Origin of the sequence: Streptomyces sp. NPDC126499, assembly GCF_040302485.1 — a bacterium.
Lineage (GTDB): Bacteria > Actinomycetota > Actinomycetes > Streptomycetales > Streptomycetaceae > Streptomyces.
In genome coordinates this window covers 56,789-170,108 of record NZ_JBEOUO010000007.1, presented here as the reverse complement: position 1 = coordinate 170,108, position 113,320 = coordinate 56,789, and the positions used below count along the sequence as shown (strand labels likewise).

At 72.7% G+C, this 113,320-nt stretch carries 101 protein-coding genes, 1 tRNA gene and 2 riboswitches (2 of these 104 cut by a window edge); of the genes, 42 read left to right on the top strand and 60 right to left on the bottom strand.

What is annotated here, in order from left to right:
• On the bottom strand, positions 1–612 hold the 5' end (the start) of the coding sequence (locus tag ABTZ91_RS12675) for an aspartate kinase (RefSeq protein WP_352077137.1). Its footprint begins 660 nt before the window's first position; the window shows 612 of its 1,272 coding nt (coding positions 1–612); the start codon lies at positions 610–612; its stop codon lies beyond the left edge, outside the window.
• Between the two features lie 259 nt (positions 613–871).
• Here ABTZ91_RS12675 and ABTZ91_RS12670 point away from each other — a divergent pair, with 259 nt between their 5' ends.
• The 3 genes from ABTZ91_RS12670 to ABTZ91_RS12660 all read left to right on the top strand — a co-directional run bounded on the left by ABTZ91_RS12670 (position 872) and on the right by ABTZ91_RS12660 (position 3,581).
• Complete coding sequence (locus ABTZ91_RS12670; RefSeq protein WP_352077136.1) at positions 872–1,795, top strand: ABC transporter substrate-binding protein; 924 nt, start codon at positions 872–874, stop codon at positions 1,793–1,795.
• Between the two features lie 182 nt (positions 1,796–1,977).
• Positions 1,978–2,799 carry an amino acid ABC transporter permease gene (locus ABTZ91_RS12665; protein ID WP_352077283.1) on the top strand — a complete coding sequence of 274 codons (822 nt, stop codon included), beginning with the start codon at positions 1,978–1,980 and terminating at the stop codon, positions 2,797–2,799.
• Positions 2,796–3,581 (top strand): amino acid ABC transporter ATP-binding protein, encoded by a 786-nt coding sequence (locus ABTZ91_RS12660; protein WP_352077135.1) that lies wholly within the window; start codon positions 2,796–2,798, stop codon positions 3,579–3,581. The genes ABTZ91_RS12665 and ABTZ91_RS12660 overlap by 4 nt, the downstream gene beginning before the upstream one ends.
• 118 nt (positions 3,582–3,699) lie before the next feature.
• On the opposite strand, the gene ABTZ91_RS12655 is transcribed toward ABTZ91_RS12660, so the two are convergent.
• The 3 genes from ABTZ91_RS12655 to ABTZ91_RS12645 all read right to left on the bottom strand — a co-directional run bounded on the left by ABTZ91_RS12655 (position 3,700) and on the right by ABTZ91_RS12645 (position 5,550).
• Positions 3,700–4,362, bottom strand: coding sequence for a DUF5063 domain-containing protein (locus ABTZ91_RS12655; protein ID WP_352077134.1), 663 nt, complete (start codon positions 4,360–4,362; stop codon positions 3,700–3,702).
• Positions 4,363–4,412: 50 nt separating this feature from the next.
• On the bottom strand, positions 4,413–5,012 hold the full coding sequence (gene recR / locus ABTZ91_RS12650) for a recombination mediator RecR (RefSeq protein ID WP_352077133.1): 600 nt from the start codon (positions 5,010–5,012) through the stop codon (positions 4,413–4,415).
• Between the two features lie 202 nt (positions 5,013–5,214).
• Positions 5,215–5,550 carry a YbaB/EbfC family nucleoid-associated protein gene (locus tag ABTZ91_RS12645; protein ID WP_345492266.1) on the bottom strand — a complete coding sequence of 112 codons (336 nt, stop codon included), beginning with the start codon at positions 5,548–5,550 and terminating at the stop codon, positions 5,215–5,217.
• 260 nt (positions 5,551–5,810) lie between these two features.
• Here ABTZ91_RS12645 and ABTZ91_RS12640 point away from each other — a divergent pair, with 260 nt between their 5' ends.
• The gene (locus ABTZ91_RS12640; RefSeq protein ID WP_407077950.1) at positions 5,811–6,593 is read left to right on the top strand and encodes an SLATT domain-containing protein; all 783 of its coding nucleotides are present in this window, start codon (positions 5,811–5,813) and stop codon (positions 6,591–6,593) included.
• Between the two features lie 185 nt (positions 6,594–6,778).
• Here ABTZ91_RS12640 and ABTZ91_RS12635 read toward each other — a convergent pair whose 3' ends face one another.
• From ABTZ91_RS12635 to ABTZ91_RS12625, 3 genes are all read right to left on the bottom strand, one after another.
• Positions 6,779–7,432: a hypothetical protein gene (locus ABTZ91_RS12635; RefSeq protein ID WP_352077131.1), complete on the bottom strand. Its 654-nt coding sequence runs from the start codon at positions 7,430–7,432 to the stop codon at positions 6,779–6,781.
• Positions 7,433–7,598: 166 nt separating this feature from the next.
• Positions 7,599–8,324: a GntR family transcriptional regulator gene (locus ABTZ91_RS12630; RefSeq protein ID WP_352077130.1), complete on the bottom strand. Its 726-nt coding sequence runs from the start codon at positions 8,322–8,324 to the stop codon at positions 7,599–7,601.
• Between the two features lie 101 nt (positions 8,325–8,425).
• Positions 8,426–9,787, bottom strand: coding sequence for an aspartate aminotransferase family protein (locus tag ABTZ91_RS12625; protein ID WP_352077129.1), 1,362 nt, complete (start codon positions 9,785–9,787; stop codon positions 8,426–8,428).
• A 177-nt stretch (positions 9,788–9,964) separates the two neighbouring features.
• Between ABTZ91_RS12625 and ABTZ91_RS12620 the strand changes: the two genes are divergently transcribed.
• From ABTZ91_RS12620 to ABTZ91_RS12595, 5 genes are all read left to right on the top strand, one after another.
• Positions 9,965–10,591, top strand: coding sequence for a DJ-1/PfpI family protein (locus ABTZ91_RS12620; protein WP_352077128.1), 627 nt, complete (start codon positions 9,965–9,967; stop codon positions 10,589–10,591).
• A gap of 4 nt (positions 10,592–10,595) precedes the next feature.
• Entirely contained in the window at positions 10,596–11,102 is a 507-nt protein-coding gene (locus tag ABTZ91_RS12615; RefSeq protein ID WP_352077127.1) for a MarR family winged helix-turn-helix transcriptional regulator, read from the top strand.
• Positions 11,103–11,216: 114 nt separating this feature from the next.
• A complete protein-coding gene (locus ABTZ91_RS12610) occupies positions 11,217–12,095 on the top strand; it encodes a glycosyltransferase family 8 protein (protein ID WP_352077126.1) in 879 nt (292 codons plus the stop codon).
• Positions 12,096–12,281: 186 nt separating this feature from the next.
• Positions 12,282–12,461: a DUF397 domain-containing protein gene (locus ABTZ91_RS12600; protein ID WP_352077125.1), complete on the top strand. Its 180-nt coding sequence runs from the start codon at positions 12,282–12,284 to the stop codon at positions 12,459–12,461.
• 153 nt (positions 12,462–12,614) lie between these two features.
• Positions 12,615–12,920, top strand: a complete 306-nt coding sequence (locus ABTZ91_RS12595; RefSeq protein WP_352077124.1) for a hypothetical protein — start codon at positions 12,615–12,617, stop codon at positions 12,918–12,920.
• An 11-nt stretch (positions 12,921–12,931) separates the two neighbouring features.
• Here the strand turns inward: ABTZ91_RS12595 and ABTZ91_RS12590 are convergent, their stop codons facing one another.
• Together ABTZ91_RS12590 and ABTZ91_RS12585 are read right to left on the bottom strand one after the other, a co-directional pair.
• Positions 12,932–13,822: a glycoside hydrolase family 19 protein gene (locus ABTZ91_RS12590; protein ID WP_352077123.1), complete on the bottom strand. Its 891-nt coding sequence runs from the start codon at positions 13,820–13,822 to the stop codon at positions 12,932–12,934.
• Positions 13,823–13,918: 96 nt separating this feature from the next.
• Complete coding sequence (locus ABTZ91_RS12585; protein WP_352077122.1) at positions 13,919–14,398, bottom strand: MarR family transcriptional regulator; 480 nt, start codon at positions 14,396–14,398, stop codon at positions 13,919–13,921.
• A 96-nt stretch (positions 14,399–14,494) separates the two neighbouring features.
• On the opposite strand from ABTZ91_RS12585, the gene ABTZ91_RS12580 reads away from it, so the two are divergent.
• Positions 14,495–15,034: a MarR family transcriptional regulator gene (locus tag ABTZ91_RS12580; RefSeq protein WP_352077121.1), complete on the top strand. Its 540-nt coding sequence runs from the start codon at positions 14,495–14,497 to the stop codon at positions 15,032–15,034.
• Between the two features lie 197 nt (positions 15,035–15,231).
• Positions 15,232–18,627, top strand: coding sequence for a hypothetical protein (locus tag ABTZ91_RS12575; protein ID WP_352077120.1), 3,396 nt, complete (start codon positions 15,232–15,234; stop codon positions 18,625–18,627).
• Positions 18,628–18,655: 28 nt separating this feature from the next.
• On the opposite strand, the gene ABTZ91_RS12570 is transcribed toward ABTZ91_RS12575, so the two are convergent.
• Positions 18,656–19,609: an NADP-dependent oxidoreductase gene (locus ABTZ91_RS12570; protein ID WP_352077119.1), complete on the bottom strand. Its 954-nt coding sequence runs from the start codon at positions 19,607–19,609 to the stop codon at positions 18,656–18,658.
• A 145-nt stretch (positions 19,610–19,754) separates the two neighbouring features.
• Here ABTZ91_RS12570 and ABTZ91_RS12565 point away from each other — a divergent pair, with 145 nt between their 5' ends.
• Positions 19,755–21,236: a substrate-binding domain-containing protein gene (locus ABTZ91_RS12565; protein ID WP_352077118.1), complete on the top strand. Its 1,482-nt coding sequence runs from the start codon at positions 19,755–19,757 to the stop codon at positions 21,234–21,236.
• Positions 21,237–21,307: 71 nt separating this feature from the next.
• Entirely contained in the window at positions 21,308–23,176 is a 1,869-nt protein-coding gene (locus ABTZ91_RS12560) for a serine/threonine-protein kinase (protein ID WP_352077117.1), read from the top strand.
• Positions 23,177–23,227: 51 nt separating this feature from the next.
• On the opposite strand, the gene ABTZ91_RS12555 is transcribed toward ABTZ91_RS12560, so the two are convergent.
• From ABTZ91_RS12555 to ABTZ91_RS12540, 4 genes are all read right to left on the bottom strand, one after another.
• Positions 23,228–26,254, bottom strand: a complete 3,027-nt coding sequence (locus ABTZ91_RS12555) for a hypothetical protein (RefSeq protein WP_352077116.1) — start codon at positions 26,252–26,254, stop codon at positions 23,228–23,230.
• A gap of 2 nt (positions 26,255–26,256) precedes the next feature.
• A complete protein-coding gene (locus ABTZ91_RS12550; RefSeq protein WP_352077115.1) occupies positions 26,257–28,110 on the bottom strand; it encodes an HSP90 family protein in 1,854 nt (617 codons plus the stop codon).
• 233 nt (positions 28,111–28,343) lie between these two features.
• A complete protein-coding gene (locus ABTZ91_RS12545; protein WP_352077114.1) occupies positions 28,344–29,330 on the bottom strand; it encodes a hypothetical protein in 987 nt (328 codons plus the stop codon).
• A gap of 103 nt (positions 29,331–29,433) precedes the next feature.
• Complete coding sequence (locus ABTZ91_RS12540; RefSeq protein ID WP_352077113.1) at positions 29,434–30,372, bottom strand: LysR substrate-binding domain-containing protein; 939 nt, start codon at positions 30,370–30,372, stop codon at positions 29,434–29,436.
• Between the two features lie 96 nt (positions 30,373–30,468).
• Between ABTZ91_RS12540 and ABTZ91_RS12535 the strand changes: the two genes are divergently transcribed.
• Positions 30,469–31,299 carry an oxidoreductase gene (locus ABTZ91_RS12535; RefSeq protein WP_352077112.1) on the top strand — a complete coding sequence of 277 codons (831 nt, stop codon included), beginning with the start codon at positions 30,469–30,471 and terminating at the stop codon, positions 31,297–31,299.
• Positions 31,300–31,369: 70 nt separating this feature from the next.
• Here the strand turns inward: ABTZ91_RS12535 and ABTZ91_RS12530 are convergent, their stop codons facing one another.
• The 5 genes from ABTZ91_RS12530 to ABTZ91_RS12510 all read right to left on the bottom strand — a co-directional run bounded on the left by ABTZ91_RS12530 (position 31,370) and on the right by ABTZ91_RS12510 (position 34,638).
• The gene (locus tag ABTZ91_RS12530; protein ID WP_352077111.1) at positions 31,370–31,642 is read right to left on the bottom strand and encodes a hypothetical protein; all 273 of its coding nucleotides are present in this window, start codon (positions 31,640–31,642) and stop codon (positions 31,370–31,372) included.
• Positions 31,642–31,965: a hypothetical protein gene (locus tag ABTZ91_RS12525; RefSeq protein ID WP_352077110.1), complete on the bottom strand. Its 324-nt coding sequence runs from the start codon at positions 31,963–31,965 to the stop codon at positions 31,642–31,644. The genes ABTZ91_RS12530 and ABTZ91_RS12525 overlap by 1 nt, the downstream gene beginning before the upstream one ends.
• Positions 31,966–32,208: 243 nt before the next feature.
• Positions 32,209–32,397, bottom strand: coding sequence for a DUF397 domain-containing protein (locus ABTZ91_RS12520; protein ID WP_352077109.1), 189 nt, complete (start codon positions 32,395–32,397; stop codon positions 32,209–32,211).
• Positions 32,398–32,410: 13 nt separating this feature from the next.
• Positions 32,411–33,262 carry a helix-turn-helix transcriptional regulator gene (locus tag ABTZ91_RS12515; RefSeq protein WP_352077108.1) on the bottom strand — a complete coding sequence of 284 codons (852 nt, stop codon included), beginning with the start codon at positions 33,260–33,262 and terminating at the stop codon, positions 32,411–32,413.
• Between the two features lie 92 nt (positions 33,263–33,354).
• Entirely contained in the window at positions 33,355–34,638 is a 1,284-nt protein-coding gene (locus ABTZ91_RS12510) for an adenylosuccinate synthase (RefSeq protein ID WP_352077107.1), read from the bottom strand.
• A gap of 194 nt (positions 34,639–34,832) precedes the next feature.
• Between ABTZ91_RS12510 and ABTZ91_RS12505 the strand changes: the two genes are divergently transcribed.
• Positions 34,833–35,579 carry a diacylglycerol kinase gene (locus ABTZ91_RS12505; RefSeq protein ID WP_352077282.1) on the top strand — a complete coding sequence of 249 codons (747 nt, stop codon included), beginning with the start codon at positions 34,833–34,835 and terminating at the stop codon, positions 35,577–35,579.
• 49 nt (positions 35,580–35,628) lie between these two features.
• On the top strand, positions 35,629–36,705 hold the full coding sequence (locus tag ABTZ91_RS12500; RefSeq protein WP_352077106.1) for a hypothetical protein: 1,077 nt from the start codon (positions 35,629–35,631) through the stop codon (positions 36,703–36,705).
• Here ABTZ91_RS12500 and ABTZ91_RS12495 read toward each other — a convergent pair whose 3' ends face one another.
• Positions 36,706–37,188 carry a MarR family transcriptional regulator gene (locus ABTZ91_RS12495; RefSeq protein WP_352077281.1) on the bottom strand — a complete coding sequence of 161 codons (483 nt, stop codon included), beginning with the start codon at positions 37,186–37,188 and terminating at the stop codon, positions 36,706–36,708.
• 72 nt (positions 37,189–37,260) lie between these two features.
• On the opposite strand from ABTZ91_RS12495, the gene ABTZ91_RS12490 reads away from it, so the two are divergent.
• Together ABTZ91_RS12490 and ABTZ91_RS12485 are read left to right on the top strand one after the other, a co-directional pair.
• Positions 37,261–38,157: an ABC transporter ATP-binding protein gene (locus ABTZ91_RS12490; protein ID WP_352077105.1), complete on the top strand. Its 897-nt coding sequence runs from the start codon at positions 37,261–37,263 to the stop codon at positions 38,155–38,157.
• The gene (locus tag ABTZ91_RS12485) at positions 38,154–39,728 is read left to right on the top strand and encodes an ABC transporter permease (RefSeq protein WP_352077104.1); all 1,575 of its coding nucleotides are present in this window, start codon (positions 38,154–38,156) and stop codon (positions 39,726–39,728) included. Before ABTZ91_RS12490 ends, ABTZ91_RS12485 begins: the two co-directional genes overlap by 4 nt.
• A gap of 73 nt (positions 39,729–39,801) precedes the next feature.
• Here ABTZ91_RS12485 and ABTZ91_RS12480 read toward each other — a convergent pair whose 3' ends face one another.
• From ABTZ91_RS12480 to ABTZ91_RS12395, 18 genes are all read right to left on the bottom strand, one after another.
• On the bottom strand, positions 39,802–41,115 hold the full coding sequence (locus ABTZ91_RS12480; protein ID WP_352077103.1) for a cytochrome P450: 1,314 nt from the start codon (positions 41,113–41,115) through the stop codon (positions 39,802–39,804).
• 27 nt (positions 41,116–41,142) lie between these two features.
• Positions 41,143–41,805 carry a response regulator transcription factor gene (locus ABTZ91_RS12475; protein ID WP_352077102.1) on the bottom strand — a complete coding sequence of 221 codons (663 nt, stop codon included), beginning with the start codon at positions 41,803–41,805 and terminating at the stop codon, positions 41,143–41,145.
• On the bottom strand, positions 41,802–43,226 hold the full coding sequence (locus tag ABTZ91_RS12470; protein WP_352077101.1) for a histidine kinase: 1,425 nt from the start codon (positions 43,224–43,226) through the stop codon (positions 41,802–41,804). The genes ABTZ91_RS12475 and ABTZ91_RS12470 overlap by 4 nt, the downstream gene beginning before the upstream one ends.
• A gap of 107 nt (positions 43,227–43,333) precedes the next feature.
• Positions 43,334–44,203, bottom strand: a complete 870-nt coding sequence (locus ABTZ91_RS12465) for an alpha/beta hydrolase (RefSeq protein WP_352077100.1) — start codon at positions 44,201–44,203, stop codon at positions 43,334–43,336.
• 149 nt (positions 44,204–44,352) lie between these two features.
• Positions 44,353–45,660, bottom strand: coding sequence for a kynureninase (kynU, locus tag ABTZ91_RS12460; RefSeq protein WP_352077099.1), 1,308 nt, complete (start codon positions 45,658–45,660; stop codon positions 44,353–44,355).
• Positions 45,653–46,513 carry a tryptophan 2,3-dioxygenase gene (locus ABTZ91_RS12455; RefSeq protein WP_352077098.1) on the bottom strand — a complete coding sequence of 287 codons (861 nt, stop codon included), beginning with the start codon at positions 46,511–46,513 and terminating at the stop codon, positions 45,653–45,655. The genes kynU and ABTZ91_RS12455 overlap by 8 nt, the downstream gene beginning before the upstream one ends.
• Before the next feature lie 108 nt (positions 46,514–46,621).
• Positions 46,622–47,431, bottom strand: coding sequence for a DUF3152 domain-containing protein (locus tag ABTZ91_RS12450; protein WP_352077097.1), 810 nt, complete (start codon positions 47,429–47,431; stop codon positions 46,622–46,624).
• Between the two features lie 202 nt (positions 47,432–47,633).
• A complete protein-coding gene (locus tag ABTZ91_RS12445) occupies positions 47,634–48,047 on the bottom strand; it encodes a DUF3151 domain-containing protein (protein ID WP_345487066.1) in 414 nt (137 codons plus the stop codon).
• A 15-nt stretch (positions 48,048–48,062) separates the two neighbouring features.
• Positions 48,063–49,673 carry an MFS transporter gene (locus tag ABTZ91_RS12440; protein ID WP_352077096.1) on the bottom strand — a complete coding sequence of 537 codons (1,611 nt, stop codon included), beginning with the start codon at positions 49,671–49,673 and terminating at the stop codon, positions 48,063–48,065.
• A gap of 94 nt (positions 49,674–49,767) precedes the next feature.
• A complete protein-coding gene (locus ABTZ91_RS12435; protein ID WP_352077095.1) occupies positions 49,768–51,756 on the bottom strand; it encodes an Ig-like domain-containing protein in 1,989 nt (662 codons plus the stop codon).
• Between the two features lie 123 nt (positions 51,757–51,879).
• Positions 51,880–53,043 carry a MalY/PatB family protein gene (locus ABTZ91_RS12430; RefSeq protein ID WP_352077094.1) on the bottom strand — a complete coding sequence of 388 codons (1,164 nt, stop codon included), beginning with the start codon at positions 53,041–53,043 and terminating at the stop codon, positions 51,880–51,882.
• Positions 53,044–53,130: 87 nt separating this feature from the next.
• Positions 53,131–54,153, bottom strand: coding sequence for a class II fructose-bisphosphate aldolase (gene fbaA, locus ABTZ91_RS12425; RefSeq protein ID WP_352077093.1), 1,023 nt, complete (start codon positions 54,151–54,153; stop codon positions 53,131–53,133).
• Between the two features lie 221 nt (positions 54,154–54,374).
• Positions 54,375–54,914 (bottom strand): orotate phosphoribosyltransferase, encoded by a 540-nt coding sequence (pyrE, locus tag ABTZ91_RS12420; protein WP_352077092.1) that lies wholly within the window; start codon positions 54,912–54,914, stop codon positions 54,375–54,377.
• 34 nt (positions 54,915–54,948) lie between these two features.
• Positions 54,949–55,740, bottom strand: a complete 792-nt coding sequence (locus ABTZ91_RS12415; RefSeq protein ID WP_352077091.1) for an aldose 1-epimerase — start codon at positions 55,738–55,740, stop codon at positions 54,949–54,951.
• A gap of 43 nt (positions 55,741–55,783) precedes the next feature.
• Positions 55,784–56,689 (bottom strand): SRPBCC family protein, encoded by a 906-nt coding sequence (locus ABTZ91_RS12410; RefSeq protein WP_352077090.1) that lies wholly within the window; start codon positions 56,687–56,689, stop codon positions 55,784–55,786.
• Positions 56,690–56,852: 163 nt separating this feature from the next.
• A complete protein-coding gene (locus ABTZ91_RS12405; protein WP_352077280.1) occupies positions 56,853–58,604 on the bottom strand; it encodes a spermidine synthase in 1,752 nt (583 codons plus the stop codon).
• 90 nt (positions 58,605–58,694) lie between these two features.
• On the bottom strand, positions 58,695–59,213 hold the full coding sequence (locus tag ABTZ91_RS12400) for a DUF2617 family protein (protein WP_352077089.1): 519 nt from the start codon (positions 59,211–59,213) through the stop codon (positions 58,695–58,697).
• Positions 59,214–59,542: 329 nt separating this feature from the next.
• Positions 59,543–59,731 (bottom strand): hypothetical protein, encoded by a 189-nt coding sequence (locus tag ABTZ91_RS12395; protein ID WP_352077088.1) that lies wholly within the window; start codon positions 59,729–59,731, stop codon positions 59,543–59,545.
• A 209-nt stretch (positions 59,732–59,940) separates the two neighbouring features.
• Between ABTZ91_RS12395 and ABTZ91_RS12390 the strand changes: the two genes are divergently transcribed.
• The 3 genes from ABTZ91_RS12390 (at position 59,941) to ABTZ91_RS12380 (ending at position 64,226) form a co-directional block, all read left to right on the top strand.
• Positions 59,941–61,098 (top strand): pyridoxal phosphate-dependent aminotransferase, encoded by a 1,158-nt coding sequence (locus ABTZ91_RS12390; protein ID WP_407077942.1) that lies wholly within the window; start codon positions 59,941–59,943, stop codon positions 61,096–61,098.
• A gap of 96 nt (positions 61,099–61,194) precedes the next feature.
• Positions 61,195–62,955 carry an NlpC/P60 family protein gene (locus tag ABTZ91_RS12385; RefSeq protein ID WP_352077086.1) on the top strand — a complete coding sequence of 587 codons (1,761 nt, stop codon included), beginning with the start codon at positions 61,195–61,197 and terminating at the stop codon, positions 62,953–62,955.
• Positions 62,956–63,173: 218 nt separating this feature from the next.
• Positions 63,174–64,226 carry a glycosyltransferase family 39 protein gene (locus ABTZ91_RS12380; protein WP_407077941.1) on the top strand — a complete coding sequence of 351 codons (1,053 nt, stop codon included), beginning with the start codon at positions 63,174–63,176 and terminating at the stop codon, positions 64,224–64,226.
• A gap of 12 nt (positions 64,227–64,238) precedes the next feature.
• Here the strand turns inward: ABTZ91_RS12380 and ABTZ91_RS12375 are convergent, their stop codons facing one another.
• Positions 64,239–64,775, bottom strand: coding sequence for a YbjN domain-containing protein (locus ABTZ91_RS12375; RefSeq protein WP_352077085.1), 537 nt, complete (start codon positions 64,773–64,775; stop codon positions 64,239–64,241).
• Positions 64,776–64,980: 205 nt separating this feature from the next.
• Entirely contained in the window at positions 64,981–67,572 is a 2,592-nt protein-coding gene (clpB, locus tag ABTZ91_RS12370; RefSeq protein ID WP_352077084.1) for an ATP-dependent chaperone ClpB, read from the bottom strand.
• Positions 67,573–67,712: 140 nt separating this feature from the next.
• Here clpB and ABTZ91_RS12365 point away from each other — a divergent pair, with 140 nt between their 5' ends.
• The gene (locus ABTZ91_RS12365; protein ID WP_352077083.1) at positions 67,713–68,126 is read left to right on the top strand and encodes a pyridoxamine 5'-phosphate oxidase family protein; all 414 of its coding nucleotides are present in this window, start codon (positions 67,713–67,715) and stop codon (positions 68,124–68,126) included.
• 194 nt (positions 68,127–68,320) lie between these two features.
• Here ABTZ91_RS12365 and ABTZ91_RS12360 read toward each other — a convergent pair whose 3' ends face one another.
• Entirely contained in the window at positions 68,321–68,653 is a 333-nt protein-coding gene (locus ABTZ91_RS12360; RefSeq protein ID WP_352077082.1) for a (2Fe-2S)-binding protein, read from the bottom strand.
• A gap of 381 nt (positions 68,654–69,034) precedes the next feature.
• Between ABTZ91_RS12360 and ABTZ91_RS12355 the strand changes: the two genes are divergently transcribed.
• Both ABTZ91_RS12355 and ABTZ91_RS12350 read left to right on the top strand, forming a co-directional pair.
• Positions 69,035–70,015: a helix-turn-helix transcriptional regulator gene (locus ABTZ91_RS12355; protein WP_352077081.1), complete on the top strand. Its 981-nt coding sequence runs from the start codon at positions 69,035–69,037 to the stop codon at positions 70,013–70,015.
• A gap of 5 nt (positions 70,016–70,020) precedes the next feature.
• Positions 70,021–70,488 carry a hypothetical protein gene (locus ABTZ91_RS12350; RefSeq protein ID WP_352077080.1) on the top strand — a complete coding sequence of 156 codons (468 nt, stop codon included), beginning with the start codon at positions 70,021–70,023 and terminating at the stop codon, positions 70,486–70,488.
• A gap of 140 nt (positions 70,489–70,628) precedes the next feature.
• Here ABTZ91_RS12350 and ABTZ91_RS12345 read toward each other — a convergent pair whose 3' ends face one another.
• The 4 genes from ABTZ91_RS12345 to dnaK are packed head-to-tail and all read right to left on the bottom strand — an operon-like array spanning position 70,629 to position 74,768.
• Complete coding sequence (locus ABTZ91_RS12345; protein WP_345487045.1) at positions 70,629–71,078, bottom strand: heat shock protein transcriptional repressor HspR; 450 nt, start codon at positions 71,076–71,078, stop codon at positions 70,629–70,631.
• A 4-nt stretch (positions 71,079–71,082) separates the two neighbouring features.
• Positions 71,083–72,255, bottom strand: a complete 1,173-nt coding sequence (dnaJ, locus tag ABTZ91_RS12340) for a molecular chaperone DnaJ (protein ID WP_352077079.1) — start codon at positions 72,253–72,255, stop codon at positions 71,083–71,085.
• 30 nt (positions 72,256–72,285) lie between these two features.
• Complete coding sequence (gene grpE / locus ABTZ91_RS12335) at positions 72,286–72,927, bottom strand: nucleotide exchange factor GrpE (RefSeq protein WP_352077078.1); 642 nt, start codon at positions 72,925–72,927, stop codon at positions 72,286–72,288.
• The gene (gene dnaK / locus ABTZ91_RS12330) at positions 72,927–74,768 is read right to left on the bottom strand and encodes a molecular chaperone DnaK (RefSeq protein ID WP_352077077.1); all 1,842 of its coding nucleotides are present in this window, start codon (positions 74,766–74,768) and stop codon (positions 72,927–72,929) included. Before dnaK ends, grpE begins: the two co-directional genes overlap by 1 nt.
• Positions 74,769–74,979: 211 nt before the next feature.
• Here dnaK and ABTZ91_RS12325 point away from each other — a divergent pair, with 211 nt between their 5' ends.
• The 3 genes from ABTZ91_RS12325 to ABTZ91_RS12315 all read left to right on the top strand — a co-directional run bounded on the left by ABTZ91_RS12325 (position 74,980) and on the right by ABTZ91_RS12315 (position 79,076).
• A complete protein-coding gene (locus ABTZ91_RS12325; RefSeq protein ID WP_352077076.1) occupies positions 74,980–75,525 on the top strand; it encodes a sugar transferase in 546 nt (181 codons plus the stop codon).
• Between the two features lie 123 nt (positions 75,526–75,648).
• Positions 75,649–77,913, top strand: coding sequence for a (Fe-S)-binding protein (locus tag ABTZ91_RS12320; protein ID WP_352077075.1), 2,265 nt, complete (start codon positions 75,649–75,651; stop codon positions 77,911–77,913).
• Between the two features lie 212 nt (positions 77,914–78,125).
• Positions 78,126–79,076, top strand: coding sequence for a Yip1 family protein (locus tag ABTZ91_RS12315; RefSeq protein ID WP_407077940.1), 951 nt, complete (start codon positions 78,126–78,128; stop codon positions 79,074–79,076).
• A gap of 88 nt (positions 79,077–79,164) precedes the next feature.
• Here the strand turns inward: ABTZ91_RS12315 and ABTZ91_RS12310 are convergent, their stop codons facing one another.
• Positions 79,165–79,662, bottom strand: coding sequence for a phosphoribosyltransferase (locus ABTZ91_RS12310; protein ID WP_352077073.1), 498 nt, complete (start codon positions 79,660–79,662; stop codon positions 79,165–79,167).
• Positions 79,663–79,675: 13 nt separating this feature from the next.
• Entirely contained in the window at positions 79,676–80,251 is a 576-nt protein-coding gene (gene dcd, locus ABTZ91_RS12305) for a dCTP deaminase (RefSeq protein ID WP_345487036.1), read from the bottom strand.
• A gap of 424 nt (positions 80,252–80,675) precedes the next feature.
• On the opposite strand from dcd, the gene ABTZ91_RS12300 reads away from it, so the two are divergent.
• Positions 80,676–80,746 (top strand) — tRNA-Gly (locus ABTZ91_RS12300).
• 114 nt (positions 80,747–80,860) lie between these two features.
• On the opposite strand, the gene ABTZ91_RS12295 is transcribed toward ABTZ91_RS12300, so the two are convergent.
• Both ABTZ91_RS12295 and ABTZ91_RS12290 read right to left on the bottom strand, forming a co-directional pair.
• On the bottom strand, positions 80,861–81,073 hold the full coding sequence (locus ABTZ91_RS12295; RefSeq protein WP_352077072.1) for a DUF4287 domain-containing protein: 213 nt from the start codon (positions 81,071–81,073) through the stop codon (positions 80,861–80,863).
• A 66-nt stretch (positions 81,074–81,139) separates the two neighbouring features.
• On the bottom strand, positions 81,140–81,796 hold the full coding sequence (locus ABTZ91_RS12290) for a DUF998 domain-containing protein (protein ID WP_352077071.1): 657 nt from the start codon (positions 81,794–81,796) through the stop codon (positions 81,140–81,142).
• Positions 81,797–82,387: 591 nt separating this feature from the next.
• Here ABTZ91_RS12290 and ABTZ91_RS12285 point away from each other — a divergent pair.
• Both ABTZ91_RS12285 and ABTZ91_RS12280 read left to right on the top strand, forming a co-directional pair.
• Positions 82,388–82,735, top strand: a complete 348-nt coding sequence (locus ABTZ91_RS12285) for a transcriptional regulator (protein WP_352077070.1) — start codon at positions 82,388–82,390, stop codon at positions 82,733–82,735.
• Positions 82,732–83,400 (top strand): nucleotidyl transferase AbiEii/AbiGii toxin family protein, encoded by a 669-nt coding sequence (locus tag ABTZ91_RS12280; RefSeq protein ID WP_352077069.1) that lies wholly within the window; start codon positions 82,732–82,734, stop codon positions 83,398–83,400. Before ABTZ91_RS12285 ends, ABTZ91_RS12280 begins: the two co-directional genes overlap by 4 nt.
• A 188-nt stretch (positions 83,401–83,588) precedes the next feature.
• On the opposite strand, the gene ABTZ91_RS12275 is transcribed toward ABTZ91_RS12280, so the two are convergent.
• Positions 83,589–84,698, bottom strand: coding sequence for a S8 family peptidase (locus ABTZ91_RS12275; RefSeq protein WP_352077068.1), 1,110 nt, complete (start codon positions 84,696–84,698; stop codon positions 83,589–83,591).
• A gap of 29 nt (positions 84,699–84,727) precedes the next feature.
• Positions 84,728–87,961 carry a M36 family metallopeptidase gene (locus tag ABTZ91_RS12270; protein WP_352077067.1) on the bottom strand — a complete coding sequence of 1,078 codons (3,234 nt, stop codon included), beginning with the start codon at positions 87,959–87,961 and terminating at the stop codon, positions 84,728–84,730.
• A gap of 102 nt (positions 87,962–88,063) precedes the next feature.
• On the opposite strand from ABTZ91_RS12270, the gene ABTZ91_RS12265 reads away from it, so the two are divergent.
• From ABTZ91_RS12265 to ABTZ91_RS12255, 3 genes are all read left to right on the top strand, one after another.
• Positions 88,064–89,758, top strand: a complete 1,695-nt coding sequence (locus tag ABTZ91_RS12265) for a LuxR C-terminal-related transcriptional regulator (RefSeq protein ID WP_352077066.1) — start codon at positions 88,064–88,066, stop codon at positions 89,756–89,758.
• Between the two features lie 270 nt (positions 89,759–90,028).
• A complete protein-coding gene (locus tag ABTZ91_RS12260) occupies positions 90,029–94,270 on the top strand; it encodes a DNRLRE domain-containing protein (protein ID WP_352077065.1) in 4,242 nt (1,413 codons plus the stop codon).
• Positions 94,267–94,716, top strand: a complete 450-nt coding sequence (locus tag ABTZ91_RS12255) for a hypothetical protein (protein ID WP_352077064.1) — start codon at positions 94,267–94,269, stop codon at positions 94,714–94,716. Before ABTZ91_RS12260 ends, ABTZ91_RS12255 begins: the two co-directional genes overlap by 4 nt.
• A gap of 111 nt (positions 94,717–94,827) precedes the next feature.
• Here the strand turns inward: ABTZ91_RS12255 and ABTZ91_RS12250 are convergent, their stop codons facing one another.
• Complete coding sequence (locus ABTZ91_RS12250; protein ID WP_352077063.1) at positions 94,828–96,450, bottom strand: adenosine deaminase; 1,623 nt, start codon at positions 96,448–96,450, stop codon at positions 94,828–94,830.
• A 415-nt stretch (positions 96,451–96,865) separates the two neighbouring features.
• The gene (locus tag ABTZ91_RS12245) at positions 96,866–97,216 is read right to left on the bottom strand and encodes a helix-turn-helix domain-containing protein (RefSeq protein WP_352077062.1); all 351 of its coding nucleotides are present in this window, start codon (positions 97,214–97,216) and stop codon (positions 96,866–96,868) included.
• Positions 97,217–97,886: 670 nt separating this feature from the next.
• Between ABTZ91_RS12245 and ABTZ91_RS12240 the strand changes: the two genes are divergently transcribed.
• The 3 genes from ABTZ91_RS12240 to ABTZ91_RS12230 all read left to right on the top strand — a co-directional run bounded on the left by ABTZ91_RS12240 (position 97,887) and on the right by ABTZ91_RS12230 (position 98,952).
• A complete protein-coding gene (locus tag ABTZ91_RS12240; protein WP_352077061.1) occupies positions 97,887–98,090 on the top strand; it encodes a cold-shock protein in 204 nt (67 codons plus the stop codon).
• A gap of 216 nt (positions 98,091–98,306) precedes the next feature.
• Positions 98,307–98,630: a CBS domain-containing protein gene (locus ABTZ91_RS12235; RefSeq protein ID WP_352077060.1), complete on the top strand. Its 324-nt coding sequence runs from the start codon at positions 98,307–98,309 to the stop codon at positions 98,628–98,630.
• Between the two features lie 7 nt (positions 98,631–98,637).
• Entirely contained in the window at positions 98,638–98,952 is a 315-nt protein-coding gene (locus ABTZ91_RS12230; protein ID WP_352077059.1) for an SCO5918 family protein, read from the top strand.
• Positions 98,953–99,144: 192 nt separating this feature from the next.
• Here ABTZ91_RS12230 and ABTZ91_RS12225 read toward each other — a convergent pair whose 3' ends face one another.
• Complete coding sequence (locus ABTZ91_RS12225; RefSeq protein ID WP_345487026.1) at positions 99,145–99,504, bottom strand: hypothetical protein; 360 nt, start codon at positions 99,502–99,504, stop codon at positions 99,145–99,147.
• Between the two features lie 252 nt (positions 99,505–99,756).
• On the opposite strand from ABTZ91_RS12225, the gene ABTZ91_RS12220 reads away from it, so the two are divergent.
• The 3 genes from ABTZ91_RS12220 (at position 99,757) to ABTZ91_RS12210 (ending at position 103,052) form a co-directional block, all read left to right on the top strand.
• On the top strand, positions 99,757–100,149 hold the full coding sequence (locus ABTZ91_RS12220; protein ID WP_352077058.1) for a MerR family transcriptional regulator: 393 nt from the start codon (positions 99,757–99,759) through the stop codon (positions 100,147–100,149).
• A gap of 211 nt (positions 100,150–100,360) precedes the next feature.
• The gene (locus tag ABTZ91_RS12215; RefSeq protein WP_352077057.1) at positions 100,361–102,016 is read left to right on the top strand and encodes a glycosyltransferase; all 1,656 of its coding nucleotides are present in this window, start codon (positions 100,361–100,363) and stop codon (positions 102,014–102,016) included.
• Between the two features lie 52 nt (positions 102,017–102,068).
• Entirely contained in the window at positions 102,069–103,052 is a 984-nt protein-coding gene (locus ABTZ91_RS12210) for a D-2-hydroxyacid dehydrogenase family protein (RefSeq protein WP_352077056.1), read from the top strand.
• 116 nt (positions 103,053–103,168) lie between these two features.
• On the opposite strand, the gene ABTZ91_RS12205 is transcribed toward ABTZ91_RS12210, so the two are convergent.
• Complete coding sequence (locus ABTZ91_RS12205; RefSeq protein ID WP_352077055.1) at positions 103,169–103,978, bottom strand: CbtA family protein; 810 nt, start codon at positions 103,976–103,978, stop codon at positions 103,169–103,171.
• A 104-nt stretch (positions 103,979–104,082) separates the two neighbouring features.
• Entirely contained in the window at positions 104,083–104,313 is a 231-nt protein-coding gene (locus ABTZ91_RS12200; protein WP_352077054.1) for a CbtB-domain containing protein, read from the bottom strand.
• Positions 104,314–104,371: 58 nt separating this feature from the next.
• A riboswitch (cobalamin riboswitch) is annotated at positions 104,372–104,456 on the bottom strand.
• A 162-nt stretch (positions 104,457–104,618) separates the two neighbouring features.
• On the opposite strand from ABTZ91_RS12200, the gene ABTZ91_RS12195 reads away from it, so the two are divergent.
• Entirely contained in the window at positions 104,619–105,170 is a 552-nt protein-coding gene (locus ABTZ91_RS12195; protein ID WP_352077053.1) for a histidine phosphatase family protein, read from the top strand.
• Between the two features lie 37 nt (positions 105,171–105,207).
• On the opposite strand, the gene ABTZ91_RS12190 is transcribed toward ABTZ91_RS12195, so the two are convergent.
• From ABTZ91_RS12190 to cobN, 4 genes are all read right to left on the bottom strand, one after another.
• A complete protein-coding gene (locus ABTZ91_RS12190) occupies positions 105,208–105,564 on the bottom strand; it encodes a GntR family transcriptional regulator (RefSeq protein WP_352077052.1) in 357 nt (118 codons plus the stop codon).
• 2 nt (positions 105,565–105,566) lie between these two features.
• On the bottom strand, positions 105,567–106,556 hold the full coding sequence (locus ABTZ91_RS12185) for a hypothetical protein (RefSeq protein WP_352077051.1): 990 nt from the start codon (positions 106,554–106,556) through the stop codon (positions 105,567–105,569).
• A 157-nt stretch (positions 106,557–106,713) separates the two neighbouring features.
• On the bottom strand, positions 106,714–107,034 hold the full coding sequence (locus tag ABTZ91_RS12180) for a hypothetical protein (RefSeq protein WP_352077050.1): 321 nt from the start codon (positions 107,032–107,034) through the stop codon (positions 106,714–106,716).
• A gap of 52 nt (positions 107,035–107,086) precedes the next feature.
• Entirely contained in the window at positions 107,087–110,704 is a 3,618-nt protein-coding gene (cobN, locus tag ABTZ91_RS12175) for a cobaltochelatase subunit CobN (protein ID WP_352077049.1), read from the bottom strand.
• Positions 110,705–110,762: 58 nt separating this feature from the next.
• Positions 110,763–110,858: riboswitch (cobalamin riboswitch) on the bottom strand.
• Positions 110,859–110,985: 127 nt separating this feature from the next.
• On the opposite strand from cobN, the gene ABTZ91_RS12170 reads away from it, so the two are divergent.
• Both ABTZ91_RS12170 and ABTZ91_RS12165 read left to right on the top strand, forming a co-directional pair.
• Positions 110,986–112,701, top strand: coding sequence for a cobalamin biosynthesis protein CobG (locus ABTZ91_RS12170; RefSeq protein WP_352077048.1), 1,716 nt, complete (start codon positions 110,986–110,988; stop codon positions 112,699–112,701).
• Positions 112,698–113,320: the 5' portion of a precorrin-8X methylmutase gene (locus ABTZ91_RS12165; protein ID WP_352077047.1), read on the top strand. The gene runs 31 nt beyond the window's last position; 623 of the gene's 654 nt are visible here — the first part of the coding sequence; its start codon is at positions 112,698–112,700; its stop codon lies beyond the right edge, outside the window. The genes ABTZ91_RS12170 and ABTZ91_RS12165 overlap by 4 nt, the downstream gene beginning before the upstream one ends.

Genomic DNA, 113,320 nt, shown 5'->3' with positions numbered 1-113,320 from the left:
GAGCTCCAGCATGTCCTCGAAGGAGATCCAGTCGATCTTCTTCGCCTTCTTCACCACGCGCGGGTCGGCGGTGAAGACGCCGTCGACGTCCGTGTAGATCTCGCAGACCTCGGCGTCGAGCGCGGCGGCCAGGGCGACGGCGGTGGTGTCGGAGCCGCCGCGGCCCAGGGTGGTGATGTCCTTCTTGTCCTGGGACACGCCCTGGAAGCCGGCGACGATGGCGATGTTGCCCTCGTCGAGCGCGGTGCGGATGCGGCCCGGCGTGACATCGATGATGCGCGCTTTGTTGTGGACCGAGTCGGTGATGACACCGGCCTGGCTGCCCGTGAACGACTGGGCCTCGTGGCCCAGGTTTTTGATCGCCATGGCCAGCAGGGCCATGGAGATCCGCTCTCCGGCGGTCAGCAGCATGTCGAACTCACGGCCGGCCGGCATCGGCGATACCTGCTCGGCGAGATCGATCAACTCGTCCGTCGTGTCGCCCATCGCGGAAACCACGACGACCACCTGGTGGCCGTTCTTCTTGGCTTCCACGATCCGCTTGGCGACGCGCTTGATGCCTTCGGCATCGGCAACGGAGGAGCCTCCGTACTTCTGCACGACAAGGCCCACGTGCGCTCCTCGCTCAGTCCTTGCCACAGCTGGCACTGCGGTCGGTTCAGTCTAACGAGGGACCGGAAAACGCCACCGTGATATCAGATGGTGAGATTCCCTGTTCGGACAGCGGACCGAAACGGACCGGGGCTCACGGCCCCGCACCGCCCTGACCAGGGCCTGGGGGCAGGAAACACGCCCTTCACAAACGTCCGCCATACGAGACCACATGGGCGTGACCTGGACACCTTCCCTTCCCGGGTGCGAATCTCCCGCCATGCGTCCTGCCTCCCGCCTCGCCGCCGGCGCCGTCACCGCCGCCGCCACCGCGCTCGTCGCCCTCGCCACGTCCGCCTGCGCGCCGCAGCCCGAGGCCGGCGGCTCCGGCCCGTCCGGTGCCGCGTCCGCGTCCGGTTCCGCCTCGGCCGCGGGCACGCCCGCGTCCTGCGCCCCGGACGCGCTGGCCACCAAGGCCAAGGGAAAGCTGACCGTCGGCACCGACACGCCCGCGTACGCACCCTGGTTCCAGGACGACGACCCGGCCAACGGCAAGGGCTACGAGTCCGCCGTCGCCTACGCGGTCGCCCGGAAGCTCGGCTTCGCCAAGGAGGACGTCGTCTGGCAGAAGGTCGCCTTCAACAACGCCTTCGCGCCCGGCGAGAAGACCTTCGACTTCGACATCAACCAGGTCTCCATCAACGAGGACCGCCGCAAGGCCGTGGACCTGTCCACCGGCTACTACGACGTCCGCCAGGCCGTCATCGCGCTCAAGGACTCCAAGGCGGCCAAGGCGACCACCCTCGCCGAGCTCAAGGGCGCCAAGCTCGGCGCGCAGGTCGGCACGACCAGCCTCGACGTCATCAACGAGCAGATCAAGCCACAGCAGCGGCCCTCCGTCTTCCAGAAGAACGACCTCGCCAAGGCCGCGCTCAAGAACGGCCAGGTCGACGCGATCGTCGTGGACCTGCCCACCGCGTTCTACATCACCGGCGCCGAGGTCCCCGAGGCCAAGGTCGTCGGCCAGTTCCAGACCACGCCCGGCGCGGGCGCCAAGGAGCAGTTCGGCCTCGTCCTCGACAAGGGCTCCGCACTCACCTCCTGCGTCTCCCGGGCCGTCGACGCCCTGCGCGCGGACGGCACCCTCGCCGCCATCGAGAAGCAGTGGCTGTCCGACGCGGCGGGCGCACCGGTGCTGAAGTGACCGTCACCAAGGAAGACGCGCCCCAGGACGACGCCCACGGGAAGGGCCCCCTGGGCCAGGACCAGGTCCGGGCCCAGGACCAGGACCAGGCCCCGGACCACGGCCAGCGCCAGGGCCACGGCCAGGACCGGCACCAGGACCAGGACCGGGCCCCGGACGCGTACACCCCGTCCGCGCGACGCATCGAGCGCGAGCGCTTCAAGCGCTCCCGCACCCGCCGCGCGACGGCCGTCGCCGCGCTGAGCACCCTCGTCACCCTGGCCGTCCTGTACGTGGTCGTCACCGGCTCCCCCGGCTGGCCGCGCACCAAGGAGACGTTCTTCGACGCGGGGTACGCGCGCCAGGCGCTCCCCCTGGTGCTCGACGGCCTCTGGCTCAACCTCCGCCTGCTCGCCGTCTGCGGCGCCGTCACCCTCGTCCTCGGCCTGCTGCTCGCCGTCGCCCGCACCCTGCGCGGCCCGGCGCTCTTCCCGCTGCGCGCCCTGGCCACCGCGTACGTCGACTTCTTCCGCGGCCTGCCGCTCATCATCTGCCTGCTCGCGGTGATCTTCGGCCTGCCCGCGCTGCGCCTCCAGGGCGTCCCCACCGACCCGGTCGTGCTGGGCGGCATCGCGCTGTCCCTGACCTACTCGGCGTACATGGCGGAGGTCTTCCGGGCCGGCATCGAGAGCGTCCACCCCAGCCAGCGGGCCGCCGCCCGATCGCTCGGCCTGTCGAGCGCGCAGACCATGCGCTTCGTGGTGCTGCCGCAGGCCGTACGGCGCGTGGTGCCGCCGCTCCTGAACGACCTGGTCTCGCTCCAGAAGGACACCGGCCTGGTCTCCATCGCGGGCGCGGTCGACGCCGTGTACGCGGCGCAGATCCTGGCCAGCAAGACCTTCAACTACACCCCGTACGTCGTCGCGGGCCTGGTGTTCGTCGTGCTGACCATTCCCATGACCCGGTTCACCGACTGGGTCACGGCGCGGATGAACCGGCGCCAGTCGCAGGGAGGCACGGTATGACGGAGACGCACGGCACGACGGAGACGCACGGCACGACGGACCCCGTCCTCCGGCTCGAATCCGTCCGCAAGACGTACGGCTCCACGGTGGTCCTGCGCGATGTCGACCTGGAGGTCCCGCAGCACACCGTCACGGTCCTCATCGGCGCCTCCGGCTCCGGGAAGTCGACGCTGCTGCGCTGTTCCAACCTCCTGGAGGAGATCGACGACGGCGCGATCTTCCTCGACGGCGAGGAGATCACCGATCCGCGCACGGACCCCGATGCCGTACGGCGCCGGATCGGCGTCGTCTTCCAGGCGTACAACCTGTTCCCGCACATGAGCGTGCTCGACAACATCACGCTCGCCCCGCGCCGGGTCCACCGCACCGAGCGCCGGGAGGCCGAGGAGCGGGCCCGCGAGCTGCTCGACCGGCTCGGACTCGCCGGCAAGGCGGGCGAGTACCCGGACCGGCTCAGCGGCGGCCAGCAGCAGCGCGTGGCCATCGCCCGCGCCCTCGCGAACCGGCCGCGCCTGCTGCTGCTCGACGAGGTGACGGCGGCGCTCGACCCGGAGCTCGTCGGCGAGGTCCTGAGCGTGGTGAGGGACCTCAAGGAGGAGGGCATGACGATGGTCATCGCCACCCACGAGATGGGCTTCGCCCGCGAGGTCGCCGACCAGGTCTGCTTCCTGGAGAACGGCGTGATCCTGGAGCGCGGCACCTCGGCGGAGGTCTTCGGCGCCCCGACGCACGAGCGCACGCGCCGCTTCCTGCGCCGCATCGTGGAGGCGGGACGGCTGTAGGGCGGGACGGCTGTAGGGCGGGAGGGGTGGTGGGCAGGACGGCTGGGGGCAGGACGGCCGTAGAGGGCGGGCCGCTTCAGGTCCCGTCCCAGTCCCCGCCCCGGCCCCGCCCCGGCCCCTATGCCTTGCGCCGCACCAGACCCAGCGGGCCCGCGATCTCCCGGGCCATCACGCGTCCCGCCTCCTCCGCGAGGTCCTCCTCCGTGAGGTCCTCGTCCGTGTCGAGCCCGTCGAGCTCGGCGAGCGGCTGGTCGAGGCGGATGTGGGCGATCAGGGACTGCAGCGCGCGCAGGGTGGCGGAGGCGGTGGGCCCCCAGTTCGAGAAGTACGAGAACTGCCACCACCACAGCGCCTCGCTCGTACGGCCCGCCCGGTAGTGGGCGAGGCCGTGCCGCAGGTCCGTGATGATGTCGGCGAGGCTGTCGGAGATCCGGGCCGGCACCGGCGCCTTGCGCGGCTCGTACGGGTCGAAGACCTCGGAGAAGACGTCCACCGGCTCCAGGAGCCCCGCGAACCGCTCGCGCAGCTCGTCCACGTCCATGTCGGGGCCCGTGTCGGTCTCGTACTGCTCCTCCGGGACGAAGTCCTCGTGCGCCCCGAGCCGCCCGCCCGCGAGCAGCAGCTGGGAGAGCTCCAGGAGCAGGAAGGGCACCGCGCTGCCCGGCTCGTCGCCCTTGGCGACCTCGGTCGTCGCGACGATGAAGCTCTCGATCGAGTCAGCGATCTGGACGGCGAAGTCGTCCGGGTCCTGCGTGATGGAGTGCAGCGTGGGATCAGACATCGAGGAGCCTCCCTGCGAGTGCGCCGTCGCGCGCACGGACCCGGTCGTCGTCATACATCTAGCAGCCGCCGCCCCTCGAAGGCACGTCCCAGGGTGACCTCGTCGGCGTACTCCAGGTCACCGCCGACCGGCAGACCGCTGGCCAGACGGGTCACCTTCAGGCCCATGGGCTTGATCATCCGCGCCAGGTACGTCGCGGTGGCCTCGCCCTCCAGGTTGGGGTCGGTGGCCAGGATCAGCTCGGTGACCGTGCCGTCCGCGAGGCGGGCGAGCAGCTCGCGGATGCGCAGGTCGTCCGGGCCGACGCCCTCGATGGGGCTGATCGCGCCGCCGAGCACGTGGTAGCGCCCGCGGAACTCCCGGGTCCGCTCGATCGCCACGACGTCCTTCGGCTCCTCGACCACGCAGATGACCGTCTGGTCCCGGCGCGCGTCGCGGCAGATGTTGCACAGCTCCTGCTGCGCCACGTTGCCGCAGACCGCGCAGAACCTGACCTTCTCCTTGACCTCCAGGAGCGCCTGCGCGAGCCGCCGCACGTCGGTCGGCTCGGCCTGGAGGACGTGGAAGGCGATCCGCTGGGCGCTCTTGGGACCGACGCCGGGCAGCCTGCCCAGTTCGTCGATGAGGTCCTGAACCACGCCTTCGTACAACGGAACGCCCTTCGGGAGTGCTTGATTCTTACGGTAATGGCTGGACAGCAGCCGCAGTAGGTGTACGGATCAGAAGAGGCCGTACGGGAACGACGGCGTACGGGTCGGACGCCCGGCGGAGCGCAGGCCCCCGCGGTTCGGAAGCGGATCAGAAGCGCATCAGAAGCGGACCAGAAGCGGGTCAGAGCGGATCCGCAGCGGATCAGAATCCGAGGCCCGGCATGCCGCCGAGGCCCTGCGCCAGCGGACCCAGCTTGGCCTGCTGCAGCTGCTGGGCGTTGTCGTTGGCGGCCTGCACCGCGGCCAGGATCAGGTCGGCGAGCGTCTCGGTGTCCTCCGGGTCGACCGCCTTGGGGTCGATCACCAGGCCGCGCAGCTCGCCCGAGCCGGTCACGGTCGCCTTGACCAGGCCACCGCCCGCCTGCCCCTCGACCTCGGTCGCCGCGAGCTCCTCCTGGGCGCGGGCGAGGTCCTGCTGCATCTTCTGGGCCTGCTGGAGGAGCTGCTGCATGTTGGGCTGGCCACCACCGGGGATCACGGTCACTCCAAACGTTCGACGTCTCGGTGAACCGAGCCTACGTGCTCGCGGAGCGGGGCGCCGACACAACTCTTTCGAGTGAGAAACTGCGGGCTCCTCTACCTGATCAACACCCTCTTGCGGGCGGAAATCCCGGGATTCCGGGCCCACAGCCCACCATTCGGCGGTAGGAAGGGCAGGCACCACGTGCACCGCACGTCACAGAAGGACACGAGCGCTGAGCTGAACAGAGGAGTTCCCCGGTGAGCCAGCAGCCGGACATGCAGCCGCAGCCGGGGAATCCCGAAGGTCCGGACACGCCCCCGCCCCCGGGGCAGCCCGGCCCTCCGGGGCTGCCCGGCGGCCCGGGGAAGCCCGGACGTCCGGCCGTCCACCGCGACCTGACCGGGGCGCCCTTCCCCCTGGGCGACTGGGGCGAGCCCGCCGAACGCCTCGACGAGCTCTACCGCTGGGTCGAGTCGAACGCGCTGCGCACCGCCGAGTGGTATCTCTCCGACCGCGTCTGGAAGCGCCGCTGCGCCCGCGCGCTGCGCGTCGGCACCGCCCTCGGGGTGATCGCCGGGGCCGCGCTGCCGCTGCTCGACCTCACCGGAGCCGCCGAGGGCACGGCCGCGTGGGGCTACCTCTCGCTGCTCGTCGGCGCCGCCTGCCTGGCCTGCGACCGCTACTTCGGCCTGACCTCCGGCTGGATCAGGGACATGGCCACCGCCCAGGCGGTGCAGCGGCGGCTCCAGGCCCTCCAGTTCGACTGGGCGTCGGAGAGCGTGCGCGAGGTCCTCGGCCCCACCGAGGGCACGGCCGGCGAGGCCGCCGAGCGCTGCCTGGGCGTGCTGCGCCGCTTCTCGGAGGACGTGACCGAGCTCGTACGGGCGGAGACCGCCGACTGGATGGTCGAGTTCCGCTCGGGCCCGGCGCCGCTGGCCCTGCAGTCGGTGGGCACGGCCCCGTCCCGGCCCGAGACCAGCCACCCGCCGGGCCGCTTCCCGCTGCCGCCGGGCACGCGGCCCAACATGCCCCGGCAGCGCCCGCCGGAGCCGCGCTGACGGCGTGGCGGGGGGCCTGACGTACGAGGGCGGGTGCCCCGCACGGGGGTCCGTGGTCCCGTACGGGGGGTCCCGTACGGGTACGGCGCCCCCCTGGCCGTATCGGTACCCAGGTGGCCGTATCGCTACCCAGGTGACAGTGGCCTGACGCTCGGGGGGCGGGGCCGGTCCGGCACGGGCGGCCGCTAGCTCAGGATGATCATCGAGCCCTGGCCGAGGCTCCGGGTCGCCGCCGCGTGCAGGCCGAGCCAGACGTGGCGCTCGCGCGCGAAGGGGCTGTCGTCCTGGTACGGGACGGGGGCGGCGGGTTCCTCCAGGGCGGTGGGCCGGTCCGGGGGCCGCGGGGCGGCCGGCGGGTTGGCCGGGTCGATGCCGATCGCGGGCGCCACGAACTCCAGCTCCCGCAGCAGCCCGTGCGAGGAGCCGAGCGGGCCGCCGCCCTCAAGGAGCCGGTCGTTGGTCAGCGGCACGGGGAAGTCGACCGGCACGTAGGCACCGGCGTGGTCGTAGTGCCACACCAGGTGGGACTGCTGGGCGGTCGCCTCGAACATCTCCAGGAGCTGCTCGTAGTCCCCGCCGAGCTCGCCGACCGGTTCGACGGGCAGTCCGCACATCTGGAGCAGATAGGCGCGGCGCAGGAAGTGCAGGGCCTCGTAGTCGAAGCCCGCGACGGGGGCGACGTCCCCGGACAGCCCCGGCATGTACGCGTAGACGGGCACGGTGGGCAGTCCGGCCGCGGTCAGCGCCTGGTCGTAGGACGCGATCTCTTCGGCGAAGGGGTTGTCGGGGCTGTGGCACAGCACGTCGACGAGGGGGACCAGCCACAGGTCACAGGCCAAGGGAAGCTCGCTCTCCGTCAGTTGCGCGGGTCGGTCGGGGGTCGGTCGGGGTCGGTCGCGGGTCGGTCACGGGTCGGTCGGGGATCGGCCGGAGGGGACCGCCAGGTTAGTCCGGCCGGGTCGTACGGGGGACGCGTACGGGGGGACTGCCCCCGGAAGGGCCGCCTCAACCCGCGCGGGCGTCCAGCCGGTCCGCCCACTCCAGCGACCGCGCGTTGTACTCCCGTACGACCGCGACGGCCCCGTCCGCGTCGCCTCGGGTGATCGCGTCCACCAGGTCGACGTGCCCGCTCCACAGCCAGCCGAGCAGGTCGCGGTCGGAGCGCAGGTAGGGCACGGAGAACACCCAGGCCTGGACGCGCAGCCGGTGCAGGAAGTCGGCGATGTAGTCGTTGGCGGAGACCAGCCGGCCGAGCTCGCGCCAGTAGCGGATGTCGTAGCCGATGAGGACGTCCAGGTCACCGGCGCGGGCCGCGCGGGCGGCGGCCTCGCCCCGGCGCCGTATCGACACGAGGGCGACCCCGGCGGAGACGTCCGGGTCGGCGGTGCCGGCGCCCGGCGGGGCCTGCGGGGGCGGGGTGGTGCGCGGGGCGTGGCGGCGGAAGATGCCGTCGACGACGAGCATCCGGGCCTCGACCATGCCCCGGTAGTCGTCGACCGAGAACTGGTGCACGCGGAAGCCGCGGTGCTGGTCGGAGTCGAGGAGCCCCTGGGCGCACAGGTCGACGAGGGCCTCGCGCACGGGTGTCGCGGACACCCCGTACTGCTCGGCTATCTGTTTCACGGTGAATTCCTCGCCGGGCTGGAGACGCCCTGCGAGGACCTCGTCACGGAGCGCGTCCGCGATCTGCCGGCGCAGGGTGTTGCGGGTGACAGCTCCGCTCGCGGGCATGTGTTCGGCCCCCTCCGTCCGGTTCCCGGACACCCTAGTCGAGACCACGGAGAGGGCCGATCACGTCACGCGCCGTGCGCCGGGCGCCGGTGGCGGGCCGGTCAGACCGTGTGCCGGTCGGCCACGGTGAGCGCCGCGTCGAGGGCGGCGAGGCCCTCCTTGGCCTCCGCCTCGCTGATGTTGCAGGCGGGGACGGCGTGGGTGCGGTTCATGTTCACGAAGGGCCACAGGCCGTTCTTCTTCGCCTCTGCGGCGAAGGCGGCCATCGGCGCGTTGGCCTCGCCCGCCGCGTTGTACGGGACGAGCGGCTCGCGGGTCTCCTTGTTCCGGACCAGGTCGAGCGCCCAGAAGACGCCGAGTCCGCGCACCTCGCCGACCGACGGGTGGCGCTCGGCGAGCTCGCGCAGGCCGGGGCCGAGGACGGTCTCGCCGATGTGGGCGGCGTGCTCGACGACCTTCTCGTCCTCCATCACCTGGATGGTGGCGACGGCGGCGGCGCAGGCCAGCGGGTGACCGGAGTAGGTCAGACCGCCCGGGTAGGGCCGCTTGTCGAAGGTGGCGGCGATCTCCTCGCTGATGGCGACGCCGCCGAGCGGCACGTATCCCGAGTTGACGCCCTTGGCGAAGGTCAGCAGGTCGGGCACGACGTCGAAGTGCTCGGCGGCGAACCACCTGCCGGTGCGGCCGAAGCCCGCCATGACCTCGTCGAGGATGAGGACGATGCCGTACCTGTCGCAGATCTCGCGCACGCCGGCGAGGTAACCGGGCGGCGGGATCATGATGCCGGCGGTGCCCGGGACGCTCTCCAGGATGATCGCGGCGATCGTCTGCGGGCCCTCGAAGGCGATGGTGTCCTCCAGGTGCTGGAGGGCCCGCGCACACTCCTCCGCCTCGGTGGTGGCGTAGAAGGGCGAGCGGTAGAGGAAGGGCGCCCAGAAGTGCACGACGCCGGCGGAGGCGGTGTCGGAGGCCCAGCGGCGCGGGTCGCCGGTCAGGTTGATCGCGGTGGAGGTGGCGCCGTGGTACGAGCGGTAGGCGGAGAGCAGCTTCGTACGGCCCGTGTGCAGCCGGGCCATGCGGACGGCGTTCTCGACGGCCTCGGCGCCGCCGTTGGTGAAGAAGATCTTGTTCAGGTCGCCGGGGGTGCGCTCGGCGATGAGGCGTGCGGCCTCGGAGCGGACGTCCACGGCGAAGGCGGGCGCGAAGGTGGCGAGCTTCCCGGCCTGCTCCTGGATGGCGGCGACGACCGTGGGGTGCTGGTAGCCGATGTTGGTGTAGACGAGGCCGCTGGTGAAGTCGAGGTAGCGGTTGCCGTCGTAGTCCCAGAAGTACGAACCCTCGGCGCCGGCGACGGCGAGCGGGTCGATCAGGCCCTGGGCGGACCAGGAGTGGAAGACGTGCGCGCGGTCGGCCGCTTTGACGGCCGCACCGGCCTGGGGGTCGGGTTCGACATGAGGGGTCATGCGTCGAGCGTAGGTATGCGCAGGTGGGAGGGGCCATGACCATCTTGTCCACCGAGACGGGGGCGGACCCGACACGTTGACTCCCTCGGCGGATTCCGAAGGGCATTGACAGCATGCTGACCAGATGACAGCCTCCTGTCATACGGGGATTCGTCCCACGGAGCCAGGGAGGCCGCCATGACCAGCACCACCCGCACCACCGACGCCCGCACCACCGTCCACCTCGCCGTGTACGACACGCTCGCCGACTGGGAGACGGGCCATGCCACCGCCTGGCTCGCGCGCGCCGGATACACCGTCACGACGGTCGGCCCGGTCGCCGGGGAGCCCGTCACGACCATCGCCGGCATCCGGATCGTCCCGGACCTCTCCCTCGCCGACCTCGCCCCCGAGGACAGCGCCCTGCTGATCCTCCCGGGCGCGGAGAAGTACGACGAGGGCGACGAGCTCGCCCCCTTCACCGCCAAGGCCCGCGCCTTCCTCGACGCCGGTGTCCCCGTCGCCGCGATCTGCGGCGCCACCGCCGGACTCGCCAAGGAGGGCCTGCTCGACGACCGCCCGCACACCAGCGCCGCCTCCTTCTACCTGGCGGCCACCGGTTACAAGGGCGGCGAGCGGTACGTGGAGGCGGACGCCGTCAGGGACGGCGACCTGATCACCGCGGGCCCGACCGAGCCGGTCGCCTTCGCCCGCGAGATCTTCGCCCGCCTCGGCGCGTACGAGGGCAAGCGGGACGCCTGGTACCGCCTCTTCCACGACTCCGACCCGGCGGCCTTCGCCGAGCTCAACGCGGACGAGGACTGACCCCGTGACCCGCGCGCAGCAGGAGGCCCTGTCCCGCACGGCGCTGGGCGTCTTCCGTCTCAACGGCCAGTTCCTGGCCGTCTCCGAGAAGCTGGCCGCCCCGGCCGGCCTGACCGCCGCCCGGTGGCAGGTCCTCGGCGCCGTACTGACCGAGCCGCTGCCGGTCGCCGGGATCGCGCGCGTCATGGGCATCACCCGCCAGAGCGTCCAGCGCGTCGCCGACCTGCTCGTACGGGACGGCCTCGCCGCCTACGGCCCGAACCCGGCCCACCGCCGCGCCAAGCTCCTCACCCCGACCGAGGCCGGCCGCGCCGCGATCCGGCACATCGAACCGGGCCACGCGGACCTGGCGGCCCGCCTCACGCGGGAGCTGGGCGGCCAGGAGGCGTTCGAGGAGACCGTACGGGTCCTGGAACGGCTCTCGAAGGCGATGGAGGCACTGGAGGCCGTGGACGCCGTGGAGGCACTGGAGGCCGTGGAGGCAGGCGGGGCGGCGGGCGGCGAGGACTGACCCCCCCCCGAGGGGCTTTGGCCAAAGCTTGGCCGGTTCCGTCGCTGTCCGACGGACGGTGGGCGCCTAGTCTGCCCGTCTGCCCTACCGTACGGACAGCGCGGGGGAGGCCGGATGGCAGGCGACGACGGCGCGGCGACGCACCTCGCGGCAGCGCCCGCCGAGCGGACGTGCGTGGGGTTCGCGGTGGACGAGGCGTACGCGCTGCCGATGGCCGTCGCGGGCCGGTCGCTCATCGACCACTACGCCGGCCCCGCGCCCCTGGAGATCATGGTCCTCGACCTCGGCATCACCGCGCCCACCCGCGCCCGCGTCCTCGCCTCCTGGCCGCCGGGCACGCGGGTCCGCTTCGTCCCGCTCCCCCGCGAGAACCTCGACGGACTTCCCCTCTCGGACCACGAGTTCGTCCTCCACCTGAACCGCAACGTCTACGGCCGCTGGTTCCTGCCCGAGCTCCTTCCCCCCGCCTACCGGCGCCTGGTCTACCTGGACGCCGACATCCTCGTACTCCGTGACCCGTCCCCGCTGTGGCGGATCGACCTCGAAGGGCAGCCCTTCGCCGCCGCCCAGGACAAGGGCATCCCGTACGTCTCCTCGGAGCTGGGCGTGCCGGACTACCGTGAGATGGGGCTCCCGGCGCGCACCAAGTACTTCAACGCCGGCGTCATGGTCATCGACCTCGACCGCTGGCGGACCGCACGCATCCGCGAACGCGCCCTCCACTACGCGCGGAGCCACCCGGACATGCGCTTCGCCGACCAGGAAGCGCTCAACGCCGTGAGCGGCGGTGCCTGGACCGAGTTCCCGAGGGAATGGAACTGCCCCGTCGAGGAAGAACTCCTCGCCGCCCACCACCAGGCCGACCCCCGGATCATCCACTTCCTCGGCCCCGACAAACCCTGGGTCACCGACGTCACCTGGGCACCCCACTGCCAGGCCGCCTACACCGCCTGCCTTCGCCGCACGGCCTGGGCGACGGAACTCCCGGCCTGACGACCGTCAAGGCAGCAGCTCTGTCACAGCACTGCGCAGAAGCAGCGGATGGACGAAACGGTCCGGCCCCGTCGGCGGGAACCGCCAGGCGAGCGGCCAGGTCCTGCCGGTCAGGGCCGGCACCGGCACGTAACTCACGTGTCCCGGCCCGGCATTGAACCGCGTCACACCACGGGGCCACGACCGGTGGGTCGTAGAGCCCGGCGGAAGCAGGAAGTAGACCCCGCGCCGCCCGTTCTCCTCCACGACGACTCCTCGAACAGCGGCGACGCCGCCGTCCACGTCCGTGACTCCAAGGTGCAGGACGGCCTGACGTTCGCCGTCGAGCCGTCCGCGTGGTCCTCGTTCCTCGCCTGGCAGGGCTGAGCGCGCCCGGCTGAGCTGCCGGGACAAGCGGAGGGTGCCGTCCGGGACATGTCCCGGACGGCACCCGGACTTCCCGTGCCCGGTCGGCCGCGACGAGAGTGGCGCCCCGTCGGGCCCTGGAACCCCAGGACCCTCAAGCGACGGAGGACCATCATGCGTTTCCGTATGCTCGCCGCGGCCGGTGTTCTCGCCGGTGCCGTGATGACCGCGACCGCCACGGTGCCCGCCCAGGCGGCACCCGCCGCCCCGACGGTCGAGGCGGCCGGGTGGGCGATGTCGATCGGCGGACCGATCAGGAGCTGCGCGGCCGCCAGTTGCGGTGTGGTCTACCAGACGTCGTACGGCCAGGACGTCTACTGGGACTACAGCAAGATCAATTCCGCGGGCAACCGCTGGTACCACGTGACCTCGCCGGCGACCGGCTGGATCTACTGCGGCAACATCAGCGCCCCCTGCTGACCGGCGGCTGGTCAGCAGTAGAGGTTGGACCCGGTGGGGACGCCCAGGATCTGGGTGAACTGCTGGTACTTGGCGACCCGGCTCTGCACCTGGGCCGGGTTGCCGCCGTTGCATTCCAGGGCGCCGTTGATGGAGCGGATGGTCTCGCCGAAGCCGGCGCCGTTGACCATGGCGTTGTGGGCGGTCATGGTGCCGGGGCCGTTCTGGGTGTTCCAGTACCAGAGGCCGGTCTTCCAGGCGACGGCCGGTTCGCGCTCGACGCGGTAGGGGTCGCTCAGCAGGTTGATGCCGAGGGCGTCGCCGGCGGCCTTGTAGTTGAAGTTCCAGGAGAGCTGGATGGGGCCGCGGCCGTAGTAGGCGGCCTGGCCGGCGGGGCAGCCGTAGGGCTGGGTGGCGTCGCAGTAGTGCGGGTAGTTGGCGGTGTTCTGCTCGACGACGTGGACGAGGCCGCCGGTCTCGTGGTGGACGTTGGCGAGGAAGGCGGCGGCCTCCTGCTTCTTCACGGTGTCGCCGCCGGTGGTGGCGAAGCCGGGATACGCGCTGAGGGCGGCGGTCAGGCCGGCGTACGTGTAGAAGGAGTTCCGGTTCGGGAACATCTGGTTGAACTGGGCTTCTGAGACGACGAATCCGGACGGGGCGGGCGGCGGGGTGGTGCCGCCACCGCCGCAGGCGCCCTCGTCGCGCCAGACGTCTGCGGAGCCGGGACGCTCGTTCTGCGTCCACCACTTGGCGTACCAGTTACGGCCGTTGTACGAGGCGGTCATGCCGCCGGTGTAGACGCTGGAGGAGTTCCAGGCGGCGACGCAGGCGGGGGCGGCGCCGGCCTGCGCGGCGGGGAGGAGTACGGCGAGGCCGACGACCGTACAGATCGCGGCGAGGACAGTGAGCAGACGTCGCAGCATGCGCTCGTCCTTCCGGTGGGGGAAGGCCAGCGAAGCGCGATTGGTCTGAACCTGTCAATGGTCTGGACCGGACCGGACCCGTCCGCACTTTTCCGCTCAGCGGGTCGTCACACGCTCCAACAGGCTGACGAGCAGTGCTCGTTCGGCGACCGAGAGCGGCTCCATCAGTTCGTTCTGCGCGTCGGCGAGGACCTTGTCGAGGCGCTTGAGGTGCTTGCGGCCCTGCGGGGTGAGGGTGACGACGTTGCGGCGCCGGTCGCCGGGGTCGGGGGTGCGGGCGACGTGGCCGCGCTCTTCCAGCTCGTTGATGACGGCCACGAGGTCGCTGCGGTAGATGCCGGTGCTGCGGCTGAGGCCGGCCTGGCTGGCCGGGCCGTGCTCGTCGAGGGAGACCAGGACCGCGTAGTGCCACTTGCGGGCGTCCTCGGCGGCGAGGCGCTCGCTGACCATGCGGTCCGCGCGGGCGGAGGCCAGGGCGAGCAGGCGGCTGGGCAGGCCGCGGAGGCGGTCGGGGGTCCGTGACTCGTCCGCGTCGTGCGGCGCGGGACGGTCGGGCCGGTCGGGGGTCTCGCTCATGCCGTGCAGATTACCCCTTGCGTTAGTGGCCCGAACGATCTAACGTCGTTAGTGCCACAAACGTTAGTCGACCGAACGTTAGAGGAGTGAACGAGCATGCCCGCGTACGACACCCCCTCCCAGGCCACCGCCATTTCCACCCCCACCCCCGCCGCCACCCGCGCCTCGGCCCCTTCACCCGCCCCCACCCCTTCACCCGCCCCCGCTCCCCGCGCCGACTCCCGCGCCCTGGGGCTCGCCCACTACGCCGCCCGTGGCGTTCTGGAACACGTCCTGGGAGGGCACGGCCTCACCTTCCAGCAGCAGGTGGCCCTGCGCGTGGCCGTCGCCGCCGGCACCCCGCTGACGGCGGAGGAGCTCGTCGACCAGGTCCGGGCCTCCCTCAAGGCCGATCCGGCCGACATCCGCACCACCCTCGACGAGCTGATGACCAAGCGGCTGCTCGTCGTGGACGGCGCCCACCTGCGCGCCACGGACGCGGGGCGCGCGGTGACCGCCGCCGTCGGAGCGGAGATCGCGCCCGTCACGGCCCGGATCTGGGGCGGAATACCGGACGAGGACCTGGCCGCCGCCGGCCGCGTCCTCGCCCACGTCAGGGAGCGCGCCGACGCGGAGCTCGCGACGCTGGGCTCCTGAGGCGGGGCCTCGACGGCCCTCCCCCGGGGCCCGTGGGCAGCGCGCTCTTGAACGAGTTCGAAATTGGCTCGCTGGGTGTTCGATCATGCTGTTACGCTCGCCTTCCGCCTGCGACGGGGGGTCGAAGCAGGGGACCAGGGACACAGGGGCCCGGGAACCGCCTGACCGGCGGCCCGGGAAAACGGGGAGGGAACCACGTGGTTCGTCATGCCCTCGCGCGGGGGGCTTCCGTCACCGCGCTCGGACTCGCCGTCGCGGCCGGCGGGGTGATACCGCTCGCGGAGCCGGCAGTCGCCGCAGAGGTGCCGCAGGAGCTGGTGATCCCGGCGGCCCACCACAAGGATCCCCGGGAGGCCAAGCTCTTCCGGGCCGGGAGTGCGGCGACCGGTGACGCCGACGCCGCGGGCACGGAGGGCGTCTTCCACTCGGAGGCGGGGACTCCGGGCACTCTGTGGACCCGTTACTCCGACGGGAAGAGCTTCCCGGTCGCCCTCCAGGAGGGCACGCCCCGGGGCACGGGGACGGACGCGTTGGCGTACGTCCACCCCGACCGCGTCGAACTGCGGCACGCGGACGGCACCGTTCGCACCATCACCGTGCCGGTCCACCTGACCGGCGTGAAGGTCTACGGCTCGACCGTGGTCGCCTTCGACACCACCGCCAAGACCGCGCACCTGCTGACCCTCAAGGCCGACGGCAGCACCGCCGACGTGCAGATCGAGGAGCCGCCGGGCTTCGACTACACCACGGCCGTCGCCGGCGACGCCGAGTCGATCGTGCTGCCGGGACCGACCTCGTACGACGGCAAGCACCGCTTCGTCGTGGTGTCCGCCGTCACCGGCCGGATCCAGGGGCTCACCCCGTGGATGGCCTCGTGGGACAAGCAGGTGAAGCTCTCCCGCGACTACCTCGCGTTCTACGGCGGCCCGAACGACAGCAGCGTGGAGATCGCCCGGCGCGCCGATCTGGCGGCACCGCTCGTCACCCGATACCTGAGCGCGCCGCTCGACCACATGAACATCGTCGGCGACTGGCTGGTCTACAACGCCTTCGCGGAGACCCACACGCTCAAGGCCCTGCCCATCCAGGGCACCGGCTCGATCACGCTGATCAAGGAGAGCTACAAGACGGCGGCGGCAGCGGACGGCACGGTCGTCGCCGTGGGCGGCACCGGGCCGGCCGACTGGGGCATCCGGCGGATCACAGCGGGCCCCGACGGCAAGCCCGTGGTGTCCCTGGTGAAGCGACTGGCCCCGCACACGGCCCGCGTCGAGAGCCTCTCGCTCGCCCAGGGGGAGCTGTCGGTCGTCGACCGCAGCGCCTCCTTCAGCTGGTACCCGTGGGACACCCCCCAGCGCTGGTCCCGCCTGATCAGCACGACGGGACCGCTCGCCTACGGCGAGCGCACGTCCGGCGGTAGCGCCTGGTCCTCCTGCTACAAGCACAAGGACGAGTGCGCCCGCTCCTGGGCCACCGGCGACGGCCGCACCCTCACGCTGTACGGCAGCCTGATCACCCTCAGTGGCGACGGCGACTACAGCTCCACCCAGCAGGGCGACGAGCCCCGGGTGCGGGACCTCAGCGGCCCGTACCTGATCGTGGACAGCGAGGTCGACTCCACGCTCACCCAGCGCGTCGTACGCGTGGAGGAGGGCGCCGACACCGGCACGGTGCTGGAGGAGCGTGCTCCGGTCGCCTCCGCCCTGTGGGGCTCCGTGCTGTGGACCGCGCAGCAGGAGCCCGGAGTCGTGACGGCCAAGGACCTGAAGACGGGCCGGGCGGTCGAGACCCTGAACACCGGCGCCCCGTGCGTCCCCGAAGAGCTCCAGAGCACCAGCCGGTGGCTCTACTGGAGCTGCGGCCCCGGCAAGCAGGCCGGCGTCTACGACCGTACGGCGAAGTCCTCGGTGACCGTGCCGTCGGACGAGGCCCTCCTCGGCGACGGCTATGTCGTCACCCACGACAAGGCCGCCGGCAAGCTCGTCCTCACCGGCACCGACGCCGCCCGGCCCGTCACCCGGATCGTCGGCGACCTGCCGGACACCGGCACCTCCCAGCGCCGCGTCCGCTGGACCGTGGACCGGTTCGGCGGCCACCTGGCGTACGCGGATGCCCAGGAGCGGGTGCACGTCGTCCCCAGCGGCATCGCGCCCCAGCCCCTGCACATCCTGTCCCAGCAGGATTCCCCCCGCACCCTCCCCGGCACCAGCACGCCGCTCACCGCGATCACGGCGTCGCGGCCCTTCGGCGCCTGGACCCTGACGGCCCGGCACCTGCGCACCGGCAAGGTCAGCGTGCTCGCCTCCGGCACCGACGCGCACTACCTGCGCCCCGTGTGGAGGGGATACGACAAGGACTGGAACCACCTGCCCAACGGCGAGTACGCCTGGACGCTGTCCGCGCGGCCGGCCGACGGAGTCGGCGCCGACGTGAAGCTGACCGGCTCCACCGTCCTGCGCGGCGGTTCCTCACCCGCGAACAGCTCGTTCACCAGCCTGCCGACCCGGCGGGTCATGGACACCCGTGACGGAACCGGTGTCGCCAAGGCGAAGATCGGCCCCCAGGGCACGGTCACCCTGGACCTCAAGGGCGTTCCCGGGATCAGCGAGTACACGACGACGGCCGTGGCCCTGCACGTCACCGCCACCAACGCGACCTCGGGCACCTTCGTCACCGCGTACGACTCGATAGGCCCGCGCCCCGGCGCGTCCCACCTCAACGTGCCGGCGGGCAGGACGGTCTCCAACCAGGTGATCGTGCCCGTCTTCATGGGCAAGGCCGTCTTCTACAACCACGCGGGCACCGTCGACCTCATCGCCGACCTCGCCGGCGCGTACGCGCACAACGACGAAGACGGCGCCCTCTACCGGCCCAAGGCCCCCTGGCGGGCCCTCGACACCCGCAGCGGCCTCGGCGCGCCCAAGGCGAAGGTGCGGGGCGGCTCGCGGGTGCACCTGACCTTCGGCGGCACGGCCGTCGGCGGCGCGCAGGTGACGGCGGTCGTGCTGAACCTGACGGCCACCAACGTGACCGCGCCGACCTTCGTCACCGCTGTGCGGACCGGTGACCCGGTCGTCGGTTCGCACCTGAACCCGGGTGCGGGCGAGACCCGGTCGAACCTGGTCGTCGTGCCGGTCAAGGACGGCGGGATCGACCTGTACAACCACTCCGGTTCGGCCGACCTGATCGCCGACGTGGCCGGCTACTACACGAGCGGCGACCTGGGCTCGCTGTACAAGCCGCTCGATCCGGCCCGGCTGATGGACACCCGCAGCGGCACCGGAGTCGCCAAGGCCAAGATCGGTGCCGGCCGGACGGTCACCCTGACCGTCGCCGGCAAGGGCGGGATCCCCTCGACCGGGGCCACCGCCGTCGTGCTCAACGTGACCGCCACCAACACCACGGCGCCCACGTACGTCACGGCGTACCCCTACGGCACCGCCCGGCCCGGCGCGTCCAACCTGAACGTGCCTGCCGGGGCGACCGTCCCCAACCTCGTCACCGTCCCGGTGAAGGACGGAAAGGTGACGTTCTACAACCACGGCGGCACGACGGATCTCATAGCCGACGTGCAGGGGTTCTTCGCGGAGTGATCCCTGCACGCCCCGCTCCGGCCGGATCTCAGATCATCAGGATGATCCGGCCGGGCCGGTGGCCCGACTCGGCGCGGCGGTGGGCCTCGGCGGCCTCTTCCAGGGGCATGACGTCGGCCACTCGGGTGATGAGCTCGCGGTCCGCCACCTGCTGGAGGATCTGCTTCAGGGCGCGGGGGTCGGGGGTGGCGAGGACGGTCTCGACGCGGATCTCCCGCTCGGGGGCGGGGGCCCGGTCGGGGGCGAGGGCGAGGAAGACGCCGCCGTCCTTCACCGCGGCGAGCATCGGCGGGCCGACCAGGGCGCCGTCGAAGACGGCGTCGACCCGCGCGGGGGCGTGGTCGAGGACCCTGGTGAGCACCTCGGCCGGTTCGCCCCGGGTGACGCAGTGCTTGGCGCCGAGGACCTTCAGCTCGCTCTCGTCGCCCTCGTAGGAGACGGCCACCACGTCCAGGCCGGCGGCCCCCGCGAACTGGACGGCGAAGCGGCCGACGACGCCGCTGGCGCCGGTGACGAGGAGCGTCGACCCGGGCGGGAGCTGGAGCCGGTCGAGGGCCTGGCGGGCGGTGACGGCGGCGAGGGGGACGGAGGCGGCCGCGGTGAAGTCCACGTCGTCCGGGACGGGCGCCAGCCACGCGGGGTCGACCTGGATGACCTCCGCGTAGGTGCCCTCGCCGCTCAGCTCCTGGAGCCAGGGCCGGAAGCCCGCCACCCGGGTGCCGGCCGGGAGGCTGCCCTCGGGGCCGGGGGCCGGGTCGAGCAGGCGGCCGGCGAAGTCCGTGCCCAGCACGAAGGGGGGCCGCAGGTCTCCGGTCTCGTGGACGTACAGGCCCGCGCGGATCCTCAGGTCCGCGACGGTCACACCGGCCGCTTTCAGCCTCACCCGCACCCGGCCCGGCACGTCACCGGCCTCCGGCTCGGGGCGGCGGGCCATCCTCAGCACCTCGGGTCCGCCGTACTCGCTCACTTCGACGACACGCATGGGGTTCTCCTCCTGCGGAAGGCCCCCTCGTCGCCATTAGACCCACGCCCGCCACCCCCGGCAACAGATGGCGGAAGGCCGAACTCCAGGTGGCGGTATGCGGGCTCCCCCACCGAACCGCACACACGTCCGTACGGTGGCGTCCGTGGACTGGGTCAGCCCCGAGAACGTCATCGCCGTCCTCACCGCGCTGCTCGGTGTGGCCGTCACCCTCGCCTCGCTCGTGATCGAGCGGCGGATACCGCGCCGCAAGCGGATCGGTTACCGCGTGCAGCTGGACACCCCGGTGGGTGAACGGGACGACGCCCGCCTGGGACTGTTCAACGAGCAACCGAACATGGCGGACGCCACCCTCGTCCTGCTGCGGATCGAGAACGACGGCGGCGTCTCGATCGGCCGGGAGGACTACAACGGGGAGACCCACGGCCTGACGGTCGCCTTCACCGGCCGGACGGTACGGGCCGCGGCCCTCACCCACGCCCCCTTCGGCACCGCCGCGCTCGGTCAGCACGGCTCGGAGATCAGGCTGCCCAAGGTGCCGCTCAACCGCGGCCAGTACGTCAAGCTGCTCGCCCTGCTCACCGGCGGGCCCGTCGGCAGTCCCGTCACCGTCACGGGTGAGATCCGCGACGGCGACATCCACGTCAACCACAGCACCACCGTCGACGACAAACCGCCCGTCTTCAGCCGCGCCGCCCGCGCCGTCACCGTCACCCTCACCGCCTGCGTCATCGCCCTCGCCTCGATCATCGTGGTGCGCGACGACGCCCCGCCGCCCATGGGCTGCGCCCGGGGCACCCTCACCGTCACCGGATCCACCGCCTTCGCCCCCGTCGTCCGCGAGCTCGCCCGGCAGTACGAGAAGGACTGCGACGGCGCGAGCGTCGTCGTCGACGCCCACGGCTCCGCCGCGGGCATACGGGAACTCGCCGAGCGGGGCACCCGGGAAGCCGACGGCTCCCCCGCCCTCGTCGCCCTCTCCGACGGCCGCAAGCCCGGCGGCTACCCGCAGCTGCGCGAGCACATGGTCGCCGTCTCCCTCTACACCCTCGTCCTCAACGACGACGTCCCCCTGGAGAACCTCACCCTGGAGCAGATCCGCCGCCTCTACCGCGGCGACGTCACCAACTGGCGGCAGCTCGGCGGCCCCGACCTGCCCGTCCGGCTGGTCAGCCGCGACGCCAACTCCGGCACCCGCGAGGTCTTCCAGCGCCGGGTCCTCGGCCGCAACGAACCCGCCCTCTCCTCCCGCGACTGCGCCCGCAAGGACGACCCCGAGGCCCGGGTGGTGCGCTGCGAACTCGACAGCACCGAACAGGTCCTGTCCACCGTCGCCGCCCTGCCCGGCGCCATCGGCTACACCGAGCTGCGCTCCGGCACCGGCCTCGCGGGGCTGCACCGGATCGCCGTCGACGGCCGCAGGCCCAACCTCGACGAGATCGGCGCGTCCCCCTACCCGTACCGGGAGATCGAATACGCCTACACCTGGGGCCAGCCGCCCGCCGACTCCCTGACCTCCAGTTTCCTCACCTACCTCAGCCGCGGCGCCGGGCAGGCCGTCATCTCCACCCACGGCCATCTGCCCTGCTCCACCCCCAAGGGCCTGAGGATCTGCGGCGAGGGATGAGAAGCCGTCATGGCGGCCGGTCACCGAACGCCCGGCCCCGCCGCGGACCGCGTCTGGCATCCTCTTTCGACGTGGATCCCTTGAACGCGGAAGACCCGGTCACCATCGGTCCGTTCCGGCTGCTCGGCCGGCTCGGCGTGGGCGGCATGGGCCGGGTGTACCTGGCCCGTTCGGCGGGCGGCCGTGCCGTCGCCGTGAAGGTCGTGCACCCGGAGCTGGCCGCCCAGGACGAGTTCCGGCGCCGGTTCGCCCGCGAGGTGGCCGCCCTGGAGCGGGTCGGCGGCACCGGCACCGCGCCCGTCCTCGGCGCGGACACCGACGCCGAACTCCCCTGGGTCGCCGTCGGATACGTCCCCGGCCCGTCCCTGCGCACCGTCGTCAACGACGAGTACGGGCCGCTGCCGCCCGCGAGCGTGCGCACCCTCGCCTCCGGGCTCGCCCGCGCCCTCACCCACATCCACGCCTCGGGCCTGGTCCACCGCGATCTGAAGCCGTCCAACGTGCTGCTGACCGTCGACGGCCCGCAGATCATCGACTTCGGCATCGCCCGCGCCGTCGACACCGTCACCGACGGCGGTCTCACCAGCACCGGCGCGGTCGTCGGCTCGCCCGGCTTCATGTCCCCCGAGCAGGTGCGCGGCGAGAAACTGACGCCCGCCTCGGACGTGTTCTGCCTGGGCTCGGTCCTGGCGTACGCGGCGACCGGCCGTTCCCCGTTCGGCGGGTCCGACAGCGGCGTCCACGCGACGATGTTCCGCATCGCCCACGACGAGCCCGACCTGACCGGGCTCGCACCCGAACTCGCCGGCCTGATCCGGGCCTGCCTCGCCAAGGACCCGGCGGCGCGGCCCTCGGCCACCGAGCTGGTCGACACCCTCCCAGTGACGGATCCGTGGCTGCCCGCCGACGTCCTCGCCCGCCTCGGCCGCCACGCCGCCCGGCTCCTGGAGACCGAGGACGGCGCACCCGCCGAGTCCGGCGACCCGACGCCCGCGACCCCGCTGCCGCAGACCCGCGAGGCCGGGCCGCGCCGCCGCCGCACGGGCCTCCTGGCCGCCGTCACCGCCCTCGCCGTGGCCGCCGCCGCGGGCCTGGCGTACGTGTACGGGCCGGGCCTGTTCGACGCCTCCGCCGTCGGCGACGACGGGCGCAACGGCACGGCGCGCGGCACCACCGGTGCCGCGTCGGCCCGGCCGGCCGCCGGGATCGTCCCCGACGCGTTCCTCGGCGCCTGGGAGGGCGTCCTGCGGGGCACGGCGAACAACCCGTACGAGACCAGCCGGATCGAGATCTCCCAGGGCCCGGCAGGGGCCAGGACGGCCGTCTACACCCATGTCACCGGGGAGCGGCTGTGCATCGGACGGGCGGTGCTGCTGTCCGCCACCGACAGCGAACTCGTCCTCGGCGAGGCCGAGATCACCGAGAGCGTCCCCGCCCAGCGCTGCACCCCCGCCGCCCGCCAGACCCTCCGGCTGCGCTCCACCGACGTCGTCGAATGGACCTCCGGCGTCGCCAGGAGCACCTTCCAGCGGGTCAGGGCCGGCGCGAACGTCGTCCCCGCCGCCCTCGTCGGCAGCTGGAAGCAGATCCCGCTGTCCGAGATGCCGGCCGGCCTGGCCGACCGCTACGTCTACCGGGTCACCATCAACCAGGGCCCGGTCGGCGCGCCCCTCGTGCGCTTCGAGCAGTCCTACCCGCGCACCGACAACGACGGCAATCCGACGGCCGAGGACATCACCTGCGCCTCCACCGCCGTCGTCGCCGGCGCGGGCTCCCTCCTCGTCATCGGCCCCGAGACCCGCGACCCGGACGTCTGGGACCCGGACTGCGTCGAGAACGGCTCCGGCAACTTCCGCATCGTCCGCTACCAGGGCAAGGAACTGCTCCACCTGTACGGGATGTCGGCGGACGGGGAGCCGGGCGAGTACGTCCGCGACTAGGGACCTGACCGATCACGGGGGCCGGCGCCCCGGCCCCCGTGATCGGGTGTCTCACTTCTCGTCGCGCAGCCCCGCCGCCAACGAGGCCAGCGGCTCGGTCAGCTCGGTGTGGCCGAGGGCGGTCAGGCGGGAGACCGCCGTGTCGAGGCGGGCCAGGGCCGGGGCGGGGCGTTCCAGGTAGATGCCCTCCACGGCGCTCGCGAGGCGGACGCACTCGGCCCACTCGCCGGCCCGGTCCTCGTCCGGGCCGGGGTCGCCGAGCAGGCCCATGGCCTTCTCCAGGGCGGCCACGGCGTCCTCGTACGCGCCGGCGTGGGCGTTCACCCGGCCGTACTCGTAGGCCAGGGCGGTGTCCAGGGAGCGGTCGCGCGCCTCGAATCCGGCGGCGCGGGCCTCGTCGGCGACCGTGCCGGCGTCGGCGAGGAAGGTGAGGGCGCCGGAAAGGCCGTCGGCGCCCTCCTGCTGGGCCTGGAGGCGGGCGAGTTCGCGCAGGCAGCTGCTGAGCTGCTCGTAGCGCGGGGCCTTCGCGTGGGCGGCGATCGCCCGGTCCACGGCCGCGCGGGCCTGGGCGAACTCGCCGGACTCGCCGAGGACGACGGCCGTCTCCGCGGCGATCATGGCGTGGCTGCCCGGGTCGTCGTCCCAGCCGGCCGACTCGCCCGCGAGGGCGACGAGCTCCGCCGTGGCGGCCTTGAGGTCCGCGCCCGCGTGCAGCGCGCGGGCCCGGGTCAGCCGCAGCTGGGCGACGAGCCGGTCGTCCACCTCACCGGCGGCGACGTCCGGTTCGGCCAGCAGGGAGTCGAGCAGGGCGATGCAGTCCTCGACGCGGCCCATGTCCAGGCTGAGCTGCGCCGCGTTGCTGTAGGCGCAGAACGCGTCCGTACGGCTGCCCCGGCGCAGCTCCGCCTCCGCCGAGCGCGTCAGGTGCCGCAGTGCCTCCTCGGGGCGGCCCAGGTGCATGCACGCCTCGGCCAGATCACCGTGGAGGCGGCCGAGGTCGAAGGTGTCGGCGGGCCAGTCCGCGGCCAGGCGCAGACCCTCGGTCAGGTCCGTGTACGCGGTCTCGGCGTCCCGCAGGGCGAGGTGGAGCCGGCCGCGCAGCCCGAGCACATGGGGCAGGTGCCAGGCGGGGCCGTGCGTCCTCAGGCGGTCGAGCAGGGCGTCGGTCTCGGTGAGCGCGGCGGGCAGGTCGCCGGAGATGGCGTACGTGCTGGCCCGCATCCGCAGGGCGCCGGAGATCTGTCCGATGACGTCGTGCCGGGTGGCGAACGCGTGCAGGAGGTCCACCTCGGCGAGGACCGCAGCGACGTTCTCCTCGGTGACCGAGGTCTGCAGGCGCAGGGCGAGCGCGGTCACCCGCAGCCGCAGCAGACGGGCCTCCTGGTACGGGGCGAGGCCCGGGGTCTCCTCCTGGAGGCGGACGATGTCACCGTGCGCGGCGGTCAGCGCGGCGGCCTTGGCCTCGGCCCCGCCGTCCGCGCTCTCCCGCGGGCTCTCCCCGGCTGCCTCGTCCGCGCCCTCCCGCGGGCTCCCCCCGGCTGCCCCGTCCGCACCCTCCCGCGGGCTTTCCCCGGCTGCCTCGACGGCGGCGAGCAGGGCGCAGGCGCGGGCGAGCGCCGCGTGTCCCGGCAGGCCGGCGTCCTCGTACAGGCCGGCGGCCTCCTCGTAGAGGTCGGCGGACTCGGCGTGCCGGTCCCTCTCGCCGGCCCGGCCGGCCTCGTCGTCCAGCAGGTCCGCGCGCAGCCGCAGAAGCGGGCCCACGGCCGGGTCGTCGGGGTGGGCGTAGTCGCGCGCGGCGACGAGCGTCCGCAGCCGCGCCCAGCACACCTGGGCGTCCGGGTGCCCCTGCTCCTCCAGCGCCCGGGCGCGGAGGATCAGGTCGGGCAGGTCCTCGGGCGTCTCGGCGGCGGTACGGGACGGGGGCGCGGCGACCGGGGCGGCGGGGGCGACCTCGTCGAGGCCGCGGGTGCGCAGGGTGAGTTCCAGCGAGTCCAGGAGCGGGGCCTGGCCGAGGCGGGCCCGGCGGCGGTCGGTGTGGGCCGTGGTGCCGTTGCGGGCGTCGAAGCGGGCGGCGAGCTCGTCGGCGCGGCCGCGTATCTCGGCGCGCAGGCCGGCCACCGTCCAGGTGCGGCCCGCGTATCCGGCGGCGGGCAGGTCGCCGTGGCCGAGGAGCTCGACGCGCTGGAGGAGCACCTCCACGCCGGTGAGGAAGGTGAGCTGGGCCAGCGGCGAGTCGACCTCGTCGAACAGGCCGCGGTTCTCGGCGAGCAGTTCCAGGCCGCGGGCCTCGTTGCCGGTGAGCGCGCAGAACTCCAGGTGCCGGCCGACCTCCCCGGACATGGAGGGGTCGCGGCGGCAGGCGCGGTAGCCGGCGAGGTGCATCTCGCGGGCCTGGTCGGTGCGGCCGGTGCGCAGCAGGGGCAGCAGCGCGTACGAGACGGAGCGGGCGGGTTCCTCCCTGCAGGACTCCTGGCCGGCCAGGACGGGCTCCCAGGTGGCGAGGGCCCGCTCGTCGTCGCCGGCCGCGAGGTGGTGGCGGGCGCGCCGGCAGGTCTCGCAGGCCTCGCAGTCGCTCAGCCGGGTGCGGCCGCGGCCCGCCCACAGCTCGTACGGGAGCGTGGTGTCCTCGCCGACGTGGGCGGCGAGCTGGTAGGCCTGGGCGTAGTAGGGCTGGAGGCCGAGTCCGGCCTTCTCGTAGCGGTCGCGCATCTCCGTCAGCCACTGGCGCAGGCTGGCCAGGGGCACCTCGGGCAGGGCGATCAGCGCGCTCGCCACCCACTTGAACCGCCAGAACAGCTGGTGGCGCAGCCGCTCGTCGAAGGCGTCGGGCTGCTCGTCGAAGAGGGTGAGCAGGCGGGCGAAGACGACGGGCGACTTCCGGGGCTCGGAGCCGTAGGTGTAGGCGTCCTGGAGTTCGAGGAGCGCGTGGACGAGCGGGACGGTCTCCTCGAACTGCTCGGCCGCCTCGACCAGTTCCTCGGCGGTGATGGTGCGGGCGCGGCCGTAGGGGCGCTGGTCGTTCTCGTGCAGCGCCTGGTACAGCTCGTCCGTGCTCTGGGGGTGGGGTGCGGTGGGCATCGTCAGCTGTCCTTGCGGAGGGCGTGGGCGAGGAGGTCGAGGAAGGAGCGGTTGATGAGGCTGGACTCGGCGGGCCGCAGCGGGCGCCGGGACAGCAGCGCGGCCTGCCCGTAGAGGGCTTCGGCGCTGGTGCGGGCGAGCTCCGGCTCCTCGATGGCGACGGCGGTGCGGACCAGCGGGTTGAGCTGGTTGAGGATGAGCTGGGCGCGCGGGGCCTCCTGGCGCAGGGCGCCGAGGATGTCGCCCCACAGGCCGCCTTCCTGCTCGCGGGCGAGCTGGGAGCGGGTGCGTTCGTGGCGGGCCTCACGGCTGTCGATGAGGAGCGCGGGCGCGGAGGCCGGCTGGAAGGTGCGCAGCGCGACGTCGCAGTCGAAGACGGCGAGGGCGTCGCGGGCGCGGGCGAGGTAGGCCGCGGCGGCGAGTTCCGTCTCCCGGTCGACGGGGTCGAGGTGGGCGGTGAGGGTGGCCGGGTCGAGGTCGGCGACGGCGACCTCGGGCCGGACCTCGGGCAGCCGGTGGACCAGTTCGCGGTCGTAGGTGTAGCCGCCGTTGACGACGCCGAGCCCGGCGGCCGAGGCGATCGCCGCGACCTGCCGGAACTCCTCCACGCTCGACGTCACGAGCACCGTGCGGTGGGTGCGCGCGAACTCGTCGAGGGTGGTGTGCCCGTCGGTGGTCTCGAACGGCAGCCAGGGCAGCAGCATCCGCAGGATCTCGTCGTCGTGGACGGCGAGCGACTTCACGGCCAGGTGGTGGGTCTGCAGGAAGCGGCCGAGCAGGTCGGGGTCGCTGGCGGCGGCCCGGGCGATCCAGGCGCGCAGCCGCTCGGCGAGGGCGTCGCGGACGGCGGCGAGGGTGTCGTCCTCGTACAGCGACTCGCGGGACGCGGTCGGGCGCAGGCTCTCGGCGTCGACGACGCAGCGGACGAAGAACGCCCACTCGGGCAGGATCTCCTCGGCCTGCTCCGAAAGCAGCATGCCCTTGACGTGGACGCGGTGGCCGTGGCGGCGCCCGGCCGGCACCGCCTCGGGCAGCACGCACGCGATGCCCTTGAGGCCCACGGCCGGCAGGTCGAGCTCGATGGTGTCGAGGGGCGTGAAGCCGAAGACCTCCGTGCCGTACGCGGCGAGCGCCCGCGAGCGGGCTCCCGGCGTGGGGTACGTACGGGCCCAGGGCGCGGGCTCGGGGTTGACGGGGGCGCCGGGGCCGCCGGTGCCGTCGTCGAAGGTCACCGGGTGGCGCAGCAGGGACCCGAAGTGCCGGGCCAGCGCGTGCACCTGCGCGGGGCGGGTCCACTCGCCGGCGTCGACGCGCGGCGTGAGCGTGACGGTGGTGCCGGGGCGGGGGCGTGCGGAGGCGGGCAGGGTGCGGACGGTGTAGCTGCCGTCGCCACGTCCGCGCCACTCGACGGCGGGGGCGTCGGGGGTGCGGGCCGAGCGGCTGAGGACGTGGATCTCGTCCGCGACGAGGAAGCAGGACAGCAGGCCGATGCCGAACTGGCCGATGAAGTCGCCCCGCTGTTCGGCGATCCGGTCGGCCCGCTTGCTGCTGCGGCCGATGGTGGCGAGGAAGGTGTGCACGTCGGCCTCGGTGAGGCCGACGCCGTCGTCCTCGACGCGTACCACCGAGCCGTCGGCGAGCAGCCGGATGCCGAAGGCGTCGGCGGGGGCGTCCGGTTCGAGGGCGTGCCGGGCGGTCAGCGCGTCGACCGCGTTCTGGAGGAGTTCGCGCAGGTAGACGCGGGGGCTGGAGTAGAGGTGGTGGGAGAGGAGGTCGACGAGGCCGCGCAGATCCACCTGGAAGGTGCGGTCGGCGCCGGCCGGGTTCGCGGCGGTGTCGGGCGGAGGCAGAGTCATCGGGCAGTCCGGGGTTGTCAGAGGCGGTGGGTGACGGGCGGGCGCACCGGAGCGGCGTGAACGCCGGCGTCCGCGCCGTCCCGGGCGCGGCGGTGGCGTTACGGGCTCGGGCGCCGTGGCGTTACGGGCTCGGTGGCGTTACGGGCTCGGGCTCGGGCTCGGCGCCTTACGGGCACGGGCGCCGTCGCGTTACGGGCCCGGGCTCGGCGGCCGCTCAGGCTGGCGGCGACGGATCAGGCGCGGCGGTGGCGGCGGGCGAATTCCTTCTCGGGTTCCGCGAAGTAGGTCCACGGCCAGCTGGTGTAGGCACCGTCGAGGGCCTGGAACACCCGCCGGACCGTGTGCCGCTCGTCCGCGAGCGACAGGGCCATGGCGAAGATGTTGAAGTCGTTCTGCCAGCCCAGGCGCCGCACATAGGCGGGGTGCAGGATGCTGTGGTCGGCGGCCTGCCGCAGCTCGGCCTGGATCGCCGGGTCCACGAGGCAGTCGGCGTCGTCCGACTCGACCCAGTCCTCGATGTGCGCCATGGCGATCACGCAGCCGAGCGGGTGCCCCTGCGGGGCGCGGGCGAGCGCCGCACGGGCGAAGGCCATGGCCTCGCCGGGCTCGCCGCCCCAGCGGGGCTGCAACTGCGACAGCCACTCCAGGTGGGTCTCCAGGTCCAGCGGGGCACGGCGCAGGGCGGCGTCGCGCCGGGTCTCGTTGACGGCGGCGCCCAGCGACATGCCGCGGCCCGAGGTGAGGAGGCGGCGCCACGGCGTGACCCAGTCCGGCCGCAGCTCGGCGGCCTCCAGGAGCTGTTCCTCGGCGATGTGGAGCCGCTCGTGGAAGATCCGCCACTGCTCCTGCGTGACGTCGACGGCACGCGCGGAGGTGCGCGCCTCCCAGCCCCACATGATGTGACGCGCGCCGGATATCAGCAGCGCGGTCGCCCGGTGCTCCTTGTCCTCGTCGACCGCACGGCCGATCCAGTCCTCCACGCCGTCCACGTCCGCGACCACGCCGAGGACATGGTGCTCACGGCCGAGGTCGAAGGGCGCGAGGGCCTCCTTGACGGCCTCCCATTCGCCCGCGTCGGCCGCCTCCACGGCCGCCAGCACGCGCGTGTCCCCGAGGGCACGCAGGACGTACATGTCGTTCCTGCGCCTGCGCGGGACGGGGAGGGCGTACGGATCTGCCGCCGGCCCCTCCGTACCCCTGCCGAACAGCTTGCCGAACATGGCCGCGCCCTCCCCTGGTCCGCGTATGAGTCCGGTGCAGCATAGGCGGACCCACCGACACCGCCTCCACTGGGTTTTTCGCAGGTGCCCGCGGGTGCCTCACTCACCCGACCGGTGCCATGGGGGAGTGCCCGTCGGCCGCCTGGGCGCGGGCCACCCGGGCCGCCGCGCGGGCGTAGTCGCGGACCTCCGGGCGGGGGTCGTCGGCTCGCCAGGCGAGGGCGAGGCGGGAGGGCGTGACGCCGTCGACGGGGCGGGTGACGACACCGCCGCGGGTGAGGAGCGGGGCGTTGCCGGTGGCGACCAGGCAGATGCCGAGGCCGTCGACGAGGGCTTCGTAGGTCTCGTCGGCGGAGGCGATCTCGGCGCCGATACGCGCCGGCCGGCCGTCCCGCGCGTCCAGGGCCAGCCAGTGGTCGCGCAGTTCGGGGGCGGTGGCGGGCAGCGCGAGGAAGGGTTCGTCGAGGAGCTCGGCGAAGGCGATCCGGTCGCGGCCGGCCAGCGGGTGGGCCTCGGGCAGGGCGATCAGGCGCGGTTCGGTGGCGACGACGACCCAGCGGTAGCGGTCGGGGCCGACGAGCGGCAGCCAGACGAAGGCCAGATCGCTGTCACCGCCGGCGAGCCCGGCGGTCGGGTCCTCCCAGCCGAACTGACGCAGCCGGAGCCGGACGCCGGGGTGCCGTTCGGTGAAGCGGGAGCGGATCGCGGGCAGCAGTCCGCCGCGCCCGGGGCTGGTGGACATGCCGATGACGAGGGTGGCGTCCTCAGCGGCGCGGGCGGCCCGGACCGCCCCTTCCGCCTCCGCCCAGGCGGCGAGCACGGCGCGGGCGTGCGGGACCAGGGCCGTACCGACGGGGGTGAGGCGGACGCCGTGCCGGTCGCGGTCGAAGAGCGGGGCGCCGAGCTGCCGTTCCAGGGCGCGTATCTGTTTGCTGAGGCCGGGCTGCGACACGTACAGCCGCTCGGCGGCGCGGGTGAAGTGGAGTTCCTCCGCGACGGCGAGGAAGTAGCGAAGGTCCCGTCCGTGCACGTCGATGGTCATGACCATGAGCTATCACGGCGGTTCTTGGACGGACAACACCCTTGTGCACCAGGCTGGTTGACACAAAGGACGGCTGAGAACGAGGGGAACACCGACATGAGCAAGGTCTGGCTGATCACCGGCGCCAACAGCGGCTTCGGGCGCGCCTTCACCGAGGCGGCCGTCGCCGCCGGCGACGTCGTGGTCGCCGGCGCCCGCCGGGCGGGCACCCTGGACGAGCTGGTCGCCGCCCACCCCGACCAGGTCGAGGCCGTCACCCTGGACGTCACCGACCACGCCGCCGTCGAGCGGGTGGTCGGCCAGGTCGCCGAGCGCCACGGCCGCATCGACGTCCTGGTCAACAACGCGGGCCGCACCCACGTCGGTTCGGTGGAGGAGACCGGCGACGCCGAGCTCCGCTCGCTGTTCGACGTGCACGTCTTCGGCCCGGCGGCCCTGACCCGGGCCGTGCTGCCCCACATGCGGGCCCGCCGCTCCGGGGCGATCGTCCAGCTCAGCAGCGTCGGCGGGCAGATGTCGATGGCCGGCTTCGGGGCGTACAGCGCGACGAAGTTCGCCCTGGAGGGCATGTCGGAGGCGCTGGCCGCCGAGGTCGGCCCACTCGGCATCCGGGTCCTGATCGTGGAACCGGGCGCCTTCCGCACCAGCCTCTTCGGCAACCACAGCCTGAGCGAGGGCGCCATCGCCGACTACGCGGAGACCGTCGGCGCCACCCGCGCCTACGTCGAGACCGGCGGCGGCACCCAGGCCGGCGACCCGGCGAAGGCCGCCGCCGCCGTCCTGGCCGCCCTCGACGCCGACGAGCCCCCGCTGCGTCTCGCCCTCGGCGAGGACGCCATCGACACGATCCACGCCCACCTGGACCAGGTGCGGGCGGACCTGACCGCCTGGGACAAGGTGGGGCGCGACACGAAGCTCGACCAGTAGCGGAACGCGGGGGCCCGTACCCGGGCGTCCGGGTACGGGCCTCTCACGTGCCGGTGGGCGGGCTACGGCCCTACGGCCTCCATTCGCCCGTCGGCCCCAGAGCGGTCTTACGGCAGTCCGGGGTCTGGGCGCGGGGCGTGGTCACCGGCTCACCGTCGAGGGCGAAACAGAGCTGTGCGTGCAGCATCTCGGCCTCGCCGGCGGTCAGCCGAAGGGCGAGGTCCGTGTCGAACCGGCCGTCCCGCTGGAGCCAGAGCGGGATGGAGAGGCCGCCGTCGGCCTCACGGATGACGGGCTTGCCGGGGACCCGGCTGATCCGCAGTCCGGACGGAGGCGTGGCCATCAGACCGTCCCCCCGACCCCGACGAGTCGCCCGTGGATGACCCACGGTCCGACGTCGATCCCGTCCAGCGCCAGGGCGAGGGCGATACGGCGGTCCCGCTGCTCGTGAGCGACGAGGTACGGCCGTACGAGAGGCCCGCCGGGGTCGAGGACGGGGGCGTCGGCACGGGTCGCCGCGCGGGGCGGGGCGGGCACGCGGAGGGGGCCGCTACGACGCACGACCAGGCATCGGCCGGTGGCCGTGCGGGTGGCGCTCACGGGGGCGGGCGGGGCGAGCAGTCGGGCGAGTGCGCGGCCCAGGACGGACCGGATACGGTGGTTCATGCTGACGCTCCTGCTAAGCGTTGGCCATGCCCCGGGGGTGCCGTTAACACCTCCGGGGCTTTTGCATGCCCATCAACCCGTCCCGGTGAGCCGCGAGTTGAGGAGCACTGAGAGAACCGTAGACCCACATGCAGGTTCACACAACATGTTGCGTCAACCTACCGTGAGCGGCATATGCCAGAGCGTAGGCATACGCGAAAGCCCCTCACCTGCACCAGGTAAGGGGCCCGACCGAGGCGGCGGCTACACGAGATCGTCGAACTCGCCCGCCTTCGCACCTTCCAGGAAAGCGCGCAGCTTCTCCCGGGAGGTCGTCACCACCACATCCGGCTGGTCGCTCTCTCTCACCAGGATGTCGCCATTGAACGACGCGAGTTCGAGGCAGTTTCCGGTGTCCGTCGAGAACGACGCCTTACGCCACTGGATGTCCATGAGTCTCACGCTTTCATAGTTGCTGTGCCACTTCGCGGATGAAGTCCAGAGAGCGGTCCGGACTGAGAGCACGCTGCTCTATGCGATCCAGCACCGCACGGTAGTTCACGAGGTGCGTCTCCGCGTGAAGGAATGCCTGGCCCGTGGGAACGTCGATCTGGACGGTGTCGAGCGCGGGAACCGGCCCATGGGCGTAGAGGGTCGAGCTTCCGGCGTGAGCGAACCCTCCGGCGGCGAACGGCACGACCCTGAGCGTGACGTTGCCGCGCTCGGACTGCTTCAGCAGGTGGTCCAGCTGCGTGGCGAGTACGGTCCGGTGGCCGAACCACATCCGCAGTGCGGTCTCGTGGATCACGAACGTGCACTCCGGCGGCTCCGGCCGGTCCAGCACCCCGCTGCGCTTGGCCCGGAAGTCCACCAGCCGCTCCAGGCTCTCCGGCGACAGGGTCGGCACCGCCTCCTGGAAGACGGCGCGCATGTAGTCCTTGTGCTGGAGCAGCCCCGGCATGTGCGTGATCTGCACGGAACGGAGGGCGACCGCGTGGTGCTCCATCTCGGCCAGGTCGAGAAGCGCCGGGTTGAGGGAAGTCCGGTACTCGTCCCACCAGTACGTGGCGCGCTCCCTGGCCATCTCCGCAAGGGCGTCGACGTACCGGGGGTCGGGGCACGAGTAGTTGGCGGCCCACACGCGCACGCGGTCACTGCTGACACCGGACCGCGCGGACTCGGTGTTGCTGACGGTGGTCCGGTCGGTGCGGTGCAGCACGGCGGCCTCATTGATCGACAGCCCCACCTGCTCCCGCATCTTGCGCAGCTCCGCGCCCAGCCTGCGCTGCCGCTCCGTCGGCGGCTTCCTCGCAGCCATCGTCTCCCCCTTCCGTGCCCTCGGAGGAACCGTAGCGGTGCGCGGAAGCCGGTGAGGAGACCTCACCGGCTTCCGTGGCCACCGGCCACCCGTCAGAGGAACGAGTTGATCTCGATCGTCTCGGTACGGCCCGGGCCCACGCCGATCGCGGAGATCGGCGCGCCGGACATCTCCTCCAGGGCCTTCACGTACGCCTGGGCGTTCTTCGGCAGGTCGGCGAAGGTCTTCGCCTTGGTGATGTCCTCGGACCAGCCCGGCAGCATCTCGTAGATCGGCTTCGCGTGGTGGAAGTCGGTCTGCGAGTACGGCAGCTCCTCGACGCGCTTGCCGTCGATCTCGTACGCGACGCAGACCGGGATCTGCTCCCAGCCGGTCAGCACGTCGAGCTTGGTGAGGAAGAAGTCGGTGAGGCCGTTGACGCGGGTCGCGTAGCGGGCGATGACCGCGTCGAACCAGCCGCAGCGGCGGTCACGGCCGGTGGTCACACCGCGCTCGCCGCCGATGCGGCGCAGCGCCTCGCCGTCCTCGTCGAACAGCTCGGTCGGGAACGGACCGGCGCCGACGCGGGTGGTGTACGCCTTGAGGATGCCGATGACCCGGCTGATCTTCGTCGGGCCCACGCCCGCGCCGGTGCAGGCGCCGCCGGCGGTCGGGTTCGAGGAGGTGACGAAGGGGTACGTGCCGTGGTCGACGTCGAGCAGGGTGCCCTGCCCGCCCTCGAAGAGCACGACCTTGTCGTCGTCGAGCGCCTGGTTCAGGATCAGGGTGGTGTCGGCGACGTACGGCTTGATCTGCTCCGCGTACTGGAGCATCTCCTCGACGATCTGCGCGGGGTCGATCGCGCGCCGGTTGTAGAGCTTGGCGAGGAGCTGGTTCTTGCCCTCCAGCGCCGCCTCGACCTTCTGGGTGAGGATCGACTCGTCGTAGAGGTCCTGGACCCGGATGCCGACGCGGTTGATCTTGTCGGCGTAGGTCGGGCCGATGCCGCGGCCGGTGGTGCCGATCTTGCGCTTGCCGAGGAAGCGTTCCGTCACCTTGTCGAGGGTGACGTTGTACGGCGTGATCAGGTGGGCGTTGCCGCTGATCAGGAGCTTCGAGGTGTCGACGCCGCGCTCGTTGAGTCCGCTCAGCTCGGAGAGCAGGACCGCCGGGTCGACGACGACGCCGTTTCCGATCACCGGGGTGCACCCCGGGGAGAGGATTCCGGAAGGGAGCAGGTGCAGTGCGTACTTCTGGTCGCCTACGACGACCGTGTGGCCGGCGTTGTTGCCGCCCTGGTAACGCACCACGTAGTCAACGGACCCACCGAGCAGGTCGGTGGCCTTTCCCTTGCCCTCGTCACCCCACTGAGCACCGAGCAGCACAAGTGCGGGCACAGGCGTACACCCCTTCCGGGCGGGGCATGTCCAAGGTCAGGGGGCCGACGCCGCCTGACCGGTGTGCCCCGGAATAGACGAAGCCCCTGGCGCAATAGCGCAAGGGGCTCTTGCACAAAGAGACTACCCGAGGAAGGACCGAGGTGTCGGATCACGACCAGCTGCTGGTCATCATCGACCCGGTCGCCCGCCGAATGGACGGCGAGTCCGTGCGAATCGCGAAAGATGTGCTGTCCGCGGGCGCGGAGACGAAGATCTGCCTTCCGGACGGTCCCGAGGAATTCGCCCGCGCCCTGGCGCGGCGCGGCTCCCGGCGCCCCGTCGTCCTCGGTGACGACCGTGCGCTGCTGCGCACGGTGGCCCTGCTGCACCGGGAGCGGGAGGCCGTCTGCGGGGCCCTCTCGGTGGTCCCGATCGGCGCCCCCGACCGGCTGGAGACGGCCCGCGCGCTCGGCGTGCCGCCGGGCACGGTCGCCGCCGCCCGGGCGGTCCTGGACGGGGTGGTGCGCCGGCTCGACCTGCTGGTCGACGACAGCGACGGCGTCGTCCTCGACCGCCTCGACGTCCCCGCCTCCCGGGTCCTCGGCCCCACGGCGCCCACGGTCTGGAACACCTGCCGCTCCCTGGTGCGCACCCTGGTCCGCCCGGCCCCGACGGCGGTCGCCGACCGCGCGCACCGGCTGCGGGTGGAGGCGGACGGGGTGCTGCTCGTGGACGTGGACGTGCCGGTCGAGGGCATGACCGTCCGCGCCCTCGGCGGCGCCGCCGCCCTCACCCTGGTCCCGGCGGGCGCCCCACCCGTCCACGTGACCGCCCAGACCCTCACCGTCACCGGCCCGGCCTTCCGCTACCGCGCCGACACGACGGTCTCCGTCCCGGTCCGCCGCCGCACCTGGACGGTGCGGGCGGGGGTGTGGGGGCTGACGGTGCCGGGGGCCTGATCCCGGCATCCCCTACGCTGCGTCGGGGCTACGAGGGGTGGGGTTTTTCGTGGGTGGGGACGGCGGCACCGCCGCGTTCGACGTGCCGGGTGTGCCGGGGGCGCTGGGGCGCTACCGGGAGCGGGCGCGGGGCTGGGTGGTCGGCGGGGTGCTCGCCATCGCGGTGGCGGCCTGGCAGCCGGCGCACCGGTGGGGCACCGTCTGGGCGTTCGCGGTGGCGCCCGTCTTCCTCGTCCTCGGGCTTGCCGCCGGTGCCGTGGGGTTGCGTTCGCTGTCCCTCGGCCGCCGGATGGGCGAGGCCCTGCGGTCCGGTTCGTGGTCGGCGTACCCGGCCGTCCTCGTTCCTCGCGGGCCGAAGCCGGCCGGTGTGGTCCTGACGGATCCCGTCTCGGGTGAGGCCCGGCCGCTTCTCGTACGGGCGCTGCCCTGGCGCCGGCGACTCGCGCGGCCGGGCGCGGGCGGCGAGCTGTGGTGGTGCGGCGCCCCGGGCGGTGGCGGTGTGCTGACCGCGCCCGGCGGCGGCGGGCTGGTCTGGGCGGAGCCCGTACGCGAGGACGGGGCGCGGGGACTGCGGGCGGGCCGGGCGGCGGACCCGGGGCGCGAGGCCCCCTCGGGGGCCGTGCCGCCGGGTCCCGATCCCGTGGAGTCCCGGCGGAGCAGGGGGGTGTGGCGGTGGGTCGTCCTGGTGGGTGTGCTGGCCCTCGGGTTCGCCCGGCTCTGCGCGGAGTCGGCGAAGGAGGACCCGCGGGTGGAGGTCCTCGTCCTCGAACGGGGCCCCGGCGACAGCTGCACGGTGGCGTGGACGGACCCGTTCGACGGCCGCCCCAGGTCGGGGCCGTTCCGGTGCGCGCCGGCCCCGGAGCCGGGTCCGGAGCCGGGTCCGGACGTGTGGTCGCGGCCGTACGACGGACGTCAGACCGGTTACGTCGTCTCGTACGGGTTCTGGGAGGGCGAGCTGTACAACGCGGACCGGGAGGGGACGAGCGCCTTCCGTGACGCCGAGGCCCTTCGCGTCCTCGGCGCCGTCACCCTCCTGGTGGGGCTGGCCGGCGGCACGGCCGGTCTGGTGACGCGGCGGCGGTTCGCCGGGCGCGCGGCCGTCGCCCCGTCAGGGGTCTCCCGCTAGCTAGGCGGAGCCCTCCGCCTCGCCCTCCTTGCGAGCGCGCCAGCGGTCCATGATTCCGGCCATCTCGTCGTGGAGGAAGGCGAAGAACTCGGCGGTCTCGGCCGTGCGGCGGCCGGCGGGAGTGTCGGGGCCGAGGACGTCGGCGCCCTCGCGGAGGACCTTCTCCCAGCGGGTGAGGATCTGATCACGGCGGGTGAAGGTCTCGTACCAGAGCTCGTTGTGGAGCACGTACCGGTCCCGGCGGGTACCGGGTTCGCGTTCGCGGCTGACCATGCTGACCTGGGTGAGGTAGCCGATCGCACCGGAGACGGCGGCCGGGCTGATCCGCAGTCGCGCGGCGAGCTCGGCCGAGGTCAGGGAACCGGTCTCGGAGGCGAGCAGGGCCGCGAAGACGCGGCTCGCCATGCGCTGCATGCCGGCGGCGGTCATCTCGGCCGCGAAGCGCTCCACGAAACGGGAGACGGCCTCGTCGTTCGTCGTCATCTCACTCACCCCTCCGACTTTATACGCTTCCTTAACTTCACAAGTTTGTGAAACTAGCGTAGTTTCACAAACATGACGAAGGCAATCAGCATCGCCGGGCTCCACAAGACGTTCGGCCGCACACACGCGCTGGACGGCCTCGACCTCGCCGTCGAGACCGGCGAGGTCCACGGCTTCCTCGGGCCCAACGGCGCCGGGAAGTCCACCACCATCCGGATCCTCCTCGGGCTCCTGCGGGCCGACTCCGGCGCCGCGATGCTGCTCGGCCGGGACCCCTGGGCCGACGCCGTCGAGCTGCACCGGCGGCTCGCGTACGTCCCCGGCGACGTCACCCTGTGGCGCAACCTCTCCGGCGGCGAGGTCATCGACCTCTACGGGCGCCTCCGGGGAGGGCTCGCCCAGGGACGCCGCAAGGAACTGATCGAGCGCTTCGAGCTCGACCCCACCAAGAAGGGCCGGACCTACTCCAAGGGCAACCGGCAGAAGGTGGCGCTCGTCGCCGCGTTCGCCGCCGACGTCGACCTGCTGGTCCTCGACGAGCCCACCAGCGGCCTCGACCCGCTGATGGAGGAGGTCTTCCAGAACTGCGTCAACGAGGCCCGGGAACGCGGCACGACCGTCCTGCTGTCCAGCCATATCCTCAGCGAGGTCGAGACCCTCTGCGACCGCGTCAGCATCATCCGCAAGGGCCGCACGGTCGAGTCCGGCACCCTCGCCGAGCTGCGCCACCTCACCCGTACCAGCGTCACCGCCGAACTCGCCGGCCCGCCGAACGGCCTCGCCCACCTCCCGGGCGTGCACGACCTGGACGTGCAGGGCAAGCGCGTCCGGCTCCAGGTCGACACCGACAAGCTCGACGCCGTCCTCAGGTCGCTCACCGAGTCCGGCGTACGGAGCCTCGTCTCCACCCCACCCACCCTGGAGGAGCTCTTCCTCCGGCACTACGCGGAAGAGGCGGCCGCGTCATGAGTACGTCCGAGCTGACCGCCACCGGAGCCCTCACCCGGCTCGCCCTGCGCCGCGACCGGCTGATGCTGCCGGTCTGGGCCCTGGTCACCGGCGGCATGGTCGCCAGTGGCGCCGGGTCCCTGGAGGGCCTGTACGGCACCGCCGCCCAGCGCGCCGAGCTGGCCGCCTCCATGAACGCCAACAGCTCGATGCGCTCGCTCTACGGGCCGGTCCTCGACGACTCCCTCGGCGGGCTCGTCGCCTGGCGGTTCGGCACCTTCGCCGCCGTCCTCGCCGCCGTCATGAGCCTGATCATCGTGGTCCGGCACACCCGCGAGGAGGAGGAGACCGGCCGGCAGGAGATGCTGTCGGCCGCCGCCGTGGGCCGCCGGGCCCCGCTGACCGCCGCCCTCCTGACCGCCCTCACCGCCAACGCCGCCGTCGCCCTGATCGTGACGGCCGGACTCGCCGGCCAGGGCGCGGCGGGAGCGCTCGCGCTCGGCCTCGCGATCGGCGCCACCGGCATGGTCTTCGCCGGCGCGGCCGCGATCGTCGCCCAGCTCACCGAGAGCGCCCGGCTCGCCAAGGGCCTGACGGCGGGCGTCCTGGGTCTCGCCTTCGTCCTGCGGGCGGCCGGCGACGCTGCGAACGCCGCCGGGGACTCCGTCCTGACCTGGCTCTCCCCGATCGGCTGGGCCGGGCACGTCCGCGCCTTCGCCGGCGAACGCTGGTGGGTGCTCCTGCTACCCGCCGCCGCGGCGCTGGTGCAGACGGCCGTCGCGTACCGCCTGACCGCGCGCCGCGACCTCGGCATGAGCTTCCTGCAGACCCGGCCGGGCCCCGCTGACGGACGGCTCGCGACGGCGGGCGCGCTCGCCTGGCGGCTCCAGCGCGGCACGCTGTTCGGCTGGTCGGCCGGCTTCCTGCTCGGCGGACTCGTCTTCGGCGGCATGGTCGACGGCGCGGCCGACATCGTCGGCGACAACGAGCGGGCCCGGGAGATCTTCGAGCGGATGGGCGGGCAGGCCGCCCTCACCGACGCCTTCCTCGCCACCATGGTCGGACTCTTCGGCATGGTCGCCGCCCTGTTCGCGGTCGGCTCCGTGCTGCGGCTGCACGGCGAGGAGACCTCGCAGCGCGCCGAATCCCTCCTCGCGGCTCCCGTCGGCCGGCTGCGCTGGGCGGCCGGGCACCTGCTCGTCGCGTTTGCCGGACCGGCGCTGATCATGCTGCTCGCCGGGCTCGGTCTGTACGGCGGACACGGCGAGGACCTCGGCCCGGTCCTGGGTGCGGCGCTGGCCCAGCTTCCCGCGATCTGGACGCTGGCGGGCCTCGCGGTCCTGCTGTGGGGGGCCGTCCCGAAGGCCGCCGTGGCCGGCTGGGGCGTGGCGGGCGTCTGTCTGGCCCTCGGCTGGACCGGCCCGGCGCTCGGCCTGCCGCAGGCGGTCCTGAACCTCTCGCCCTTCGGCCACCTGCCCAAGCTGCCGGGCCAGGAGACGGCCTGGACCCCGCTCCTCGTCCTCACCGCCCTCGCCGCCGCCCTGGTCGCGGCGGGGCTCGCGGGGCTGCGCCGCCGGGACATGGCGAGCTGACCGTCCCACCGTAAGAAACCCCGAGGGCCCGGCCGACACGTCGGCCGGGCCCTCGGCCCTCACACCTCCACCCTCACACCTCCACCCTCAGCGCCTCGAAGCCCCGGATCACATAGCCCGGCTTCCACACCGGCTCGGCCGCGAGCCGTATCCCCGGCGCCTGGCGCAGCAATTCGCCGAAGATGGCGGTCAGTTCGAGGCGGGCGAGCGGGGCGCCGAGGCAGTAGTGGATGCCGGCGCCGAAGGAGAGGTGGGGGTTGTCGGCGCGGGTGAGGTCGAGCCGGTCGGCGGTCGGGCCGAAGCGGGCGGGGTCGCGGTTGGCGGAGCCGAAGAGCAGGGCGACCTCGGAACCGCGCGGGATGACCTGGCCGTCGATCTCGATGTCGTCGAGGACCCAGCGCTCGAACATCTGGAGCGGGGTGTCGTAGCGCAGGATTTCTTCCACAGCTGTGGACAACTTTTCGGGATTCCCGGCGTCCGGCCGGACGCCCTCCTTCAGCAGCCGCCACCAGCCGTTGACCGTGGTGTTCACGGTGGCCTCGTGGCCGGCGTTCAGGAGCAGCACACAGGTGGAGATCATCTCCTGTTCCGTCAGCTCCGCCACGCCGACCAGCGCCGAGATCAGATCGTCGCCCGGCTCCTTACGCCGCCGTGCGATCAACTCCCGTAGGTAGTCGGAGAATTCGATCGAGGCGCGGACCGCGCGGCGGGCCGTCTCCTCCGACGGGTTCAGCTCGAACATCCCGCAGATGTCCGCCGACCAGGGCCGCAGCCGCCCGCGCTCCTCCTCGTCCTCCGGGATGCCCAGCATCTCGGCGATCACCGCCACCGGCAGCGGCGCGGCCACCACCGAGAGCAGATCCCCGCCGCCCGTCGCGACCAGCTCCCCCACCAGACCGGCGGCCAGCCGCCGTACGGTCGGCGCCAGGTCTTCGACCCTCCGGGGCGTGAACGCCTTCGACACCAGCCGCCGGATCCGGGTGTGGTCGGCCGCCTCCAGATCGAGCAGCCCGTGGTCGTTGAGGGTGTGGAACGGCTCGTGGGCGGCGGGCGGCGCCTCGCGCCCGAACTCCTCGTGGGTGAAGCGGTGCGTGTACGTACGGCCAAGGCGCCGGTCCCGCAGCAGCGCCGACACGTCCTCGTAGTGCGGGATCAGCCACTGGCCGGTCGGCGCGAACCAGTGGGCGCGGCCGGTGGCCCTGAGGCGCGCGTACGCGGGATAGGGATCGGCCACGAACTCCGGGGACCAGGGGTCGAAGGGGGCGTCGTGGAGGCCGGGGGCGTCGTGCGGGCCGGGGGCGCCGTCCGGATCAGGGGCGTCGTGCGGGCCGGGGGCGTGGTGGGGGCCGGGGGCGTCGTGCGGGTCAGGGGCGTCGACAGCGTCCATGGGCGGACGCTACCCCCGCGGCCGGCGTCATCCACCGACCTGCACCAGCCGCGCCTCGTACGCGAAGACGGCCGCCTGTGTCCGGTCGCGCAGGCCCAGCTTCACCAGGATCCGGCTCACATGCGTCTTGATGGTCGACTCGGCGACGACGAGGTGGTCGGCGATCTCGGCGTTCGACAGGCCCTGCGCGATCAGCACCAGGACCTCCGTCTCGCGCTCGGTCAACTCCCCGATCTGGGCCATCGCGGGCGGGCGGGGCGCGACCGCCGCCGACCTGGCGAACTCGGTGATCAGCCGCCGGGTGACGGTCGGGGCCAGCAGCGCCTCGCCGGCCGCGACCACCCGCACCCCCTCCGCGAGCTGCCGGGCCGAGGCGTCCTTGAGCAGGAAGCCGGAGGCCCCGGCGCGCAGCGCCTGGTACACGTACTCGTCCAGGTCGAAGGTGGTGAGCACCAGTACCTTCGCGTCGGCGTCGGCGGCCACGATCTCGCGGGTGGCGTCGATGCCGTTGAGCTCGGGCATCCGGATGTCCATGAGGACCACGTCGGGGCGCAGGGCGGCGACCTGGGCGACGGCCTCGCGGCCGTTGACCGCCTCGCCGACGACCTCGATGTCCGGCATGGCGCCGAGGAGCACGGAGAAGCCCTCGCGGACCATCATCTGGTCGTCCACGATCAGGACACGGATCACGGCTGCGGCTCCTCACGCGGGTCACGGACCTCGTACCGTCCCTGATCTCGGACCTCGTCCCGGCCCTGGTCCCGGACCTCGTCCCGGCCCTGGTCCCGGGCCTCCTCGCGGGCCACGGGGACGAAGACCGTCACCTCGTAACCGCCGTCCCCGCCCGGCTCGGCCGTCATCTCGCCGCCCAGCATCGCCACCCGCTCCCGCATGCCGGTGATGCCGTGGCCCGCGCCCGGGGAGGGCTTGACCAGGCCCCGGGCCGGGCCGTTCACGATCCGCAGGCCGAGGCCGCCGAGGACGTGGCTCACCTCCACCTTCGCGGGGGCGCCGGGCGCGTGCCGCAGCACGTTCGACAGGGCCTCCTGCACGATCCGGTACGCCGAGAGCTCCACGCCCGGCGGCAGCTCCCGCACCGAACCGGTGACCGTGAGCTCGACGGCGAGCCCGGCCTCCCGGACGTTCGCGACCAGCGCGTCCAGGTCGGCGAGCGTCGGCTGCGGCGCGTCGGGCGCCTCGTAGTCCTCGGCCCGTACGACTCCGAGGATGCGGCGCAGCTCGGTCAGCGCGGCCACCGCGTTCTCGCGGATGGTGACGAAGGCCTGCTCCAGCTCGGGCGGCGGGTTCTCCACCCGGTAGGGGGCCGCCTCGGCCTGGATGGCGACGACCGACATGTGGTGGGCGACGACGTCGTGCAGCTCGCGGGCGATGGTGGTGCGCTCTTCGAGCAGGGTGCGCTTCGACCGTTCGACGGCGGTCACCGACTGCTGGACGCTGACCGCGCGGGCGGCGTCGCGGCGGACCTGCCGGATGGACACGGCCAGCAGGAAGAGCGCGGAGAAGAACATCATCTGGGGCGCGTCGTTGTCCACGCCGACGCCGAGGCCGAGGATGACACTGGAGAAGAACGCGAAACCGGCGGTGACCAGCCACATCCAGGCGGCGGTCCGGGGTCGGGTGCGCAGAGCGACGATCACGAGCACGGCCAGGTGCGCGGTGAAGGAGTTCGGCTCCCAGGGCCACTCCAGGCCGGCGGCCCCCATGTACGACAGGAACGGTGTGGCGGCGATCGAGGCCCAGAAGGCGAGGACCGGACGGACCAGCGTGAGCAGCACGGTGAGGGCCGGGACGCCCGCGTAGACGAGTCCGACGAGGCCGCGGTACTCGGCGTCGTGGGTGGTGTAGCCGACGCAGAAGACGACCAGCGCCAGGAACGCCACCACGGCGTGCGGAAGCAGCCCGGCGTGCTCGCGTATCCGGCGCGGCAGGAAGCGGGTCGGGCCCTTCTCCACGTCCATGCGCGGCAGCGGGCGGTAGGCGAGCGCGTCGTGGAAGAGGTCCGCGCGCAGACCGCCGAGCGCCTTCAGCGTCAGGCGGAGCTCGGGGCTGCGGCTCGATCCGGTGGTCTGGGTCTCGGTCACGCATGCCACCGTACGGGGGCCCGGGGGCCCGGTCGTCCGGCTGGATACGGATCCCCCCGGGTCCCCCTTGAGTACTACGGGCCCTCCCGCGGGCCCTCGCGGGCGCGCCGATCGCCTCAGAACGCCAGCTGGGCGATCTCCTCCGCGACCACCGCGCAGGCGTCGGCCGCCGGGTCGATCAGCGGGAAGTGGCCGACGTCCTCCAGGAGCGTCAGGCCGACCGTCTCGCCCGCCTTCGCCGCCGCCTCCACGTAGGCGTCCGCGACGGCGGCCGGGACGACGATGTCGTCGCGGCCCTGGACGACGGTCGTGGCGATGCCGGTGGGCAGGAGGAGGGACGGGTCGGCGAGGGCGGAGCGGGCCGCGTACTTCTCCTCCCCGCCGAGGAGTTCGGTGACCGCGCCGCCGCAGACGCCGAGCTCCACGGCCCGGTCGAAGTGGGCGATCGGCGCGAGGGCCACGACGCCCCGCAGCGCCGGCGCGGCCGGCAGGCGCCAGGGCGAGTCGGCGGGCAGGACATGGCGGGCGGCGGCCCACAGGGCGAGGTGGCCGCCGGCGGAGTGGCCGGTGAGGACGATCCGGCGCGTGTCGGCCTGCGGCAGGTGCGCGGCGGCGAGTCCGGCGACGGCGTCCAGGGCCGCCGCCACGTCGTCGAAGGTCTCGGGCCAGCGGCCCGCGACCGGGCCGGTCGCGCCCTGGCGGGGGATGTCGCCGCCGCGCCGGTACTCGACGTTCGCCACGGCGAAACCGCGCCGGGCCAGGAAGTCCACGAACGGGGTCAGATGGCGCCGGTCGTACGGCGAGCGCCAGGCACCGCCGTGCAGGGCGACGACCAGCGGCGCGGACGGGCTGCCGTCGCGGGGGGCGTAGAAGTCGACGACCTGGTCGGGGTGTGCGCCGTAGGCGGCGGAGGCGTCCGGGGCGACGGCCGGGTGCGAGAAGGCCGACGCTTCTTCGGCGGCGTCGCGCGCGGCGGGGTCCGGCATGCTGCTTCCAACCTCCTCGAACGGGGCCGACGTTGGCGAAGTCATCGGCCTGACCTGCGGGGACCGTACCAGGAGTACGGCACCCGCAGATCACGCGATCAGGAGATGATCCGACCGGGGACGGGCCCTGCCCGTCCCCGGAGCGGGCGCTACGCCGCGGGGATGTCCCGCAGCACCTCGCCGAGCACCCGCGCCGCCCGCTCCGCGTCCGCGAAGCCGACGTACAGCGGGGTGAAACCGAAGCGCAGCACGTCGGGGCGGCGCAGGTCGCCCACCACCCCGCGCCGGATCAGCTCGGCCATGACGGCGGGCGCCTCGGCGCAGCGCAGGGCGACCTGGCTGCCGCGCTCCGCGTGCGCCTCGGGGGTCACGGAGGCGACCCGGCCCTCGGGGGCGTAGGCCCGTACGCACCGAAGGAAGAAGTCGGTGAGGGCCAGGGACTTGGCCCGCACGTCCTCGATCCGGACCCCGTCCCAGACGTCGAGGGCCGCCTCCAGGGACAGCATCGACAGGATGTCGGGCGTGCCGACCCGGCCGCGCAGCGCGCCCTCGGCGGCCCGGTAGCCCGGGGTCATGCCGAACGGGTCGGCGTGCGAGTTCCAGCCGGGCAGCGGCGAGTCGAAGCGGGCCTGGTGGCGTTCGGCGACGTAGAGGTACGCGGGCGCGCCGGGGCCGCCGTTGAGGTACTTGTACGTACAGCCCACGGCCAGGTCGACGCCGTGCGCGTCCAGGCCGACCGGCAGGGCGCCGGCGCTGTGGCACAGGTCCCAGACGGCGAGCGCGCCGGCCGCGTGGAGGGCGGCGGTGACGCCGGGCAGGTCCCGGAGCCGACCGGTGCGGTAGTCGACGTGGTTGACGAGAGCCAGGGCGGTGCGCCCGCCCGCCGCGCCGGGTATCTCGGCGGGGTCGAGGGGCACGATCCGGTGACCGGTCATGCGGGCCGCGGACTCGGCGATGTACCCGTCCGTGGGAAAGGTCGTCGCGTCGACGAGGATCTCGTCGCGGTCCCCGCCCGCGAGGCGGGCGGCCGCGACGACCGCCTTGAAGACGTTGACGCTGGTCGAGTCGCCGACCACGATCTGCCCGCCGGCGGCGCCGACGAGCGGGGCGATCCGGTCGCCGATCCGCTCGGGGGCGGTCCACCAGCCGGACTCGTCCCAGGAGCGGATGCGCAGCTCGCCCCACTGGCGGGTGATGACGTCGGCCATGCGGGCGGGGACGTGGGCGGGCAGCGCGCCCAGCGAGTTGCCGTCGAGGTAGACGGTGTCGTCGTCGAGGACGAACTTCTCGCGGTGGACCGCGAGTTCGTCGGCGGCGTCGAGACGCGCGGCCTCGGACGCGTACGTGGACGAGGCCACGAGCTCGTCGGCGGCGTCGAGACGCGCGGCCTCCGTGTCGAGGCGCACGGCCTCGGCCGAGTGCTTGGCCGGCTGGGTGTCCATGGAAGTGTCAGACATGGCTGCGCGCCGTCCACAGCTCGGGGAACACGTTCTTCTGCGCCCGCTTCTCCAGCCAGGCCACGCCGGCCGAGCCGCCGGTGCCGGTCTTGGCGCCCATGGCGCGCCGGGTGGCCACCAGGTGGTCGTTGCGCCAGCGCCAGACCAGTTCGGCGACATCGCTCAACGCCTCGCCGAGGCGCACGAGTTCGGCGTTCTGGTCGGGGTCGGCGTAGATCCCGGCCCAGATCCGCTCGACCTCGGCGTTCGGCTCGTAGCGCAGCGACGGGTCGCGGTCGAGGACCTCGGCGGGCACGGGCAGACCGCGCCGGGCGAGCAGCCGCAGCGTCTCGTCGTAGAGGCTGGGCTCCTGGAGCGCCTTCTCCAGCTCGGCGTGGACGCGGGGCGCGCCGCGGTGCGGCACCAGCATGGAGGCCGACTTCTCGCCGAGCAGGAACTCCATGCGCCGGTACATCGCCGACTGGAAGCCCGAGCCCTCGCCGAGCGCGCCGCGGTAGGCGTTGAACTGGGCGGGGGTGAGCTGGGCGAGCGGCCGCCAGGAGTGGTTGAGCGCCTCCAGTTCGCGTACGGAGCGCTTGAGCGCGTCCATGGCGACGGGCAGGTCGTCGCGGCGCAGGGCGTGGCTCGCGGTCTCCCACTCGTGGACGATCACCGTGAACCACAGCTCCATGACCTGGGTGGTGACCAGGAAGACCATCTCGCCCGGGTCGTCCGAGCGCAGATGCTGGAGGTGGGTGAGGACATCCGCCTGGACGTAGTCCTCGTACGGCGTCGTGCCCGCGAAGTCGAGGTTCGGCGCGTCGGCGACCGCACCGGCTCCGGAGGCATCGGGGGAACCCTGGAAGGTCGACATTTCTGTCTCCTCGATACGTACTACCGGGTAGCGGTCCGCTCCTTCCGTGTGACGACGGAGCCCCGGTCCCCTCGGGAGGCGGGCGTCGTCGCGCGCACTCCCCCCGCATCATGACACGATCGGCCCGGTGATGTAGATCCCTTCTTCGTCATACGGATACGCGTTCGAACGGCAGCCGTGGAGCCCCTTGATCTGCTGCATCATGACGGGCGCGAGCTTTCCCGGCCCGGGGCAGCCCATGTGCTGCCGGATGCCGATCTCGTGCCCGACCTCGTGGTTGATGATCAGGTGCCGGTATTCGGAGGCCGGTCCGGCGAAGGTCGGCGAGCCGAGCAGCCAGCGCTTGAGGTTGACCACGACGCCGGAGGTGGTCTCGCAGTTCAGCTCGCCGCGGGTGTTCAGGCCGCCCGCGGCGCACAGCCGGTCGGCGGTGTCCGGGGTGGCGATCCGGATGACGAAGTCGGCGTTCTCGCTGACCAGCTGGAAGCGGCCGCGGCCGTGCGCGGCCCAGCCGCGCGGGTGCGCCAGGATCCGCTGGATCTCGTCGGCGGCCTCGCGCGCGGAGACGTCGATGCCGTCCTCGACCTGGACGCGATAGCGGCGCAGCGAGCCGCCGGTGCCGACAGCCTCGCCGGTGGCGCGGGCGGTGGTGAAGGTGCCGGCGCCGGACCGGGGCACGTCGGTCTTCTGCGGCGTGGGCTTGGGCGCCGGTGGGGGCTTCGGCTTCGGGGTGGGCGTGGGGGTCACCGGCCGCGGCGGGGCCGTGGTGGCCTTCTGGCCCGGCCCGGCGGCCGGCGGAGGCGGGGCCGGGGCGGGAGCGGCGGCGTCGGCCCGGCCGTTGTAGTGGGCGAGCGCGGCCCCGCCGCCGAGCGCGACCAGCGCGAGGGCGAGGACGGGAAGGACGAACCGCCCCTTCACACCCCCTGCGCCCCGTTTTCTCCGTTTCCGGCGACTTCCCGTCGCGGCCCGCTTCCCCAAGACAGTTCCCCCCTGCACGCGGTCCGAAGGATCGTACCGGCGCTTCGAACGCGCTCGAACAGCGCGGGGAGTGCCTGTCCGGATTGCCCCCGCCACGAAGACGGGGGCAGTCCGGTCCGGGGACGTCCGGAGCGGGCGGGTCTCAGCCCAGCGTGTCCGCCGCCGTCTGCGAGGAGTCCCGCAGGAAGGTGGTGCAGCGCTCGTACTCGTCCTTCTCGCCGATCTCGCCGGCCGCCCGGGCCAGCGCGTGCAGGGCGCGCAGGAAGCCGCGGTTCGGCTCGTGCTCCCACGGCACCGGGCCGTGGCCCTTCCAGCCGTTGCGGCGCAGGGCGTCGAGGCCCCGGTGGTAGCCGGTACGGGCGTAGGCGTACGACTCGATCACGCGGCCGCCCTCGTACGCGTCGTCGGCGAGCTGCGCCCAGGCGAGCGAGGAGGTCGGGTACTTCGCCGCGACATCGGCCGGTGCGGCGCCGCTCGCGAGCAGCTCGCGCGGCTCCGGGTCGTCGGGCAGGTGGGTGGGGGCCGGTCCCCCCAGCAGGTTCTCATGGATGGCCATGGGGCCCAGTCTGCCTCAGCTCCCGCCACCCGGGCCGCCGGGCGGTGCGGGCCACTCCCCCGGACCGCCGGGCGGGGCCTGCCGCTTCCCCGGTCCGCCGGCCGCACCGGGGCCGCCGGGACCACCGGTCGCACCCGGGCCGCCGGGACCACCGGTCGCACCGGGGCCGCCGGCCGCACCGGCCGCGTCTCCCCGCGCGCGGCCCGGGTCCAGTGGAGGGGCCGTCACCCCGCAGTGCACCCGGCACTCGGGATGGCAGCCGGGCCGGGCCGGGGCGCGCAGGGTGAACCAGGCCAGGACCGCGCCCGCCACCAGCACCCCGGCGCAGATCGGCATCGCCCGCCGGAAGGTGGCACCGAACTCGGCCGCCGAGCGGTACGCCTCCGGGCCCATGCCCGCGAGCAGCGGCAGCGCCGCGACCGCGACCAGGCCCGCCGCCCGCGCCGCCGCGTTGTTGATGCCGCTCGCCAGGCCCGCCCGGGAGACGTCCACGGAGCCGAGCACGGTCGCCGTGAGCGGGGCCACCAGGACGGTCATGCCGAGGCCGAGGACGAGCAGGGCCGGCAGTACGTCCGCCGCGTACGAGGCGTCCGCACCCACCCGCAGCATCAGCAGCATCCCCGCCGCGCACAGCAGCGGCCCCACCGTGAGCGGCAGCCGCGGCCCGGTCCGCTCCCCCAGCTCCCCGGCCTTGGCCGAGAGCAGCAGCATCAGGACCGTCGTCGGCAGCAGGGCCGTACCGGCGCCGAGCGCCGAATAGCCGGAGACCACCTGGAGCTGGAGCGCGGCCAGGAAGAAGAAACCGCCGAACGCCGCGTACACGCACAGCGTCACCACGTTCACCGCCGTGAACAGCCGGGAGCGGAAGATCGACGGCGGCACCATGGCGTCCTCGCCGCGCCGCCGCTCCACCGCCACGAACCAGGCGCCGAGCAACACCCCGGCCACGCCCGCCCACCACGCCTCGCCGATCAGCGCGTACGTCACCAGCGCGAGCGCCGAGGCGCCGAGGACCGCCCCCACCACGTCGAACCGGCCGCGCGCCGCCTCGTCCCGCGACTCGGGCACGTGCCGCAGCGCCACCGGCACGCAGACCAGCGCGAGCGGCACGTTCAACAGGAACACCCACCGCCAGCCGGGGCCGTCCACCAGCCAGCCGCCGACGAACGGGCCGACCGCCGCGCCCACCCCGCCGAATCCGGACCACAGGCCGACCGCCCGCGCCCGGTCGTCCGGGTGGAAACTCGCCTGGATCAGCGCGAGCGAACCGGGCGTGAGCAGCGCCCCGCCGACCCCCTGGAGGGCACGGGCGGCGATCAGCACCCCCGCGTTCGGGGCGAGCCCGCACAGCAGCGAGGCGGCCGCGAACCACACGGTCCCGATCACGAAGACCCGCCGCCGCCCGTACCGGTCGCCGAGCGCCCCGCCGAGCAGGATCAGGCCGGCGAGGGTCAGCATGTAGGCGTTGACGGTCCACTGCAGGCCGGCGAGGTCGGCGCCCAGGTCCTCGCCGATGTGGGGCAGGGCGACGTTGACGACGGTGGAGTCGAGCAGCGCCATCCCCGAGCCGAGGACGGTCGTGAACACGATCCACCGACCGGTTGCCGAGGCGAGCCGGATGTCCATGCCTGCATGGTCCCGCGCACGGCAGGGCCCCGCCCGCCGGAACGGCGGACGGGGCCCTCACCCCGCGAGGGGTGCTCCGAGGCTCGGCGTGAGGTCAGCGCGTGAAGTTGAAGTGCTTCCACGGGCCGTAGACCGTGGCGTTCACGTTGTCACCGGAGGCGCCGTCGATGTAGGCGGAGCGGATGCGGAACTTGTGGCCCGCCAGGACCGGGTCGCCGTCGAAGCGCACGTACGACTTGCCGTACCGGTCGAGCAGGAAGTACTCCGGCCCGAGGTCACGCCAGGCACCGGCGTACCACATCTGGGCGTCCAGACGGGTGGCGCGGTCCGGGTACGCGTTGTGCCAGGTGGTGATCAGCGCGTAGTTCGACGTGCGGTACGTCTGGTACCAGGTGTTGCCGATCTTGGTCCACTTGTAGTGGCGCGACAGCGAGGTGGACACGCCGGCCCGGGTGTACGCGCCGGACTTGGCCTGCGCCCAGGCGTAGCGGGCGTCACCGGGGAAGACGGCGGTCACCGTGGTGTCGCGGTTCATCCACATCGACGCGGACAGCTTGCCGACCGAGTTGACGGTGCCGCGCTTGAGCAGCCGCTTGGGCTCGGGGCCCCACGGGTCGGCCCAGATCTCGACGACGCGGTTCTTGTACGTCGGGCCGAGCGTGGCCGTGTACGTGACGGTGGTGCCGTAGTTGACGGTGGTGCCGTTGCGGTCCAGCGTCAACGCCGGGCGCAGGTGCGAGACCCTGACCAGCGCGGTGCCGGAGGCCGGGGCGCGCTCGGCGTCGCCCGCGTACGCCACCTTGTACGTGACGCCGCCCGCGACGGTCGGCGTGTCCGCGAAGGAGAACGCGCCGTTCGCGCCGAGCGCCTTGGTGCCGAGCGACTTGCCCTGCGGGTTCTCGACGTCGAAGCGGGTCACGGCGACGGGCGTGCCGGCCGGCAGCGCCAGGGTGGAGGCGACGGTGCCGGTGACGGTGAGCGGCTTGAGCACCGGCGCGGTGGCCGGGGCGTTGACGGTCACCGTCGGCAGCGACTTGGTCGGCTCGTCCAGGACGTGCAGGCGGACCGAGCTGTCGTAGTTGCTGGTGACGGCGAAGAGGCGGCTGCCGCCCGGCTCCCAGGCGAGACCGCCGTCGGCCAGGCCGTCCCCGCCGCTGCTGCTCCCGGTGCTGGGGAAGTCGTACTGCCGGACCGAGGTCTTGTCCTGCGGCCGGTAGACGAAGACGTCCTTGCCGTACGCCGAGTCGGATCCCGCCGCGACGGTGCCGTCGGGCGCGACGGCCACGGCGGCACCGTGGTAGTCGCTCGCCAGGGTGTTGACCTCGGCGAGGTCCGCGCTCTGGAAGACGTGGTGCACGTTGCCGGCGTTGGCCGTGATGATCCGGCTGCCGTCCGGCGTGAAGGCCAGGTCGGTGGTGATGCCGCTCAGCGCGTTGTCGTTGCGCACGGTGCGGGTCGCCGTGCCCGTGGTCACGTCGTACGCCGCGAGCCGGAAGCGGTGGTAGTACGAGGACGCGGCGGCGATGGTGTTCGGGTTGGCCGGCGAGGCGACGAGCCTCGGGGCACCCGAGTAGTTCGTCTCGGTGTCCTGGGCCAGTGCCACGACCGGCTCGGTGCCGGAGATGTCGAGCGAGCCGATGTCGCCCTTGTCGCCGTTGCCGTAGCCGAACCAGATCTTGCCGCCCGCGAGCGCGAGGTGCTGCGGGTCGGTGCCCTCACCGGTCGCGTACCGGGCCTTCTCGGTGACCGTCTCGGTCTCCAGGGCGACGACCGCGTCGGCGCCCGGGACGGCCGCGTACAGATGCGTCGAGTCGGCGGAGAGCGCGAGGCCCGTGACACCCGGCAGGCCGGTGGTGGTGCTCAGCACCCGGCCCGCGTAGTCGGTCGCGACGACCTTCCCGAGGTACGGGTCGCTGATGAAGATCTTCTGGTGGACGCCGTCCACCACCAGGTCCCCCACGGAGGACATGGGCAGAACGGTGCTGCTGTCGGCGGACGCCGTGCCCGCCGTGCCCGCGACCAGGGCCGCGGAGCTGAAGAGGACCGCGAGCGACGTCGCGGCCGAGAGAGTGCGCTTGCGCACGATGATGTGACCCCCCACATGATCCTTCGCGCCCCGAGACCGAGGCGCGGTGAGCGCAGCCTAGATCACGCCTCGGACAGCGCGCCTCCCGGTATCCGTGGACACGTCAGGTCCGGCCCCGGCTCACGTGCGCCGCAGCCGGGCCGCCGCCCGGATGAGGGCCGCCACGCCGCGCTCGGCCTTGGCGCGGGGGCAGCCGACGTTGAGCCGGACGAAGCCCGGGGTGCCGTAGACGCCGCCCGGCATGATCGCGACCTTCTCGGTGGTCACCAGCTCCTCCTGGAGGGCGGCCTCGTCGATGCCCAGCGGGCGCAGGTCGATCCAGGCGAGGTAGCCCGCCTGCGGCGGGGCCCAGCGGAGGTCGGGGAGGCCGGTGGCGAGCCGGTCGCGGACCAGGTCCATGGTGCCGGCGACGTACTCCCGCAGCGCGTCCAGCCAGGGCGCGCCGTGCCGGTAGGCGGCGATGTGGGCGGTGAGGGACAGCACGGCCGGGGAGGCCAGGCCCTCGCCGGTCTCCATGCGGCGGATGAAGGCGGCCCGCTCCTCGGGGTCGCCGAGGAAGCCGTAGGAGCCGGAGAGCGCGGGGAAGTTGAAGGCCTTGGTGCCGGAGGTGACCAGGGCCCAGCGCCGGCCGCGTCCGGGCTCGGCGATCGCCGTCCACGGCACGTGGCGGTGGCCCTCGGCGGTCAGGTCGGCGTGGATCTCGTCGCTGACGACGGCGGCGCCGTGCCGCTCGGCGAGCCGGGCGAACTCCTTCAGCTCCTCCTCCCGCCACACCCGGCCGGTCGGGTTGTGCGGGGAGCACAGCAGCAGCATCCGGCTGTCGGGCCGGGCCAGCTCGCGTTCCAGGGCCTCCGTGTCGCCGACGGGGACGCCGCGCAGGTCCCGGCCGAGGCCGGTGACGGCCTTGCGGAAGCCGTCGTAGGTGGGGGTGTGCACGACGACGCCGTCGCCGGGCGCGGTCCACATGCGCAGCAGCTGGGAGAGCTGGCTGAGCACGGAAGGGGCGTAGACCATGGTGTCGGGGTCGACGGCGGTGCCGTGGCGGGTGGCGTACCAGTCCCGTACGGCCGTACGGAACTCGCCGAGGCGCCAGTCGGTATAGCCGAACACCCCGTGGTCGACCCGGGCGCGCAGCGCGTCGAGGACGGCCGGCGGGGAGGCGAAGTCCATGTCGGAGATGGTGAACGGCAGCAGGTCGGGCACGCCGAAGCGGTCGGACAGCCCGTCCCACTGGACCGACCAGGTGCCGCGCCGGTCTGTCGCTCGGTCGAAGTCGAACGCCACAGCTCATCCCCTTCGGATACGACGACGGGCCCGGCACCACTCTCGTGGTGCCGGGCCCGTTCGCACAACCGCGCGAGGCGGCGGCGCCTACTTCAGCTTCTGGCCGGCCGAGCGGAGCGCGGCGCAGGCCTCGGCGACCCGCTGGGCCATGCCGGCCTCGGCCAGCTTGCCCCAGGTGCGCGGGTCGTAGGTGGACTTCTTGCCGACCTCGCCGTCGACCTTCAGGACACCGTCGTAGTTCTTGAACATGTGGTCCGCCACCGGACGCGTGAAGGCGTACTGGGTGTCGGTGTCGAGGTTCATCTTCACCACGCCGTTCTCGATGGCGGTGGCGATCTCCTCGGCGGAGGAGCCGGAGCCGCCGTGGAAGACGAAGTCGAACGGGGAGGCCTTGCCGAACTTCTCCGCGACGCCCGCCTGGAGGTCCTTGAGCAGCTCGGGGCGGAGCACGACGTTGCCCGGCTTGTAGACGCCGTGGACGTTGCCGAAGGAGGCGGCCAGCAGGTAGCGGCCCTTCTCGCCCAGGCCCAGGGCCTCGGCGGTGCGGATGGCGTCGTCGACGGAGGTGTACAGCTCGTCGTTGATCTCGTGGCTGACGCCGTCCTCCTCGCCACCGGTCGGGGTGATCTCGACCTCAAGGATGATCTTGGCGGCGGCGGCCTTGGCGAGCAGCTCCTGCGCGATGGACAGGTTGTCCGCGAGGGTCTCGGCGGAGCCGTCCCACATGTGCGACTGGAAGAGCGGGTTCACACCGCGGGACACGCGCTCGGCGGAGATCTCCAGCAGCGGGCGGACGTAGCCGTCCAGCTTGTCCTTCGGGCAGTGGTCGGTGTGCAGCGCGACCGTGATGTCGTACTTCGCGGCGACGATGTGCGCGAACTCGGCCAGGGCGACGGCGCCGGTGACCATGTCCTTGTTGTGCTGGCCGCCCAGGAACTCGGCACCGCCGGTCGAGATCTGGATGATGCCGTCGCTCTCGGCCTCCGCGAAACCGCGCAGGGCGGCGTGGAGCGTCTGGGACGAGGTGACGTTGATGGCCGGGTAGGCGAACTTGCCTGCCTTCGCCCGGTCGAGCATCTCGTTGTAGACCTCGGGGGTTGCGATGGGCATTCGTCCGCTCCTTGTGATGTGCGGGTGTGTGCGTTGCTTGTCCCTGACCATGGGGGCGACGTCATCGTCGCCCCCATCCTTCCAGACTCTTCTGCGCACTCCCACAGGCACTACGCGACGAGGGGTGGAGTGTTTCACGTGAAACACTCCACCCCTCGACAAAACACCAGGTCAGAGCGGTTGTGGCCCGCTCCGGGGCCCGGGTCACGACTTCGCGGCGGTTACGCCAGTCCGAGATCCGACAGCTCGTAGGCGGTGAGGTACGGCAGACCCGCCTCGGCGATGGCCCCGGCGGCACCGCGGTCCACGATCGTGGCCACCGCGACGACCTCGCCGCCGGCCTCCCGCACGGCCTCGACGGCGGTCAGCGGAGAGCCGCCCGTGGTCGAGGTGTCCTCGACCACCAGGCAGCGACGGCCCTTGACGTCCGTGCCCTCGATCCGGCGCTGCATGCCGTGGGCCTTCTGCGCCTTGCGGACGACGAACGCGTCGAGGCGCTGACCGCGAGCGGCGGAGGCGTGCAGCATCGAGGTGGCGACCGGGTCGGCGCCCAGGGTCAGCCCGCCCACGCAGTCGAAGTCCAGCTCTGCGGTGAGGTCCAGCATCACCTGGCCGACCATGGGCGCGGCCTCGCCGTCCAGCGTGATCCGGCGCAGGTCGATGTAGTAGTCGGCCTCACGACCCGACGAGAGGGTCACCTTGCCGTGCACCACGGCCTTGTCCTTGATCTGCTGGAGCAGCTCAGCGCGTACGTCAGTCATGCGCACGAGCTTAGAGCCGCTGGAAGCCGCCCGCTCACAGCCGCCGCCAGGCCCAGGTCGTCTCGACCTCCAGCGGGTCGATGGGGGTGACCAGGCGCGGAAGGGTGTTGAGGCCGTTCGGGGGGCCGGACTGCGGCTCGACGCAGACCGCGTCCGCCGGCTCGTCGTAGATCACCACCCACTGGGCCCGGCTGGTGAGCCGCAGCTCGAGCTCGCCGGGCCAGGTGAGGGTGACGTCGACGCCGTCCGGCACGCCGAAGCAGTCGTCCCAGGGGCGGGGCGTCGGGTCGATCCGGCGGCCGGTGGGCAGGTGGTTCTCGCCGCGCTCCTCCTGCCAGCCGGGGCTGAAGCCGATCTCCACGTCCGGGCCGCCGAGGCTGCGGCGGAACCAGGGGTGCCAGCCGGCCTGCGCCGGGAAGGAGTCCCGGGCCGTCTCGACGCCCAGCCGGAGGGTGAGCGCGTCCTCGGTCAGCTCGAAGACCTGGGTGACCGTGCCCTCGTACGGCCAGGGCTCGGTCAGCTCGGTGGTGAACGCGGCCGTCGTCGCGGTGACCTCGGCGGTCTTCCAGGCCACGTCCCGGACGGTGCCGTGCAGGGCGTGCGGGGCGGCGTGCTCGCCGACGGGCAGCTGGTGGACGACGGCACCGTTGCGGAAGCGCCCGTTCTCGGTCCGGCCGGCCCACGGGGCCATCACGAAGGACCCGTACCGCGCTCCCTGGAGCAGCAGTTCGGTGCCGCCGATGCGGAGGCTGTCGATGCGGCAGCCGTGCTCCGGGTCGATCGTCACCTCGGCCTCGCCGGCCGTCAGTCGCGTCAGATTGGTCACGACCCGACGATAGGCGATGCCCCGCCGCTGTCGTGGCGGGTCGTCAGCGACGGCGGCGCAGCGCGCGGCCGACGACGACTGCGGAGGCGATCGCGAGGGCGGCGGCCGGGGCGATCCAGCGCAGGGTGGCCGTGGCGCTGGAGGTCTCGGCGGCCGGGACGGGGGCGTAGCGCCCGCGCGGCGGGGCGTGGTCGACCTCCTCCGCGCTCCGACCGATCATGGTCCGCCGGGCGTGCGCGGCCTCGGCGGGCTGACCGCCCCGGACGAGGTCGTCGTCCTCCTCGCCGTCGTCGAGGGGCGCGTCGAGAGGCCCGTCGAGAGCCTCGCCGGCGACCGCGTCGAAGGTCTCGTCGGCGAGCGGGTCCAGGGACGGCGGCGGGACCGGGGTGTCGAAGACCGAGGGGCGGCCGGGCTCCTCCACGCCGTCGTCGACACCGTCGTCGTCGCTCGCGGCCTCCGCCTCGCCCCGTGCCTCGGCCCGCGCCTCCGCCTCACGGGCCTCGGCCGCCATCTCCGCCTCCACGTCCGCGACGGCGACCAGGGCCTCGGCGAAACGGTCAAGCAGCCGGGCGCCCGCCGCGGCGCGGGCCTCAATGTCGGTGTCCGCGAGCCGGCCGGCGGCCGTCACCTCTCCGGTGAAGCCGATCGTGGTGCCCTCGGCCACCGGGGTGAGCGCCACGGTGAGGGCCAGCGTGGCCGTGCCCTTGCCGCGGACCTCCGTGCCCTCGCCCTCGACGGCGAAGCGCCCGCCTCGCTCGGCGATCCGCAGCGCCCCGCGGTAGGTGATGGTGTTGCCGCCGACCCGGACCTTCAGACGGCCCGCGAGCGGGCCGTCCTCCCCTTCGGTGTCCTGCTGGAAGCCGGGCACACAGCGCGCGACCCGGGCGGGGTCCGTCAGCGTGGCGCGCAGGACCTCGGCCGGGACCGGGACGAACACCTCATGCTCCATGGGAGCCGAGCCTACTCAGCCGGGGCCTCCACGTCGCCTGTCACGCGCGCGCTGGGTGCGGGCGGTGGGGCTCGGCACGGGCGGCGCGGCTCGGCACGGGCGGTGCGGCTCGGCACCTCCGTCGCGGCCCGGCACCACGGCGCCCCGGCACCGCCCATGCCGCTCAGTACCGCGGGTGCACCAGCGTCGACGGCGGCAGCCCGGACGACGCTCCCGTACGGGTGCGCTCGACGCGGTTCCCGGCCGCGGTGAGGACGTCGGGGGTCAGTGAGCGCAGCCGGGGCGCCTGAGCGGCGAGGGCGAGGTCGGGGGGCCGGGCGCCGGGGGCGGCGAGCAGGAAGCCCCACTCGCCGTGCGCGCCGGCCGGGCCGCCCGAGGAGCGGCGGGCCCGGTCGGGTCCGGCGGCGAGGCCCGAGACGCGGCCGCCCGCACCGTAGGGTCGGGTGGCGAAGCCCGCCGCGCGCAGGGTCGCGTCGACGGTCCAGTACGTGTGGGGCCGGGCGGCCGCCGATCCGGCGTGGACCACGAGCCGCCCGCCGTCGGCGAGGGCACCCGCGGCCAGCCCGTAGAACTCCTCCGAATAGAGCTTGGCTCCGGCGGTGATGCCGGGGTCGGGGAGGTCGGAGATCACCACGTCGTACCGTTCCTGCACGGGCCGGGAGCGGCGCAGCCAGCGGAAGGCGTCCCCGTAGGCGACGGTCACCCGGGGGTCCCGGAAGGCGTAGCCGTTGAGCGCGGCCAGGCCGGGGTCGGTGCGGGCGAGGCGGACGACGCCGGGGTCGAGTTCGACGACGGTGACCGCGCGGACGTCCGGGTAGCGCAGCACCTCGCGGGCGGCGAGGCCGTCACCGCCGCCGAGGATCAGGACGCGGGCGTGCCGGCCGTTCATCGCGGGGTGCACCAGGGCCTCGTGGTACCGGTACTCGTCCTGGCCGCCGACGCGCAGCCGGCCGTTCACGAACAGGTCGGGCGGCCCGCCCCGCTCGCCGGTGACCACCACTTCCTGGAGCTCGGTCTGCACGGCGACCCGGACGCTGTCGCCGTACACCGCCCGGCGCGCGGCCCGCTCGAAGTCGTCGACGAGCACGGTCGCGGTGGCGAGGACGGCGAGCACCGAGACGTTGACGGTGATGAGCAGCGCCCGCGAACGGGCCGTCAGGTCGTGCCGGAACAGCCAGAGCACGAGGCCGCCGCCCGCCACCGCGTTGACCGCGCCGGTGACGAGCGCGCCGGTGAGCTGCCCGAGCCAGGGCAGCAGCAGGAACGGAAAGGCGAGCCCGCCGACGAGCGCGCCCACGTAGTCGGCGGCGAACAGGTCGGCGACCGTCCCGGCGGCGTCCTGCTGCTTCGACGGCCGGTCCTGCGGGTCCGGCTCCGGCCGGTCCCGCCGGTCCCGCCGGTCCCGCCCGTCCTGCCGCTCCGACCGCCCGTCCTGCTGCTCCGGCCGGTCCCGCCCGTCCCGTCCGTCCCGTCCGTCCTGCCGGGCCGACTCCGCCCGCTGGATGAGCGACATCAGCAGCGGGATCTCCGCCCCGATCAGCACCCCGATGGCCAGGGAGAACGCCACCAGCACGTAACGGGACTCGCCCAGCCAGGCGAAGGCCGCGTACAGCACCATCGCCGAACAGCCGCCGAGCAGCGCCAGGCCGGCCTCGACCAGGCCGAAGCCGACCGCGGCGCGGCAGCGCAGCCGCTTGGCGAGCAGCGAGCCGACCCCCATCGCGAAGACCATGACGGACAGCACGACGGAGGCCTGGGTGACCGAGTCGCCGATCAAGTACGAGGCGAGGGCCACCAGTTCGAGCTCGTACACCAGTCCGCAGGCGGCGCAGACGAAGACCACCGCGAGCACCGGATACCGCACCGCACCGGGCCGCGCCGGCAGCCGCGCCGCCCGCTCGGTCGGCAGGGGCATGGTCACGGGCGGGTCGGTCATGACGTAACGCTACGTCACGTTTCGATCCCACCCTGTCACCCGTGCGAGTGCACCTGAGGCATATGTGCGTCAGAGCACGGCCGGCGTCCGGGCGCCGATCCGGGTTCTGGTCACCACCAACTGCCCTTCCTGCGGGTACGCGTGCCAGGTGCGCCAGCGCACCTGGCCCTCGTGACGCTGCGCCAGCATCGCCGTGAAGGCGTGCGGCGAGCCGGGGAAGGTGCCCGCCAGACCGTGGGGGTGGTCGGCGACGAGGGCGAGGAGCTCCTGCGCGCGGCCCGCGAACGAGCCCTGGTTCAGGTTCTCGACGCGGGCCGCGAATTCGTACTCCCACTCGCCCACCCGCTTGGACACGCCCAGTGGCAGCGGTGTACTGCTGCCGGGCATGCAGGCGACGGTCTCCGAGCAACTACGGTCCTCTTCCTCCAGGAGCACCTGGTGGGAGGCCCCGAGCAGCCGCAACTGCAGCTTCGCTCCGGCGAGTTGGAGGTCGAGCACGGCGAGCGCGGGCAGCGGATCGCGCCCCAGCGCCCAGGCCAGGTCAGCCGCGCGCGTGTCGGTGTAGGAGGTCTTCAGGGTCGTGAGCATGGGTCGGCTCCGCAAACACGGTTTGACGGGTGGGCCGGGGGCGTCCCGGTGAAGGGTTTCGACCGGGAGTGGGGATCGCCGGCTCGGGTCCACACACGGTCCGAGGGCTGGATGTTCTCAACAGCGAGGGAATCATGAACCCTGGGTAGCTCGCTGTGTTTTTACCCAACTTGACGTGGTTTCCATCCCCTAGGGGGCTCTTGGGCTCAACTGTTCAGTAGGGATCCGGCGTGTGGCTGCCGGCCACCGCCAACGGCAGGCCCATGGCGGGGTGTTGCGGGGCCGACCCGTCCGTGGCCCCGCACCCCTCGCCCCCTCGGTCGGCCGCCTCAGTCGCCGCCGCCCCCGCCGCAGCCGCCACCGCCGCCGCAGGACGAGCCGCAGCCGCCCCCGGAGGAGCCCCCGCTCCCGCTCGACCAGCCGCCGCCCCGGCGCCGCCGACGGGAGCCGCCGCTCACCGCCGACGCGAAGCCGATGACCACCAGGGCGCAGATCACCACGATCACTACCGCTTCCATGTCGTGTCCCCCGTACGTGTCCGTATCCGTTGTCCGGTATCGCTGTCCGGTATCCGTCGTCCGGTGCCGGTTTTCCGGTGTCGGTCCCCCGGCATCCGTTTTCCGGTGACTTCGGAGCCTTTCGTGCTCCGTGCCAGGGGGATGCCCGCCGTGCCGCGCAGCCAAAGCGCACTTGAGCAAGTCCAGAGCTTCGCCCGAGGATGACCGGCATGACACGACCGCTGCTCAATCGCCGGCTCGCGGAGTTCGGGACGACCATCTTCGCCGAGATGTCCGCGCTGGCCGTCCGGACCGGTTCGATCAACCTGGGTCAGGGCTTCCCGGACACCGACGGCCCCGAGGAGATCCGCGAGGCCGCCGTCCGGGCACTGCGCGACGGCCGGGGCAACCAGTACCCGCCGGGCCCCGGCGTCCCGGAGCTGCGCACCGCCGTCGCCGACCACCAGCGGCGCTTCTACGGCCTGGAGGTCGACCCGGACACGGAGGTCCTGGTCACGGCGGGTGCGACGGAGGCGATCGCGGCGACGCTGCTCGCCCTCCTGGAGCCCGGCGACGAGGTGATCGCCTTTGAGCCGTACTACGACTCGTACGCGGCCTGCATCGCGATGGCCGGCGGCCGGCGCGTCCCCCTGACGCTGCGCGCCCCCGGCTTCCGCCCCGACCTGGACGCCCTGCGCGACGCGGTCACGGACCGCACCCGGCTGCTGCTCCTGAACTCCCCGCACAACCCCACGGGCATGGTCCTGTCCCGCGAGGAGCTGAGGGCGATCGCCGAGCTCGCGGTGGAACGGGACCTGCTCGTCGTCACGGACGAGGTCTACGAGCACCTGGTGTTCGACGGCGAGCACGTGCCGCTGATCTCGCTGCCCGGGATGCGCGAGCGCACGGTCTCCATCTCCTCGGCCGGCAAGTCCTTCTCCTTCACCGGGTGGAAGGTCGGCTGGGTGACCGCCTCCGCCCCGCTGCTGACGGCCGTCCGCTCGGCGAAGCAGTTCCTGACGTACGTCTCCTCCGGCCCGTTCCAGTACGCGGTGGCCGAGGCGCTCGCGCTGCCCGACGCGTACTTCACGGCCTTCCGCGACGGACTGGCCGCCAAGCGCGAGCTGCTCTCCGCCGGCCTCCAGGAGGCGGGATTCGACGTCTACCGGCCCCAGGGCACCTACTTCGTCACCACGGACGTGGCCGCGCTCGGCGAGAAGGACGCCCTCGCCTTCTGCCGCTCGCTGCCCGAGCGCTGCGGCGTCGTCGCGGTCCCCAACTCGGTCTTCTACGACGACGAGAACGCCGGCCGCACCCAGGTCCGTTTCGCGTTCTGCAAGCGGGACGAGGTCCTGCGGGAGGCCGTGTCCCGGCTCCGCCGGCTGTGAGACCTCCCCGGCCCTCGGGGCACCGCGGCACGGGCCGATAGGGTCCCCTCGCCCGGTCGAACGACCGTCGCGTCCGTCACCCATGGGGGGTCCCGCATGCCCGCAGCGCAGTTCCGGCCGAGCCGCAGAAGCGCCCTGATCGCCCTCGCCGGCGCGGCGGCCGGCGGCGCGCTCCCGATGGCCGCCGCGCCCGCCGCCGTGGCGGACACCGCGACGACGGTGCCGTCCGCGGGGGCGGCCGGTCCGGCCGGCCCGGGGGCCCGGCTGCCGCTGCTGGTCGACCCGACCGACCCGTGGCACTTCGCCCCGCACCCGGCGGGCGCCCTGACGACCCGTACCGTTCCCGGCGGTCTGGAGGTCTCCGACGACCGGGGCGTCCTCGCCACGCTCACCACCGGGGCGCGGACGGTGACCCTGCGGGGGCCGAGGCGCTGGTTCACCGAGCAGAAGAAGGCCGTCAGGGACGCGTTCGACCGCGTGCCGCCCGGCGGCGGGTGGGGCATGTCGCCCGGCGGCGGCACCTGGTCGCACCACAACGGCGTCGCCGCCGACTACTTCGTGGAGAGCGGCCGGGCGGCGATCACCCTCGCCGCCGGGAAGAGCCGCTACTCCCTGCTGCCCGACAAGGCGATCGGCGACCTCCACGCGGCCGCCCGGTTCTCCTTCGACCGGCTGCCCGCCGGCGCGCCCGTCTCGCTCGCCCTCGTCTTCTCCGCCCGGGACGTCAACAACCACTACCGCGCCCGGCTGATCGTCACCCCCGCCGGCGAGGTCCAGCTCGCCCTGGAGAAGGAGCTCGCCGACACACCGGTCACCCTGAGCGCGCCCGTCACCGTCGGCACCGGGTTCGCGGCCTACGACCACTGGTGGGTCCGCGTCGACCGGACCGGCGACCTGCTGCGCGCGCGTGCCTGGAAGCACGTCGCGGGCGGGACCGAGCCCGACGTCTGGCACCACAGCGCGTACGACCCCGAGAAGGACCCCTCGAAGGTCTTCCGCACCGGAGCCGTCGGCGTCCGCGCTCTCGCCTCCACCGGCGCCACCGTGACCCCGCAGGCCCGGATCTACGACGTCACCCTCGACTCGGCCACCTGGACCGAGCCGCCGCTCGTCACCCACGACACGTGGGTACGGGTCCTTCCCGAGCCCTTCGACGGCGCCTGGGCCCCGGCCGTCGAGCAGCGGATCCGCGCGTGGGCCGGTGACACCTCCCCCGACGTCCTCGCGTACGCGAGCATGTACCGGCCCTTCGCCCCGGCGATCACCGACCCCGCCCGGCAGGGCGCGCGGGTCCTCGGCGAGGCCGGCTACAGCAAGGCCGACCCGACGACCGGCCTGCGCAAGGTCGGGGCCGACTTCCACGAGTACATGGGGCTCGACTGGGACTTCCCCGCGAGCGGCGAGCACGCGGCCGCCGACCCGGACTTCAAGGGCCACCTGGACTGCTCGGGCTTCGTCCGCATGGTCTACGGCCACCACATGGGCATCCCGATGGTCCTCTACCGGCAGTTCGACGGCCACGGCCTGCCGCGCGAGTCCAAGGACATCGCGGCCTCCGGCCCCGGGGTGAAGATCGCCGACGGCGGCGTCGGCCAGGCCCCGCCGCTCGACGGCCTGCGCATCGGGGACGCGGTCTTCTTCGACACCGACGAGGACTCCGACGCGGGCGGCCACATCGGCATCTACCTGGGCCCGGACCAGCACGGCGGACTGCGCTTCGTCTCCAGCCGCAAGACACCGAACGGGCCCACCATCGCCGACGTGGGCGGCAGGTCGATCCTCAACGGCGCGCCGAGGACCGAGACGAGCAACGGCGACCTGTACACCCACGCGCTGCGGGTGATCCGCCGCTTCTGATCCGCGCGCCCCCTCCGTGCGCCGCCTCTTGTCCGGTAAACCGATTTGTCGGATGGATCCCGGATTTCCCGCGCGCACGGAGGTGCCCCCTGTCCGCCGAGACGCTCGACCGCCCGGCTTCCACCGCCGTCCCGGCCCGGCGGCTGCCCCGCCCCCTGGACTCGCTGCACCGCGCCGCGCCCGCCCTGGGGCTGTTCGCCGCCGCCCGGCTCACCGGCATGCTGGCGCTCGCCCTGTGGGCGTGGCACACCGGGCGCTCGCCGCGCGCGCTGCTCGCGAAGTCCTGGGACTCGGACTGGTACCTCCGGATCGCCGCCCACGGCTACGGCCGCACCCTGACCTGGCCCGACGGGGCCGTCCAGTCGGACCTGGCCTTCTTCCCGCTGTATCCGGCACTCGTGCGGGCGGTCACCACCGTGCTGCCCGTGGCGGGCGGCACGGCCGGACTGCTGCTGTCCTGGCTCGCCGCGGGCGCCGCCGCCTGGGGGATCTACCTGGTCGCGGAACGCCTCGGCGGGCGGCCCGTCGCCGTCCTGACGGTGCTGCTGTGGGGGCTGCTGCCGCACTCGATCGTGCTGACGATGGCGTACACCGAGCCGCTGATGACCGCCTTCGCCGCCTGGTCCCTGTACGCGGTGCTGACCCGCCGCTGGCTGTGGGCGGGCGCCCTGGCCGCGTTCGCCGGGCTCTCCCGGCCCAACGGGGTCGCCGTCGCCGCGGCCGTCCTCGCCGCCGTCGCCGTGGAGCTGTGGCGGCGGCGCGGCCGGGCCGGGTGGCCGGTGTGGGCGGGGGCCGTGCTCGCGCCGACGGGCTGGCTCTCGTACGTGCTGTGGGTCGGCGCCCGGCGCGGCGACCTCCTCGGCGGCTACTTCGCCGTGCAGGAGGGCTGGACCTCGCGCTTCGACTTCGGGCACGGCGCGCTGGTCTTCGTACGGGACATGCTGAAGGGCCCGACGCAGTTCGGCTACGCGATGGCCCTGGTCATCACGGCGGCCGGGGTGCTGCTCTTCGTGCTGCTCGCGCTGTTCGAGCGGCCGCCGCTGCCGGTGCTGGTCTACGCCGGCGTGCTCGTGCTGATCACCGTCGGCGGCTCGGGCTTCTTCGAGTCGAAGCCGCGCTTCCTGCTGCCGGCCTTCCCGCTGCTGCTGCCGCTGGCCCGCGCCATGACGAGAGCCCGGCCGGGCGCCGCGATCACGGTGATCGCGGGCCTGGCCGGGCTCTCGTTCGCGTACGGGGTCTACGTGCTCGCGTTCGCCCGTATGGCCCTGTGAGGCCGGGGAGGACTACTCGGCGGCGTCGCCGGGCTCCTTGTCCTGCGGGGACTCCAGGCCGAACTGCTCGACGATCCACTTGTCGAACTCGATCGACGCGCGGACCCAGCTGACCGTGGAGGACACGAAGTGCTCCAGGGCCACACCGGTGCCGATCAGCATCTGGGCCTCACCGATGAGACGGAGGGTGGCGGAGCCGTCCTCCTCCTCGTGCAGGTGGGTGTAGACCTTGGGCCACAGGGTGCGGCGGTTCCAGTCGTCGATCGCGTCGAGGATCTTGGCGCGGTCGTCCGCCGCGTGCGGGCGGTCGTAGAACGTGCGGACGGAGAAGACCTGCTGCTCGGCCTCGCCGCGGAACATGAAGTACGTGCGGAAGTCCTCCCACGGCGCCGCGAGGTCACCCTCGTCGTCGACGACGTACTTCAGCTCCATCTGGTCGAGGAGCTGCTTGACCAGATCCTGGTCGGGGACGACGGGGCCCGCCGGTCCTGCTGCCTGAGGCTGGGGCTGGGCCCCGAAATTCGGAATCGAGGACGGGTCGATGCTCACCGGGTTCTTCCCTTCGTACGGATGCCCGCCATCCTCCCCCATGCCGGGCGGTACGTGGCAAGTCCCCACGGCGCGGATCCGCTGCGGGCTGACAGGATCCGCCCCTCGGAGCACATCCGGAGGGCCGGCCGCCCCCGCGCCTACCCCGTACGAGGGCGGGGACACCGCCCTCGTACGGGGTGGGCGATCCTCGTGACGAGGCCCGCTAGGAGGCGCGGCCCACGAGCAGGCCGTCCTCGAAGCGGTCCACCCGGACCGTGTCCCCGTCGCGGACCTCGCCCGCCAGGATCTCCTTGGCGAGGCGGTCGCCGATGGAGGTCTGGATCAGGCGGCGCAGCGGCCGGGCGCCGTACGCCGGGTCGTTGCCCCGGTCCGCGAGCCAGGCCAGGGCCTCGGGCGTGACCTCCAGGGTGAGCCGGCGGTCGGCGAGGCGGCGGGCCAGGCGGTCGATCTGGAGCCGCGCGATGCGGGCCAGCTCGTCCTGCTGCAGGGCGGAGAAGACCACGATCTCGTCGAGCCGGTTCAGGAACTCCGGCTTGAAGCTCGCCCGCACGACCTCCAGGACCTGCTCCCGCTTCTCCTCCGGAGTCGTCAGCGGCTCCATCAGGAACTGGCTGCCCAGGTTGGAGGTGAGGATCAGGATCGTGTTGCGGAAGTCGACCGTGCGGCCCTGGCCGTCGGTGAGCCGGCCGTCGTCGAGGACCTGGAGCAGGATGTCGAAGACCTCCGGGTGGGCCTTCTCCACCTCGTCCAGGAGGACGACGCTGTACGGGCGGCGGCGGACGGCCTCGGTGAGCTGGCCGCCCTCCTCGTAGCCGACGTAGCCGGGGGGCGCGCCGACGAGCCGGGCGACGGAGTGCTTCTCGCCGTACTCCGACATGTCGATGCGGACCATGGCCCGCTCGTCGTCGAAGAGGAAGTCGGCGAGCGCCTTCGCCAGCTCGGTCTTGCCGACGCCGGTCGGGCCGAGGAAGAGGAAGGAGCCGGTGGGCCGGTCGGGGTCGGCGATCCCGGCGCGGGTGCGGCGCACCGCGTCGGAGACGGCCCGCACGGCCTCGCTCTGGCCGATGAGTCGCTTGCCGAGCTCGTCCTCCATGCGGAGCAGCTTCTGCGTCTCGCCCTCCAGGAGGCGGCCGGCGGGGATGCCGGTCCAGGCGCCGACGACGTCGGCGATGTCGTCGGGGCCGACCTCCTCCTTGACCATGGTGTCCTTGGCGGCCTCCTGCTGGGCCTCGGCCTCGCTGGCGGCCGCGAGCTCCCGCTCCAGGGCGGGGATCTCCCCGTAGAGCAGCTTGGAGGCGGTGTCGAAGTCGCCGTCGCGCTGGGCGCGCTCGGCCCGGCCGCGCAGCTCGTCGAGCTGTTCCTTCAGCTCGCCGACCCGGTTGAGGGACTGCTTCTCCTTCTCCCAGCGGGCGGTCAGGCCGCGCAGCTCCTCCTCGCGGTCGGCGAGGTCGCGGCGCAGCTTCTCCAGGCGCTGCTTGCTGGCCTCGTCGGTCTCGTTCTTCAGCGCGAGCTCCTCCATGCGCAGCCGGTCGACGGAGCGCTGGAGCTCGTCGATCTCGACCGGGGAGGAGTCGATCTCCATGCGGAGCCGGGAGGCGGCCTCGTCGACCAGGTCGATGGCCTTGTCGGGCAGGAAGCGGGAGGTGATGTAGCGGTCGGAGAGGGTCGCGGCGGCCACCAGGGCGGAGTCGTTGATCTGCACCTTGTGGTGGGCCTCGTAGCGGCCCTTGAGTCCGCGCAGGATGGCGACGGTGTCCTCGACGCTCGGCTCGGCGACCAGGACCTGCTGGAAGCGGCGCTCCAGGGCGGGGTCCTTCTCGATCCGCTCGCGGTACTCGTCGAGGGTGGTGGCGCCGACCATGCGCAGCTCGCCGCGGGCCAGCATCGGCTTGAGCATGTTGCCGGCGTCCATGGCGGAGTCGCCGCCGGCGCCCGCGCCGACGACGGTGTGCAGCTCGTCGATGAAGGTGATGATCTTCCCGTCGCTCTCCTTGATCTCGGACAGGACGGTCTTCAGGCGCTCCTCGAACTCGCCGCGGTACTTGGCGCCGGCGACCATGGCGCCGAGGTCGAGCGCGACCAGGCGCTTGTCGCGCAGCGACTCGGGGACGTCGCCCTTCACGATCCGCTGGGCGAGGCCCTCGACGACGGCGGTCTTGCCGACGCCGGGCTCGCCGATGAGGACCGGGTTGTTCTTGGTGCGACGGGAGAGGACCTGGACGACGCGCCGGATCTCGTGGTCACGGCCGATCACCGGGTCGAGCTTGCCCTCGCGGGCGGCGGCGGTGAAGTCGGTGCCGAACTTCTCCAGGGCCTTGTACGAGCCCTCGGGGTCGGCGGTGGTCACCCGGCGGGTGCCGCGGGCCTGCTCGAAGGCGTCCTGGAGGCGGCGGGCGGTGGCGCCCTGCTCGTCGAGGACCTGGCCGGCCCGGCCGCCCTTGGCGGCGATGCCGATGAGCAGGTGCTCGGTGGACAGGTACTCGTCGCCGAGCTTCTTCGCGCGCTCGGCGGCGTCGGCGATGACGGCGAGCAGCTCGCGGTTCGGCTGCGGGGGCGCGACGGTGGAGCCCGTGACGCTGGGCAGGGCGGCGAGCAGCCGCTCCGCACCGCCGCGGACGGCGGCCTGGTCGGCCTCGACGGCGGCCAGCAGGTCGGTGATGTTCTCGTTGTCCTGACCCTCCAGCAGCGCGAGCAGCAGGTGAGCGGGGGTCAGGTCGGCGTGCCCCTGGGACACGGCGCGGCTGCTGGCCGCGTTCAGCGCGTCCCGGCTCCTGTTGGTCAGTTCGGCGTCCACGGGCGGGATCTCCTCCTCGGGGTGTTCAGGGGTCCACGACTCCTATGTTCCTTCGTGTATGACTCCTACAGCGTACACAAAGTTGAGTCTATTCCGCTCAAGGTATCGGGGACGGGTCCACCCGGAGTAGTTTCCGGGGCATGGCCATCGACCCGAGCAAGCCGAGCGACTCGTATCTCGCCTTCTGGCGCGAGTACCACATGTGCACGCTGACCACACCCCGTCCCGACGGCACCCCGCACGTGGTGGCGGTCGGCGTCACGTACGACCCGGAGGGCGGGGAGCGGGGCATCGCCCGCGTCATCACCAACAAGCACAGCCGCAAGGTGGCCAACGTCCTGGCGGCGGGCGCGGACGGGGCGCGGGTCGCGGTCTGCCAGGTGGACAAGGGGCGCTGGGCCACGCTGGAGGGCGTGGCGCGGATCCGCACCGAGGCGGAGGTGGTCGCGGACGCGGTGGACCGTTACGCGGCCCGCTACAACCGGGTGCCGACGCCGAACCCGGACCGGGTCGTGATCGAGATCGCGCTCACCCGCGCGATGGGCCGGGCCTGAGGGCGTCCACCTTCGGGCACACCCACACGCCTACCTTCCCGCAGCCCTTCACGCACGCCTCCACGCAGACCTTCACGCACGCCTCCACGCAGACCTTCCGGAGAACGCACAGCGGCGCCATCGCGTTTCAGGTCCGCGATGGCGCCGCTGTGTGGGGGAAGCACCTGAACGATCTACAACGACGGGGGAATCGTTCAGGCACTGCGGGGGGTGGCGGTGATGGTCTCGGGTTCGACCAGCCGGGGTTCGACCAGCTGATGGTCGCGCTGGTCGAGATTGACGAAGATCATGCCGTACCGGATGGCACAGCGGACGGGTTGCGGGGCGCCGCGCGGGCGGCGAAGACACCGGTAGGCGCGAATGTCCTCGTCGTCTTCGCGGACGACGACGATCGGCTCCCCGAAGAGGGTGACCATCAACGACTCGCCACGGCGCGGCACCGCGGTGACGAGATCGATGAAGTGCCACCCGGACCGGTAGGCGCTCGCCATCTCGCGTCGGAAACGAGGATCTTCGGGAACCGTCATGCCCCCTCGGACTCCCATCCAGGATCGGAGACCGGTCCGACCCCCCAGCCGGGGTCGCCGGCCGCGGCCGGAGCCACGCCCCAGCCCGGGTCGCCGTTGAGAGCCGGCGACAGGCCCCAGCCCGGGTCGGCGTTCACGACCCTCGTCTGCGAACCCCACCCCGGGTCCTCGGTTGCCGTGACCGCTCCCACAGCGGCAGCAGCCATCAGTGCGACACCGGCTACGGTGCGTATGAGCTTCTTGGACATGACCGAGCAACCTCACTTGAAGGTGTGTAACAACCTGCTCCCCCGCAAGTCACGACGATGGCTCACTCATCCCGTTTCCACCACTCGCTCAATGCATCATGTTCCTGTAATGCAAAAGCCTGGGGGTGTACGTATGCGAATAGAGCCTGACGAAAAGGGACATTCTCACACGCACGCAGACCTGTGCGAAGCGGGCACTCGGCTCTACACCGAGGCGCTTCGGTCCGGTCGCATCGCCCGTTCCGAGATCGGGTCCGCCCCCTGCCTCATGGACCTCGACCTGCTGCGTCCCGACCCCGACGACGCCGAATGGCTCCGCCCGGTCGCCCCTTCGGCCGCCCTCGCCCGGCTGCTCCTCCCCATAGAGAAGGAGATACAGGAACGCAGGCGCCTGACCCTCACCCTCTCCGACGCGTTCGAGCCGTTCATGACCCTCGGCGCACGCGACCCCTCGATGACCCACGCCATCACGGTCCTCGAAGGCCTGGAACGCATCAACGCCAGCCTGGACCGCGCCGTCGCCGAGTGCACCTCCGAACTGCTCACCGTACAACCGGGAAAGGGCCGCAGCGCCCACACCTTCGGCGAGGCGCTCCGACGGGTCCGCCCGCTGCTCGGCCGGGGCATCAAGATGCGCACCCTCTACCAGCACACCGCGCGCCACCAGCCCATCACCCTCGCCTACCTCGAACGCATAGGGCCCGAGGTCGAGGTCCGCACCCTCGAAGAGATCATCGACCGGCTCATCATCGTCGACCGCAAGGTCGCCTTCGTGCCCGCGAGCCGCGACCGCACCATCGCCCTCGAACTGCGCCACCAGGGACTCGTCGAGTATCTCGGCGGCGTCTTCGACCAGTTCTGGCTCCAGGCCACCCCCCTCGACGCCCCCGTCGCCTACGAGCCGCCGCAGGGCGGCATCAGCGGCGTCCAGCGCTCCATCGCCAAACTCCTCGTCGAGGGACACGTCGACGAGGCCATCGCCCGCCGCCTCGGCATGAACGTCCGCACCTGCCGCGCCCACATCGCCAAGCTGGCCGCCGCCCTCGGCAGCGGCAGCCGCGCCCAGCTCGGCTACCTCATCGCCCGCTCCGGCATCCTCGAACGGGACAACTGACCCGCGTGTACGCCCACATCGACCTCGACGGCCCCGCCGGCACCCTGCGCGTGACCGGCCACCGGATGCCCACCGTGGAACTCCTGCGGACCCCCGGTACCACCCCCGACGACCACACCCCCATCGGCACCCGCGACGGCGCCCTGCTCACCCTCACCGTGGACGGGCAGCCGGCCGGCCTCCGCCCCGCCAAGGGCCGCCTCTCCCGCCGCTCCTACCGCGTCGACGCGCACGTGTCCCAGGTCCGCTACCGGCTCGTGCCCTGCTCGTACGGGGAGAGCCGCCTCACCTGCGACGGACGGCCGCTCGGCACCCTGGAGTCCACCGGGGACGGCCGCGTCGACGCCGACTGGGCCCCCGACGCCACCCCCCAGGACCAGGCCGTCGGCACCGCCCTCGCCGCCGCCTTCGGCACCGGCGCACAACCCTGGTGGCAGACCGCCGCCGACATCGTGGGCGAACTCATCCCTTAAGGCCGGGACGCGGCGAGGCCCCCTCCGCCGGAACGGAAGGGGCCTCGAAACCTGAAGGAGCCCGCCTGAAGGAGCCCGCCTGAAGGAGCCTGCCTGAGGGAGCCCGCCTGAAGGAGCCTCAGAGAGCCTTCAGCCGATGGCTACTCGCCGCGCTTGTGACCCGGCCGCCACACCACCAGGGCGCTCGCCTGCTGGACGTCCTGGTACGGGACCAGGTCGCGCCGGTACGAGGCGTGCACCTGGGCCTCGCGCTGGCGCATCGCCGCCGCCGCGCCCTCGACCGCCGACGACAGCTCCGCCACCCGCTGCTGCAGCGCCGCGACCTGGTTCTCCAGCTCGATGATGCGCTTGATCCCGGCCAGGTTGATGCCCTCGTCCTGCGACAGCTGCTGCACCTGACGGAGCAGCTCGATGTCACGGGCCGAATAGCGGCGCCCACGGCCCGCCGTGCGGTCCGGGGACACCAGGCCCAGGCGGTCGTACTGACGCAGCGTCTGCGGGTGCAGACCGGAGAGCTGGGCCGCCACCGAGATGACGTACACCGGCGTCTCGTCGGTCAGTTCATAAGGGTTACGGCGACGGCCGTCCATCTCCTCAAGCTCCCTTCGCGGCCTGGAACAGCTCTGCCCTGGGGTCCTCGCCCGCCGTGGCCTCGCGGTACGTCTCCAGGGCCTCACGGGCCTTGTCGTCCAGCTCCTTCGGCACCGCGACCTCCACCGTCACCAGCAGATCGCCGCGCGTGCCGTCCTTGCGGACCGCGCCCTTGCCCCGGGCGCGCATGGTGCGGCCGTTGGGAGTCCCGGCGGGCAGCTTCAGGGTGACCGCCGGGCCGCCCAGGGTCGGCACCTTGATCTCACCGCCGAGCGCCGCCTCGTCGAACGTGACGGGCACCGTGACGGTCAGGTTGTCGTCCTTGCGGCCGAACACCGGGTGGGTGTCGACGTGCACGACCACGTACAGGTCGCCGTTCGGCCCGCCGCGCTCGCCCGGGGCGCCCTTGCCGCGCAGCCGGATCCGCTGCCCGTCGGAGACACCCGCCGGGATGCGGACCTGCATGGTGCGGGAGGACTTGGCCCGCCCGCTGCCCTTGCAGACCTCGCAGGGCGTCTCGGCGATCAGGCCGCGCCCCTTGCAGTCCACGCACGGGTCGGTCAGCGAGAAGCCGCCGCCGCTGCCGCGCGAGACCTGCCCGGTGCCGACACAGGTCGGGCACACCCGCGGGGTGCCGTTCTTGTCGCCGGTGCCCGAACAGGCCTTGCAGGGCTGCTGGCTGGACATCCGCAGCGGAACGGTCGCGCCCTCGATCGCCTCGGTGAAGCTGAGCGTCACCTCGGACTCGATGTCCTGGCCGCGGCGCGGCTGCGTACGGGTGCCCGCACCACCGCCCCGGTTGAACAGGCCGCCGAAGACGTCCCCGAGACCGCCGCCGAAGCCGCCGGCCCCGCCGGGGCCCTGGGCGCCGCCGAAGAGGTCGCCCAGGTCGAAGTTGAACGAACCGCCGCCCGGGCCGCCGGCCCGGAAGCCCCCGTTGCCGAACAGGGCGCGGGCCTCGTCGTACTCCTTGCGCTTCTTCGGATCGCCGAGGACGTCGTTCGCCTCGGAGATCTCCTTGAAGCGCGCCTCGGCGCTCGCGTCGCCCTTGTTGGCGTCCGGGTGGTTCTCGCGGGCGAGCTTCCGGTACGCCTTCTTGATCTCCGCGTCGGTGGCGTCCTTGGGGACGCCGAGAACCTTGTAGTAGTCCTTCTCGACGAAGTCCTTCGTGCTCATCGACGTCCCTCCTCTCGGACGATCACAGCGCTAGCCCTCGTCGGGGCCACCGCTCTCCTCGTCGGCCTTCTTCTCTTCCTTGGCGGCCGGGGCCGCGCCCGGCTGCGGCTCGGCGACGGCCACCCGGGCGGGCCGGATGGTCCGCTCGCCGATCCGGTACCCAGGCTGCAGGATCGCCACGCAGGTCGTCTCGGTGACGTCCGGCGCGTAACTGTGCATCAGGGCCTCGTGCACGGTCGGGTCGAAGGGCTCGCCCTCCTTGCCGAACTGCTGCAGACCCATCTTGGCGACGACCGTCTCCAGCGACTCGGCGACCGACTTGAAGCCGCCCACGAGCTCACCGTGCTCCCGGGCGCGGCCGATGTCGTCGAGCACGGGAAGGAGCTCGGTCAGGAGGCTCGCGACGGCGATCTCCTTGACCGTGACCCGGTCCCGCTCCACGCGGCGGCGGTAGTTCTGGTACTCGGCCTGGAGCCGCTGGAGGTCCGCGGTGCGCTCGTTGAGCGCGGTGCGGGCCTGGTCCAGCTGCGCCAGCAGGGCTACGTCCGTAGCGTCCCCGGCCGGGGCCGCCTCCTCCGCCTGGTCGGCGGAGTCGGCGGCCTGCGGCTCCTCGGGCGTGCCGTCGGCGGGGACGTCGGGCTTCTCCTCGAAGCCCGGGGTCTCCTCCGACATCAGGCGGCACCCTTCGGCTTGTCCTCGTCGACGATCTCGGCGTCGACGACGTCGTCGTCCTGCGCCTGACCCTGGCCGGCCTCGGCGCCACCCGCGGCCTGGGCGGCCTGGGCGTCGGCGTACAGCGCCTGGCCGAGCTTCTGGGAGACGGCCGCGACCTTCTCGGTGGCGGTGCGGATCTCCGTGGTGTCCTCGCCCTTGAGCTTCTCCTTCAGCTCGGCGACGGCGGACTCCACCTCGGACTTGACGTCACCGGGGACCTTGTCCTCGTTGTCCTTGAGGAACTTCTCGGTCTGGTAGACGAGCTGCTCGCCCTGGTTGCGGGTCTCGGCGGCCTCGCGGCGGCGGTGGTCCTCCTCCGCGTACTGCTCGGCCTCCTGGCGCATCCGGTCGACCTCGTCCTTCGGCAGCGAGGAGCCGCCGGTGACGGTCATCTTCTGCTCCTTGCCCGTGCCGAGGTCCTTCGCGGTCACGTGCATGATGCCGTTGGCGTCGATGTCGAAGGCGACCTCGATCTGCGGGACGCCGCGCGGGGCCGGCGGGAGGCCGGTCAGCTCGAACATACCGAGCTTCTTGTTGTACGCGGCGATCTCGCGCTCGCCCTGGTAGACCTGGATCTGCACGGACGGCTGGTTGTCCTCGGCCGTCGTGAAGATCTCGGAGCGCTTGGTCGGGATCGTGGTGTTGCGCTCGATCAGCTTGGTCATGATGCCGCCCTTGGTCTCGATGCCGAGGGACAGCGGGGTGACGTCGAGCAGCAGGACGTCCTTGACCTCGCCCTTGAGGACACCGGCCTGCAGGGCGGCGCCGATGGCGACGACCTCGTCCGGGTTCACGCCCTTGTTGGCCTCGTTGCCGCCGGTCAGCTCCTTGACGAGCTCGGCGACGGCCGGCATGCGGGTCGAGCCGCCGACGAGGACGACGTGGTCGATCTCGGAGAGCTGGATGCCCGCGTCCTTGATGACGTTGTGGAACGGGGTCTTGCAGCGCTCCAGGAGGTCCGCGGTGAGCTGCTGGAACTGGGCGCGGGTGAGCTTCTCGTCCAGGTGCAGCGGGCCCTCGGCGGAGGCCGTGATGTACGGAAGGTTGATCGTGGTCTCCGTGGAGGAGGAAAGCTCGATCTTGGCCTTCTCGGCGGCCTCGCGCAGACGCTGCAGCGCCATCTTGTCCTTGGACAGGTCGACGCCGTGGCCGTTGGCGAACTGCTTCACCAGGTAGTCGACGACGCGCTGGTCCCAGTCGTCACCACCGAGGTGGTTGTCACCGTTGGTGGCCTTCACCTCGACGACGCCGTCGCCGATCTCCAGGAGGGACACGTCGAAGGTGCCGCCACCGAGGTCGAAGACGAGGATGGTCTGGTCGTCCTTGTCGAGGCCGTACGCCAGGGCGGCGGCGGTCGGCTCGTTGACGATGCGCAGGACGTTGAGGCCCGCGATCTCGCCGGCCTCCTTGGTGGCCTGGCGCTCGGAGTCGTTGAAGTACGCCGGGACGGTGATGACCGCGTCGGTCACCTTCTCGCCCAGGTAGGCCTCGGCGTCACGCTTCAGCTTCTGGAGGATGAAGGCGGAGATCTGCTGCGGGTTGAAGTTCTTCCCGTCGAGCTCGATCTTCCAGTCGGTGCCCATGTGGCGCTTGACCGACCGGATGGTCCGGTCGACGTTGGTGACCGCCTGGCGCTTGGCGACCTCGCCGACCAGCACCTCGCCGTTCTTCGCGAAGGCGACGACGGACGGCGTGGTCCTGGCGCCCTCGGCGTTGGTGATGACGGTGGGCTCGCCGCCTTCCAGAACGCTGACGACGGAGTTAGTCGTGCCCAGGTCGATGCCGACCGCACGTGCCATTTCGATTCCTCCAGCTGCCTGACTTGAGTGGAACTGACTCAAGGATGCACCAGGGTCGGGTCAGAGTCAAAGGACCTGAGTCGATGCGACTCAACTCTTCGCCATCCGCCCCGCTCAAAGGGCGCGTCGCTGCCACGGCCGGAGGCACGCGCGTGAGAGAGTCCGCAGAGTCCGGACATATCCCATGATTCCCGCCGGGAGGTGTGAGCGCATGACGGCGAAGCGCGCGCTGGACCTCGTGGGCGGGCTCGTCCTCCTCGCCCTGCTCGCACCGGTGATCGCCGCCCTCGCCCTTTCCGTCGCCCTCGGCCGCCCCGGCGGCCCGCACCGGGTGCTGCGCCGCCGGCCGGTCGCGGGCCGGGACGGCCGGACCTTCACGATGCTGACCTTCCGCACCAAGAGCCCGTTGGCCTGCCTGCCCCAGCTGCTGCACGTCGTCGCGGGCCGGATGTCCCTGGTGGGTCCGTGCCCGCTGGCGCCCGGCCACCGGGAGTCCGTCGGCGAGGGCCGGCGCCGGCTCTCCGTACGGCCGGGGATGACCGGACCGTGGCAGATCAGCGGACGCTCCGAGCTGCCGTGGGAGGAGCGCGAGCTGCTGGATCTCCACTATGTGGACCACCACTGGCTCGGCATGGATCTGGCCGTTCTGGCGCGTACGCTTCCAGCAGTAGTCCGTAAACGTCGCCAGGCGACCCGCGCGGCAGGCCGGACGCCGGGGCAGAAGGGCGACGCAGGCCGTGCGGCAAGGGTTGCCTGAGCGACACAGATCACCGTGAGCTCCGCTACAGCGCGGAGCCTCCAACCGGTAATCTCGGCACGGACTGAATAAGTTACCGCTTAGTAGGCGTCCAGCTTAGTAGGCCCGCCCGAGGAGCCCCTCATGCAACTCGCCGCGATCATTGTGTCGCTGACCCTGACCGTGGTCGGCGTTGCGCTGCTCGCCCGCGCCATCGGCCAGTTCGTCCGGTACTTCAAGCTCGGCCAGCCGGTGCCCGCCGGCACCCGCACCGACAACCCGTACCAGCGCAGCGTCACCCTGGTGCGGGAATTCCTCGGCCACACCCGGATGAACCGGTGGGGCATCGTCGGTTTCGCGCACTGGTTCGTGGCCGTCGGCTTCCTGACCCTGCCGCCGACCCTGGCGCAGGCCTTCGGCCAGCTCTTCCAGGCGGACTGGACACTGCCGGTCATCGGCGGCTTCCTGCCCTTCGAGCTGTACATCGAGTTCATCGGCGTGATGACGATCCTCGGCATCGCCGCGCTGATCGTCATCCGCCTCCTGAGCCTCCCGCGCCGGGCCGGCCGCAAGTCGCGCTTCGCCGGCTCCAAGGCGGGCCAGGCGTACTTCGTCGAGTACGTCATCCTCACCATCGGTCTGGCGATCTACGTGCTGCGCGGCCTCGAGGGCGCGATCCACCATGTGGAGCACTACGAGGCCGCGTACTTCGCCTCGTACCCGCTCGTCCTCGCCTTCAAGGGCCTGAGCGTCGCCACCCTGCAGAACCTGATCTACCTGACCGCCATGGTGAAGATCAGCACCTCGTTCATCTGGATGATCGTGGTCTCGCTGAACACCAACATGGGCGTGGCCTGGCACCGCTTCCTCGCCTTCCCGAACATCTGGTTCAAGCGCAACGCGGACGGCTCCACCGCCCTCGGCGCGCTCCAGCCGATGACCTCCGGCGGCAAGCCGATCGACTTCGAGGACCCGGGCGAGGACGACGTCTACGGCGTCTCCCAGGTGGAGCAGTTCTCCTGGAAGGGCCTCCTCGACTTCTCCACCTGCACCGAGTGCGGCCGCTGCCAGTCGCAGTGCCCCGCCTGGAACACCGGCAAGCCGCTCTCGCCCAAGCTCCTCATCATGTCGCTGCGCGACCACGCGCACGCCAAGGCTCCGTACCTGCTCGCCGGCGGCGGCAAGACCATGGAGGGCGAGGAGAAGGCGACCGCCGAGCAGCTGAAGGACGTCCCGGCCGCCGCGCTCGCCGAGGCCGAGCGCCCGCTGATCGGCACCGTCGAGGAGAACGGCGTCATCGACCCGGACGTCCTGTGGTCCTGCACCACCTGCGGCGCCTGCGTCGAGCAGTGCCCGGTCGACATCGAGCACATCGACCACATCGTCGACATGCGCCGCTACCAGGTCATGATCGAGTCCGCGTTCCCGTCCGAGGCGGGCACGATGCTCAAGAACCTGGAGAAGAAGGGCAACCCCTGGGGCCTGGCCAAGAAGCAGCGCGTCGAGTGGACCAAGGAGGTCGACTTCGAGGTCCCGATCGTCGGCAAGGACGTCGAGGACCTCACCGAGGTCGACTACCTCTACTGGGTCGGCTGCGCCGGCGCCCTGGAGGACCGGGCCAAGAAGACCACCAAGGCCTTCGCCGAGCTGCTGCACATCGCGGGCGTCAAGTTCGCGATCATGGGCGGCGAGGAGAAGTGCACCGGTGACTCCCCGCGCCGCCTGGGCAACGAGCCGCTGTTCCAGCAGCTCGGCCAGGAGAACGTCGCGATGCTGAACATGGCGTTCGGTGAGGACGACGAGGACGAGTCGACGAAGAAGCCCAAGTCGGCGAAGAAGATCGTCTCCACCTGCCCGCACTGCTTCAACACCATCGCCAACGAGTACCCGCAGCTCGGCGGCGAGTACGAGGTCATCCACCACACCCAGCTGCTCCAGCACCTCATCGACGAGGGCAAGCTGATCCCGGTCACCCCGGTGGACGGCCTCATCACCTACCACGACCCCTGCTACCTGGGCCGGCACAACAAGGTCTACACGCCGCCGCGCGAGATCATGTCCGCCGTCCCGGGCCTGCGCCAGCAGGAGATGCACCGCCACAAGGAGCGCGGCTTCTGCTGCGGCGCCGGTGGTGCCCGGATGTGGATGGAGGAGCGGATCGGCAAGCGCATCAACACCGAGCGCGTCGACGAGGCCCTGTCCCTCAACCCGGACATCGTCTCCACCGCCTGCCCGTTCTGCCTCGTCATGCTCACGGACTCCGTGAACGGCAAGAAGAACGACGGCAAGGCCAAGGAGAGCCTCCAGGTCGTCGACGTGGCCCAGCTGCTGCTCGACTCGGTGAAGACCCCGGCCGACCCGGAGCCCGAGCAGTCGGCCGAGGCCCCGGAGCCGGAGCCGGCCGCCTAGCCTCCGGCAGGTCCGGTACGTGGCTCGAGGGCCGTCCCGCGCGATGCGGGGCGGCCCTCCGCCGTATCCGCCGACGGGCCGGCGCATCACCGGGCCACCACGCCGGTAGGGCCCTCCGCGCACCCCCGGCGCGAACCTCCGACGGCCTCCGCGCCCGCCCGGCGCGAACCCCCGACGGCCTTCGCGCGCCCCTCCCCGAGACCCCCTAGGGGATGTCACAGCTCTGCCGCACTATCCCTCCGGGGCGCGAGCGCACGGCAGGACCGGGTACGTTCATTGACGTGGCTGGATTCAGGAACGGACGCGGCCGGGCCGGCGGCCCCCCGCGACAACAACCGCAGCAGGCGCCGTACGGGTACCACGCGCCCCCGCCGGGACACCCGCAACAGCAGCAGTGGTCGCAGCAGCAACAGCAGTGGTCGCGGCAACAGCAGCAGCAACCGCCGCAGTCGCACGGGGAGCCGGAGTACTTCGGCGACCCCTACGCGCCTCAGGGGCAGCAGCACCCGCAGCAGCACTACGCCGCCAACAACCCGGGCCACACCCAGGTCTTCAGCGTCCACGACGACCCGTACGGCCAGGGCACCCCGTACCAGGCCGGCGCCGCCCCCGTCCCCACGGGCCCGCGGCTGCCCTGGAAGGCCCTCCTCAGCGGCATCGTGCTGCGCCCGGCGGACACCTTCCTCCGGATGCGCGACCACGCCGTGTGGGGCCCCGCGCTGGTCGTGACGTTCCTCTACGGACTGCTCGCGATCTTCGGCTTCGACAAGGCGCGCGAAGAGGCCATCAACGCGACCCTGTCCAACGCGATCCCGTACGTCGTCCTGACCGGCGTCGGCTTCGTGATCGGCGGCCTGGTCCTCGGCGCCGTCACCCACACCCTGGCCCGCCAGCTCGGCGGCGACGGCTCCTGGCAGCCGACCGTCGGCCTGTCCATGCTGATCATGTCCCTCACGGACGCCCCGCGCCTCGTCCTCGCCCTCTTCCTGGGCGGCGAGAACGGCCTGGTCCAGGTCGTCGGCTGGCTCACCTGGCTGGCCGCGGGCGCCCTCTTCACCCTGATGGTGAGCCGCTCCCACGACCTGCCCTGGCCGAAGGCCCTGGGCGCGTCGGCGATCCAGCTGGTGGCGCTGCTGAGCCTGATCAAGCTGGGCACGCTGTAGCCCCGCGGAGCACGCGGAAGGGCCCCCACCGCACCCGGTGGGGGCCCTTCTCACGTCTACGGGGGCCTTCGGCCGTCCGGGGGCCTCGTCAGGCGTCGAGGACCTGGCCCTCGCGGCGGACGACGGGCGGCTCGACCGACCAGGGGAAGTTGATCCAGTCGTCGGTCTTCTTCCAGACGTACTCGCACTTCACGAGGGAGTGCGACTTCTCGTAGACGACCGCGGAGCGGACCTCGGCGACGTGGTCGACGCAGAAGTCGTGGACGAGCTTGAGGGTCTTGCCGGTGTCGGCGACGTCGTCGGCGATCAGAACCTTCTTGTCGGAGAAGTCGATCGCGTTCGGGACGGGCGCCAGCATGACCGGCATCTCCAGCGTGGTCCCCACGCCCGTGTAGAACTCCACGTTCACCAGGTGGATGTTCTTGCAGTCCAGGGCGTAGGCCAGGCCGCCGGCGACGAAGACGCCGCCGCGGGCGATGGAGAGCACGATGTCCGGCTCGTAGCCGTCGTCGGCGATGGTCTGGGCGAGCTCGCGGACGGCGCGCCCGAAGCCCTCGTACGTCAGGTTCTCGCGTACTTCACTCATGCCGGCTACCGCCTCACACCTGGGTCCGATGGAAGTTCATGTACGAGCGCGAGGCCGTCGGCCCGCGCTGGCCCTGGTACCGGGAGCCGTAGCGCTCGCTCCCGTACGGGTACTCGGCGGGCGAGCTCAGGCGGAACATGCACAGCTGCCCGATCTTCATGCCCGGCCACAGCTTGATCGGCAGGGTGGCGAGGTTCGACAGCTCCAGGGTGACGTGCCCGGAGAAACCGGGGTCGATGAAGCCGGCGGTCGAGTGCGTCACCAGACCGAGCCGCCCCAGCGAGCTCTTCCCCTCCAGCCGGGAGGCGATGTCGTCCGGCAGGGTGATGACCTCGTAGGTCGAGGCGAGCACGAACTCGCCCGGGTGCAGGATGAACGCCTCGTCGCCCTCCGGCTCGACCTGGCGCGTCAGGTCGAGCTGCTCGACGGCGGGGTCGATGTGGGGGTGGCGGTGGTTCTCGAACACCCGGAAGAAGCGGTCAAGCCGCACGTCGATGCTCGAGGGCTGCACCATGGATTCGTCGTACGGGTCGATGCGCACCCGGCCGGCATCGATCTCGGCCCGGATGTCCTTGTCTGAGAGAAGCACGCTCCCACGATACGCAGAGGGCGCGGAGCTGCCCCAATCGGGAAGACCCCACGCCCCCGGACGCCCTCGGCGCGATCAGCGCCGATCGAGCTCCACCGGCACCGCATGCCGCAACCGCGCACACCGTGGACACCGAACGAGCCGCCCGGGCCCGATCCGCCCGGCCCCGAGCTGCTGCAGCGGGAACGAAGCGGTGCTGAACACGTGCCCTTCGGCACAACGGACGACGGTGCGCTCCATCGAACCCATCAAGTCCCTTCCCCGACAAGTGGTGGACGAGACAGCCACATTAGGGGATCAAGAGGACACCACTCCACGCGGCACTCCGCATACTCTCCCACCCCTCGGGGAGGGGAGCACTTCGCCTGGCGTGCGGTATGGGGTACACTGTGCAACGATGCCGCATTGATCATCGTGCGGCGCTGCGGATGTAGTTTAATGGTAGAACATGAGCTTCCCAAGCTTATAGCGCGGGTTCGATTCCCGTCATCCGCTCTTGAACGAAGGCCCAGGTCAGGAACCTGGGCCTTCGTCGTTGTCCGAACCTGTGGGCGGAGGCGATCCGTTTGGGCCGACCGAAGACGCCGCGCCCTCGGTACCCCTACCCGATCACTTTCCGCTGCCCTCGGCGAGGGTGTGGGCGACGAGGGCGTTGGCGTGGCCGTGGCCGAGGCCGTGCTCGGACTTGAGCCAGTTGACCAGCTCCATGTGCTTGGTCAGGGGGGAGGAACGGATGAGGTCCTTCCATTCGGCGATCGGGCGGCCGTACTTCTTCTCGATGGACGGGAAGTAGCTGGCAGGCCCCTTCACTGCGTCGGTCATGGATGCCCCGTTTCATATGGCGATGATCTTGGTCGGGTCGATGATGCCTGAGGGAACGGCGGGCGGCTAGCGGTCGGCCAGGCGGGCCGTCACAGCGCTCAGCCACAGCAGGCCGAGGCCGGCGCCGACGGTGAACGCGAGGACGGAGGCGGCCGAGGCCATGAACCCGGTGAGGACGATCATGGGCACGACGCGGGATGCGACGGCCCAGCCGCGAAGGCCCCGGGCTGCGAGCGGGCGGGCCAGGACGAAGAACGCGGCGCACAGGGCGAGGTAGCCGATCATCCCGCCGAACATGTGGACAGCTCCGTGCCCGCTCATCACGGTCGCCTCGGGCGCCCCGACGGGAAAGCCCGCTCCGGCATCGGCCGGGAAGGCCGCCGCGGCCCAGAAGGAGGCGCCGAAGACGCCGATCAGGGCCGGACCCCACGTCCCGCCGGGGCCACCGCGCAGCGCCCGCCGCAGGCCGGTCGCGCCGGTGATCAGCAGTGCGCCGGTGAGGACGAAGCTCGCCGTCTGGATCCAACCCGCCTCGCCGAGGGCGAGCTGGCTGATCGCGTTCCGCGTGAAGTCGAAGCCCTCCCGCACGACCCCCTGGGCGAGTCCGACCGCCAGGAACAGCGGCCCGGCCACCACACCACCGGCCACCCCCCACCGCGCCGCGGATCGCGACGCGGAGGCGACAGAAGGGATGGGGCGGGGCGCGGTGATCATGTCGGTCATGGCGGGGCCTTCCTCGCTTCGAACGTGTCGCCCATATGACCGATGGCAAGGGGCGGAGTCATCGCTCCCGTTCATGTGCACCGGATCACGCGCGGACGGGCTGCCTCCCGTTCGCGCACGATCCCACAGCAGCGTGCCACTGGACCGTTTCCTCGTGAGCACAGCCACTCACCGCCCGGGCATCACCGCGTCCGCATGGCCCCGCTGGAACGCGCATGACCCACCAACCGGCCCGGACCTGGGGGCCGTACAGCTATCGCCGGCGCGGAAGCGACCCGCTCACAGTCGGCGACCGCGTGCTCCTCCCCGAACACTGGCTGAGCAAGGTCAAGGAAGGCCCGGGCCCCACGGTGGGCGTCGGCACCAAGCTCGGCACCATGTACCGCGGCTCCCTGGCGGACATCGTGGGCGGGCGCCGGCCACCGACGGGAACGATTGAGGAACCCGTGTCACAACGTCCAGTAGGGGCGGTAGACAGCAGGCACGGGAGGAGCGGCGAAAGCCCTGCACCTTATGCGCTTTTCCGCAGTTCAGAGTCCATCTCGAAGCAGGAACCAGGGCCACCTCGCCCTCTTGCGGAACAATCAAGGCATGGCAACCACGCCCAGCGTTCCCGAGCTCCGCCGCACCAGGTTCGCCCGGCGGCTTCCCGCCGAGCTCTCGGAGCTCGCCGGCCCCGCCCACGGTCACGTCGACCTTCCGCTGCACCTCGCGTGGTCCGGCCTGTCCCGGTTCGACCTCGACCAGCCCCGATTGCGGATGAGCTGCTATCGGATCGTGCTGGCCGAAGGGCAGCACGATGACCTGGTCCGTTACCTGAACCGGGAACTGCTCGTCGCCATGTGGCCCGTCCTGCGCACGCTGATCAGCCGGGACATCCGCGATGTCTGGGAGGACGCCTTCAAGGAACTGACGCCCGACGCCCAGGCTGCTGCGTGAATCTCACAGAACTGCGCCGGCGGCTTCTCACGGATGTCCTCGCCGTGGGTGACGTCTACCCGCTCGTGCTCACGGGTGGCTACGCCGTCCAGGCACACGGACTGGTCGACCGGCTCAGCAAGGACCTCGATGTCGCCACCGAGAACCCGGAGCCGATGGAGCAGATCGCCGCCACCGTACGCCGGGCTGGAGCAACGCGGTTGGCGGGTGCGAGGGTTGGAAACCGACCCCTGTCCGCGCGACTGATCGTCACCGACACCGACACCGGCGAGGAATGCGAGGTCGATGTCCTCAAGGAAGCACTCTGGCGTCCGCCGGTGAAGACCGAGCACGGCCTGGTGCTCTCGCTGGAAGACGTGGTCGGCACGAAGGTCCGCGCCTTGGCGGACCGCGGCCTTGCGCGTGACCTGATCGACGTCCGCGCTGCAGCCGATCGCTGGAGTCACATCGAGCTCGAAGAGCTCGGCCGCCGCCACGCCCGTGACAGCTTCGACCTCTCCGATCTCCAGGCCCGGCTCGCCGGCGCGGATTGGATCGATGACACCGAATTCGCCGCCTACGGACTCGACGACGAGCAAACCAGCGAGCTGCGCCGGTGGGCGCAGGAGTGGTGCGATGGCATCGCCGAGAGACTCCAGGAAGCGGAAAGCCCGCCCGACGTCTGATCGCCGGGCATCGGGAACGCGGAGGAAACCGCATCTCCGAGGAAGCCGGTCGTGCCCCATCCTTGCCCTTCGAGGCGGTGATGGTTTCCCAGCTTGTAGCGCGGGTTCGCTTTCCGTCATCCGCTCGCCCGACGAAGGCCCAGGTCACCGACCTGGGCCTTCGTCGTCGTCCCGGGAGGCCCGTCCGTTCAGCGCTTCTCCGGACCGCCCTTCCGGCCGTTGGGCGGGGTCGCGCCCGGCTGTGCGACGGCGGCGGTGGCGTCCACGATGCCCCAGCCGTAGGCCGGGGAGTAGGTCCCCCTCAAACCGGTGACCGGCTGGCGGGCCGTGGTGAGGAGGGCGTCCTCGACGGCGGCGCGGGTGCGGCCCTGGGCGAAGAGCAGGGCGGCGACGCCCGCCACGTGGGGCGTGGCCATGGACGTGCCCGCGTAATAGTCGTAGTCCGTCTGCCCGCAGGACGCGGCGCCGGTGCCGACCGGCACGGTGGACACGATGTCGTCCTCGCAGGAGGTCAGCCCGGCGCCGCCGGGGGCGGCGACGGCCTTCAGGTCGGGCTTGTTCGGCAGCTCGGAGAACCAGCTCTTCAGCTCGTTGCGGTCGGTCGACGCCACGCAGATGGCACCGGGCTCCCACGCCGGGGTGTTGCAGAAGGCGGTGGCCGAGTTCCCGGCGGCGACGATGACCGAGGTGCCCCGCGCGCCCGCGTACGCGATCGCTTCGGTCACCGACGACTCCAGGCCGGTGAGGGTGAGGACCTGGGTTCCCGCGAGCCCGCCGAGGCTCATGTTGATCACGTCGGCGCCGTGGTCCACCGACCACCGTATGCCGGCGGCGATGTCCTCGAAGGTGCCGCTGCCGTCCTCGAGGACCTTGACCGGCATGATCCTGGCGTTCGGCGCGACCCCGGCGACACCGATGCCGTTGTTCGCGACGGCGGCCACGGTGCCGGCCACGTGGGTGCCGTGCTCGTCGCCGTTGTTCTGCCCGTCCGGGCCGCGGAAGTCGCCGTTCCCGCACGGCCCGCCCGCCGCGCCGCAGCCGGTGAAGGTGGCGCCGGCCACCAGGTTGCCCTGGAGGTCGGGGTGGGTCAGGTCCACCCCGGTGTCGACGACGGCGACGACCGCGCCCCTGCCGGTGGTGGTGGCCCACGCCCGTTCGGCGCGGACCTGGTCCAGGCCCCACTGCTCGGCCCTCAGCGGGTCGCCGGGGCCGGCCTGCGCGAGGCCGGCCGACGTGCCCAGCAGGGCGGCGACGCCGACGAGCGACGCGGCCATGGTGAGTCTGCTGCTCCGGTGCATGTGTCTCTCCTGGGTAAGGGGCGGCGGGCTCAGCCGGCCTGCTGGGCGGTGAGGGTGAAGCGGTAGTCCGCCCCGTAGAGGTAGAGCAGCCCGACGTAGGCCGCGCCCGGCGCGATCACGTGCCTCTGGCCCGGGGTCGCGAAGTCGCCGGTGATCGGCCTGCACGCCGAGTCGTAGAAGAACATCTGCGTTTCGCCGAGTTGGCCCTCCGGCGCGGTGTACGACGCCACGTGCAGCCCGTCGCCCCAGCCCGCCGGCAGTTTCGTGATCCACGCGTCCACGCCCTGAGCGGCCGGCGTCGTGCCGCAGGCGGCCTGCCACGAGGCCACGGTCGCGCCGGGACGGTAGGGCTCGGTGCCGGGGAGGTACCACAGTCCCTGCGGCGCGCCGGCCTGGATCGTTCCCGACTCGCTGACGGGCTGCTCCGGCGTGGACGGCATCGGCTCGACACCGGAGGCGCTGCCGAACACCTCCAGCTCGGCGAGCACGGCGTACGTCTTCGTCTCGCCCTGGATCGCGTCGATGAAGACCCGGACATGGCTCGCCCTGACCGGCGTGTCGAGCTTCAGGGTCCGGATGAGCATGTCCGGCGCGGCCGGCCGCGGTGCCTGCGCGGCGAACGTCCCCGACTTGACCGTCGTCCACAGCACGCCGTCGGTGGACGTCTGGACCGTGAAGTCCTTGGTGGCGTTGAAGCGTCCGGCCGTCGTCGGCTTGAGGGTGCTGACCGCGATGGTGGAGACCTGTGCCTCCCTGGCCAGTTTCACCTCGGTGACCTGGTGCGCGCCGGCGTTGTACGGCTTGCCCAGGTCCTTCGTCTTCCAGGCGGTCGCCTCGGTGTCGTCGATCAGGAAGCTCGCGGGAAGGCCGTCGTCCTGGCTGGAGGTCCTCACGACGGTGGCGCCGTTGTGCTTCGAGGCGAGGTTCGGCGCCAGCCTGAGGGTGCGGGCGAGCGTCTTGCCCGGCTGCACCTGGAGGCCGTGGAACTTCTGGATGCCGAAGCCGTTCGCCTGCACGGTCACCGTGTACGTGCCGTCGACCACCGGCGCGGAGACGGCACCGCCCGCACCCGTCGTGCCGAGCGGTGTCACCCGGGCCTCGAACGCGCCGATGATCACGCGGGCGCCGGTGATGGGCTCGCCGGTGGAGGAGTTCACCAGTTTGACGGCGAGCATGCCGTTGCGCGACGGCGCCGCGTGGTCGAAGCCCGGCTTCGGATCGGTGTCGTCCGGTCCCGCCGTGGCGGCCGACCGGCCCGCGCCGCGGCGGGCGAACGCCGTCCAGATGGCGTCGGTGTTGTCGCCGTGGAAGCGCAGCGTGTCCGCGTCGAGGATCGCGTCGCGCATGTCGAGGAACGACGGCGACGGCGGGGACAGCGGCATGGCGTCGGTCACGAGGTGTTCGGCGATGTCGCTTCCCGCCTTGTTCCCGTGCCGGTCGACGAGCGCGCGGCGCAGGTCCCACAGCATGGCGGTCCAGATCTCGCCGTCCGCGTGGACCTCGGGTCCCGTGATGTCGTAGCCGTAGTCGCCGTAGGTCAGCGGGCTCTTGTCGTACGCCCAGTTGCGGATGCCCCGCTCGGCGTTGCCGACGGCGTACTCGCCGACCACGGCCTTGTCGTAGAGCCCTTCACGGCCCAGGTGGTTGATGGCGTACCAGTCGCCCCAGCCCTCGCCCATCGCGCCGGACTGCTCGCCGCCGAGCGAGCCGAGCCCGCCGCCGCCGACGTACCGGTTGGACAGACCGTGGCTGTACTCGTGCTGGATGACGGTCTGGTCGAAGTTGCCGTCGGCGTACGGGCCCTCGAACGCGTCGTTGATCGGCTCCCACAGGTACATGCTGGAGAAGGACGGGATGCCGTCGGGCAGGGTCAGCATGTTGGCGTTGTCCCGGCCGAGGTAGGTCGGCGCGCCACCGGTCGCGGCGCCGGAGTGCGCGAGGCCGCTGATCGGGTCGCCGCCCTTGCCGCCCTTGCCGAAGTTGTCGACCTGGAAGTTCCCCGCCGTCTCGGTGAAGCCGAACCGGTAGAACTCGTCGTGGATCCGGTTGTGGTGGTAGAAGAGGTTGGTCACCGCGGGGTCGCGGTCCAGTACGTACGAGGGCGGCAGCGTCTGGCCCTTGGTGCGCGCCCAGTTGGCGCCGAACGCGTAGTGGAACTGTGCCGTCGGGCTGATCGGCCGGTTGTGCTCGTCGGTCGGCGCCAGGGGGGCCGTGTACTGCGCGAAGGTGTTGGCGTTGTTGCCGAGCGTGGTGGGGCCGGGCAGTCCCGCGCGCCCGGTCGGGTCGACCCAGCCGCCCGGCGAGGAGGCGTTCGGGCCGAAGCTCTTGATGACCGGCCGGCCGCCCGGTGAAGAGCCCGGGAAGTTCTCGTACACCGTGCCCTCGGGCTCCAGAGGGCCCTCGTGCTGCACCAGCGAGTGCCTGGCCAGCGTCTTCCCGTCGGCCGCGTCGACGACCACGTCCCACGCCTCGTCGAGGCTCTTGACGAACAGCACGCTGTACGCCGGGCGGGCGCCGCCGGCCGTCGGGAAGGCGACCTTGCGGACCCGCTGCACCTGGGCGAACGGCCCGGCCGCGAACACCTGGTAGCCGGCCTGGGTCTGCCCCGTCGGCACCGGGACGAAGCCGGACGAAGGGGCCAGCGACGCCACGACGGCCGCGAGCGCGTCGGCCGGGGACCTGTCGAACCCGGCGAGCAGGACGCCGCTCCGTACCGGGTCGCCGGCATAGGACAGCACCCGGCCGTCCTCGGCCACGGTCACCGTCAGCACCCCGCCGTGCACGGCCTCGACGCCGTCGAAGGTCTGCGTGAAGCTCACCACCCGGGCGCCGATGCCGGGAAGTTCGTGGTCGCGCCGCACCGCCAGCGCCTCGACGTCCTCGGCCGTCAGGCCGAACGCCGCGCGGTGCGTGTGCAGCCAGCCCTTCGCGAGGGCGACCGGCTCGCCGCTTCGGGGACCGGTCAGATAGCCGCCGGGCACGCGCACGGTCCGGGGCGTCCCGTAGGCGGTGTTCCACGTCATCGTCGGCGACATCCCGTCCGGGACGGATGTCACCAGCGCCGCGACGGCGGCGCGCTGCGCCTCGGTCGGGGACAGCGGCGGCAGCTCACGCCGCACGTCCAGGGACTCCCGCGGTACGTCACCGGCGATGGTCGGCGCCGGGGCGGACAGCGGGTCGCCGGTCACCGAGTGGGCGACCGCCGGGGACGCCATCAGCGCCGCGGTGAGCGCCGACGCGACCAGTTTCCGGGATCTCTTCATGGGCGCTCCTCAGCTGGAAGGGATGCCCCCGTGGACGCCCATGAAAGCCCCCGTCCCGCCCCCCTGGACAATCCAGAAACTGCACCTATTCTTGCTGCCACCATGAATGAGAAGGCGTCCGGAGCGCGCCCGCTCCTGCCGGGCCGGTCCCCTGCCTCCTTCGCCGAGAACGTCTCGCCCGCCGTCCAGGAGCAGCTCCGGCACGCCGAGTCGGCCGGGCTGCACGGCCGGGCCGACGTCGGTTTCCACACGCTGCTGTACGCCTTGGCGGAGCTGCCGCGGCTCACCGACGACGACCGCGTCGCCCTCGCCGAGATGGTCTCCCTGCTCACCCGGTGGGGCGCACCCGGCGTCGGGCCGTGGGCGTTCCTCGACGAGCTGGCCGCCGCCTGTCACAGCCCCCGTGCGCGCGGCGCGGTGTTCCTCGCGCAGGCGCGGGCCGCCCGGGGGAAGGCGATGGCGGAGTACGGCACCCGGGCCCTGTTCGAGTTCACCGCGGCGGGGGACATCGGGGGGCAGGCCCTCGCGCTGAGCCGCATGTCCTTCCCCGCCGACGCCGGCCTCGGCCCGTCCGATCGCCGGAAGCTCGCCCGCCGGGGCCTCGCCCTGGCCCAGCAGTCCGGCGAGCCGTGGATCATCGCGCTCGTGGCCGGCATGCTCGCCGCCGTCGAGACCTACCAGGGGCATCCGCGCGCGCCGCGGCGCTGGCGTCAGGCCGCCTCGTTGCTGCCCGCCGATCTCGACGCGGTCACCGGGGAGATCGCCTCACTGAACTATGTCAACTGGGCTTTGACCTGCGCCTACATGGGGGACTACCCGACCGCCCTGGAGGTCGTCGCCCGGGGCCGGGTGGTGGGCCGCGGGCCCTGGGTCCACAAGTTCGCCGCGGTCGAAGCCCTCGTACGGCTCCGTACGGGGCGCCTGGACGCCGCGCGGGAGCAGGCCGCGGTCGCGAGGGACGGCGCCGCCCCGGGCATCCGCGAACTCGGCACGGCGGTCGCCGCCGCGGTGACGTTCGAGACGGCTCCCCGCCTCGGGCACGAGAACCTGGACGAGGTCGTCGAGGTGGCGTACGCGACCTCGCCTCCGTACGGCGCGAGCGCGGCGGCGACCCTCGCGTACATACGGCAGGCCCGCCGCGAGCCGCGCCCGGCGCGCGGGCTGCCCCGGATCCTGCGGAAGGCGCGCGAGGCCGAGCACCACTTCGGCTGGGAGGACGCCCTGCTCGCGCTGGCCGAGATCGCGCCCTCGGCGGCGCGGGACGAGGCCGCCGCCATGTCCCGGCTCTGGTCGCCCTCTCCGCGCGCCGCCGCGATCCGTTCGACCGTCGCGGGGCACCTCGCCGGCAAGGGCGGCTGGACCTCCCTGATCGAAGGCGCGGACGCCCTGGCCGACCTGGGCGAGCCCATCACCGCCGGCCGCGCCTATCACGCCGCCGCGAAAGTGGCCCCTTCCGCGCGTGAACAGGCCCACGCCCGAGACCGCGCCGCCGCCCTCCTCACCTCGACGGGCGCCGACCGCTCCCTCGCCGCGCTCGCCCGCGACCGCTCCCTGCATCACGGCCTCCTCCACGTACCGGAGACCCAGCGCCACCAGGTCAACGCCGGGCTCACCCCTCGCGAGCGCGACGTCGCCCTGCTCGCCGCGCAGGGCTTCACCGCGGTGGAGATCGCCGACCGTCTGGGCATCACCGTCGGCACGGCGCGCAACTACGTGATGAACGTCCGCCGGAAGTTCGGCTCGGTCCCCAAGCGGCGCCTGGCGCTGATGCTCGGCATCGTCGGCGAGCCGGACTGACGGGCGCCCCGGCAGGCGGCTTCGTCGCGGAGCCGTGTCACCACGGGCTCCGCCGCTCTCTCGTCGGCTGCTGACGGGCGAAAAATGGCCTGATCTAGACTTTGCGATCTCTTTGTTACTTCTTTATAGGAGGGCTCCTTGCGGAGCATACGCAAGTCCAGATTCAGATGGCCGCTGGCAGCCGCCGCGGCCCTGTCCGGCCTGTTGGCCGTCGACTTGGCCACACCGGCCGCCACCGTGTCCGCGGCCGCCCCGTCGGGTGCGGCGGCCGTGACACCCGCAGCACTCACCAAGGGAGCGGCGCCCCGGACCAAGGGCGACGTCACCTCAGCGGTGCTGAGGGCACGTATGGAGGGAAGGCGCGTCGAAGTCACCGACGCCCGCACGGAGACACGCACGCTCTGGGCGAATCCGGACGGCACGCTGACGGAGGATCAGGCCGGCGGACCGGTTCGCTTCCGCGCTGATGACGGCACCTGGACCGAGGTGGACATCAGCCTGGAGAAGGCGGCCGACGGGGAGGTCGAGGCCAAGGCCCACCCGCTGGAGCTCACCTTGGGCGGGGCCGCTCCCGCGCGCAAGGACGCCGCGGCCGCACGCCGGCTGCGCGCCAAGGAGCCGGTGGCCGTCTCCGCACCGCTGGTCTCACTCACCTCGCCGCGGGGGGAACGCGTCGAGTTGGGTTGGCGAGGTGCTCTGCCCGCCCCGCGCATCAGCGGAACCAAGGCGACCTATCCCGGCGCTCTGCCGCACGCCGACCTCGTCGTTTCGGCCACGCGCACGGGGTTCGAGCAGTTCCTCGTGCTCAACTCCCGCCAGGCGGTGGACGCGGCCGGCGTCCTGCGGATGACGCTCACCGCCAAGGGTCTGACCGCCCGGGCGGACGCGGACGGCGGGGTGAGCTTCACCGACACCCGCACGGGCAAGCCCGCGGGCACGCTGCCCGCTCCGGTGATGTGGGACGCGCGCACCGACGTGCGCTCCGGTGAGCACCCGCACCGCGCCCCCGTCGCGATGACCGTCGTCCAGCAGGGCGACAGCGTCGACCTCACGCTGACTCCGGACGCCGCCTTCCTCGCCGATCCGGCCACGCGGTTCCCCGTGACCGTCGACCCGGCGGTCGGTCTGCTGACCACGTTCACCACCTTCGTGCAGCAGGGCTACACCACGGATCAGTCCACCTCGACCGAGCTCAAGATCGGCAACAACGGCTCGGACCAGGTCGCCCGTTCCTTCCTCCGCTTCGACACCCGCGCGGTGAAGGGGAAGGACGTCAAGGCGGCCACGCTGAAGCTGTGGAACTACCACGCCTGGTCCTGCGAGGCACGCGCCTGGGAGGTCTGGGACACCAGCACCCCCAGCACCGCCAGCCGCTGGACCGCCCAGCCCAGCTGGAACCGCAAGTGGGCCACGTCCACCCAGACCAAGGGGCACGGGTCCGGCTGCGCGGACGGCTGGGTGACCTCCGACATCACCGCTCTGGCGCGTGCCTGGGCGGGCAACGCCTACGAGCTGAACTCGCTGGGCATCCGGGCGGCCGACGAGACGGACCCCTACGGCTGGAAGCGCTTCAACTCCCGCAACGCCGCCACCAACGTGCCGGTGCTTTCGGTGACCTACAACAACCCGCCGGGCACGCCGACCGCCGTTGCGCTCTCCCCGTCCTCGTACAACACCTTCAACAAGCGGACGTACGCGACCTCGGTCACGCCCACGTTCTCGGCGAAGGTGACGGACGCCGACGGGGGCACGGTGCGCGCCCAGTTCGAGGTCACCGCCGACCCGGCCTCCAACGACGCGGGGACCTACAGCTTCACGGGCATCAGCGGCGCCGTCGCCTCCGGCGGCACCGCCGCCCTGGCCCTCCCCGCGGACAAGAAGCTCGGCGCGTTCGGCTATCGCGTCCGCGCCCGGGCGTACGACGGATCCGCCTACGGCGCGTGGAGCGGTTACGTACCGTTCAGCGTGAACACCGACAAGCCGGCCGCGCCGCAGATCCACTGCGCCGGCCAGCCCCGGGACGCCTGGACCGACTCGACCGGTGAGACCGGCTGCACCCTCACCACGGCCTCCACGGACGGCCGTGGCTTCCTGTGGGCACTGGACGACCCCAACACCCCGCATCAGGTGAACGATGCGGCGGGCACCGGCGGCAAGCCGCAGACCGTCAGGATCAACCCCGCCAAGGGCTGGCACGTGCTGCACGCCCGCACCATCGACGCGGCCGGCCTGCTCTCCGGCGTCACCGCCTACCAGTTCGGCCGCGGCAGCAAGCCCGCCGTCCTGCCCGTGCCGGACGTCCCGAGCGCGCTCCAGGAAGGCGCCCAGGACACCCCGACGCCCATGCTGTCCGGTGTGCTGACAGCCGGGGACCGCTCCTATCTGCACGGCGAGTTCGCCCTGTACGACGCCACCGGCGCACCCCTGCCGGGCGTGCAGCTGCCGCCGTCCTTCCACGACAGCGGCCAGCGCGTCGCCACCCTGATCCCGGAAGGCACCCTCGTCCCCGGGCGCGCCTACCAGTGGGCCATGCGCGCGTGCAGCGACACGGCCTGTTCGGCGTGGACGCCCAAGCGGACCTTCACCGCCAAGAACCCGGCCCCGCGGCCGGATCCCCAGGTGCGGACCGTCGACATATCCGGTGAAGCGCTGCGCGACGCCACCGCACCGGTCGGTGCGGCCGATTGCGGTGCCGACCCGTGCGGGGCCGTCCAGGACGGCACGTTGCGCGTGGGCACGCCGGGCGGCACCGCCTGGCGCACCTGGTTCAAGGCGGACCTGACCGCCGTGCCCGCCGGTGCCCGGATCACCGACGCCCGGCTCGTCCTGCACCGGGCCGACTGCGGCGACGGGACCGCCGAGGACGCCGTCTGCACCGAGCCCGCCGCCACCGTGCGCGACCTCGCCGAGGCGTGGGACCCCTCGCTCGGCGGACCGGCACTGTCCGCCGCGGCCAACGAGGAGCCCGTGCTCGCCGACGACGAACTCCCCACCCCGCTCGGCGAGCTCAACCTGGGTTCGCTCGTCGCGGACTGGCTCTACGAGACCGGCAACCACGGACTGAGCCTGCAGCTCGGCGACGAGACGACCCCCGCCCCCGGCGTGGTGTACCACTCCTCGCGGGCCGAGGAGGCCGGCCTGCGGCCGGTGCTGAGAGTGTCCTACATCCCCGCGGGGGCCCCGGGGACGCCTGAGCACGCCAAGGCCGTTCCCGCCGACCGCGGACTGCTGACCACCTGGACGCCCCCGGCCGACCCCGGCGCCGCCACCGACGCCCTCACCTACACGGTGGTCGTGCACCGTGACGGCACCGAGGTCGCCCGCACCACCACCACGGACACCCGGGCCGTCTTCGACGGCCTCACCAACGGCGTCGACCACACCGTGACGGTCACCGCCGGCTCCGTCTACGGCACGTCCGGTGCGACCGCGCCGGTCACGGCCAAGCCGGTGCCCGTAGCGGAGCAGGAACGTTACGCCCAGGTCGTACGCGACTACCTCACCGCCCGCGCCGGCATCCTCAAGGGCACGTACACCACCGTCGAACAGGCCATCGCGAGCAGCCCTCACGGCGCGACGTTCCGGGAGCTGATCGAACAGCAGCTGCCCCACCTGAACGACCGCAGGGAGGCGTACGCCCGTCACGGGCGGCGCTTCACCGAGATCACCACGGTCTTCGACGACGTGCTGACCGGTCCCGGCCCCGAGAACACCGTGATCGCGCGCGGCACGGTGACCGAGCGCAGTGTGCTCACCCACACCGACGGGACCCAGGAACCCGAGGAGGGATCCCTTCCCGGCCGCTTCGTCTTCACCGGAAACACCCTGCGCGTGGAGGCCGACGACGCCGCGGCCGAGGTCACCCTGCCCACGACGGGCGACGCCGTGCGCCACGCCTCCGTGGCACCGCCGACGGAGGGCAGCGTGGAGAACGTCGCGGAAGGGGAGGAGGACCTGCCGATCAAGCTCGACGCCGACGGCATGCTCCCCGAGGAGCCGGCCCCGGCGACCTCGACGCGGCTCGCCGCGGTGTTCGCCGCCGCCCCCGACGGCAGCGGCACGGCCAACTGGGCCAAGCGCAACGCCAACATCGGGTACGACTACGACAACGACTGCGCCAACTTCGTCTCCAAGGCGTTGCACTGGGGCGGCAAGATGCAGCAGCGCAAGGGCGGCCGCAAGAACGAGTCGCGCTGGTTCCGCAACAACATCGGCTGGATCCGCCTGGACAGCTACACCTGGGCCGCCGCCGCCAATCTGCGGCAGCACCTGAAGAACCACCGGGGCGGCCGCGAGATCTCGCGCTACGATGCCCGGCCGGGCGACGTCATCTTCGGCTACTACCGGTCTTCGAAGAAGTGGAACCACGCCGGGGTCGTCACCGGCGGCAAGGGGGACAAGATCACCATCACCCAGCACGGCCGTGTCCACCACACGACCCTCAGCCAGTGGTTCAAGAACAACAAGAACCTGAGCGCCGTCAGCATCATCCGCCCCGGGAAGCGCAGTTGAGGCGGGCGACCGGGTCGGTGTGGCTGGCCGGAGCGCTCGTGCTCCTGCTCGGCGGCTGCGATGCCCTTTCCACCGACAAGACCCCCGAACGCACCAAGAACGGCGTCAACGAGCTGGAGCTGACGGTGACGGGGCGCCCCACCCCCGGCAGCCTCTCCACCACCGAGCACGTCCTGGCACGTCTCAAGGCCCGCGACGCCGAGGGGCTGGCCGGGTTCGCCAGGGAGGACGGCGAGACGAAGAACGACGCGAAGCGCTGGGTGGCCCGCTGGGGCGACGCCGCGCAGCGCCCGGCCACGGCGGCATTCAGCCTCGGGGAGAAGGACGCCTCCGTCGACGTCCGCTTCGCGGGTGAACGGGCCACGCTGTCGCTCCTGCTGATGCCGCGGGACGAGAGCGACGCCTACGCGGACGAGTACGTCGTCGTTCTCGCCGAGGACCGGTGACGTAGGCGGACGCCTCGCCGGACGCGCCGGCGCGCCGGACGTGCGGTGAGCGGCATATGAAGAAGGCCCGGGTCGGCGACCCGGGCCTTCCCATTGCGAGCGGGCAGCGGACTACACCTTCGTCACACGGCGCTCGAACGCGGCGAAGGCGGCCTCCTGGCGCCACTGCACCTGCGCCTTGAGGTTGCGGCCGAGGAGGCGGCGGCAGGAGGGGCTGGGGGTGTCCGCGCCGGGGCGGTCGTGGGCGCAGGGGCCGGCGAGGCGGTAGCCGTCGCGGGTCGGGTTGCCCTGCCAGACGCTCGCGCCGGGGAGGAAAGCGTACTCCAGGGACGCGCGGGCCAGGTCCTTCAGGTCACGGTAGCCGAGGCCGTAGGTCTCGGCGGCGTACTGGTACTCGTGGCTGATGTCGATCCGCGAGACACCGGGGTCGTCGGTGGCGAGCACGACCGGGACGCCGTGGGCGCGGTACGTCTCGAAGGGATGGTCGGCGCCCTTGACGCCGAGGATCTGCGCGTTGCTGGTGAACGGCACCTCCACGGCGATCCGCCGCTCGGCCATCGTGCGGGCGAGCCGCCGCCAGTCGTCCTCGTGGACCAGGTCGACGCCGTGGCCGATCCGCTCGGCGCCCGCGACGTTCACGGCCTCGCCGATGTGGAAGGCGAGGTCCTCCGGCTTGACCAGACCGGGCCACAGCTCGCCGGCGTGCAGGGTGAGGTGCGCGCCCGGGTAGATCCCCTTGAGGTGCTTCAGCATCCGCATCTGGAGGCGGTAGTTCTTCAGGGAGCTGTCCCAGTCCTCGGGCTGGACGAGGTTCACGGCGACGAACCGGTCGTCCCGCTCGGCCAGCCGCATCCCGAGGGCCATCTGGGTGAACACCCGCTCCGGCGTACTGCCGCGCGAGACCTGGGAGATCCACCGTACGGTCAGGCGGCAGGCGGCCTTCGGACGCGGCGTGTCGCAGGCCGCCTCCCGCCGGAACTCGGCGTCGGCCTCGTCGGCCTCGCGGCGCGCCTCGGCGACCAGCCGGTCGAGGCGCCCGCCCGCGACGAGCTTGCCGTGGAGCCGGGCGAGGTCCGCGTCCCAGCCGACCTCGGCGGCCAGCTGCTTCGCCTCCTCCGACGCGGGCGTGACCATGGTCTCCAGATAGAACTGGTTCTGCGTCACGACGTCGTCCGCCACGGCGGCGAGCAGCTTGCCCCGGTGGCTCCAGGTGACCTCGCCGAACTTCCCGAACGTGTCGAAGAAGTGGTCGTGCCCCGACTGCCCGGCCGGGAAGCCCTCCATGGACCAGGCCCGCACCAGCTTGTCGTGGAAGGCGCGGTCGGTCCGGGCGTCGGCGGCGGGCCGCTTGCCCGGTCCGCACGGAGGCCGCACCGCCGTCATGGTGGCCTCGTCGACGCACAGTCCCTGCTCGCCGGCGAGGACGATGAGGTACTCGGTCGACACGGCGCCCGAGAGGTGGTTGTGCAGTTCCCCGCCCTTGGGCAGGGCCCGGAAGAAGGCGCGGAGAGCGGCCGGGTCGTGCCGGATCGCCGCCAGCCGGGCCGAGGCGCGGGCTTCGCCCGACGTGAGGGGCCGCGGAGCCGCCGCCGACGGCGGCCCCGCGGGCGGGGCTGCGGGCGAAGCTGCGGACTGGGCTGCGGACTGGGCGGGGGTCTGGGACGCGGGCTGGGCCGCGGCGGCGGGCGCCGGCAGGGCCGCCGGGAGAAGGCAGAGCGCGGACAGGACACCCATGGCGCCCGGGGCCCGGAAGGGTGGGCGACGATGCGGGGATCGTCGAGGGAGAGTGATCACAGCCGCATGATCACGAACCGCGGTCCGCTCCCCCGCGCCCGACGGACCGATGGCCGGCCATTCCACACGACCGGGTGACGCCTCCGGCTTCCCGCCCCCCACTCCGAGGATCCCTGCTCTGCCGGCCCCCTCGCTCCGGCGGGCGAAAGGCCCGGGTCGGTGCCCCGGGCCTTCGTCGTGCGTGCGGTCTTACGGTCGTACGGGCTCCCGGCCCGGTCTGCCCGGCCCGGCCTCCCCGGCCCGGTCTGCCGCCAGGTCCGCCGGTCGGGTGCGCCGGTCGGGGCCGCCGGTCAGGTGGGCCGGTCGCGTGCGCCGGTCGGGGCCGCCGGTCAGGTGGGCCGGTCGCGTGCGCCGGTCAGGTGGGGGTGGCGGCCGGGGACTGGGGGCCGCGGGCCTCGGTGCGGAGCTGCTCGTTGATGCGGCGGGCCTCTTCGAGCTGGTCCTCCAGGATGACGATCCGGCAGGCCGCCTCGATGGGCGTGCCCTGGTCGACGAGCTCACGGGCGCGGGCGGCGACGCGCAGCTGGTAGCGGGAGTAGCGCCGGTGGCCCCCCGCGGAGCGCAGCGGGGTGATCAGGCGGTGGTCGCCGAGGGCGCGGAGGAAGGCGGCGGTGGTGCCCAGCATCTCGGCGGCCCGGCCCATCGTGTAGGCGGGGTAGTCGTCGTCGTCGAGGTTGTCGGCGGGGCGGGAACTGCCAGGGGGCATAGACCTCTTCTTTCGGGAACGCGTCGGGGGGCCCGGGTGCCGTGACGGCACCCGGGCCCCGAGCTTTCAACACCATCTGCCGGCAGACTGCGCCGGCCTTCTGTGTCCGCACGTGCCGCCCGACGGGCGGGACTGCGGGGATCGCGGATGCGTGACCGGGGACCACCTTCCCCTCGGGGGCTGGCCTGCGGTACCCGGGCGGACTGCTTCCTCGCCCGGGCGATCCTGACGGTGCTCTGCTCCTTACCTTCGGTTGCGTGTTGCCTGGTACTGCCTACTGCTTCGGTACTGCTCGCACGGCAGGTCGTCTCTGCCGTGCCCACGTGACTTCTGGGGTACGTCCACGACAGTAGCGCCACGACGGGCGAATGTCTACCGTCGCCACGACAGGTTTTCTCCACGGCTCGCCAGCAGGTTTCTGCCCCACGCGCATCCGCAGCCCCCACCCCCGCGGCATGAGAATTCAAAGGACCGCGCGGTAAGGCTTTTTACCGTGGAAAAAGAGCGGCGCAATTCTCCCGACATCGGCCGCCGCGGCGTGCTAGTCTCGATTTCAGTTGCAGTTGTGGTTCCCAAAAACTTGTAGTCCGGTCACGCCGGCGGGGTAATCATCACGGCGACACGGCGTCCGCACGGTGCGGACGTCGATGAGCCCCAAAGGAGATATGACATGGCTACTGGCACCGTGAAGTGGTTCAACGCGGAAAAGGGCTTCGGCTTCATCGAGCAGGACGGTGGCGGCCCCGACGTGTTCGCCCACTACTCGAACATCGCCGCCCAGGGCTTCCGTGAGCTGCAGGAAGGCCAGAAGGTGAACTTCGACATCGCGCAGGGCCAGAAGGGCCCGACGGCCGAGAACATCGTTTCCGCCTGATCTGCCGCGCACGACGTAGCTGGGGCCCGCATCCTTCGGGGTGCGGGCCCCAGCTGCACGTCCCCACTCCGCACGCCCTCCTCATTTCGTCGCCGTCCGGCGAATCGCTTTCACGCAGCACCGTTCGACGACGTCTTGAAATTCCCCTCACCGCTCGTTCGCCGCGGGAATTCCCTGATGTGTGCCGTATCCGCGCCGTATCAAGGAAGGCTCCGCATGAACAGCACCCAAACGGCTGAAAGCCACGTCACCGACGAGGCCGAAACACACGTCTGGGACGACATGACCGTCGAAGTGGCCCTGGCCGTCATGACGAGCGCCCGCGCCGGGCACCTGATCGTCCGCGACGGCGACGGCCGGCGCACCGGCCTCGTCACGCAGGCCCAGCTCACCGGCTTCCGGGCCAGCTCCGCGTACACCGACCGGGTACGGCTGCGCGACCTTTCCCGCCCCCACAGGGGTCTGCCGCGCTCCGGGCGTCCCCAGCCCACCGCCGCACCCGCGTCACCGCCGAACCCGTTTTCTCTCTTCCCTCTGTGAGGTCCCTATGCGCTGCGTCATCGCCCGCTTCCCGTTCGAGCTGACGAAGAACGGTGTCCTGGAGACGATGAAGGGCATCAAGCCCGAACCCGTCACCGGCGAGTCGGTGCTCATCGGTCGCCGCGAGTACCCCGTCAAGCAGGTCGGCGCGGTCATCACGCGCCAGGACCGGCGCGACTTCACCGCCCACGAGGTCGTCCGGGCCATGACGAAGCTCGGCTTCACCTGCCGTGCCGCCGGCACGGAGACGGCTCCGCCCGCCACCGGCCTCAGCCCGGTGCAGCAGGCGTCCGCCCTGCTCGGCACGCCCACGGCCATCTGACCGCCGTACGGACACACCACCGCGGACACACCAGCGCGGACGCACACGCGCGGCACACCACCGCGGACGCACCAGCGCGCGTCGCACGTGTAAGGAAGGGCCCGACCGGTACGCACCGGCCGGGCCCTTCTCGTGTCTCGTGTCCTGTCGAGGACCTGTCTCGGACCTGTCTTGTACGCGTCGCGTACCTGGTCAGTGGTCGGAGTAGCTGAAGTCCCCCACCGTCCAGGCGCTGACGTCGGCGATGGCCACGCGGTACATCCCGCCCGTCTCCGGGATGCCCACCGTGCCCTGGATGATCCGGGCGACGTGGAAGTGCAGATGGGTCGGCGGCCCGTCGTTCCGCGACGGCTTCTCGAAGGCGCCGGCGAACTCGCCCAGGCGGGTCGAGTCCGTCAGGACCTCCGTCACCCGCTGCCGCCACACCGCTTCGGGAGCCAGGCGCCCCGTGATGACGGCCCCGCCGGTGATGACGGTCAGGGACATCTGATTGCTCTGCCCGGACTCGACCGTTGCGGCGATGTCCACGAGCAGTTCGTCAGGCTTCGGCATGGGAGCCGATTGTATTCGCCCGGCCGTCCGGCCGTCTTCAGCACCGGCGTCCGACCGTCCTCGGCACCGGCGTCCGACCGCCCCCGCGCGGCCGGACGGGGCGCCACGGGCGGGGAAGCAGTACCGGCGGCGCGGATCTCGGCATTACCCTCGGTGATGCGTCGGAACGCCGGCGCGTGCGCTGTGCCAGGCCGCCCGCCCCCGTTCGCGGTACCTCTTCGGGGCCCCTACGCGTCCTCCAGAGAGGTGAGAATGACAGCAGACGATCCCATCGGCCGTCTCGAAGACGACGACTACCCCGCCTACACGATGGGCCGCGCCGCCGAGATGCTCGGCACGACGCCCGGCTTCCTCCGCGCCCTCGGGGAAGCCCGGCTGATCACCCCGCTCCGTTCGCAGGGCGGCCACCGCCGCTACTCCCGCTACCAGCTGCGCATCGCCGCCCGCGCCCGCGAGCTCGTCGACCAGGGCACGCCCATCGAGGCCGCCTGCCGCATCATCATCCTGGAGGACCAGCTCCAGGAAGCGCAGCGCATCAACGCCGAGTACCGCCGCGCGGCGGGCGAACCGCAGCCGCCGGCCGCCGATCGACCGGATCAAGCGGACCGAGCGGACCGAGCGGACCGAGCGGACCGAGCGGGCTGAGGAGACCGGGCCCGCCGAGCGGGCTCAGGGACGAGCGGACGGGCGACGGGCCGAGGGCCGACGGGCCCACGGGCCGCGCCGGTGCGCCCCCGTGGCGCCCCCTCGCGCCCCGTACGGCGGTGCCTCGCGGCGCCCGTGTTACCGGGCGGGCGATACGATGCGCCATCGCGACCGGCCCTTTTCACAAGATCTGCATGGGGGATTCCGAAAGATGAACGTCCCGCGTACGCCCACGGTCTCGCTCGTCGTCCCCGTCTACAACTCGATGCCGTACCTGGAGCTCACCCTCCAGTCCATCGAGCAGCAGACCATCGGCATGGACGCCCTCGAGATCGTCGCCGTCGACGACGGCAGCACCGACGGCAGCGGGGAGCTGCTCGACGCGTGGGCCGAGCGGTACCCCGAGTCCATGAAGGTCGTGCACCAGGAGGCGTCCGGCGGCCCGAGCCGGCCGCGGAACGTCGGTCTCGACCACGCCACCGGCACGTACGTGTTCTTCGTCGACGGTGACGACGCCCTCGGGCCCGAGGCGCTGGAGCGGCTGGTCGCGATGGCCGAGAAGAACGGCTCGGACACCGTCCTCGCCAAGCTGATCGGCGTCGGGCGGCGCGTGCCGAAGCAGGTCTTCGCCAAGAACGTGGACAAGGTCGACCTCTCCAAGGGAGACGCCTACTACACGCTCATGCCGTTCAAGCTGTTCCGGCGCGAGATGATCGAGAAGCACTCCATCCGCTTCCCGGAGCACATGCGGATCAGCGAGGACCAGTACTTCGTCGCCCAGGCCTATCTGCACAGCAAGGTCATCTCGACCGTCGGCGACTACGACTGCTACTACGTCGTCAAGCGGGGCGACGAGGGCAACATCACCGCGAACGGCATCGACTTCACCGTGGCCCTGGAGCAGGCCGACGAGATGGTCAGGCTCGTCACCGGACTCACCGAGCCGGGCCCGCTGCGCGACCACCTGGTCGGCCGTCACGTCAACGTCGAGATGATCCGGCGCTTCGACCAGCGCTTCCTCGACGCCGACCACGATGAGCGGAAGCGCATGGTCGAACTGGCCCGCCCGTACGCGCAGAAGTGGATCAGCCCCGCGATCCTCGCCAAGATGCCGGTGAACGAGAAGCTCGTCGCCCACTGTCTGCGCGAGGGCCTCGTCGACGAGCTCGCCGAGGTCGTCGCGTGGCAGCTGGCCGGCCGGCCCGGCAAGGCGCTGGTCCGCGCCGGCCGGGTGTACGCCACCCCGCCGTTCCCGGCCGCCGACTCCGCCGTGTTCGAGGAGCTGTGCGACATCACCTCGGCGGTGACCGGCGTCAGCCCGCGCCGCCGCGTCGACCGGCTCGCCTGGCGCGGCACGGTCCTGGAACTGGCCGGTTACGGCTACCTCGACCAGGTCGACACCGACGACCTGGTCACCGAGGTGGTCCTGAAGCACGCCGGCACCGGCCGCGAGGTCGCCGTCACCGCCGAGCAGGTGCCCTCGCCGCACCTCACCGTCAGCCGCGGCAAGGAGACGTACGACTACGGGCGGGCCTGCTTCCGGGCCTCCGTCGACCTGGCCACCGCCGACAACGGCGCCGCCCTCCCCAAGGGCGACTGGCACCTCTCCCTGCGCTGCTCGGCCAAGGGCCTGACCGCGACCGGCGGGCTCGGCACCGCGCTGGGCGGCAAGGTCAGCAAGCGGGCCGACGAGCACGCCGTGTCCCTGCCCGGGGCCGGCAAGAAGCTGCACACCGTGCGGGTCGGGCCCAAGGACGGCAAGCTGCTGCTCCAGCTCAAGCCGGCGCCCTCGGCGGTCTCCGCGTACGCCGTCAGCCTCGGCTGGAAGGCGGCCCGCGCGGTCAAGGCCCGCATCAACTGGAAGTAGCCCCAGGGGGCCGGTCTGCGGCTCGTGCCCGGCGTACGCGATCATGCGGTCCATGAACCAGACCGCACCGGCGCTGCGCTGCGCGATCCTCGACGACTACCAGGGCGTCGCCCTCTCCTCGGCCGACTGGAGCCGGCTCGACGGCCGGGTCGAGGTGCGCGTGCTGCGTGAGCACCTCACCGGCCGGGAGGAGCTGGTCGCCGCCGTCGAGGACTGCGAGATCCTCGTCGTGATGCGCGAGCGCACCCCGCTCGACGCGGACCTGCTGGCCCGCCTCCCCCGGCTCCGGCTGATCGTCACCTCCGGGATGCGCAACGCGTCCGTCGACGTGGCGGCGGCCCGGGCGCGGGGCGTCACCGTGTGCGGTACGGAGAGCAGTCCGGTGCCGCCGACCGAGCTGACCTGGGCGCTGATCCTGGGCCTTGCCCGGCAGGTGCACGTCGAGGGGCGGGCGATGCGGGAGGGCGGGCCGTGGCAGTCGACGGTCGGCATGGATCTCGCGGGCCGCACGCTCGGGCTCGTCGGCCTCGGCAAGATCGGCGGCCGGGTGGCCCGGATCGGTCTCGCCTTCGGCATGGACGTGGTCGCCTGGAGCCCCAACCTGACGGACGAGCGGGCCGCCGAGCACGGCGTACGGCGGGCGGCGAGCCTTCCCGGTCTCCTCGGCGCCAGTGACGTCGTCTCCCTGCACCTGGTGCTCTCCGACCGCACCCGCGGCCTGCTCGGCGAGCCGGAGCTGCGGGCGATGCGCCCGCACGCGTACCTGGTCAACACCTCCCGCGCCGGGCTCGTCGACGGCCCGGCGCTGCTGCGAGCGCTGCGGGAGGGGTGGATCGCGGGGGCGGGCCTGGACGTCTACGAGACGGAGCCGCTGCCGGCCGACGACCCGCTGCGGACCCTGCCGAACGTGCTCGCGCTGCCGCACCTCGGGTACGTGACGGAGGCCAACTACGCCCGCTACTTCGGGCAGGCCGTCGAGGACATCGAGGCGTTCCTCGCCGGGGCGCCCGTCCGCGAGCTCCGGCAGCCCTCCTGAAACCCAGCGGCCCCGTACACCACGGCAAGTGGTGTACGGGGCCGGTGAGGCGGTTGCCGCGGTTGCCGCAGTCGCGGCGGTCGCGGCGGTCGCGGCGGTTCGCGTACGGGCGGGGCTCAGGCGGCCGGGGCGGCCGCCCGGATCGCCTGCGCCGAGGCGGGCCCCGGTGCGAGCAGCCGCTGGGCGAGCAGCCCGAAGGCGAGTCCGAAGACCACCCACAGGGCCGCCTGGATGCCCAGGGTCGCGAGCCGGAACTCCCACAGGACGGCGGCCGGGAAGTCCGCGGCGACGGCGTCCCCGTTGCCGGGCAGGAACGCGCAGGCGATCGCGACCGCGGCGACGAAGCCCGCGCCCGCGACGACGGTCGCGTTCCAGTTGCCGAGGCGCGGGGCGAGCCGGCGGCCCGCGACGACCGCGGCGATGCCCAGCAGCACGCTGAGCAGGATCATCAGGAAGAAGAGCGTGGTGCGCTTCCCGATGGTGTCCGGGTTGCCGACGGCCGGAGGGGTCGCCGGGTACTTGAGGAACGGCACCAGATAGACCGTGGTGAAGGCCGCCGCCGCGACGAGCGCCGCGGTGGCCTTCGGGGTGAACCGGCCCAGCCGTCCCAGGACGAAGCAGAACGCCAGGGACGCGATGCCGCCGAGCGCGACGCCGTAGACGAGCACACCGGTGGCGAGCCCCGCCGTGGACTGGAGGTCCCGGCTGACGAGTTCGTCCTCGGCCTGCTCGCCCTCCCCGGCGCCGTGGCCCTCGCCGTGCCCCCCGCCGTGGCTGTGCGCCGCGGCGTGCTCCGCCTTCGCGGCGGCCTCCTCGACGGCGATCGAGGCGTTGACGGACGGCTCACCCACGACGTAGGCGACGGCGAAGGCGAACAGTCCGGCGATCAGTCCCGCGAGCATGCCGCGGACCAGGAGCTTTCCCACGAGCGAGCCCGTGGGAGCGGTCGGGGCGGCGGAGGGAGCGGATGGCGGCGATGGAGGGGATGGAGCAGAGGGTGCTGAAGGAGCGGACATGGTGCGGTCGCCCCTCAGTGGCAGGGGAAACCGAGCAGGTGGCGACCGTCGTGCACCCACTCGTGCACGCCCTCGCCCGCGAAGAGCGAGGTCGCCCCCTGCTCGGCACCGACGAAGTAGAGCGCGACGAGCGCCAGGATGCCGACGAAAGCCGCCCACGGCAGCACCGCGCGGACCGGCAGCGAGACCGGGGCGACGGACGACGGGGTGGACGTGACGGCGGGCGACGCAATGGCCTCGGCCATGGTGGAACCTCCTCGGGAACGCGCGTCCCATACGGTGGTGCGCGACGACGGTCGTCGGGTCTGACTCGCCCTCCCCGGCGTACCGTTGGGCACCGGGGGCGGCTCACAGTGGCGCGACCGTGCCGGACTTGCACCGGACTTCCGTCTCGCCGTCGTCGTTCTGTGGAAATGTCGACTGACCGTACCGCGCCGACCACTCCCCGCCAAGAGCGCCCGAAGCGCGGAACCGTGAAGTGAGGGATGAATCACCCATGGCCGTGCCCGTGCCCCCGTCCGCGCCCGGAACCGGATCCGGAACCGGGACCGTGCGTCTGTCCCTGATCGCCCCGGCCATGAACACCGCCCTGCGCGAGGCCCGGTTCGACGACGACGGGCCGCTGGAGCCCGTACGTGACCGGAAGGTGAGCCCGCTGTGTCCGGCGCGCCGGGTGCGGACCCTCCGGTCCCCCTCCAGGCGCTGCCGGGAGACGGCCGAGCTCCTGGGCCTGGCGGACGTGCCGGCCGAACCGGCCCTCGCGGGCTGTGCGATGGGCCGGTGGCGGGGCCGGAGCCTGGACGAACTGACCGCCGACGAACCGGAGTCGGTGGCCGCCTGGCTCTCCGACCCGGGCGCGGCACCGCACGGCGGCGAGTCGCTGCGGGAGCTGCGCGAGCGGGTGGCGGCCTGGATGGAGGCCCTGGAGCCGGGCACCGTCTTCGCCTTCGCCGAACCCGACGTGATCCGCGCGGCCGCCGCCCACGCCCTCGGCGCGCCCGAGGCGGTCTTCTGGCGCCTCGACGTGCGCCCGCTGGACCGCGTCGACCTGTCCGGCCGCTCGGGCCGCTGGAACCTGCGGCTCGGGGCGCCGATGCCGTAACAGGGCGCCACTCCCGTAACGCGGCCGCTGGGACCCCTCAGCCCAGTCCCGCCCGGGCCAGGTCCAGGAACTCCTCGTCCGTCAGGCCGAGGCGGCGGGCCTCGGCGGCGAGGGTGCGGAGGCTGTCGACGAGTCGGGCGCGGTCGGGGGCCTGGGCGCCCGGCACGATGACGGCGCCCCGGCCGCGGCGCAGCTCGATCAGGCCCTCCTCGCGCAGCCGTTGGTAGCCGCGCAGCACGGTGTGGACGTTCACGCCGAGGGAGTCGGCGAGTTCCCGTGCGGCCGGGAGGCGCTCGCCGGGTGTGGCGCTGCCGTCGGCGAGCGCGCCCCGGACGCAGGAGGCGATCTGGTCGCCGAGCGGCACGGAGGAGGCGGGGTCGACGCGGAAGAGCACGGTCAGATCCTCTCACCGGGCGCGGCGGGCGGGTGGTTCGCGCCGTCCGCGCGGGCCCGCTCGGCGAGGGTGTTCAGGAGGGCCGTGGCCGTCTCCGCGTCGGGGACGGTGACCGCGAACTCCCGGCCGTTGCCGCGGCGTACGACGAGGGCTTCGCCGGAGCGCAGGACGAGGCCGGTGCGGTGGGCGCGGACGCGGTAGCCCCAGCCGCCGAAGTCGGCGACCGGGTCGACGTGCCGGACCGTCGCCGAGACCACGTCGTCGAGCGGGATCCGCAGGCGCGGGCGGGGCAGCAGCGACGGCGTGACGGTGAGCCCGCGCCGGTCGACGGTGACCCGGACCCGGGACAGGGCGAGGCCGGGCACGCCGACGACCGGGCCGGCCGCCGCGATCAGCGTGTACGGCCAGGGCGCGAGGAACAGGGCGAGGAGGCCGCCGGCGAGGCCGGTGAGGAGGAAGGCGGCGGCGAGCGCGGTGAGCGGGCGGGAGCCGGTGGCGCGGGACCAGCCGGCGAGCTCGTGCGCGCCGAGCGCGAGGCGGGGTGCGCGCGGCTCGGCGGGCGGCGTCGCGGGCTCCGGTGGTACGAGCCGGGTGAGCGCCAGGCCGGTGAGGGCGGCGAGCCCGGCGGCGCCGGCCGCCAGGGAGAGGACGGCGAGCGGATAGCGGACCTCGGGTGCCTCGGCCGCGTCGAGGTTGCCGCGCAGCAGCAGGACGAGGAGTCCGCCGAGGAAGCCCGCGGTGGCCCAGGCGCCCCAGAGGGCCGCGCGGCGGATGAGCAGGGTCCAGCCGGTGCCGCAGGCGAGGAAGAGGGCGGAGCTGAGGGCGGTGTAGGCGGCCAGGCCGGTGAATCCGTCGGCCGTCCCGCCGTCGGCGGCGGCGAAGTGGGTGGCCAGGGGGTCCGGGAGGCGGTCGTGCCAGAGGGCGAGCAGGAGCAGGTGGACGGCGAGCGCGAGGAGGAACGGTGCGGCGGTGAGCGGACGGAGACGGTTCACGGAAAGCCCCCTTGGTTCTAGTTGTTAGCACTCTACTAGAACAATCGCGCTGTGCGTCAGCCCTGTGCGCGGTCATGGCCGTCGCGGCACACGAAAACGCGCCGGCCGCCGTCCGAAGACGGCGGCCGGCGCGAAGGACTCCTCGTGACGCCGGTGCCTACGACCTCTTCTTCTGCGGCGGCAGCGTCTTCTTCTCCCACACCGGGCGGCTGGGCTTGACGCCCGGGCGGGGCGGCGCGGTGGTCGGGCTGGTGGGGATGCCGGCGCTCGGCGTCGCTTCCGGCGCCGGAGTGGTCGCCGGAGTGGTCGCCGGAGTCGTCGGCGCGTTCGACGTGACGCGCGGCTTCGGCGCCTTGCCCCCGTCGCCGTCGCCCGAGCCGGAGCCCGAACAGGCCGCCAGGACCATGCCGAGGCCCAGCACCGTCGCCGCCATCACCGTTCCACGGGCACGCACGCCCACCACCCCACCCCAGGTCACGCCCGGATCGTAACCCAGTCGGCTCAGCTGCCTCGGTCGTCCGCGCCCCGGCTCAGTCGTCCGCGCCGTCCGCGCCGCCTTCGAGGTCGCCCTCCGTCTCCAGGAAGACCTGCCGCAGCGCGGCCAGGATCTCCGGGTCCGGCTTCTCCCACATGCCGCGGGACTCGGCCTCCAGGAGCCGCTCGGCGATGCCGTGCAGCGCCCACGGGTTGGCCTCCTTCAGGAAGGCCTGGTTCTCCGGGTCGAGGACATACGCCTCGGTCAGCTTGTCGTACATCCAGTCGGCGACCACGCCCGTCGTGGCGTCGTAACCGAAGAGGTAGTCGACCGTCGCCGCCAGCTCGAAGGCGCCCTTGTAGCCGTGGCGGCGCATCGCCTCGATCCAGCGGGGGTTCACCACGCGGGCGCGGAAGACGCGCGAGGTCTCCTCGACGAGCGTGCGGGTGCGGACCGTCTCCGGGCGGGTCGAGTCGCCGATGTACGCCTCCGGGGCCGTGCCCCGCAGCGCGCGCACGGTCGCCACCATGCCGCCGTGGTACTGGAAGTAGTCGTCGGAGTCGGCGATGTCGTGCTCGCGGGTGTCGGTGTTCTTCGCCGCGACCGCGATCCGCTTGTACGCGGTCTCCATCTCGGCGCGCGCCGGACGGCCCTCCAGGCCGCGGCCGTACGCGTAACCGCCCCACACCGTGTACACCTCGGCCAGGTCGGCGTCCGTGCGCCAGTCGCGCGAGTCGATCAGCTGGAGCAGACCCGCGCCGTACGTCCCCGGCCGGGAGCCGAAGATGCGGGTGGTGGCGCGCCGCTCGTCGCCGTGCTCGGCCAGGTCCGCCTGCGCGTGGGCCCGTACGAAGTTGTCCTCGGCCGACTCGTCCTCCAGCCCCGCGACCAGCCGGACGGCGTCGTCGAGCAGCCCGATGACGTGCGGGAACGCGTCGCGGAAGAAGCCGGAGACGCGCAGCGTCACGTCGATGCGCGGGCGGCCCAGCTCGGCGAGCGGGATGGGCTCCAGGCCGTTGACGCGGCGGGAGGCGTCGTCCCACAGCGGGCGGACGCCCAGCAGGGCGAGCGCCTCGGCGACGTCGTCGCCCGCGGTGCGCATCGCGCTCGTACCCCACAGGGACAGGCCGACGGAGGTCGGCCACTCGCCGTTGTCGGCGCGGTAGCGCTCCAGGAGGGAGTCGGCGAGCGCCTGGCCGGTCTCCCAGGCGAGGCGGGACGGCACGGCCTTGGGGTCGACCGAGTAGAAGTTGCGGCCGGTCGGCAGCACGTTGACCAGGCCCCGCAGCGGGGAGCCGGAGGGGCCGGCCGGGACGAAGCCGCCGTTCAGGGCGTGGACGGCGTGGGTGAGTTCGTCGGTGGTGGCGGCGAGGCGCGGCACGACCTGCTCGCAGGCGAAGCGCAGCACGGCCGCCACGTCCGGGCCGTGGTCGGCGGCGACGGTCTCGACAGCGTCCACGGACCAGTCGGCCGCCTCCATCGCCTCGACCAGCGCGCGCGCCGTCGCCTCGGCCTCGTCGGCGCCTGAGCGGGTGGCCGCCGACTCGTCGAGGCCCAGGGCCTCGCGCAGTCCGGGCAGGGCCTGCGTGCCGCCCCAGATCTGGCGGGCGCGCAGGATGGACAGGACCAGGTTCACCCGCTCGGGGCCGGTCGGGGCGCCGCCGAGGACGTGCAGACCGTCACGGATCTGGGCGTCCTTGACCTCGCACAGCCAGCCGTCGACGTGCAGCAGGAAGTCGTCGAAGCCGTCGTCGTCGGGCCGGTCCTGAAGGCCCAGGTCGTGGTCGAGCTTCGCGGCCTGGATCAGCGTCCAGATCTGGGCGCGGATCGCGGGCAGCTTCGACGGGTCCATGGAGCTGATCTGCGCGTACTCGTCGAGCAGCTGCTCCAGGCGGGTGATGTCGCCGTACGACTCGGCGCGGGCCATCGGCGGCACGAGGTGGTCGACGAGGGTGGCGTGGACCCGGCGCTTGGCCTGGGTGCCCTCGCCCGGGTCGTTGACCAGGAACGGGTAGACCAGCGGCAGGTCGCCGAGGGCCGCGTCCGGGCCGCAGGCGGCGGACAGGCCCGCGTTCTTGCCCGGCAGCCACTCCAGGTTGCCGTGCTTGCCCAGGTGCACCATGGCGTCGGCGCCGAAGCCGCCGTCCTCGGCGCGGGCGGCGATCCAGCGGTAGGCCGCCAGGTAGTGGTGGGACGGCGGCAGATCGGGGTCGTGGTAGATCGCGATCGGGTTCTCGCCGAAGCCGCGCGGCGGCTGGATGAGGATCAGCAGGTTCCCGCGCCGCAGCGCGGCGAGCACGATGTCGCCCTCGGGGTTGCGGGAGCGGTCCAGGAACATCTCGCCCGGCGGCGGGCCCCAGTGCTCCTCGACCTCGTCACGCAGCTCCTTCGGCAACCGCGCGTACCAGCGCTTGTAGTCGGCGGCCGGGATGCGGACCGGGTTGCGGGCCAGCTGCTCCTCGGTGAGCCAGTCCTGGTCGTGGCCGCCGGCCTCGATCAGGGCGTAGATCAGCTCGTCGCCGTCGCCGGACACCAGGCCGGGGATCTCGCCCTCCGGCCCGAAGTCGTAGCCCTCGGCGATGAGGCGCCTGAGGAGCGCGACGGCGGAGGCGGGGGTGTCCAGGCCGACGGCGTTGCCGATGCGGGAGTGCTTGGTGGGGTACGCGGAGAGGACGAGCGCGAGCTTCTTCTCGGCGTTCGGGATGTGCCGCAGGCGGGCGTGGCGGACGGCGATGCCGGCGACGCGGGCGGCGCGCTCGGCGTCGGCCACGTACGCCGGGAGGCCGTCCTCGTCGATCTCCTTGAAGGAGAACGGGACGGTGATGAGGCGGCCGTCGAACTCGGGGACGGCGACCTGGCTGGCGGCGTCCAGCGGGGAGAGGCCCTCGTCGTTCTCCTCCCACGCCGACCGGGAGCCGGTCAGGCACAGCGCCTGGAGGATCGGCACGTCGAGCGCGGCGAGCGCGCCCGCGTCCCAGGCCTCCTCGTCTCCGCCGGCCTGCGCCTCGGCGGGCTTGGTGCCGCCCGCGGCGAGGACCGTCGTCACGATCGCGTCGGCGCCGCGCAGGGCGTCGAGCAGCTCCGGCTCGGGAGCGCGCAGGGACGCCACGTACAGGGCCTTCGCCTGCCCGCCGGCCTCCTCGATCGCGTCGCACAGCGCGCCGACGAAGGCGGTGTTGCCGCTCATGTGGTGGGCGCGGTAGTAGAGCACGGCGACGACCGGGCCCTCGGTGACCTTGGGCGTGCGCTCCAGCGGGCCCCAGGTGGGGGCGGGCGCCGGGGCCTCGAAGCCGTGGCCGGTGAGCAGGACGGTGTCGGAGAGGAACCGGGCCAGCTGCTCCAGGTTGGCCGGGCCGCCGTGCGCGAGGTAGGCATGGGCCTCGGTGGCGACGCCGATGGGGACGGTGGACGTCTCCATCAGCTGGGCGTCGGGGGCCTGTTCGCCGCTGAGCACGACCACCGGCTTTCCGGCGGCGAGGACCGCGTCCAGGCCCTCCTCCCAGGACCGCAGACCGCCGAGGAGGCGTACGACGACGAGCTCGGCGCCGTCGAGGAGGCCCGGGAGGTCGTCGAGGGGGAGCCGGGCGGGGTTCGCGAACCGGTACGGGACCGGGCCACCGGCCGCGCGGGCGCTGAGCAGGTCGGTGTCGGAGTGCGACAGCAGCAGGAGCATGGCAGCTCGGGCCCTTCCTCGGGGTTGTCCGCGCCCCGGGTGGTCGTGTGGACGGCGGGAGTTCCTGGCTCACCGGTCCCGCGGGTCGCGCTGGCGCGCGGGCCGGACCGGCTCACAGTGGCGGGACCGCGCCGGATTCTCACCGGGCTTCCTCCCCGGGGCCCTGGGACCCCATGCCGGTCTGCATCCTAGATCGTGCGGTCGCCGGGCCGGAGGGGGCCGGGGAGTCGGCCGGATCACACCCGGTGGTCGGCCGGTTTCCCGTGGGTATGCTCGCCGCCATGCCGCCCACCCCACCCTCGACGCCCGAACCGGGCGAAGCTCGCATACGGGACCGTGGCGACGCCTGTCCGGGGGCCCTGCGCCTGCACCCCGCCGACGACGGCCGCCTCGCCCGACTGCGGCTGCCCGGCGGCCGATTGACGGTGCGTCAGGCCGAGGCGCTGGCCCTGGCGGCGGAGACCCTGGGCGACGGGCGGATCAGCATCACCTCACGCGGCAACGCCGAGCTGCGCGGCCTCGCCGACGACTGCGGCACCCGCCTCGCCGCCCTCCTCGACGACGCGGGCCTGCTGCCCTCCCCCAGCCACGAACGCGTCCGCAACATCGTCGCCTCCCCGGCCGCCGGCCTCGACGGACTGGGCCCCGGAGCGGCCCAGTTGTGGGCCCGCGCCCTGGACACCCTGCTCTGCGCGGAGCCCTGGACAGCGGCGCTTTCCGGCCGTTTCCTCTTCGTCCTGGACGACGGCCACGGGGACGTGGCGGGGCTCGGCGGGGATGTGACCTTGATCGCAGTGGGGGCGGGCGGGGCGCTGCCGCGCGACGGGGGGCAGGGCTTCCGGGGCGCGGGGGAGGACCTGCTGCACGCCGGCGGGCAGGACTTTTGGGTCGCCGGGGAGGACGCGGCGCGGGCCGCGCGCGCGGGGGCCGAGGCGGGCGGGGCGCTGCTGCACGCCGGGGGGCAGGGCTTCTGGGTCGCGGGGGAGGACGCCGCGCGGGCCGCGCTCGCCGGTGCCGAGGCGTTCCTGGCGGCGGCGGAAGCGGCCGGAAACGGGGCCTGGCGAGTGCGGGAGCTGCCCCCGGGGACGGCGCTCGACGTGGCCGGCGCGCTCGCACGCGCCGGCATCGCGGGGGAGCCCGTACCGGACGCGAGCCTCCCGCAGGGCGAACCGCCCGCGCCCGGGGTTCTCGGCGCCAACGGCCTGTACGTCCTCGCCCCCCTCGGCCGCCTCACCGCCGCCCAGCTGCGCGCCCTGGCCGCCGGAGCGGAGGAGCTGCGGTTCACGCCGTGGCGCGGGGTGGTCGTGGTGGAGGCGGCCCCGGGCGACGCCGACACCCGGGCCGAGGCCGGGCTCACGCCGTGGCGCGGGAGGGTCGTCGTGGAGGCGACCCCGCGCGACGCCGACGCCCAGGCCGAGACCGGCATGGGCCTCCAGGCGCCCCGCGAGGGCCACGGCCCGGAACAGCCCACCCTCACCCCCGGCGGGCCCGGACCGGCCCCCGCCGACCACCGGCCGGCCGACGCCCGCGACGGCCACGGCCCGGAACGGCCCGCCGGCCCGCCCGGCGGCACCGCTCCTTCCGCTGCCACTCCCGTCCCCGTGCCCGGCGCCGGCCACGGCCCGGAACAGCCCGCCCCCATCCCCACCCACGTCACCGTCACCGTCACCGGCGACGCCACCCCGCACGCCCGGCTCCGCCGACTCGCCGCGCTCGGGCTCGTCACGTCGCCCGCCGCACCCCTCGCCGGGGTCAGCGCCTGCACCGGGCGGCCCGGGTGCGGCAAGGCGCTGGCGGATGTGCGGGCCGACGCCGGGCGGGCGCCGGGCGGGGGGCTGCCGGTGCACTACTCGGGGTGCGAACGCCGCTGCGGGCACCCGCACGGCGCCTGGGTCGACGTCCTCGCCGTCGGCGACGGCGACTACCTGGTGGACGGCGCCCCCATCCCCCGTACCTCCCTGACCGAAGCAGTCGCCACTGCCCGCACCACGAGATGAGCGAGAGCAACAGGATGTTCGAGTACGAGAAGGACGGCGCGGAGATCTACCGCCGCTCCTTTGCCACGATCCGCGCCGAGGCGGACCTCGCGGGCCTGCCCGCCGACGTCGCCCAGGTCGCGGTGCGGATGATCCACGCCTGCGGCATGACCGACCTCGTCAAGGACGTCGCCCACTCCCCCGGTGTCGTGACCGCCGCCCGCGCCGCGCTGCGCGCCGGTGCGCCCATCCTGTGCGACGCACAGATGGTCGCCAGCGGCGTCACCCGCAAGCGGCTGCCCGCCGACAACGACGTGCTGTGCACCCTGTCCGACCCGTCCGTGCCCGCCCTCGCCGTCGAGCTCGGCACCACCCGCTCGGCCGCGGCCCTGGAGCTGTGGCGGGACCGTCTCGAGGGCTCCGTGGTCGCCATCGGCAACGCGCCGACGGCGCTGTTCCACCTCCTGGAGATGATCGCGAAGGGGGCGGGCAGGCCCGCCGCCGTCCTCGGCATACCGGTCGGCTTCATCGGCGCGGCCGAGTCCAAGGACGCCCTCGCGGAGAACACCCTCGGCCTCGACTACCTCGTCGTCCGGGGCAGGCGCGGCGGCAGCGCGATGACCGCCGCCGCCATCAACGC

Coding starts and splice junctions, on each gene's coding strand:
- ABTZ91_RS12670 (WP_352077136.1), top strand. CDS start 872: ATGCGTCCTGCCTCCCGCCTCGCCGCCGGCGCCGTCACCGCCGCCGCC.
- ABTZ91_RS12660 (WP_352077135.1), top strand. CDS start 2,796: ATGACGGAGACGCACGGCACGACGGAGACGCACGGCACGACGGACCCC.
- ABTZ91_RS12655 (WP_352077134.1), bottom strand. CDS start 4,362: ATGTCTGATCCCACGCTGCACTCCATCACGCAGGACCCGGACGACTTC.
- ABTZ91_RS12640 (WP_407077950.1), top strand. CDS start 5,811: ATGCAGCCGCAGCCGGGGAATCCCGAAGGTCCGGACACGCCCCCGCCC.
- ABTZ91_RS12630 (WP_352077130.1), bottom strand. CDS start 8,324: ATGCCCGCGAGCGGAGCTGTCACCCGCAACACCCTGCGCCGGCAGATC.
- ABTZ91_RS12625 (WP_352077129.1), bottom strand. CDS start 9,787: ATGACCCCTCATGTCGAACCCGACCCCCAGGCCGGTGCGGCCGTCAAA.
- ABTZ91_RS12620 (WP_352077128.1), top strand. CDS start 9,965: ATGACCAGCACCACCCGCACCACCGACGCCCGCACCACCGTCCACCTC.
- ABTZ91_RS12610 (WP_352077126.1), top strand. CDS start 11,217: ATGGCAGGCGACGACGGCGCGGCGACGCACCTCGCGGCAGCGCCCGCC.
- ABTZ91_RS12595 (WP_352077124.1), top strand. CDS start 12,615: ATGCGTTTCCGTATGCTCGCCGCGGCCGGTGTTCTCGCCGGTGCCGTG.
- ABTZ91_RS12590 (WP_352077123.1), bottom strand. CDS start 13,822: ATGCTGCGACGTCTGCTCACTGTCCTCGCCGCGATCTGTACGGTCGTC.
- ABTZ91_RS12585 (WP_352077122.1), bottom strand. CDS start 14,398: ATGAGCGAGACCCCCGACCGGCCCGACCGTCCCGCGCCGCACGACGCG.
- ABTZ91_RS12580 (WP_352077121.1), top strand. CDS start 14,495: ATGCCCGCGTACGACACCCCCTCCCAGGCCACCGCCATTTCCACCCCC.
- ABTZ91_RS12570 (WP_352077119.1), bottom strand. CDS start 19,609: ATGCGTGTCGTCGAAGTGAGCGAGTACGGCGGACCCGAGGTGCTGAGG.
- ABTZ91_RS12555 (WP_352077116.1), bottom strand. CDS start 26,254: ATGCCCACCGCACCCCACCCCCAGAGCACGGACGAGCTGTACCAGGCG.
- ABTZ91_RS12550 (WP_352077115.1), bottom strand. CDS start 28,110: ATGACTCTGCCTCCGCCCGACACCGCCGCGAACCCGGCCGGCGCCGAC.
- ABTZ91_RS12545 (WP_352077114.1), bottom strand. CDS start 29,330: ATGTTCGGCAAGCTGTTCGGCAGGGGTACGGAGGGGCCGGCGGCAGAT.
- ABTZ91_RS12540 (WP_352077113.1), bottom strand. CDS start 30,372: ATGACCATCGACGTGCACGGACGGGACCTTCGCTACTTCCTCGCCGTC.
- ABTZ91_RS12535 (WP_352077112.1), top strand. CDS start 30,469: ATGAGCAAGGTCTGGCTGATCACCGGCGCCAACAGCGGCTTCGGGCGC.
- ABTZ91_RS12530 (WP_352077111.1), bottom strand. CDS start 31,642: ATGGCCACGCCTCCGTCCGGACTGCGGATCAGCCGGGTCCCCGGCAAG.
- ABTZ91_RS12525 (WP_352077110.1), bottom strand. CDS start 31,965: ATGAACCACCGTATCCGGTCCGTCCTGGGCCGCGCACTCGCCCGACTG.
- ABTZ91_RS12520 (WP_352077109.1), bottom strand. CDS start 32,397: ATGGACATCCAGTGGCGTAAGGCGTCGTTCTCGACGGACACCGGAAAC.
- ABTZ91_RS12515 (WP_352077108.1), bottom strand. CDS start 33,262: ATGGCTGCGAGGAAGCCGCCGACGGAGCGGCAGCGCAGGCTGGGCGCG.
- ABTZ91_RS12505 (WP_352077282.1), top strand. CDS start 34,833: ATGGACGGCGAGTCCGTGCGAATCGCGAAAGATGTGCTGTCCGCGGGC.
- ABTZ91_RS12495 (WP_352077281.1), bottom strand. CDS start 37,188: ATGACGACGAACGACGAGGCCGTCTCCCGTTTCGTGGAGCGCTTCGCG.
- ABTZ91_RS12490 (WP_352077105.1), top strand. CDS start 37,261: ATGACGAAGGCAATCAGCATCGCCGGGCTCCACAAGACGTTCGGCCGC.
- ABTZ91_RS12485 (WP_352077104.1), top strand. CDS start 38,154: ATGAGTACGTCCGAGCTGACCGCCACCGGAGCCCTCACCCGGCTCGCC.
- ABTZ91_RS12480 (WP_352077103.1), bottom strand. CDS start 41,115: ATGGACGCTGTCGACGCCCCTGACCCGCACGACGCCCCCGGCCCCCAC.
- ABTZ91_RS12465 (WP_352077100.1), bottom strand. CDS start 44,203: ATGCCGGACCCCGCCGCGCGCGACGCCGCCGAAGAAGCGTCGGCCTTC.
- kynU (WP_352077099.1), bottom strand. CDS start 45,660: ATGTCTGACACTTCCATGGACACCCAGCCGGCCAAGCACTCGGCCGAG.
- ABTZ91_RS12455 (WP_352077098.1), bottom strand. CDS start 46,513: ATGTCGACCTTCCAGGGTTCCCCCGATGCCTCCGGAGCCGGTGCGGTC.
- ABTZ91_RS12445 (WP_345487066.1), bottom strand. CDS start 48,047: ATGGCCATCCATGAGAACCTGCTGGGGGGACCGGCCCCCACCCACCTG.
- ABTZ91_RS12440 (WP_352077096.1), bottom strand. CDS start 49,673: ATGGACATCCGGCTCGCCTCGGCAACCGGTCGGTGGATCGTGTTCACG.
- fbaA (WP_352077093.1), bottom strand. CDS start 54,153: ATGCCCATCGCAACCCCCGAGGTCTACAACGAGATGCTCGACCGGGCG.
- pyrE (WP_352077092.1), bottom strand. CDS start 54,914: ATGACTGACGTACGCGCTGAGCTGCTCCAGCAGATCAAGGACAAGGCC.
- ABTZ91_RS12410 (WP_352077090.1), bottom strand. CDS start 56,689: ATGGAGCATGAGGTGTTCGTCCCGGTCCCGGCCGAGGTCCTGCGCGCC.
- ABTZ91_RS12405 (WP_352077280.1), bottom strand. CDS start 58,604: ATGCCCCTGCCGACCGAGCGGGCGGCGCGGCTGCCGGCGCGGCCCGGT.
- ABTZ91_RS12400 (WP_352077089.1), bottom strand. CDS start 59,213: ATGCTCACGACCCTGAAGACCTCCTACACCGACACGCGCGCGGCTGAC.
- ABTZ91_RS12395 (WP_352077088.1), bottom strand. CDS start 59,731: ATGGAAGCGGTAGTGATCGTGGTGATCTGCGCCCTGGTGGTCATCGGC.
- ABTZ91_RS12390 (WP_407077942.1), top strand. CDS start 59,941: ATGACACGACCGCTGCTCAATCGCCGGCTCGCGGAGTTCGGGACGACC.
- ABTZ91_RS12385 (WP_352077086.1), top strand. CDS start 61,195: ATGCCCGCAGCGCAGTTCCGGCCGAGCCGCAGAAGCGCCCTGATCGCC.
- ABTZ91_RS12380 (WP_407077941.1), top strand. CDS start 63,174: ATGCTGGCGCTCGCCCTGTGGGCGTGGCACACCGGGCGCTCGCCGCGC.
- ABTZ91_RS12365 (WP_352077083.1), top strand. CDS start 67,713: ATGGCCATCGACCCGAGCAAGCCGAGCGACTCGTATCTCGCCTTCTGG.
- ABTZ91_RS12360 (WP_352077082.1), bottom strand. CDS start 68,653: ATGACGGTTCCCGAAGATCCTCGTTTCCGACGCGAGATGGCGAGCGCC.
- ABTZ91_RS12355 (WP_352077081.1), top strand. CDS start 69,035: ATGCGAATAGAGCCTGACGAAAAGGGACATTCTCACACGCACGCAGAC.
- ABTZ91_RS12345 (WP_345487045.1), bottom strand. CDS start 71,078: ATGGACGGCCGTCGCCGTAACCCTTATGAACTGACCGACGAGACGCCG.
- dnaJ (WP_352077079.1), bottom strand. CDS start 72,255: ATGAGCACGAAGGACTTCGTCGAGAAGGACTACTACAAGGTTCTCGGC.
- grpE (WP_352077078.1), bottom strand. CDS start 72,927: ATGTCGGAGGAGACCCCGGGCTTCGAGGAGAAGCCCGACGTCCCCGCC.
- dnaK (WP_352077077.1), bottom strand. CDS start 74,768: ATGGCACGTGCGGTCGGCATCGACCTGGGCACGACTAACTCCGTCGTC.
- ABTZ91_RS12325 (WP_352077076.1), top strand. CDS start 74,980: ATGACGGCGAAGCGCGCGCTGGACCTCGTGGGCGGGCTCGTCCTCCTC.
- ABTZ91_RS12320 (WP_352077075.1), top strand. CDS start 75,649: ATGCAACTCGCCGCGATCATTGTGTCGCTGACCCTGACCGTGGTCGGC.
- ABTZ91_RS12315 (WP_407077940.1), top strand. CDS start 78,126: ATGTCACAGCTCTGCCGCACTATCCCTCCGGGGCGCGAGCGCACGGCA.
- ABTZ91_RS12310 (WP_352077073.1), bottom strand. CDS start 79,662: ATGAGTGAAGTACGCGAGAACCTGACGTACGAGGGCTTCGGGCGCGCC.
- ABTZ91_RS12295 (WP_352077072.1), bottom strand. CDS start 81,073: ATGACCGACGCAGTGAAGGGGCCTGCCAGCTACTTCCCGTCCATCGAG.
- ABTZ91_RS12290 (WP_352077071.1), bottom strand. CDS start 81,796: ATGACCGACATGATCACCGCGCCCCGCCCCATCCCTTCTGTCGCCTCC.
- ABTZ91_RS12285 (WP_352077070.1), top strand. CDS start 82,388: ATGGCAACCACGCCCAGCGTTCCCGAGCTCCGCCGCACCAGGTTCGCC.
- ABTZ91_RS12275 (WP_352077068.1), bottom strand. CDS start 84,698: ATGCACCGGAGCAGCAGACTCACCATGGCCGCGTCGCTCGTCGGCGTC.
- ABTZ91_RS12270 (WP_352077067.1), bottom strand. CDS start 87,961: ATGAAGAGATCCCGGAAACTGGTCGCGTCGGCGCTCACCGCGGCGCTG.
- ABTZ91_RS12265 (WP_352077066.1), top strand. CDS start 88,064: ATGAATGAGAAGGCGTCCGGAGCGCGCCCGCTCCTGCCGGGCCGGTCC.
- ABTZ91_RS12250 (WP_352077063.1), bottom strand. CDS start 96,450: ATGGGTGTCCTGTCCGCGCTCTGCCTTCTCCCGGCGGCCCTGCCGGCG.
- ABTZ91_RS12245 (WP_352077062.1), bottom strand. CDS start 97,216: ATGCCCCCTGGCAGTTCCCGCCCCGCCGACAACCTCGACGACGACGAC.
- ABTZ91_RS12240 (WP_352077061.1), top strand. CDS start 97,887: ATGGCTACTGGCACCGTGAAGTGGTTCAACGCGGAAAAGGGCTTCGGC.
- ABTZ91_RS12235 (WP_352077060.1), top strand. CDS start 98,307: ATGAACAGCACCCAAACGGCTGAAAGCCACGTCACCGACGAGGCCGAA.
- ABTZ91_RS12230 (WP_352077059.1), top strand. CDS start 98,638: ATGCGCTGCGTCATCGCCCGCTTCCCGTTCGAGCTGACGAAGAACGGT.
- ABTZ91_RS12225 (WP_345487026.1), bottom strand. CDS start 99,504: ATGCCGAAGCCTGACGAACTGCTCGTGGACATCGCCGCAACGGTCGAG.
- ABTZ91_RS12220 (WP_352077058.1), top strand. CDS start 99,757: ATGACAGCAGACGATCCCATCGGCCGTCTCGAAGACGACGACTACCCC.
- ABTZ91_RS12215 (WP_352077057.1), top strand. CDS start 100,361: ATGAACGTCCCGCGTACGCCCACGGTCTCGCTCGTCGTCCCCGTCTAC.
- ABTZ91_RS12210 (WP_352077056.1), top strand. CDS start 102,069: ATGAACCAGACCGCACCGGCGCTGCGCTGCGCGATCCTCGACGACTAC.
- ABTZ91_RS12200 (WP_352077054.1), bottom strand. CDS start 104,313: ATGGCCGAGGCCATTGCGTCGCCCGCCGTCACGTCCACCCCGTCGTCC.
- cobN (WP_352077049.1), bottom strand. CDS start 110,704: ATGCTCCTGCTGCTGTCGCACTCCGACACCGACCTGCTCAGCGCCCGC.
- ABTZ91_RS12170 (WP_352077048.1), top strand. CDS start 110,986: ATGCCGCCCACCCCACCCTCGACGCCCGAACCGGGCGAAGCTCGCATA.